General features: G+C 47.8%; 110 protein-coding genes and 2 pseudogenes (2 of these 112 cut by a window edge). 44 read left to right on the forward strand and 68 right to left on the reverse strand.

The annotated features are described in order from the left end of the window. The 5 genes from ACUHGC_RS11090 to ACUHGC_RS11110 form a co-directional block, all read right to left on the reverse strand. Positions 1–661 carry the start of a site-specific DNA-methyltransferase gene (locus ACUHGC_RS11090; RefSeq protein ID WP_446833353.1) on the reverse strand. Its footprint begins 1,124 nt before the window's first position, so the window shows 661 of its 1,785 coding nt (coding positions 1–661); the start codon lies at positions 659–661; the stop codon falls past the left edge of the window. Continuing rightward, positions 658–3,744 carry a TrlF family AAA-like ATPase gene (locus tag ACUHGC_RS11095; RefSeq protein WP_446833354.1) on the reverse strand — a complete coding sequence of 1,029 codons (3,087 nt, stop codon included), beginning with the start codon at positions 3,742–3,744 and terminating at the stop codon, positions 658–660. Before ACUHGC_RS11095 ends, ACUHGC_RS11090 begins: the two co-directional genes overlap by 4 nt. Continuing rightward, positions 3,744–6,626: an SNF2-related protein gene (locus ACUHGC_RS11100; RefSeq protein ID WP_446833355.1), complete on the reverse strand. Its 2,883-nt coding sequence runs from the start codon at positions 6,624–6,626 to the stop codon at positions 3,744–3,746. The genes ACUHGC_RS11095 and ACUHGC_RS11100 overlap by 1 nt, the downstream gene beginning before the upstream one ends. A gap of 89 nt (positions 6,627–6,715) precedes the next feature. Then, complete coding sequence (gene cas3 / locus ACUHGC_RS11105) at positions 6,716–8,989, reverse strand: CRISPR-associated helicase Cas3' (RefSeq protein WP_446833356.1); 2,274 nt, start codon at positions 8,987–8,989, stop codon at positions 6,716–6,718. 70 nt (positions 8,990–9,059) lie between these two features. Beyond that, positions 9,060–10,721: a putative transporter gene (locus ACUHGC_RS11110; protein WP_446833357.1), complete on the reverse strand. Its 1,662-nt coding sequence runs from the start codon at positions 10,719–10,721 to the stop codon at positions 9,060–9,062. Between the two features lie 208 nt (positions 10,722–10,929). On the opposite strand from ACUHGC_RS11110, the gene ACUHGC_RS11115 reads away from it, so the two are divergent. From ACUHGC_RS11115 to ACUHGC_RS11145, 7 genes are all read left to right on the forward strand, one after another. Then, positions 10,930–12,714 carry an ABC transporter ATP-binding protein/permease gene (locus ACUHGC_RS11115; protein WP_446833358.1) on the forward strand — a complete coding sequence of 595 codons (1,785 nt, stop codon included), beginning with the start codon at positions 10,930–10,932 and terminating at the stop codon, positions 12,712–12,714. Between the two features lie 309 nt (positions 12,715–13,023). Next, complete coding sequence (gene tyrS, locus ACUHGC_RS11120; protein ID WP_446833359.1) at positions 13,024–14,211, forward strand: tyrosine--tRNA ligase; 1,188 nt, start codon at positions 13,024–13,026, stop codon at positions 14,209–14,211. Between the two features lie 173 nt (positions 14,212–14,384). Beyond that, positions 14,385–14,588: a glycine zipper 2TM domain-containing protein gene (locus ACUHGC_RS11125; RefSeq protein ID WP_446833360.1), complete on the forward strand. Its 204-nt coding sequence runs from the start codon at positions 14,385–14,387 to the stop codon at positions 14,586–14,588. Positions 14,589–14,694: 106 nt separating this feature from the next. Next, positions 14,695–14,997, forward strand: a complete 303-nt coding sequence (locus tag ACUHGC_RS11130; protein ID WP_446833361.1) for a hypothetical protein — start codon at positions 14,695–14,697, stop codon at positions 14,995–14,997. A gap of 97 nt (positions 14,998–15,094) precedes the next feature. Beyond that, positions 15,095–17,998 carry a bifunctional [glutamate--ammonia ligase]-adenylyl-L-tyrosine phosphorylase/[glutamate--ammonia-ligase] adenylyltransferase gene (gene glnE / locus ACUHGC_RS11135; RefSeq protein ID WP_446833362.1) on the forward strand — a complete coding sequence of 968 codons (2,904 nt, stop codon included), beginning with the start codon at positions 15,095–15,097 and terminating at the stop codon, positions 17,996–17,998. Between the two features lie 217 nt (positions 17,999–18,215). Continuing rightward, complete coding sequence (gene argA, locus ACUHGC_RS11140) at positions 18,216–19,580, forward strand: amino-acid N-acetyltransferase (RefSeq protein ID WP_446834895.1); 1,365 nt, start codon at positions 18,216–18,218, stop codon at positions 19,578–19,580. Then, on the forward strand, positions 19,555–20,235 hold the full coding sequence (locus ACUHGC_RS11145) for a hypothetical protein (RefSeq protein ID WP_446833363.1): 681 nt from the start codon (positions 19,555–19,557) through the stop codon (positions 20,233–20,235). Before argA ends, ACUHGC_RS11145 begins: the two co-directional genes overlap by 26 nt. Positions 20,236–20,292: 57 nt before the next feature. Here the strand turns inward: ACUHGC_RS11145 and bacA are convergent, their stop codons facing one another. Together bacA and epmA are read right to left on the reverse strand one after the other, a co-directional pair. Beyond that, a complete protein-coding gene (bacA, locus tag ACUHGC_RS11150; protein ID WP_446833364.1) occupies positions 20,293–21,096 on the reverse strand; it encodes an undecaprenyl-diphosphate phosphatase in 804 nt (267 codons plus the stop codon). Positions 21,097–21,207: 111 nt separating this feature from the next. Next, positions 21,208–22,179 (reverse strand): elongation factor P--(R)-beta-lysine ligase, encoded by a 972-nt coding sequence (gene epmA, locus ACUHGC_RS11155; RefSeq protein WP_446833365.1) that lies wholly within the window; start codon positions 22,177–22,179, stop codon positions 21,208–21,210. A 324-nt stretch (positions 22,180–22,503) separates the two neighbouring features. Here epmA and frdA point away from each other — a divergent pair, with 324 nt between their 5' ends. The 5 genes from frdA to ACUHGC_RS11180 all read left to right on the forward strand — a co-directional run bounded on the left by frdA (position 22,504) and on the right by ACUHGC_RS11180 (position 26,874). Continuing rightward, positions 22,504–24,297 carry a fumarate reductase (quinol) flavoprotein subunit gene (gene frdA / locus ACUHGC_RS11160; protein WP_446833366.1) on the forward strand — a complete coding sequence of 598 codons (1,794 nt, stop codon included), beginning with the start codon at positions 22,504–22,506 and terminating at the stop codon, positions 24,295–24,297. Between the two features lie 21 nt (positions 24,298–24,318). Then, positions 24,319–25,044: a succinate dehydrogenase/fumarate reductase iron-sulfur subunit gene (locus tag ACUHGC_RS11165; protein WP_446834896.1), complete on the forward strand. Its 726-nt coding sequence runs from the start codon at positions 24,319–24,321 to the stop codon at positions 25,042–25,044. A gap of 10 nt (positions 25,045–25,054) precedes the next feature. Further along, positions 25,055–25,453, forward strand: a complete 399-nt coding sequence (gene frdC / locus ACUHGC_RS11170) for a fumarate reductase subunit FrdC (protein ID WP_446833367.1) — start codon at positions 25,055–25,057, stop codon at positions 25,451–25,453. Positions 25,454–25,463: 10 nt separating this feature from the next. Continuing rightward, positions 25,464–25,805, forward strand: coding sequence for a fumarate reductase subunit FrdD (gene frdD / locus ACUHGC_RS11175; RefSeq protein WP_446833368.1), 342 nt, complete (start codon positions 25,464–25,466; stop codon positions 25,803–25,805). Between the two features lie 181 nt (positions 25,806–25,986). Continuing rightward, positions 25,987–26,874, forward strand: a complete 888-nt coding sequence (locus ACUHGC_RS11180) for an IS256 family transposase, variant Zn-binding type (protein ID WP_446834810.1) — start codon at positions 25,987–25,989, stop codon at positions 26,872–26,874. Positions 26,875–26,981: 107 nt separating this feature from the next. Here the strand turns inward: ACUHGC_RS11180 and modC are convergent, their stop codons facing one another. The 3 genes from modC to modA all read right to left on the reverse strand — a co-directional run bounded on the left by modC (position 26,982) and on the right by modA (position 29,676). Then, positions 26,982–28,043 carry a molybdenum ABC transporter ATP-binding protein ModC gene (modC, locus tag ACUHGC_RS11185; protein WP_446833369.1) on the reverse strand — a complete coding sequence of 354 codons (1,062 nt, stop codon included), beginning with the start codon at positions 28,041–28,043 and terminating at the stop codon, positions 26,982–26,984. After that, entirely contained in the window at positions 28,036–28,671 is a 636-nt protein-coding gene (gene modB, locus ACUHGC_RS11190; protein WP_446834897.1) for a molybdate ABC transporter permease subunit, read from the reverse strand. The genes modC and modB overlap by 8 nt, the downstream gene beginning before the upstream one ends. Positions 28,672–28,908: 237 nt before the next feature. Beyond that, positions 28,909–29,676 carry a molybdate ABC transporter substrate-binding protein gene (gene modA / locus ACUHGC_RS11195; RefSeq protein WP_446833370.1) on the reverse strand — a complete coding sequence of 256 codons (768 nt, stop codon included), beginning with the start codon at positions 29,674–29,676 and terminating at the stop codon, positions 28,909–28,911. 315 nt (positions 29,677–29,991) lie between these two features. Here modA and ACUHGC_RS11200 point away from each other — a divergent pair, with 315 nt between their 5' ends. From ACUHGC_RS11200 to ACUHGC_RS11210, 3 genes are all read left to right on the forward strand, one after another. Further along, entirely contained in the window at positions 29,992–30,183 is a 192-nt protein-coding gene (locus tag ACUHGC_RS11200; protein ID WP_446833371.1) for an antitoxin VbhA family protein, read from the forward strand. Next, positions 30,164–30,613, forward strand: coding sequence for a Fic/DOC family protein (locus ACUHGC_RS11205; RefSeq protein ID WP_446833372.1), 450 nt, complete (start codon positions 30,164–30,166; stop codon positions 30,611–30,613). Before ACUHGC_RS11200 ends, ACUHGC_RS11205 begins: the two co-directional genes overlap by 20 nt. Positions 30,614–30,778: 165 nt before the next feature. Further along, complete coding sequence (locus ACUHGC_RS11210) at positions 30,779–31,549, forward strand: TOBE domain-containing protein (RefSeq protein ID WP_446833373.1); 771 nt, start codon at positions 30,779–30,781, stop codon at positions 31,547–31,549. Positions 31,550–31,557: 8 nt separating this feature from the next. On the opposite strand, the gene ACUHGC_RS11215 is transcribed toward ACUHGC_RS11210, so the two are convergent. From ACUHGC_RS11215 to ACUHGC_RS11235, 5 genes are read right to left on the reverse strand one after another with little or no spacing between them, the layout of a single operon-like run. Beyond that, positions 31,558–31,836, reverse strand: a complete 279-nt coding sequence (locus ACUHGC_RS11215) for a prepilin peptidase (protein WP_446833374.1) — start codon at positions 31,834–31,836, stop codon at positions 31,558–31,560. Beyond that, positions 31,821–32,261: a hypothetical protein gene (locus ACUHGC_RS11220; RefSeq protein WP_446833375.1), complete on the reverse strand. Its 441-nt coding sequence runs from the start codon at positions 32,259–32,261 to the stop codon at positions 31,821–31,823. The genes ACUHGC_RS11215 and ACUHGC_RS11220 overlap by 16 nt, the downstream gene beginning before the upstream one ends. Then, a complete protein-coding gene (locus ACUHGC_RS11225) occupies positions 32,261–33,451 on the reverse strand; it encodes a type II secretion system F family protein (protein ID WP_446833376.1) in 1,191 nt (396 codons plus the stop codon). The genes ACUHGC_RS11220 and ACUHGC_RS11225 overlap by 1 nt, the downstream gene beginning before the upstream one ends. A 14-nt stretch (positions 33,452–33,465) precedes the next feature. After that, on the reverse strand, positions 33,466–34,902 hold the full coding sequence (locus ACUHGC_RS11230; protein ID WP_446834898.1) for a GspE/PulE family protein: 1,437 nt from the start codon (positions 34,900–34,902) through the stop codon (positions 33,466–33,468). Between the two features lie 12 nt (positions 34,903–34,914). After that, positions 34,915–35,355 (reverse strand): pilin, encoded by a 441-nt coding sequence (locus ACUHGC_RS11235; RefSeq protein ID WP_446833377.1) that lies wholly within the window; start codon positions 35,353–35,355, stop codon positions 34,915–34,917. Positions 35,356–35,473: 118 nt separating this feature from the next. Between ACUHGC_RS11235 and ampD the strand changes: the two genes are divergently transcribed. After that, positions 35,474–36,046 carry a 1,6-anhydro-N-acetylmuramyl-L-alanine amidase AmpD gene (gene ampD / locus ACUHGC_RS11240; RefSeq protein WP_446834899.1) on the forward strand — a complete coding sequence of 191 codons (573 nt, stop codon included), beginning with the start codon at positions 35,474–35,476 and terminating at the stop codon, positions 36,044–36,046. A gap of 48 nt (positions 36,047–36,094) precedes the next feature. Here the strand turns inward: ampD and bamE are convergent, their stop codons facing one another. Together bamE and yejK are read right to left on the reverse strand one after the other, a co-directional pair. Next, complete coding sequence (gene bamE / locus ACUHGC_RS11245) at positions 36,095–36,514, reverse strand: outer membrane protein assembly factor BamE (RefSeq protein ID WP_446833378.1); 420 nt, start codon at positions 36,512–36,514, stop codon at positions 36,095–36,097. A gap of 114 nt (positions 36,515–36,628) precedes the next feature. Beyond that, on the reverse strand, positions 36,629–37,642 hold the full coding sequence (gene yejK, locus ACUHGC_RS11250) for a nucleoid-associated protein YejK (RefSeq protein WP_446833379.1): 1,014 nt from the start codon (positions 37,640–37,642) through the stop codon (positions 36,629–36,631). A 130-nt stretch (positions 37,643–37,772) separates the two neighbouring features. Here yejK and ACUHGC_RS11255 point away from each other — a divergent pair, with 130 nt between their 5' ends. Both ACUHGC_RS11255 and ACUHGC_RS11260 read left to right on the forward strand, forming a co-directional pair. Further along, the gene (locus ACUHGC_RS11255) at positions 37,773–37,994 is read left to right on the forward strand and encodes a DUF1414 domain-containing protein (protein WP_446833380.1); all 222 of its coding nucleotides are present in this window, start codon (positions 37,773–37,775) and stop codon (positions 37,992–37,994) included. Positions 37,995–38,021: 27 nt separating this feature from the next. Beyond that, positions 38,022–39,788 (forward strand): DUF3413 domain-containing protein, encoded by a 1,767-nt coding sequence (locus ACUHGC_RS11260; RefSeq protein WP_446833381.1) that lies wholly within the window; start codon positions 38,022–38,024, stop codon positions 39,786–39,788. Here the strand turns inward: ACUHGC_RS11260 and ACUHGC_RS11265 are convergent. From ACUHGC_RS11265 to rhlB, 20 genes are all read right to left on the reverse strand, one after another. Beyond that, positions 39,785–39,958: a hypothetical protein gene (locus ACUHGC_RS11265; protein ID WP_446833382.1), complete on the reverse strand. Its 174-nt coding sequence runs from the start codon at positions 39,956–39,958 to the stop codon at positions 39,785–39,787. The two genes, ACUHGC_RS11260 and ACUHGC_RS11265, sit on opposite strands and share 4 nt — an antisense overlap. A gap of 78 nt (positions 39,959–40,036) precedes the next feature. Continuing rightward, positions 40,037–41,248: an NAD(P)/FAD-dependent oxidoreductase gene (locus tag ACUHGC_RS11270; RefSeq protein ID WP_446833383.1), complete on the reverse strand. Its 1,212-nt coding sequence runs from the start codon at positions 41,246–41,248 to the stop codon at positions 40,037–40,039. Positions 41,249–41,302: 54 nt separating this feature from the next. Beyond that, positions 41,303–42,370 (reverse strand): heme lyase NrfEFG subunit NrfF, encoded by a 1,068-nt coding sequence (gene nrfF, locus ACUHGC_RS11275; RefSeq protein ID WP_446833384.1) that lies wholly within the window; start codon positions 42,368–42,370, stop codon positions 41,303–41,305. A 1-nt stretch (position 42,371) separates the two neighbouring features. Further along, a complete protein-coding gene (locus ACUHGC_RS11280; RefSeq protein ID WP_446833385.1) occupies positions 42,372–42,917 on the reverse strand; it encodes a DsbE family thiol:disulfide interchange protein in 546 nt (181 codons plus the stop codon). Then, the gene (locus tag ACUHGC_RS11285; protein ID WP_446833386.1) at positions 42,911–44,833 is read right to left on the reverse strand and encodes a heme lyase CcmF/NrfE family subunit; all 1,923 of its coding nucleotides are present in this window, start codon (positions 44,831–44,833) and stop codon (positions 42,911–42,913) included. Before ACUHGC_RS11285 ends, ACUHGC_RS11280 begins: the two co-directional genes overlap by 7 nt. 61 nt (positions 44,834–44,894) lie before the next feature. Beyond that, entirely contained in the window at positions 44,895–45,854 is a 960-nt protein-coding gene (gene nrfD, locus ACUHGC_RS11290; RefSeq protein WP_446833387.1) for a cytochrome c nitrite reductase subunit NrfD, read from the reverse strand. Continuing rightward, entirely contained in the window at positions 45,851–46,471 is a 621-nt protein-coding gene (gene nrfC / locus ACUHGC_RS11295) for a cytochrome c nitrite reductase Fe-S protein (protein WP_446834900.1), read from the reverse strand. The genes nrfD and nrfC overlap by 4 nt, the downstream gene beginning before the upstream one ends. Before the next feature lie 53 nt (positions 46,472–46,524). Beyond that, a complete protein-coding gene (gene nrfB, locus ACUHGC_RS11300; RefSeq protein WP_446833388.1) occupies positions 46,525–47,142 on the reverse strand; it encodes a cytochrome c nitrite reductase pentaheme subunit in 618 nt (205 codons plus the stop codon). Positions 47,143–47,225: 83 nt separating this feature from the next. After that, positions 47,226–48,677 (reverse strand): ammonia-forming nitrite reductase cytochrome c552 subunit, encoded by a 1,452-nt coding sequence (nrfA, locus tag ACUHGC_RS11305; protein ID WP_446833389.1) that lies wholly within the window; start codon positions 48,675–48,677, stop codon positions 47,226–47,228. Between the two features lie 285 nt (positions 48,678–48,962). Beyond that, on the reverse strand, positions 48,963–49,850 hold the full coding sequence (locus ACUHGC_RS11310; RefSeq protein WP_446834810.1) for an IS256 family transposase, variant Zn-binding type: 888 nt from the start codon (positions 49,848–49,850) through the stop codon (positions 48,963–48,965). Between the two features lie 211 nt (positions 49,851–50,061). After that, a complete protein-coding gene (gene lipA, locus ACUHGC_RS11315; RefSeq protein ID WP_446833390.1) occupies positions 50,062–51,024 on the reverse strand; it encodes a lipoyl synthase in 963 nt (320 codons plus the stop codon). After that, positions 51,017–51,739, reverse strand: coding sequence for a lipoyl(octanoyl) transferase LipB (gene lipB, locus ACUHGC_RS11320; RefSeq protein ID WP_446833391.1), 723 nt, complete (start codon positions 51,737–51,739; stop codon positions 51,017–51,019). Before lipB ends, lipA begins: the two co-directional genes overlap by 8 nt. A 60-nt stretch (positions 51,740–51,799) precedes the next feature. Beyond that, positions 51,800–52,066, reverse strand: a complete 267-nt coding sequence (ybeD, locus tag ACUHGC_RS11325; protein ID WP_446833392.1) for a DUF493 family protein YbeD — start codon at positions 52,064–52,066, stop codon at positions 51,800–51,802. 100 nt (positions 52,067–52,166) lie between these two features. Further along, positions 52,167–53,351 (reverse strand): serine hydrolase, encoded by a 1,185-nt coding sequence (locus ACUHGC_RS11330; RefSeq protein ID WP_446833393.1) that lies wholly within the window; start codon positions 53,349–53,351, stop codon positions 52,167–52,169. A 19-nt stretch (positions 53,352–53,370) separates the two neighbouring features. Beyond that, positions 53,371–54,318, reverse strand: a complete 948-nt coding sequence (locus ACUHGC_RS11335) for a septal ring lytic transglycosylase RlpA family protein (RefSeq protein WP_446833394.1) — start codon at positions 54,316–54,318, stop codon at positions 53,371–53,373. Between the two features lie 29 nt (positions 54,319–54,347). Then, positions 54,348–55,463 (reverse strand): rod shape-determining protein RodA, encoded by a 1,116-nt coding sequence (gene rodA / locus ACUHGC_RS11340; RefSeq protein ID WP_446833395.1) that lies wholly within the window; start codon positions 55,461–55,463, stop codon positions 54,348–54,350. Beyond that, a complete protein-coding gene (mrdA, locus tag ACUHGC_RS11345; protein WP_446833396.1) occupies positions 55,460–57,367 on the reverse strand; it encodes a penicillin-binding protein 2 in 1,908 nt (635 codons plus the stop codon). Before mrdA ends, rodA begins: the two co-directional genes overlap by 4 nt. A 50-nt stretch (positions 57,368–57,417) precedes the next feature. Beyond that, positions 57,418–57,888 carry a 23S rRNA (pseudouridine(1915)-N(3))-methyltransferase RlmH gene (rlmH, locus tag ACUHGC_RS11350; protein WP_446833397.1) on the reverse strand — a complete coding sequence of 157 codons (471 nt, stop codon included), beginning with the start codon at positions 57,886–57,888 and terminating at the stop codon, positions 57,418–57,420. A 1-nt stretch (position 57,889) separates the two neighbouring features. Then, positions 57,890–58,204, reverse strand: coding sequence for a ribosome silencing factor (rsfS, locus tag ACUHGC_RS11355; protein WP_446833398.1), 315 nt, complete (start codon positions 58,202–58,204; stop codon positions 57,890–57,892). Positions 58,205–58,339: 135 nt separating this feature from the next. Beyond that, positions 58,340–59,614: an ATP-dependent RNA helicase RhlB gene (gene rhlB, locus ACUHGC_RS11360; RefSeq protein ID WP_446833399.1), complete on the reverse strand. Its 1,275-nt coding sequence runs from the start codon at positions 59,612–59,614 to the stop codon at positions 58,340–58,342. Between the two features lie 328 nt (positions 59,615–59,942). Here rhlB and rho point away from each other — a divergent pair, with 328 nt between their 5' ends. Then, entirely contained in the window at positions 59,943–61,205 is a 1,263-nt protein-coding gene (gene rho, locus ACUHGC_RS11365; RefSeq protein ID WP_446833400.1) for a transcription termination factor Rho, read from the forward strand. 74 nt (positions 61,206–61,279) lie between these two features. Here rho and ACUHGC_RS11370 read toward each other — a convergent pair whose 3' ends face one another. Continuing rightward, a complete protein-coding gene (locus ACUHGC_RS11370; RefSeq protein WP_446833401.1) occupies positions 61,280–63,847 on the reverse strand; it encodes a penicillin-binding protein 1A in 2,568 nt (855 codons plus the stop codon). A gap of 110 nt (positions 63,848–63,957) precedes the next feature. On the opposite strand from ACUHGC_RS11370, the gene ACUHGC_RS11375 reads away from it, so the two are divergent. The 10 genes from ACUHGC_RS11375 (at position 63,958) to ACUHGC_RS11420 (ending at position 70,485) form a co-directional block, all read left to right on the forward strand. Further along, positions 63,958–64,218 (forward strand): hypothetical protein, encoded by a 261-nt coding sequence (locus ACUHGC_RS11375; RefSeq protein ID WP_446833402.1) that lies wholly within the window; start codon positions 63,958–63,960, stop codon positions 64,216–64,218. Then, entirely contained in the window at positions 64,172–64,690 is a 519-nt protein-coding gene (locus ACUHGC_RS11380; protein WP_446833403.1) for a hypothetical protein, read from the forward strand. The genes ACUHGC_RS11375 and ACUHGC_RS11380 overlap by 47 nt, the downstream gene beginning before the upstream one ends. Continuing rightward, positions 64,687–64,812, forward strand: coding sequence for a hypothetical protein (locus ACUHGC_RS11385; protein ID WP_446833404.1), 126 nt, complete (start codon positions 64,687–64,689; stop codon positions 64,810–64,812). The genes ACUHGC_RS11380 and ACUHGC_RS11385 overlap by 4 nt, the downstream gene beginning before the upstream one ends. After that, positions 64,802–65,338 carry a hypothetical protein gene (locus ACUHGC_RS11390; protein WP_446833405.1) on the forward strand — a complete coding sequence of 179 codons (537 nt, stop codon included), beginning with the start codon at positions 64,802–64,804 and terminating at the stop codon, positions 65,336–65,338. Before ACUHGC_RS11385 ends, ACUHGC_RS11390 begins: the two co-directional genes overlap by 11 nt. Before the next feature lie 2 nt (positions 65,339–65,340). Then, the gene (locus ACUHGC_RS11395; RefSeq protein WP_446833406.1) at positions 65,341–65,877 is read left to right on the forward strand and encodes a hypothetical protein; all 537 of its coding nucleotides are present in this window, start codon (positions 65,341–65,343) and stop codon (positions 65,875–65,877) included. Beyond that, positions 65,870–66,247, forward strand: a complete 378-nt coding sequence (locus tag ACUHGC_RS11400) for a hypothetical protein (protein WP_446833407.1) — start codon at positions 65,870–65,872, stop codon at positions 66,245–66,247. The genes ACUHGC_RS11395 and ACUHGC_RS11400 overlap by 8 nt, the downstream gene beginning before the upstream one ends. 10 nt (positions 66,248–66,257) lie before the next feature. Next, on the forward strand, positions 66,258–67,616 hold the full coding sequence (gene pilQ / locus ACUHGC_RS11405; protein ID WP_446833408.1) for a type IV pilus secretin PilQ: 1,359 nt from the start codon (positions 66,258–66,260) through the stop codon (positions 67,614–67,616). A 286-nt stretch (positions 67,617–67,902) separates the two neighbouring features. Beyond that, positions 67,903–68,436, forward strand: a complete 534-nt coding sequence (gene aroK, locus ACUHGC_RS11410; RefSeq protein WP_446833409.1) for a shikimate kinase AroK — start codon at positions 67,903–67,905, stop codon at positions 68,434–68,436. 66 nt (positions 68,437–68,502) lie between these two features. After that, entirely contained in the window at positions 68,503–69,594 is a 1,092-nt protein-coding gene (aroB, locus tag ACUHGC_RS11415) for a 3-dehydroquinate synthase (RefSeq protein ID WP_446834901.1), read from the forward strand. A 6-nt stretch (positions 69,595–69,600) separates the two neighbouring features. After that, positions 69,601–70,485, forward strand: a complete 885-nt coding sequence (locus tag ACUHGC_RS11420; protein ID WP_446833410.1) for a Dam family site-specific DNA-(adenine-N6)-methyltransferase — start codon at positions 69,601–69,603, stop codon at positions 70,483–70,485. Here ACUHGC_RS11420 and ACUHGC_RS11425 read toward each other — a convergent pair. Then, positions 70,460–70,768, reverse strand: coding sequence for a DciA family protein (locus tag ACUHGC_RS11425; RefSeq protein WP_446833411.1), 309 nt, complete (start codon positions 70,766–70,768; stop codon positions 70,460–70,462). The two genes, ACUHGC_RS11420 and ACUHGC_RS11425, sit on opposite strands and share 26 nt — an antisense overlap. Before the next feature lie 113 nt (positions 70,769–70,881). Here ACUHGC_RS11425 and secM point away from each other — a divergent pair, with 113 nt between their 5' ends. The 4 genes from secM (at position 70,882) to ACUHGC_RS11445 (ending at position 75,778) form a co-directional block, all read left to right on the forward strand. Beyond that, complete coding sequence (gene secM / locus ACUHGC_RS11430; RefSeq protein WP_446834902.1) at positions 70,882–71,223, forward strand: secA translation cis-regulator SecM; 342 nt, start codon at positions 70,882–70,884, stop codon at positions 71,221–71,223. Between the two features lie 106 nt (positions 71,224–71,329). Then, entirely contained in the window at positions 71,330–74,029 is a 2,700-nt protein-coding gene (secA, locus tag ACUHGC_RS11435; RefSeq protein ID WP_446833412.1) for a preprotein translocase subunit SecA, read from the forward strand. Between the two features lie 61 nt (positions 74,030–74,090). Further along, on the forward strand, positions 74,091–74,516 hold the full coding sequence (gene mutT / locus ACUHGC_RS11440) for an 8-oxo-dGTP diphosphatase MutT (RefSeq protein ID WP_446833413.1): 426 nt from the start codon (positions 74,091–74,093) through the stop codon (positions 74,514–74,516). Positions 74,517–74,554: 38 nt separating this feature from the next. Then, entirely contained in the window at positions 74,555–75,778 is a 1,224-nt protein-coding gene (locus ACUHGC_RS11445; RefSeq protein ID WP_446833414.1) for a glycosyltransferase, read from the forward strand. A 60-nt stretch (positions 75,779–75,838) separates the two neighbouring features. On the opposite strand, the gene ACUHGC_RS11450 is transcribed toward ACUHGC_RS11445, so the two are convergent. The 3 genes and pseudogenes from ACUHGC_RS11450 to ACUHGC_RS11460 form a co-directional block, all read right to left on the reverse strand. Next, positions 75,839–76,594 carry an OmpA family protein gene (locus tag ACUHGC_RS11450; RefSeq protein WP_446833415.1) on the reverse strand — a complete coding sequence of 252 codons (756 nt, stop codon included), beginning with the start codon at positions 76,592–76,594 and terminating at the stop codon, positions 75,839–75,841. A gap of 61 nt (positions 76,595–76,655) precedes the next feature. Next, a complete protein-coding gene (locus ACUHGC_RS11455; protein WP_446834903.1) occupies positions 76,656–81,143 on the reverse strand; it encodes a beta strand repeat-containing protein in 4,488 nt (1,495 codons plus the stop codon). Positions 81,144–81,239: 96 nt separating this feature from the next. Continuing rightward, positions 81,240–81,296: pseudogene (locus tag ACUHGC_RS11460) on the reverse strand (ESPR-type extended signal peptide-containing protein); the annotation flags it as partial. 437 nt (positions 81,297–81,733) lie between these two features. On the opposite strand from ACUHGC_RS11460, the gene ACUHGC_RS11465 reads away from it, so the two are divergent. Together ACUHGC_RS11465 and ACUHGC_RS11470 are read left to right on the forward strand one after the other, a co-directional pair. Then, positions 81,734–81,970 (forward strand): hypothetical protein, encoded by a 237-nt coding sequence (locus ACUHGC_RS11465; protein WP_446833416.1) that lies wholly within the window; start codon positions 81,734–81,736, stop codon positions 81,968–81,970. Continuing rightward, positions 81,970–82,095 carry a hypothetical protein gene (locus ACUHGC_RS11470; protein WP_446833417.1) on the forward strand — a complete coding sequence of 42 codons (126 nt, stop codon included), beginning with the start codon at positions 81,970–81,972 and terminating at the stop codon, positions 82,093–82,095. The genes ACUHGC_RS11465 and ACUHGC_RS11470 overlap by 1 nt, the downstream gene beginning before the upstream one ends. A 645-nt stretch (positions 82,096–82,740) precedes the next feature. Here ACUHGC_RS11470 and ACUHGC_RS11475 read toward each other — a convergent pair. The 12 genes from ACUHGC_RS11475 to ACUHGC_RS11530 form a co-directional block, all read right to left on the reverse strand. Then, positions 82,741–83,292: a DUF1523 family protein gene (locus ACUHGC_RS11475; RefSeq protein ID WP_446833418.1), complete on the reverse strand. Its 552-nt coding sequence runs from the start codon at positions 83,290–83,292 to the stop codon at positions 82,741–82,743. A gap of 9 nt (positions 83,293–83,301) precedes the next feature. Then, positions 83,302–84,084 carry a YchF/TatD family DNA exonuclease gene (locus tag ACUHGC_RS11480; protein ID WP_446833419.1) on the reverse strand — a complete coding sequence of 261 codons (783 nt, stop codon included), beginning with the start codon at positions 84,082–84,084 and terminating at the stop codon, positions 83,302–83,304. Between the two features lie 6 nt (positions 84,085–84,090). After that, a complete protein-coding gene (holB, locus tag ACUHGC_RS11485) occupies positions 84,091–85,080 on the reverse strand; it encodes a DNA polymerase III subunit delta' (protein WP_446833420.1) in 990 nt (329 codons plus the stop codon). Between the two features lie 4 nt (positions 85,081–85,084). After that, the gene (tmk, locus tag ACUHGC_RS11490; RefSeq protein ID WP_446833421.1) at positions 85,085–85,729 is read right to left on the reverse strand and encodes a dTMP kinase; all 645 of its coding nucleotides are present in this window, start codon (positions 85,727–85,729) and stop codon (positions 85,085–85,087) included. A 1-nt stretch (position 85,730) separates the two neighbouring features. Beyond that, a complete protein-coding gene (gene mltG / locus ACUHGC_RS11495) occupies positions 85,731–86,771 on the reverse strand; it encodes an endolytic transglycosylase MltG (RefSeq protein ID WP_446833422.1) in 1,041 nt (346 codons plus the stop codon). 109 nt (positions 86,772–86,880) lie between these two features. Next, entirely contained in the window at positions 86,881–87,792 is a 912-nt protein-coding gene (locus ACUHGC_RS11500) for a DMT family transporter (protein WP_446833423.1), read from the reverse strand. 70 nt (positions 87,793–87,862) lie between these two features. Next, positions 87,863–89,095, reverse strand: coding sequence for a phosphoglycerate dehydrogenase (gene serA, locus ACUHGC_RS11505; protein WP_446833424.1), 1,233 nt, complete (start codon positions 89,093–89,095; stop codon positions 87,863–87,865). 19 nt (positions 89,096–89,114) lie between these two features. Next, positions 89,115–89,774 (reverse strand): ribose-5-phosphate isomerase RpiA, encoded by a 660-nt coding sequence (gene rpiA, locus ACUHGC_RS11510; protein WP_446833425.1) that lies wholly within the window; start codon positions 89,772–89,774, stop codon positions 89,115–89,117. Positions 89,775–89,933: 159 nt separating this feature from the next. Next, entirely contained in the window at positions 89,934–90,641 is a 708-nt protein-coding gene (locus ACUHGC_RS11515) for a phosphoribosyltransferase (RefSeq protein WP_446833426.1), read from the reverse strand. Between the two features lie 15 nt (positions 90,642–90,656). Further along, positions 90,657–91,796, reverse strand: a complete 1,140-nt coding sequence (hemW, locus tag ACUHGC_RS11520) for a radical SAM family heme chaperone HemW (protein ID WP_446833427.1) — start codon at positions 91,794–91,796, stop codon at positions 90,657–90,659. Then, positions 91,793–92,395 (reverse strand): RdgB/HAM1 family non-canonical purine NTP pyrophosphatase, encoded by a 603-nt coding sequence (rdgB, locus tag ACUHGC_RS11525; protein ID WP_446833428.1) that lies wholly within the window; start codon positions 92,393–92,395, stop codon positions 91,793–91,795. The genes hemW and rdgB overlap by 4 nt, the downstream gene beginning before the upstream one ends. Positions 92,396–92,407: 12 nt before the next feature. After that, positions 92,408–93,007: an HAD family hydrolase gene (locus ACUHGC_RS11530; RefSeq protein WP_446833429.1), complete on the reverse strand. Its 600-nt coding sequence runs from the start codon at positions 93,005–93,007 to the stop codon at positions 92,408–92,410. Positions 93,008–93,187: 180 nt separating this feature from the next. Here ACUHGC_RS11530 and ACUHGC_RS11535 point away from each other — a divergent pair, with 180 nt between their 5' ends. Next, positions 93,188–94,201, forward strand: a complete 1,014-nt coding sequence (locus ACUHGC_RS11535) for a PTS transporter subunit IIC (RefSeq protein ID WP_446833430.1) — start codon at positions 93,188–93,190, stop codon at positions 94,199–94,201. A 398-nt stretch (positions 94,202–94,599) separates the two neighbouring features. Here the strand turns inward: ACUHGC_RS11535 and ACUHGC_RS11540 are convergent, their stop codons facing one another. After that, positions 94,600–95,439 carry a LysR family transcriptional regulator gene (locus ACUHGC_RS11540; RefSeq protein WP_446833431.1) on the reverse strand — a complete coding sequence of 280 codons (840 nt, stop codon included), beginning with the start codon at positions 95,437–95,439 and terminating at the stop codon, positions 94,600–94,602. A 133-nt stretch (positions 95,440–95,572) separates the two neighbouring features. Between ACUHGC_RS11540 and ACUHGC_RS11545 the strand changes: the two genes are divergently transcribed. Next, entirely contained in the window at positions 95,573–96,445 is an 873-nt protein-coding gene (locus ACUHGC_RS11545) for an aldo/keto reductase (protein ID WP_446833432.1), read from the forward strand. Positions 96,446–96,510: 65 nt separating this feature from the next. Here the strand turns inward: ACUHGC_RS11545 and ACUHGC_RS11550 are convergent, their stop codons facing one another. Further along, complete coding sequence (locus tag ACUHGC_RS11550) at positions 96,511–97,065, reverse strand: TetR/AcrR family transcriptional regulator (RefSeq protein ID WP_446833433.1); 555 nt, start codon at positions 97,063–97,065, stop codon at positions 96,511–96,513. A 94-nt stretch (positions 97,066–97,159) separates the two neighbouring features. Here ACUHGC_RS11550 and ACUHGC_RS11555 point away from each other — a divergent pair, with 94 nt between their 5' ends. Then, entirely contained in the window at positions 97,160–97,666 is a 507-nt protein-coding gene (locus ACUHGC_RS11555; RefSeq protein WP_446833434.1) for an HPP family protein, read from the forward strand. Between the two features lie 70 nt (positions 97,667–97,736). Here the strand turns inward: ACUHGC_RS11555 and ACUHGC_RS11560 are convergent, their stop codons facing one another. From ACUHGC_RS11560 to ACUHGC_RS11575, 4 genes are all read right to left on the reverse strand, one after another. Beyond that, on the reverse strand, positions 97,737–98,843 hold the full coding sequence (locus tag ACUHGC_RS11560; RefSeq protein WP_446833435.1) for an alpha/beta hydrolase: 1,107 nt from the start codon (positions 98,841–98,843) through the stop codon (positions 97,737–97,739). A gap of 70 nt (positions 98,844–98,913) precedes the next feature. Then, positions 98,914–99,906: a cupin domain-containing carboxymuconolactone decarboxylase family protein gene (locus ACUHGC_RS11565; protein ID WP_446833436.1), complete on the reverse strand. Its 993-nt coding sequence runs from the start codon at positions 99,904–99,906 to the stop codon at positions 98,914–98,916. Positions 99,907–100,043: 137 nt separating this feature from the next. Then, positions 100,044–100,604: an alpha/beta hydrolase gene (locus tag ACUHGC_RS11570; RefSeq protein ID WP_446833437.1), complete on the reverse strand. Its 561-nt coding sequence runs from the start codon at positions 100,602–100,604 to the stop codon at positions 100,044–100,046. After that, positions 100,601–100,912: a hypothetical protein gene (locus tag ACUHGC_RS11575; protein WP_446833438.1), complete on the reverse strand. Its 312-nt coding sequence runs from the start codon at positions 100,910–100,912 to the stop codon at positions 100,601–100,603. Before ACUHGC_RS11575 ends, ACUHGC_RS11570 begins: the two co-directional genes overlap by 4 nt. Positions 100,913–101,162: 250 nt before the next feature. Between ACUHGC_RS11575 and ACUHGC_RS11580 the strand changes: the two genes are divergently transcribed. The 4 genes from ACUHGC_RS11580 (at position 101,163) to ACUHGC_RS11595 (ending at position 104,848) form a co-directional block, all read left to right on the forward strand. Further along, positions 101,163–102,065: a LysR family transcriptional regulator gene (locus tag ACUHGC_RS11580; RefSeq protein ID WP_446833439.1), complete on the forward strand. Its 903-nt coding sequence runs from the start codon at positions 101,163–101,165 to the stop codon at positions 102,063–102,065. A 132-nt stretch (positions 102,066–102,197) separates the two neighbouring features. Continuing rightward, the gene (locus tag ACUHGC_RS11585; protein ID WP_446833440.1) at positions 102,198–103,046 is read left to right on the forward strand and encodes an aldo/keto reductase; all 849 of its coding nucleotides are present in this window, start codon (positions 102,198–102,200) and stop codon (positions 103,044–103,046) included. Positions 103,047–103,338: 292 nt separating this feature from the next. Then, positions 103,339–103,689 carry a cyclophilin-like fold protein gene (locus tag ACUHGC_RS11590; RefSeq protein WP_446833441.1) on the forward strand — a complete coding sequence of 117 codons (351 nt, stop codon included), beginning with the start codon at positions 103,339–103,341 and terminating at the stop codon, positions 103,687–103,689. A 184-nt stretch (positions 103,690–103,873) separates the two neighbouring features. Then, positions 103,874–104,848: a TerC family protein gene (locus ACUHGC_RS11595; RefSeq protein ID WP_446833442.1), complete on the forward strand. Its 975-nt coding sequence runs from the start codon at positions 103,874–103,876 to the stop codon at positions 104,846–104,848. Positions 104,849–104,902: 54 nt separating this feature from the next. Here ACUHGC_RS11595 and ACUHGC_RS11600 read toward each other — a convergent pair whose 3' ends face one another. From ACUHGC_RS11600 to metN, 5 genes are all read right to left on the reverse strand, one after another. After that, a complete protein-coding gene (locus ACUHGC_RS11600; protein WP_446833443.1) occupies positions 104,903–106,141 on the reverse strand; it encodes a saccharopine dehydrogenase family protein in 1,239 nt (412 codons plus the stop codon). A gap of 160 nt (positions 106,142–106,301) precedes the next feature. After that, the gene (nspC, locus tag ACUHGC_RS11605) at positions 106,302–107,405 is read right to left on the reverse strand and encodes a carboxynorspermidine decarboxylase (protein ID WP_446833444.1); all 1,104 of its coding nucleotides are present in this window, start codon (positions 107,403–107,405) and stop codon (positions 106,302–106,304) included. A 92-nt stretch (positions 107,406–107,497) separates the two neighbouring features. Beyond that, positions 107,498–108,298 carry a methionine ABC transporter substrate-binding lipoprotein MetQ gene (metQ, locus tag ACUHGC_RS11610; RefSeq protein ID WP_446833445.1) on the reverse strand — a complete coding sequence of 267 codons (801 nt, stop codon included), beginning with the start codon at positions 108,296–108,298 and terminating at the stop codon, positions 107,498–107,500. A gap of 25 nt (positions 108,299–108,323) precedes the next feature. Next, the gene (locus ACUHGC_RS11615) at positions 108,324–108,989 is read right to left on the reverse strand and encodes a methionine ABC transporter permease (protein WP_446833446.1); all 666 of its coding nucleotides are present in this window, start codon (positions 108,987–108,989) and stop codon (positions 108,324–108,326) included. Beyond that, on the reverse strand, positions 108,982–110,016 hold the full coding sequence (metN, locus tag ACUHGC_RS11620) for a methionine ABC transporter ATP-binding protein MetN (RefSeq protein ID WP_446833447.1): 1,035 nt from the start codon (positions 110,014–110,016) through the stop codon (positions 108,982–108,984). The genes ACUHGC_RS11615 and metN overlap by 8 nt, the downstream gene beginning before the upstream one ends. Positions 110,017–110,227: 211 nt before the next feature. On the opposite strand from metN, the gene gmhB reads away from it, so the two are divergent. After that, entirely contained in the window at positions 110,228–110,785 is a 558-nt protein-coding gene (gmhB, locus tag ACUHGC_RS11625) for a D-glycero-beta-D-manno-heptose 1,7-bisphosphate 7-phosphatase (protein WP_446833448.1), read from the forward strand. Positions 110,786–110,824: 39 nt separating this feature from the next. Here gmhB and dcuC read toward each other — a convergent pair whose 3' ends face one another. Beyond that, positions 110,825–112,198 carry a C4-dicarboxylate transporter DcuC gene (gene dcuC, locus ACUHGC_RS11630; protein ID WP_446833449.1) on the reverse strand — a complete coding sequence of 458 codons (1,374 nt, stop codon included), beginning with the start codon at positions 112,196–112,198 and terminating at the stop codon, positions 110,825–110,827. Between the two features lie 3 nt (positions 112,199–112,201). Continuing rightward, a complete protein-coding gene (locus ACUHGC_RS11635; protein ID WP_446833450.1) occupies positions 112,202–113,260 on the reverse strand; it encodes a M20 family metallopeptidase in 1,059 nt (352 codons plus the stop codon). A gap of 543 nt (positions 113,261–113,803) precedes the next feature. On the opposite strand from ACUHGC_RS11635, the pseudogene ACUHGC_RS11640 reads away from it, so the two are divergent. Continuing rightward, positions 113,804–113,968 (forward strand): annotated as a pseudogene (locus ACUHGC_RS11640) (ISAs1 family transposase); the annotation flags it as partial. A 66-nt stretch (positions 113,969–114,034) separates the two neighbouring features. Here ACUHGC_RS11640 and ACUHGC_RS11645 read toward each other — a convergent pair. Next, positions 114,035–115,343, reverse strand: partial view of an ABC transporter substrate-binding protein gene (locus ACUHGC_RS11645; RefSeq protein ID WP_446833451.1) — the 3' portion only. The gene runs 290 nt beyond the window's last position; the window shows 1,309 of its 1,599 coding nt (coding positions 291–1,599); the start codon falls outside the window, past its right edge; it ends in the stop codon at positions 114,035–114,037.

A 115,343-nucleotide genomic window follows, 5' to 3' on the forward strand; every position in this document is an offset into this window, starting at 1 on the left:
GCGGTGAATTTTCATAAGCATCCATTAATGATACTAGTCTCCAATTGGAAAAATCTTCATCTGGATTTACCAGCCATTTGTTATATGCATAATCAGGAACACGAGAAACCCTACCAGAATTTTCAATAAATTCATTTTTATTTTTGGCATACCATAAAATATATTCTGATGATTTAAAAACCCCAGGGTTTACGGTGCTAAATGCAGATGGAGATCTTGCTTCAATAGTTATTCTATTTACAAAATTACTTCTACCAAATATCTCATCAAGTATTACCTTGCAATAATCCAATTCATCGTCATTTAAATGAACAAATATGGAACCTTGTTCATTTAATAGCAACTTAAGTATTTTAAACCGTTCATACATCAAACCTAACCAAATCGAATGCTCCAACCCATCATCATAATTTTCAAACGCTTCTCCTGTATTAAATGGCGGATCAATATAGACACACTTCACCTTGCCGGCATACTCCTGCTCCAAGGCTTTGAGTGCCAGCAGGTTATCGCCAAAAATCAGTATATTATCAAAAATCGCCCCCTCCGACCGCACTTTGGCATGATAGGACTTGTCCGCATCTTCCAAAAGAATACGAGCTTCGAGCTTGGGGCGTTTTTCTTTGCCTATCCAAGTGAGTTCTAGTTTTTGTTTTTTCATGAAAAATATTTCCCTGAGCGGTTATTAAATGCAGGTTTTGTTCCTTCCAATACCGTAATAACCCTCTCGTTAATCTGTTGATTTTCAATTGATCCTGATTGGTAAGTAATTTTGAAATTATCAGCTCTATCAAAATGTGCATGAATAATTTGTTCTGCATCACAAACAACGGCTAAGTTGGGATTATGCGTTACCATAATAATTTGTCGTTTTTTCTTAGCCTCCGATAAAACAGGAACTAATAACCTATAAACAGTTTCATTATCTAAATTTTCTTCTGGTTGATCCAAGATAATCGGCATTTTACCTTTATCAACAAGCAGATAAAAAATTAGTAATAATGCACCTCTCTGTCCTGGCGACAATTGTTCAATTTGTGCTCCTTGAAATAATAATGAGTATTTGGGGTTAAGAAAATCTAATCCAAAAATCAAATCATACACATCCTCTGCTGTTTGATTTTTTCTAAGCATATTAAAGATACCCACAGAATCTAAATTATTACCTCTAGATGCATCTTCAATTTTATCAACTAACTGTTTTACAAAATTACATACTCCTTCTTTCGTATCTAAAGCATAGTTATCGAATAATTGCTTAACAACACCAATCCCCTCGCCTTGATCACGAAATTCACCCACATTTTGTTTGATAAAAGAAGATAATCGATTAGAAATAGCTTCTGGTGAAGTTGCAAGCGTGGCTAAAAACTTTAGTTGATAATCCTCTCGAATCAAATCATTATTTTCAATAAGTTCTTGAACGGGTGAAAACAATGCCTCTCGTGCTTTTCTCTGCTCATTTAAAATATCAAATATCTCACCTGTAAGTACTAAGCGTTGTTCTTTAAGCTCAGACAACTCTTCGGGCAGCCCTTTAATTTGCTCTATTCTTGCCTCTAAACCTAATTTAGTTTCAGGTTCGGTTGAAGCTCCAATTAATTTATCCAATCTTTTTTGCCACTCAAAAATATCACGCTGGTATTTCTCATATTGCTGTTGGGGAAAATTCAATTTTCCAGTTAATTCATTTTTAGTAGATTCTTTAACTATTAAGTACTGATCAATTTCTTCTTGCTTAAGCAAAAAAGCTTGTTGCTGTTGCTCAAATTCTATTTGTTTCTCATCAAGAATGGACTCACTTATATCAACCTTTACTAAATCGATCCAATCAATATTCAATGACTGGAGATCATCAGCTAAATTTTGTTTTGCTTGCAAAAATGCATGTTCAAGCAGCCTTAATTGCTCTCGAATATTTTCAACTGCTCTTTTATTTTTGGCACGTTGAATATTTTTAATATGCTCTTCATTCTTTTGATTTTTTAAATTATCAATATCTAAATTGATTTGGCTTAGTTGTTCAGAATATTCTTGCTCTTCTTTCGTCAATTGCTCAGAAGGAGCGGCTACATCTACAGGTCTTAATTTTTGATACTCTTCTATTTCCTTTATTTTAAGCAAAAGAAGTTCTTCTAATTTTTTAAGCTCAATAGGTTGAAGCTGCTCTTCAATTCGAACAATTTTCTCATTAGTAACAGATAAATTTTTTCTAAATTCCGCTATCCTATTTCTAAGAGATTGTTCTTGTTTATCAACCAACTGCTCAAAATCAAGAGTGTCTAGCCGAATTTCTTCATTTGTATGAGAAAAAATAACAGATCTTAATTCTTTTTCGAATGCATCTGACTCGTTTGATGTGTGTCTATTGCACAATTCTTCAAAATAACCCTGTGGAATATAACGAACTTGTTCCGCTCTTTCCTCAGGAGACTGCTCATTTAGCTTTCTTGATTCCGTGCTGTCATCACACCACGTTAGCGTACCTGTGAAATGATTGGCTGGCTCTCCTGATTTCCCACAAAACCTCCCTTTTTTAAGGAAGCTAAAGTGGTTTAATTGTTTAGAATTGCCCAACATTGCAATAATATCAGCCAAAGCACTTTTTCCACTGCCCTTATTCCCAATAATTGCAATTAAATCAGGATTTAACGGAATATCGCAACCACCAAGCCACTGACCTATTTCAGATTTATTACCTGTTCGGGAGACTTCCAAAGAATCAATATAAAAAGTCTTATTGGTCTCAATTTCATATAACTTGGGAGGTTTTTCTCCAATATAAGATCGTTTGGCAGGCTCTAGAATTGCCTGTTGCAAACCTCTAAATGATGGCTCTGCTTTAACCCAAGTCTTTTTATTGGAAGGAAAATCACCATAACCACGTTTATCATTATTACCAGTATCGCCCACAAAACAATGAGCATCACTACCAGAAACAGCCAAGCGAGGTGTATTTTTTAAACCATCTTGAAAATTATCAAAATATTTAGCATTTCCAGATGTCTTCTCTCCAACAAATGCTGCTCTCAAATCAGCATTATCCCTAGATTCAAAAATAGGTGAACTCTGAAAAAGCCCCATTGCATACGCGTAATGCTCCTGCCATTTAATTTCAGCTAAGCCATCGTTGGTATCCCAAGGCATAAACCCTACAGCATAGCCATTAGGTACTTTTGCAATTGCATCTTTATAGGAATCAGGATTGATTTCAGCAATTATCGAACCTGCTAATAATGCAGATTCTTCACAAGCGACTTTCTGTTTGTCAAAACCATGCTTCTTTAACTTATCCTCACCCACATGCTCACGAGCGAGTTCCTTTAATGCCGATGCAGATAATGGTCTATTGACCAATTCAACTTTAAGAGCGGATTGAAAATCTAAAAGCACCTGATCTTCAATTTTATTTGAAAAAATAACGTGAGCATTCAAACGCCCTTTCATTGGGGCTGCTAAACGCAATTCTATTCCAGGGAAAACAACTTTATTTAACGCAGGTGCATCCGAATCTTTCAACCTAGCTTGCAATTTAAACCAACCATCAAATGTCCAATAATCCATAATTGCAAAAACTGCTGGCTCCGCTTGATTCAAAGCATTAATCATCTCATCAATCAGTTGATTATCATGGGTATTATTACCATTAAATTTATCACCATTCCAATGAAATGAAGCTGGTGTATGGATATGTAAATCCCACTGTCTCCATATTGAACCACGCTGTTGCTCTCTCTTATTCATCACACTACCTCCCATTCAATCACAAACAATTCTTTTTCCTCTACTTGCTGCTGCAAGTTTGCCTCCAACTCGTCAATCAATTCATTACGCTGTCTGTCGATGTCGTCCTGTTTGTCATACAGTTCACGCCGCTGTTTGCTACGTTTGTTTTCAAGTTCACGTTGCTTCTTTTGCCAATTCAATTTCTCTTCCAATGTGGCAGCTGTGGCGGTGGTGCGGCGTACTTCTTTGATTTCACGGTCGGTATCTTTGATGGCTTGCTCCAGCCCAAGCTTGAGGTCGTCCGCCCAGTCGTCCAGCTTTTGTAGCTCTTGAACAAAATAGCCAAGGTTACGCTGGCTCGCTTCGCTCAACAAGGCTTCACGGCGGCTTGCTATGTCTTGGGTTAAGCCTGTCTGAATACTGATGGCAGACAGCTGCTCCGCTATAGTAGCAGGCAGACGAAGCAGTTTTTCGGGGTCGTCCGCGGTCAACACCTCGCCACTGTTGCTGATGGCGGCAATCAGCAGATGCTGCTCCTCATTGCCCAGTGCCTGAATGCTGATTAATTTGGCAATCAATTGTCCACGTTGCCCACGATAGGGTTTTAGTGTGCTGATTTGGCTGCCATAAGCTTCATAATCAAAGGTGAGCCGTGCCGGTGGGCAGACGTGGTTTTTGGCTTGGTTTAAGATGGCTTGCGCCAAGGGGTGATTGATACGATAAAGCAGTGCTTCGCCGCTTTGACGTGGCAATTCATACCGACCTGTTGCTACGCTACCAAGGCTGCCTGAAAGATTATCGGGAAGTTTGTTTAACACAAACCCTTGCGGATTAAATTCGGCATCATCACCCAATGCACTTTGGGTCAACTCAAGCAGCATACGTTCGTATTTGCTGCGAGTGGCTTGGCTGTCTTCAGCACGAATGCGTAATTTTTCTTGCACTTCTTCATCAAAGTTTTCGAACAGGGTTTGACGGGTTTTCATCATCGCTTGGTTGATTTCACCCGAAAGCTCTTGTTGCAGGTCGTTAAAGCCTGCTTTGATTTCTTCGGGCAAACGGCAATGGCGATAAATGTCGGCAATGCGTCGCTCCACATCCACGCCCGAACCAATCGCTCCCAGCACTTCATCACTGGCACCAAATACGCCGTCAAACAACTGAAATTTTTGTTTCAGCAGTTCATACACACGGGCATCGGCTTCGTTGTTGCGATCGACAAAGTTCACCACAACCACATCGTGCTTTTGCCCATAGCGGTGACAACGCCCGATACGCTGTTCGATACGCTGCGGATTCCACGGTAGATCATAGTTGATAATCAGCGAGCAAAATTGCAGGTTGATGCCTTCTGCTCCAGCTTCGGTGGCAATCATGATGGTGGCTTGTTCTTTGAAATATTCAACCAAAGCGGTACGGATATCGGCAGTTTTTGAACCGGTGATTTTGTCGCTGCCTTCGTGGCGTTTTAGCCAATCTTTGTAGATTTTTTGGGCTTTAGCATCGCTGTTGGTACCGTTAAACAGCACAATATTTTCGCCGTTTTCTCCGGCATAAGCGGTTTGGGATAAGCATTGCAACAGATAATCTTGGGTGCGTTTGGATTCGGTAAAGATAATGGCTTTTTGTGCCGCCCCCAAACGTTTGAGTTCAGCGAATGCTTTTTCCAATCCGCTCAATAGTGCTTTGCCTTTTGCATCGTCTTGAATGGCGAGTGCCAGATTTTTAAAGTGTTCCAGCTCTTTAATTTCTGCTTTGATGGCTTCATATTCTGTGGCGGTCAATTGCGGCTTTTCATCCGCTTCTTCAGTCCATTCTTCTGCCTTTTCATCCAGGCTTTCATAGTCTTCATCCAGCGTTTCCACCAAATCGGGAATTTGTGCTTCTGCCAACACATTTTGCAGCCGCTTGCTCATGGTATCCAGCGCTCCGGCAATCGCCCGACTGCTTGATGCCAATAGCTTCCACAACACAAGCGAGATTAATTGCCTTTGCCCCTCCGGCAATGCTTTTAAATCAGGGCGACGCAGATAATCTGCCACTAAGTCAGAAAATTCCCGCTCCTGTGTGGATGGGGTAAATTCTTGCACGATGGCACGGCGTTCGGTGTAGGCAACATAAGGCTGAACCTGCCGACGCAAGGTGCGTTTGCACACCGGATTCAATCGTTGCCGCAGATTGCTTAGGGTTTGCTCGGTTGCCCTTGCACCAAACTGACCACGAAAACTGTCCAAATCGCCAAAAACACGCTCATCAATCATGCTCACCAAACCGTAAAGCTCAAGCAATGAATTTTGTAGTGGCGTGGCGGTCAGCAACACTTTAGAATGAACGTGTGCCAGTGCTTCTTGCAAGGCTTTGGCGATAACATTGCCTTTTTTATACACATTACGCAGGCGATGCGCTTCATCCAGCACCGCCAAATCCCAATCAATGGCTTTGATATCTGCCGCTTTTGACTTGGCAAACTGATAGGAACAAATGACAGGCACTTCTTGCCGAAAAGGGTTTTGTCCTTGTTTTTTGATGGCGTTGTAGCTTTTGGCTTCTAGAATAATGCCTTGTAAGCCGAATTTTTCCTGCAACTCTTGGTGCCATTGTTTGCGTAAGTTAGCAGGCGTGATAATCAGAATACGGCGTTTACGCTCCGCAAAGCGTTGCAAAATCACGAGACCCGCTTCAATGGTTTTACCCAAGCCGACTTCATCCGCCAATATCACGCCGCGCGATAAGGGATTTTGACAAGCAAATAAAGCCGCATCTACCTGATGCGGATTTAAATCAACTTGTGCATCCACCAAAGTACTGGCTAATGATGCCATGCTGCCGTCTTCCGCTTGACGGGCAAGCATCCATGCGTAATATTGACTTTGATGAAGGGTAAGCGCTTGCTTTAACATCTGTTTATCCGTTATTGAGCCGATTTGAAATGATTATAGTGCTTCACTATTTTAAATACAACTTTTAAGAATGATATAATAAAATTTCTTTAAAACACCGATTGTTCTGCCCTGATAAAGTCAGGATTCTCCCAACCAAGTCCCGCCACCTCATCATACAAATCCAACCCAATCAAACTGTAAAACTGCTTGCCGAATTTCTTCTCGTTAATCGGCTCTATCCGTCCGGCTTTATACAACTCAACCAAAGCACTTGTAGGAATTTGTACGGTGTAGGATTGCAGTTTTCGCAAGATACCGCCGATTTGTTCTGCTTCGCGCAGGTGGCTAATCAGGGTTTTGGCTTCCTTGTTAAACGGGATAATCAGCGGCTGCATGTGGGTTTCTATCATGCAAAATTTTTGGGCGATGGTTTGAAATGGGTAATCCATACTAGCTCCCGCATCACTGTGCATTTTTAAGATTTGTTTGCTATCTAATTCGCTACCTTTTTGCGCATACACTTCTTTAAAATAAGCCGTGATTGCTTCAATGGAGAGCAAGTCGTCGGCATATTGACGCACAATGGCACGCATGGCGCCGGTGAGTTCGCCCAGTTCCGGCGGGGCTTTCCATTGGCTTTCGGGTTGGAATACCCATACAAAGCTTCTTTCAGGCGGCCTTTTGCCTTCACGGTTGCAGCGTCCGGCGGCTTGGGCAATGCTGTCTAAGCCTGCTTCAGCACGCATTACCAGCGGAAAATCGACATCGACGCCAGCCTCAATCAAAGAGGTGGCAATCACACGGCAAGGCTTGCCGTCTTTGAGGCGGCTGCGGATTTCGTCCAGTATTTGACTGCGGTGTTTGGCACACATTAAGGTGGTGAGGTGGTACACGCCGTCTGACTGTTTGGTGTTGTCATACAGGCTGCGGGCGTGGCGACGGTTGTTAACGATGATGAGGATTTGTGGGTGTCCGGCAAGTTTTGCCTGTAAATCGACATCGGTTTGACTGCCGATGTGAACAACGGTGGTGCGACGCAGTTGCTCAAACAGTGCGTTCGGATTGGGGGCAAGTTCACGCACATTATCAAAACCACGATAAAAGCCTTGTTCTGCCTGCACCGCAGGTTGGGTGGCGGTGCACATCACCACGGTGCAATGGTAGTTTTGTGCCAGCTCCTTAATTGCCTGCATAATCGGCAACAGCAGTTTCAAGGGCAGCATTTGCGCTTCATCGAGGATAATCACGCTGCCTGAAATATTGTGCAGTTTGCGACAACGCGAAGAGCGGTCGGCAAACAGTGATTCAAAAAATTGCACGGCGGTGGTAATCACAATGGACTTGTCCCAGTTTTCCGACGCTAGCCGCAATTTGTCTTTGCTGTGCGTGTCGTACAGTTTGGTGTCGTCAAAGTTGCTGTGGTGCTCCAGCACCGCACTTTCGCCCAATTCGCCAAAGGCTTTGCGGAACTCGGCGGCGTTTTGTTCGATGATACTGGTGAACGGAATCACATAAATCACCCGCCGCATGGCGTAGCGTTTGGCATGTTCCAAGGCAAATGCCATGGAGGTGAAGGTTTTGCCGCCACCGGTCGGCACAGTAAGGGTAAATAAGCCTTTGGGCTGCTCGGCTTGTGAGGTGGCGTGGTCGAGAATTTCGCTACGCAAACGGTTGAGCTCGGCATGACGCTTTTGTGCTTCGGTTTGCTCGGGTGCGGCGGCGATACGCCGTCTGAAAGTGTGGATAAATTCGTTAAACTGCTGCTGTAAGGCATTTAAATCGGGCGATTCGCCGCGTAAAACGGGCTTATTTTCTAAATTGGCGTAAAAGGCTTCGGTGTCGAGAAAATCAGCGTCCACCAAACAGGAATACAGCATTCGGGTGAAAAAGGCGTAGGAAAAAAGAGGATGATATTTATCCCTTTGCAACGCTGGTGCTGGTATCTGATCAGGCAGATTGATTTCTTGTTGCCAAATGTCATCAAGCTGCGGAATGTCTTTGCCAAATTGCAAAGCCAACCGCTGCTTTAAGGTGCGGCGGTTATCGCCCTCGCCATCGCCGTTTGCCAAGCCTGCGTGATGCCCGGCAATGCAAAAAGCCATCAGTTTGCCAACTATCGGCCATTTTTCAAAAGCGATTTTTGCTCCGGCAGTGGCGTGATCTACAGATTGACCGCCATGTAATCGATCGTTAAATTCAGACGTATATTTCCCGAGATCGTGTAATTTTCCATTATAATAAGCAAGCTGCGAGCTATTGAAAAAACGCGCAAATTCTGCTGCTAATGTAGCTACATTTTCCCCATGGCTGATTAATGTTTGCCAATTTGAATAATCGCCTAAATGACCCGAATGGGCATAGTATATTTTTGTTGGTTTCATACCACCTCTCTTTTCCGTTGCAAAAAAGGAGGTAATCACCTCCCTTTATTTAGTACTTTTATCTTATTCATCACCCCGCAAACAACAGCAACAACACTGCCAGCACTTGCGGTGAGATAATCCGCATAAACATCACCAGTGGGTAAACCGTTGCATAAGAGAGTGCGGCAGCGCCACTGTCTTCTTTGATGCCGTTGGCAAACGCCAGCGCAGGCGGATCGGTCATTGAACCGGCGAGTAAACCGCTGAGGGTGAGATAGTTCATTTTGCCGTATAGGCGGGCGACGATGCCGGTGACCATCAACGGAACGAAGGTGATGATCGCGCCGTATAGCATCCATTCCAAGCCATCCCCGCTGAATAAGGTGTTGACAAAGTTGGCTCCTGCTTTAATTCCGACAACGGATAAGAAAAGCACGATTCCGATTTCACGCAGTGCAAGGTTGGCGCTTGGCGGCATAAACCAGTAAAGTTTGCCGATGCTGCCGATCCGCGCCAAAATCAGGGCGACGACTAACGGACCACCTGCCAAACCTAATTTTAAGGCGACCGGAAAGCCCGGCAGTGAAATCGGAATTGAACCGACTAACACACCGAGCAAAATCCCGATAAACACCGGCAGCATTTGTACTTGCTGCAATTTTTGCTGTGCGTTGCCGATCACCGCCGTAACCGCTTCAATCGCATCTAAGCGCCCGACTAGATTCAACACGTCACCGAATTGCAAACTGGTGTTGCTGGTCGGCACCAGTTCGATCCCGGCACGGTTCAAGCGGGAAATCACCACTTCGTATTTCTGCTTGATTTTCAGATCGCGGATTTTTTTGCCGAGCGCCTGTTCGTTGGTCACCACCACCCGCACTGAACGCAGATCCGTGCCACGGGTTGAAAGTGACTCTTTCACGATTTCGCCCACCACCAGTTGCACACGATGCAGATCCGGCATATCGCCGACCAAGTGCATAATGTCGTTCTGCTGCACTTCGGTGTCGGCGTGCGGCACGATCAGCTCCTCGCCGCGTTTCAAACGCGAACACAGCACATTTTTCGCCTCGAAACCCGGAATCGAACGAATTTTCAGCCCGCTGATATTCGGATTGGTAATCTTCACATTCAGTGTACTCAAGCTCTCTTTATCGTGCCCAGATTCTTTTTCAAATTTTTGATGCTCTTCCTCAATCTTGATTTTGAAGAATAACCGCACCAGCCAAATCGCCAGCAGAATGCCACAAATTCCGAACGGATAGGCAATCGCATACGCCATACCCATGGTTTCGGTGATATTGGTCATGCCCAATTCCGCCAAGATCTGCTGCCCCGCCCCCAACGACGGCGTATTGGTGACCGCTCCGGAGAAAATCCCCAAGATAATCGGCAATTCCACGCCGAAAGCCAAATGCAGCACCACCACTAACAGCGCGCCAAGCAGCACGATCATCATCGCAAACAGGTTGAGTTTTAACCCCGATTGCCGCAAGGAGGCAAAAAAGCCCGGTCCGACCTGAATCCCGATCGTGTACACAAACAGAATCAAGCCGAATTCCTGAATAAAGTGCAACGTATGCGGATCAAGATTCAATCCGTATTGATTAATAAAATGCCCGACAAAAATTCCGCCGAACAACACCCCGCCAATTCCAATTCCGATACCTCTTATCTTCAAATGCCCCAACCACAATCCGATCACGGCAACCAAAGCAAGCAGGCTAATCGTGATAGCAATATCACTCATAACATCTCCTATTTTCTTTAAAATTTTAAAATAATAAACTGCGTCTATTATACCCATGTTAAATCAGCAAAAATTTGCTATAGTGCAAACTTTTAAAACAAAGCTGATAGTTTTTATGTAAAAATTTGAGCGTATTGTTAAACTTTCTCGCTATTTGAGAATCAAATGCTTAACGTTTGTTACTGTTGTTTGTAAAAGTAGGATTATCATGAATTGGCAACAAGAACTGTTCGACTCCGCCGTCTGGCTGGCACAAGCCTTTATCGGCAGCATGCTGTTTTTAGTGGTGCTGGCGTGTTTATTGATCAAATTTAGCCGTTGGGGCAAGCAATTTTGGCAGCTCGCCGCCGACTATATTGATCCGAAAAATAACCTGAAAGCGATACTGTTATTTTTAGTGATCGTGCTGTTTTCCTTAATGGGCGTGCGCTTGAATGTGGTGTTGTCGAACTGGTATAACGTGATGTACGGCTCGCTGCAAGATTTGAATGCACCGCTCTTTTGGCAGATGATGGCGGTCTTTGGCGTGTTGGCAACGGTCAACGTGGTATTGGTGCTTTGCAGCTATTATCTGTCGCAACGTTTTACCATTAATTGGCGCACCACGCTCAACCAAAAGTTTGTTGATCGCTGGATGGCAAACCGCACTTACTATAAAGCACAATATAATTACAGCCAATTGGACAACCCCGATCAACGTATCCAACAAGATATTCAATCTTTCGTCTCCAGCTCGCTGAGTTTCTCCACCGGCTTGATCAGCGCGGTAACTTCAATCATCGCATTCACCATTTTATTATGGAAACTCTCCGGCCCAACCGCACTTTTCGGCATGGAAATCCCACATGGCATGGTGTTTGTCGCATTTGGGTATGTTTTGATCACCTCGCTGTTCGCATTCAAATTAGGGCGTCCGTTAATCGCCCTCAACTTCTTAAATGAAAAACTGAACGCTAATTATCGTTATTCATTAATTCGAGTGAAAGAGTATGCCGAAAGTATCGCTTTCTACGGCGGCGAAAAAACCGAGCAAAACATCTTGTTAAGCCAGTTTGACAAAGTGATCGGCAATGTGTGGCAAATTGTTTACCGCACATTGAAATTCAGCGGATTTAACTTGGTGGTCAGCCAAACTTCGGTGGTGTTTCCGTTCCTGATTCAGGCTAGCCGCTTTTTCAGCAAACAAATTTCACTCGGCGATCTGATGCAGACCGTCAATGTGTTCGGGCAACTGCACACCAGTCTGTCGTTTTTCCGCAGCTCGTATGATGAATTTGCCTCATATAAAGCCACCCTCGACCGTTTAACCGGATTCAACGCCGCAATGCGCAGCGCCGAGCAGCTGCCGATGCCGCAGATTTGTGAGCACACCAGCCATTTACACGTCAAAGCGCTAACGGTTAAAACACCTTCGCATCACCCTTTGATTCACAATTTGAATCTGGAAATTGCACCGACCAGCTGCCTGTTGATCCAAGGCCCGTCCGGTGTCGGGAAAACCACGCTACTGCGCACTTTAGCCGGATTATGGGCATACGCCGAAGGCGAAATCGCCGCCCCGAGCAATGCACTGTTTTTGTCGCAAAAACCGTATTTGCCGCAAGGTCGATTGCTAGATGCGTTGTATTACCCGAATACCCCGCCGCAAAAAAGCGACTATCAAGACGAGCAAGCGGTGTTGCAAAAAGTCGCGCTGGCACATTTGGCGGATAAATTGAGTGAGCGCAATGAATGGACGCAGATTCTGTCATTAGGCGAACAGCAGCGTGTTGCGTTTGCGCGTTTGTTGTTGAATAAGCCGCAAATCGTATTTTTAGACGAAGCCACCGCCAGTATGGACGAGGGTTTGGAAGATGCGATGTATCGTTTGTTGCAACAAGAATTGCCGCAAAGCACCATTATCAGTGTAGGACATCGTTCAACCTTAAAACGCTTCCACAGTGATTTCTTGCATGTCCAACCCGACGGCGGTTGGCTGCTCACCCGGCAATAATTAATCTCAAGTGCGGTTTCGTTTAGACCGCACTTGGTTATTCGCTGTTGTTTGAGCGTAGCAAGTCTGCCCGCAAAGCGGGCGAATTAAAAATTTTCCGTTAAGCAAATTCACACTCAGCGAAGATCGGCGACGCAATTGGGGGTGTGTTTTTTGCTTACTTTTTTGCACGAGCAAAAAAGTAAGTCGTGTTCAAACCCAATACGCTTTTTCACAGCCTGCCTAAAATATCCCCGATAATCACTTTCTATTTACTTTTTTATGCTTATAATATTCGGTTTATTGTTGCTAACTACAATCGAGAAAATTATGACTGATTTAAACACCACCCTTGCCGAACTCAAACGCGGCGTTGAAGAAGTGCTTTCCGAAGCTGACTTAATCGAAAAACTCAAAGAAAATCGCCCACTGAAAGTCAAATTGGGCGCCGATCCGACAGCGCCGGACATTCACTTAGGGCACACCGTGGTGTTAAATAAATTGCGCCAATTCCAACAATTAGGGCATGAAGTCTATTTCTTAATCGGCGATTTCACCGGCATGGTCGGCGATCCGTCCGGCAAAAACACCACCCGTCCTCCGTTGACGCGTGAAGACGTGTTGGCAAATGCCGAAACCTATAAACAGCAGATTTTCAAAATTCTGGATCCGCAAAAAACCAAAACCGTGTTTAACTCCGAGTGGTTGGGGCAACTGGGCACCGAGGGGATGATTCGCCTTGCGTCAAACTACACCGTAGCGCGAATGCTGGAGCGCGACGATTTCAAAAAACGCTTTAGCAATAACCAACCGATTGCAATCCACGAATTTATCTACCCATTATTGCAAGGACATGATTCAGTCGCGCTGCAAGCCGACGTCGAACTGGGCGGCACCGACCAAAAATTCAACCTGCTGGTTGGACGCGAATTGCAAAAATCCGCCGGGCAAAAACCACAAGTCGCAATCACCATGCCGCTGCTTGAAGGGCTGGACGGCGAGAAAAAAATGTCGAAATCTCTTGGCAACTACATCGGCATCAGCGAAGCGCCGGATGATATGTTCGGCAAAGTGATGTCAATTTCCGATGAATTGATGTGGCGCTGGTATGATCTGCTCTCTTTCCGCCCACTGAGCGAGATTGCCGAATTGAAAACCGAGGTTGAAAACGGACGCAACCCGCGTGATGTCAAAGTGCTGTTGGCAAAAGAGATCATCGCGCGCTTCCACAGCGACGCCGACGCCGACGCTGCCGAGCAAACCTTTATCAACCGTTTCCAAAAAGGCGCAATGCCGGACGAAATGCCGGAATTTGAATTTGAAGGCGAAATCGGCTTGGCGAACTTGTTGAAAGAAGCCGGGCTGGTGGCTTCCACTTCCGAAGCAAACCGCATGGTTCAACAAGGCGGCGTAAAAATTAACGGCGAAAAAGTGGACGACGCCAAGCTGGTGATCACCGCCTCAAGTGCGGTTTACCAAGTCGGTAAACGCAAATTTGCTAAAGTGACAGTAAAATAATCACCCAACTTTTGAATAAAAAAACGGCGCTCTGCATCACTGCTAAGCGCCGTTTCGCTTTATTTGAAGCGAGAAAATCGCCCCTTACAAACATATTTTTACACTAAAAATTACGCATTTCGGTTATTTTTTGTTATTCTGAATTGGGTTCATTCTAAAAAGTGAGGATTATTATGAAAAAAATTGCATTTAAATCATCTATTTTAGCCTTAGTCGTCTTATTCGCAGCCGGCTGTTCAAACATGAACCAACGGCAAAAAAACACTGCAATTGGTGCAGCCGTAGGCGGTGTCGCCGGCAATGTGATCGGCAACAGCACCGGCGCAACTCTTGGTGGTGCCGCACTGGGTGGCGTAATCGGCAGCCAAATCGACTAATTCAACTTGAGGGCGAGTTCACAACTCGCCTTAAATTTTCCCACAAAAGCCATTTTTTGTATTATCCTGCCAACCTAACGACTCAATAACTCACAGCGAGCCAGATATGACAAAAGCGAAACAATTTCAACCGATGGTAAAAATAGACGCCTATTTGATCCCCGCCAGCAAAGCCAAGCAGTATATCGCCGACCGCACTTTAGCCGCCGAACGGTTGGAAAAAGCGATGCTCACCTTCTGTGAACGGATCGAATACGGCGGCAAAGATTCGGAAGACGGCGAATTTATCACCGGCATCGACCAGCACGGCGAATATATCGTGCTCATGCACCTCAGCCCGGAAGACGTCGCCGCCGTCAACGCCTGCGCCAGCGAAGAAGAATTAGTGGTGTTACTGAAAGCGCAATAGCGGCAAAGTGCGGTTTGAATGGCTTGAAAAAACCTGACATTTGTCAAGACAATATGCTAAAGTTTTCCTTATTTTGTTGTCATTCAGGAAGCCGCTCATGCTCGCTAATTCATTGCCAAAATTGCAAACCCTGCTGTCACATTTAGCCCCCTCGATTTCAGACACCGAGCTCAACACTAATCCATTCTGGCAACAACTCCAAACCGCACTTTCGCTTTCTGATTTTCTGTTTGAGGTGTTAACTAAGCAGCCGGAGCTGTTGGCGCTGTGGGCGCAAAATCCGCCGTCGTTGCAGACTTGTGGCGATTATGCTGGGCGGCTTGCGCAGTTGTTAAACGAGGTGAATGACGAGGAACAGCTTTATCGGGTGTTGCGCCAATTTCGTAATCGGGAAATGGCGGCGTTGAGTTTTTGTCAAAGTCTGAATTTGATGTCGGTTGAGCAGACCTATACCGCACTTTCGCTGCTGGCGGAGAGCCTGATTGTGGCGACGCGTGATTGGTTATATCCGAAACTCTGTCAGGAATTGGGCACACCGACCAACAAGTGCGGTCAGCCGCAGCCGTTACTGATTTTGGGCATGGGCAAACTGGGCGGTTATGAGCTGAATTTTTCCTCTGATATTGATTTGATTTTCACCTATCCTGAAAAGGGTGAAACGGTCGGCGCACGGCGCAGTGTCGATAATTCCCAATTTTTTATCCGTTTGGCGCAGCGGATTATCAAGGCGTTGGATCAACGCACCATTGACGGCTTTGTGTATCGCACCGATATGCGGCTGCGTCCGTTCGGCGATGCCGGTGCGCTGGCGTTGAGCTTTGCCGCCATGGAGGATTATTATCAGGAACAGGGGCGCGATTGGGAGCGCTATGCGATGATTAAGGCACGTTTAATGGGCGATGAAGCTGCCAATCCGTATTATGCCCAATTAAAAAAAATGCTGATGCCGTTTGTCTATCGCCGTTATATTGATTTCAGCGTGATTCAATCACTGCGTGATATGAAAGCGATGATTGAGCGTGAAATCCGCCGCCGTGGACTGGTGGATAATATTAAACTGGGCGCCGGCGGCATTCGCGAAGTGGAATTTATCGTGCAGGTGTTTCAGCTGATCCGTGGCGGGCGTGAACCCGATTTACAACACCGTTCGCTGCTAAAGGTTATACCGCACTTGGTGCGTTTGAATCTGATTGCCGAGCCGGAAGCCGAAGCACTGCAAGCGGCATATCTGTTTTTGCGTCGGGTTGAAAATGTGTTGCAAGCGATAGGCGATCAGCAAACCCAGCTGTTGCCGCAAACGGAACAAGACAAAGTGCGGTTGGTGTATGCCTGCCGACGGTTCACGGTGCTGAATGCACAGGGCGAAACGGTTGAGGTGTGCAATCCGATTGAGGATTGGGACAGTTTTTATGCTTGCCTGCAACAGCATCATCAAAGTGTGCGCAATGTATTTAAGCATTTGATTGGCGATGAAAACGAAACCCAAGAGCAACAGCAAAACGAATCGGTGTGGAATGATTTTCTGCACCTCGGCAACCAAACGGAATACCTCGACAGCGTGCTGCAGCACTACGTTTTTTCCGCTGAACTACAGCAGAATCTGCATGACACCTTAAGCCAATTTCAACATGAAATTCAACGCCGCCAAATCGGGCAACGGGGGCGAGATGTGCTGAATAAATTGATGCCGAGACTGCTCGATCGGCTGTTTGCTCAGCCGCAAGTGGAAAATGTGTTGGCAAAAATTTTGAACATCATCAGCAAAATCGCCACCCGCACCACCTACCTTGAACTGTTATTGGAACACCCTGCAGCGTTAAATATGCTGATTCGACTGAGTGCCGCTTCGCCGATGATCGCCGAGCAAGTCGCCAATTATCCGATTTTATTAGATGAATTGTTGGATCACAAAACCCTGTTCAATCCGCCGCCGTTCAGCGAATATCGCTACACCTTAAGCGATTATCTGCTGCGGATTCCGCAAGAGGACGAAGAACAGCAGATTGATGCGCTGCGCCAATTCAAACAAGCAACACTGCTACGCACTGCCGCCGCCGATATTTTAGAAGTGCTGCCGGTGATGAAAGTCAGCGATCATCTGACTTATCTGGCGGAAGCGATTGTCAGTGCGGTGGTGAATTTAGCGTGGCAACAAGCCACTCAACGCTTCGGCACGCCACAACATTTGCAAGACGATGAAAAGCATTTTGTGGTGATTGCCTACGGCAAACTGGGCGGCATTGAACTGGGCTACAATTCCGATTTAGATCTGGTGTTTTTATACGATGCGCCGCCCAACAGCCAGACCGTCGGCGGCAAACGCAGCATCGACAGCAGCCAGTTTTACCTGCGTTTGGCGCAAAAAATCATCAGCATTTTTAACATCAATACCCGTGCCGGCGTGCTGTATGACGTGGATATGCGGCTGCGCCCGTCGGGTTCGTCGGGGCTGTTGGTCAGCAGTTTAGACGCCTTTGAAAAATACCAACAACAAGACGCTTGGACATGGGAACGGCAAGCCTTGGTGCGCGCCCGTGCGATTTATGGCGAAACCGCACTTTGTGAACGTTTTGAACGAATTCGAGCAGATATTTTGTCTACCCCGCGCGATTTAGCACAGTTAAAAACTGAGGTGGTAGAAATGCGCGAAAAAATGTATCAGCACCTTGCTAACGCTCAAACGGATTTATTCAACATCAAAACCGACGCCGGTGGAATCACCGATATTGAGTTTATCGCCCAATATTTGGTGTTGGCAAATGCGCCGACACACCCTGAACTGAGCCGCTGGTCGGACAACGTGCGGATTTTCGACAGCATGGCGCAAGCCGGTGTGTTGAGCCTTGAACAAAGCAAAAAACTGAAACGCTGTTATGTGGATTTGCGCAATCAGATCCACCATTTAAATCTGGTCGGCAAAAAATCACTTGTCAGCGATCAGGCGTTTGTTGTAGAAAGAGCGTTCGTCAGGGAAATCTGGCAACAGCTGTTTGAGGCATAAAATAGGCTTGCGCCTCAGGATATAACAACGCAAAATAGCGTTTGTAGCGGAATGCAAATCGGCAACGCCTCCCTCTGTCCTTCGGACATCTCCCTCCGCACGCGGAGGGAGAGAAATTTGTCCCCTCCACTTGCGGAGGGCTGTCAAAACGGGGACCGGCGATTTTATAACAATATCATTACTACACGACAACACACATCATTACAGGACAGCTATGATACGAGATACCGAATTAGTGGAATGGTTTAGGGAGTCCACCCCCTATGTGAGTTTGCACCGTGACAAAACCTTTGTCATCATGCTGGACGGCGACACCATCGCCAGCAAGAATTTCATTAATATCATCAATGACATCAGTTTGCTACACAGTTTGGGGATTAAACTGGTGGTGGTGTTCGGCGTGCGTCATCAAATTAATGAAACGCTGCAAGCCCATAATCTTGATCCGGTTTATCACAAAAATATTCGCATTACCGATGCCGACACCTTAGAACTGGTGAAACAAGTGGTCGGCAAGCTGCAATTCGACATTAGCGCGCGTTTGTCGGTGCGCACCTTTAATTCCAGCAATCACAGCAACAACAGCATTAACGTGGTGAGCGGCAATTTTGTGATCGCCCAGCCGATTGGAGTTGATGACGGCGTGGATTATATGTTGAGCGGCAAAATCCGCCGCATCGATATTAAAGCGATTAAACAACAGCTGGATAACGATGCGATTGTGCTGCTCGGTCCGATTGGGGCTTCGGTGACCGGTGAAAATTTCAATATGCCGTTTGAAGATATTGCCACTCAAGTGGCGATTAAACTGAATGCGGAAAAGCTGATCGGCTTCTGCGCCGACGACGGCATTCGTGATGAAAACGGCGACATTATCGCTGATCTATTCCCACAACGTGCGGCGGTTCATCTGCATGAACTGATCGAAAACGGGCACTATCACAGCTCGCAAGCCCGCTTCCTGCAAGCGGCGATTGATGTCAGCCGTGCCGGCATTAAACGTTCGCACTTGCTGAACTATGAAGAAGACGGCACCTTGCTGCAAGAGTTGTTCTCACGCGACGGGATCGGGACTCAGGTGTCAATGGAAAGCTCCGAAACCATTCGGATCGCCACCATTCAAGACATCGCCGGTTTGTTGGCATTGATTCAACCGTTCGAACAGCAAGGTATTTTGGTCAAACGTTCGCGCGAACAGCTGGAAATGGAGATCGGCAACTACACCATTATCGAACGCGACGGCGTGGTGATCGCCTGTGCCGCCTTGAATGTCTATCCGGAAGAAAATATGGCGGAAATGGCGTGTGTGGCGGTTCACCCGGACTACCGCAATTCCTCTCGTGGCGATATTTTGTTGGAAGAAGTACAAAAACGCGCGCGCAAATTGAAAATCAAACAACTGTTTGTGCTGACCACCCGCACCGTACATTGGTTCCAAGAACGCGGCTTCAAAATTGCCAGTGTCGAGGATTTGCCGCGTGATAAGCAGGAACACTATAACTACCAGCGTAAATCCAAAATTTTGATTCAAAATCTGTTTGAACATGAACGCGAGCATGAGCGCCACCGCGGTGAACGCTGATTTTCTGCATATTCACCCTTATCCCCCTTTCATTCCAGCCGATGCCGACAAGCTGATTGTCGGCACGCTGCCACCGCCTCGCTTTTCACAGCGCCTGCTCAAACCCGATGATGTCGATTTTTGCTACGGCAGCCGCGACGGACAACTTTGGTTAATTTTAGGGCGGATTTTCGACATTGATTTCCGCTTTGAAAACAGTCAAAGTGCGGTTGAGCAACGGCGCGATTTTCTGATTCAACAACGGATTGGCATTTGCGACATGGTGCAACAATGCCGGCGACAAAAAATTGATGCCTCAGATTTAGGGATGCGAAAAATCGAACTGCGTCCGCTGTTGCAATATTTAAGCGACAACCCGTCGATTAAAACCCTGCTGTTCACCGGCGGCAACAGCAAAAACGGCCCTGAATATCTGTTTCGGCAACATCTGAAAACCGCCGGGTTGCGCCTGCAATTAGTCGATGACAACATCCCGCGCATTCATCAATTCGACTGGCAAAACCGCACTTTCACCACCGTTTCACTCACCGCCCCCTCCGGCGCCGCAAACCGTGCGGTGGGCGCGATGGCGGAGTATAAAGCCCTCAAAGCGATAAATCCTGACTTCACCACTCTGGATTTTAGAGTGGAACAATATCGCCGCTTTTTCAAATAAACGAATAAAAAAGCCGATACTAGCAATAGTATCGGCTGGTTGAAAATGTAGAGTTGATTACGCTAAAAATACCCAATACAACACAATCGCCACCGCAAAGCGATAAATCGCAAACGGCACGAACGAGATGCGTTTGATTAAGGCGAGCAGCCATTTAATTGCCAACATCGCGACGATAAATGCCATTACAAAGCCGACAATGAACATCGGCAGATCTGCCAAACTTAAGAAATGCCAGCTTTTATACAGATCCAACACCGTGGCGCCCATCATCATCGGCACCGCCAGCATAAACGAATATTCTGCCGCCGCGTGGCGTCCAACGCCCATCAACAAGCCGCCGGAAATGGTGGCGCCAGAGCGGGAAAAACCGGGCGATAGCGCAAGACACTGGAATACGCCAATCGCAAAGGCTTGTTTGTAGCTGATTTGATCAACGCTGTTAGCGGTGACCCTCGGACGAAACTTTTCTGCGATCAACAGCAACACCCCGCCGACGACCAGCGAATAAATTACGTTTTGAATATTAAACCAAGATTTAATGGTGCTGTGAAACGCCAAGCCGATCACCACTGCCGGAATCATGCCTAAAATAATATGCAGTAAGGTCAAGTGCGGTTGGCTGCGATCCGGCTTTTCGCCAAAATGAATGCCGATCAAGCCGAACATTTTGCGCCAAAACACCACCACTACGGCGAGAATCGATCCGAGCTGAATAATCACCTCAAACGTCGCCGCCTTCTCGCCGGTGAATCCCAAGAAGTGAGCGGCGATGATCAAGTGTCCGGTTGAGGAAACCGGCAAGAATTCGGTTAATCCTTCAACGATGCCTAAAATGGCGGCAATAAAAAGTTCTGACATAGTGTTTCCTTTTTCCGATCTGTAGGGTGGGCTTGCCAGCCCACCATTTCAAATAATCAAGAATATTATTATACGGTGGGCTGGCAAGCCCACCCTACATTAGTTATATGTTTATGCATTATCAATATTAAAACTGATCACGTCGGCAATATCTTGCTGTCCTAATGCGATCATCAATAAGCGATCAACCCCCAACGCCACGCCGGCGCATTGTGGCATTCCCTGTTGTAGTGCGGAAATAAAGCGTTGGTCGATTTCGCGTTGCGGCAATCCCATTGCGCTGCGCTGTTTATTGTCACGCTCGAAACGGTGTAATTGCTCGCTGGCGTCGGTCAGCTCGTTAAAGCCGTTTGCCAATTCCAACCCTTTGTAATAAAACTCAAAACGTTCGGCAACCCGATGATCTTCCGAGCTGATTTGTGCCAAGGCGGCTTGCGAGGTTGGAAAATAATACACCGCCACCGGTCTTTGTTGTCCGATTTTCGGTTCGACCACTTGGCTGAATAAGAATTGCAACAAAGTGTCACGATTCTCGGTTTCAGCCCCGACTAATCCGTGCTCTTTTGCCTTTTTAATCAGCTCGGATTTTTCCGCCGACAGCGGATCCAGCCCGACGCATTCCTGAAAAATAAACTGATAACTAAAGGATTCCGCCGGTTCGCAATCTAAAATCTGCTGCAACAAATCGTCCACTTCGTTGATCAGGCGATACATATCAAAGTGCGGTCGGTACCACTCCAGCATGGTAAATTCCGGATTATGTTTGCGCCCGGCTTCTTCGTTGCGGAACACTTTGCAAATTTGGAAAATCGGCCCACTGCCTGCCGCCAACAGCCGCTTCATATGATATTCCGGGCTGGTGGTCAAAAAGAGCGGTTTTTCTTGGCTCTGAAACGGCGCGGCAAAGCGAGTTTCAAACACCGATAGATGCACATCGGTCACGCCGTATTCGCTGAGAATCGGCGTTTCCACTTCCAATAGCCCACGGTCGATAAAAAAGCTGCGCAATTCCGCCATAATCCGCGCTCTGGCAATAATATTTTTGATCGGCGCACTAGGCTGCCACTGTTGTTGTAAAATCATCAATATGATTCCGTCTTGCTTGAAATTGAATGCGCATTTTATCGGTTATCCCCACAACTCACAATCGAATATTGCCGATTCGCAAAAGCCCGCAAATAACCCCATGAACGAATACTTGACTATAAAAGTAAGCTATTCAATCTACTAACTTTTTTGAGGTAGATCACGAAACGTTTCCTTTTTTGACCTATTTCGGAAAAAACAATTAAGTTGCGTGTAAAAAAATGGCAGAATGACCTTGATCAAAAATTCAAACCCGTATTCATTTTACTTTTTGACGCTATATCATTACTTTTTTACTTACATCTAGACTGGAGGAATATCGTGCAAACTATCAATGTCGATATTGCAATTGTTGGAGCCGGTGGCGGTGGTTTACGCGCTGCGATTGCGGCAGCGGAAGCAAACCCGAACCTGAAAATTGCATTAATCTCAAAAGTGTATCCGATGCGTAGTCATACCGTTGCTGCCGAAGGCGGCGCTGCGGCGGTCATCAAATCCGAAGATAGTTATGACAAGCATTTTCACGATACCGTAGCCGGCGGCGACTGGCTGTGTGAGCAAGACGTGGTCGAACATTTCGTTGAGCATTCACCGATTGAAATGACCCAATTAGAGCGCTGGGGCTGCCCTTGGAGCCGCCGTGATGACGGTGAAGTCAATGTGCGTCGTTTCGGTGGAATGAAAATCGAGCGGACTTGGTTCGCCGCCGATAAAACCGGTTTCCACTTGCTGCACACCTTGTTCCAAACGTCTATCCAATTCCCGCAAATCATTCGTTACGACGAACATTTTGTGCTAGATATTTTAACCGATGACGGTCATGCCCGCGGTGTGGTTGCAATGAACATGATGGAAGGCACACTGGTGCAAATCAATGCCAATGCGGTGGTGATCGCGACTGGCGGCGGCTGCCGTGCGTTCCGTTTCAACACCAACGGCGGCATCGTAACCGGCGACGGGTTGTCTATGGCATATCGCCACGGCGTGCCGTTGCGTGATATGGAATTTGTACAATATCACCCGACCGGCTTGCCAAACACCGGAATTTTGATGACCGAAGGTTGCCGCGGCGAAGGCGGGATTTTGGTGAACAAAGACGGCTACCGCTACCTGCAAGACTACGGTCTAGGCCCTGAAACGCCAATCGGCAAACCGGAAAACAAATACATGGAACTGGGTCCGCGTGACAAAGTTTCACAAGCGTTCTGGCAAGAGTGGCGCTTAGGCCGCACCCTGAAAACCGCCAAGGGCGTGGACGTGGTGCATTTGGATCTGCGTCATTTGGGTGAAAAATACCTGCACGAGCGTCTACCGTTCATTTGTGAACTGGCGAAAGCCTATGAAGGCGTTGATCCGGCGAAAGCCCCGATTCCGGTTCGTCCGGTGGTTCACTACACCATGGGCGGTATCGAAGTGAATCAACAAGCCGAAACCCGAATTAAAGGATTGTTCGCGGTGGGCGAATGTGCCTCTTCCGGCTTACACGGCGCGAACCGTTTAGGTTCCAACTCGTTGGCCGAATTGGTGGTGATCGGGAAAGTTGCCGGTGAATATGCCGCACAAAGAGCAGTTGAAAGCCAAAACGTCAATGCTGCCGCCATTGATGCGCAAACGAAAGATGTGGTCGGCCGCCTGCAAGCGTTGTTGGATCAAGACGGCAACGAAAACTGGTCGCAAATTCGTGACGAGATGGGCGATTCAATGGAAGAAGGCTGTGGTATTTACCGTACCGAAGAATCCATGCAGAAAACCGTGGACAAAATTGCCGAACTGAAAGAGCGCTTCAAAAAAGTGCGCGTTTCCGACCGTTCCAGCGTGTTCAATACCGACATTCTCTACACCATTGAACTCGGTACGATTCTGGACGTGGCGCAATCCATTTCTTCATCTGCGATTGCACGGAAAGAATCACGCGGCGCACACCAACGTTTAGACTACGTTGAGCGTGACGATACCAACTATTTGAAACACACGCTCGCCTACTACAATGCCGACGGTGCGCCACGCATTGAATACAGCGATGTGAAGATTACCAAATCTCAACCGGCTAAACGGGTATATGGTGCGGAAGCGGAAGCCGCCGAAGCAGCAAAAAATAAGGCGAGTGAGGGGTAAGCAGCCATGGGGAATTTAGAAATGAAAACAATGACGGTTGAAGTGCTTCGTTATAATCCCGAAGTGGACAAAGAACCTTATTTGAAAGCCTATCAAGTGCCTTATGACGATCAAACCTCGCTGTTGGATGCGTTAGGCTATATTAAAGATCAGCTTGATCCGGAACTTTCCTATCGTTGGTCTTGCCGTATGGCGATTTGCGGCTCTTGCGGCATGATGGTGAACAACAAGCCGAGTCTGGCGTGTAAAACTTTCTTACGCGACTACAGCGGTCATATGCGGATTGAAGCCTTGGCGAACTTCCCGATTGAGCGCGATTTGGTGGTGGATTTAAGCCACTTTATCGAAAGCCTAGAATCGATCAAACCTTATATCATCGGCAACAAAGCACCTCCGGGCGAACGCACCAAGCAAACACCGGCGCAGTTGGAGAAATACCGCACTTTCTCAATGTGTATCAACTGCGGGCTGTGTTATGCCGCGTGTCCACAATTCGGTTTGAATCCTGAATTCGTCGGCCCGGCGGTATTAACCTTAGGGCATCGTTATAATCTGGATAACCGCGATAACGGCAAAGCCGAGCGTTTGAAAATCATGAACGGCAAAAACGGCGTTTGGAGCTGTACTTTCGTGGGCTACTGCTCAGAAGTCTGTCCGAAACACGTTGATCCGGCGGCGGGTGTGAATCAGGGTAAAGTCGAGTCTGCCAAAGACTACGTTATTGCCATGCTGAAACCGCAAAAGTAAGGAGGAAAGAATGACAACCACAACCAGCAAACGCAATAAATATGTGCGTGAAATCAAACCGAACTGGTGGCAAAAACTGGATTTTTACAAAATGTATATTTTGCGCGAATCCACCGCATTGCCGACAATCTGGTTTTGTATCGTCCTGCTTTACGGTTTTTTATGCTTAGGCAACGGAACCTTTGAAACTAACTTTGTTTCATTCCTGAAAAATCCGTTAGTGATTATCCTGAGTGTGATCACCATGGCGGGTGTGGTGTTTAACACCCTGACATGGTACGGATTAACGCCGAAAGCGTTAAACCTGATCTACAAAAACGAGCGTTTACCACAATCCGTAATCAAAAACCTGATGTGGCTGATTACAATTGTCGTTTCCGTGTTAACACTGATTCTTGTGTATATTTAAGGAGAGAACAATGAAACAAGCTCCAAAACGTTCCAATGAACCTGTGGTATGGTTGCTGTTTGGTGCAGGCGGAACAATCAGCGCCATTGTTTTCCCTGTATTAGCGTTAATCCTGCTGTTCCTGTATCCGCTGGGTTTAGTCGATGCGAATAATATGATCGCATTCGCACACAGCATTCTCGGCAAACTGATTTTGTTAGCCGTGGCGATTTTCCCAATGTGGGCGGCAATGCACCGTTTGCACCACGGAATGCACGATTTCAAACTGCATATTCCGGCAAGCGGCGTGATCTTCTACGGTTTAGCCATGCTGTATTCCGTATTGGTGTTCTTCGCAGTGATTAATATCTAGCGCTACCGCACTTACATAAATAAACGCTCAAACCGGCATGGTTTGAGCGTTTTTGTTTGCGTTAACTAGGCATAGTAGACAAAAATGTGGCTGAAATCTCGCTTAATCCCTTATAGAATAAGGCGTTAAGTGAGATTTTTTAAAATGACCAAAAAATTGCTATTTCTGTGGTTCAGAACACATTAAAAAACACGGTAAAAATTCAGGCAAGCAACGCTATAAATGCTTGGATTGTTTACGGACATATTCTCACACAAATTACCTTCAATCCGCTCAAATCTGGCACGATTACACCGTCGGAAAACAGACGTATAAGCAGCTTGCGTTAACCTATGATTGTTCGGTCAGGACTATCCAAAGGCACCTGAAAAAAGCCCCTAAAACGCCACTCAGCACACCGCAAACCACAATGTTGAATCTTATTATGGATGTCACTTTTTTCGGGCCACAATTCGGCGTATTAGTCATAATGGATTCCCGCTCAAAAAAGGTGATTTACCACCAAATCGTTCGTACCGAAAAGGACATTTACTATACCAAAGCCATCAATCGATTGCGTAAAAAAGGATTTATTATTCAATCTATTACTTGCGATGGGCGACGGGGCTTATTGAAAGATATATTTAATACGCCAACCCAAATGTGCCAATTTCACCTTGTTGCAATGGTGATTCGCAAGCTGACGAGAAACCCTAAATCCGTTGCCGGAAAGGAACTGAAAACAATGGTTAAAACACTCAAGCAGAGTCACAAAAATGACTTTTATGTCCGTTTGCATCACTGGTTTTTGCAGCATAAAGCTTACTTAGAAGAACGGTCTGATATACCCGATAATCAGGGTAAATTTCCTTATAAACATCGCAAATTGAGAGGGGCTTATGCCAGTATTAAACGCTATATGGATTACTTGTTTGTCTTTGAAAAATACCCGGAGTTACGGATAGAAAAAACGACAAATCGGCTGGAAGGGCTGTTTAAGGATTTAAAGCAGAAATTATCCGTTCATAATGGACTAAACCGAAGGAATAAGATTATGTTTATACAGGATTTTTTGAATAAAAAGAGCTAGAAAAACTAGCGCTTTAAGAGGAGTAGCCACAAAAATGTCTAATAGAAGCTTAGATCTCAAAATCAGCCACATTTTTGGCTACTATGCCGTTAACTAAGTGGTTTGCACTAAGCCACGACCGACACACTTTTCACTTGGGCGTAAACCGTCATGCCGACTTTGAGATTGAGTTCCGCCAGCGCCCAGTGGCTAATCAATGCGGAAAATGCCAAACCGTCGGCGTTTAACCGCACTTCGACCTGCTGAGCTGCCGTTTGAATAGCACTAATCCGGCACGCCAGCACATTGCGAATGCTGCTGCCCTGCGCCGGTTGCAAGATAAGCGATACATCGGAGCTGTAAATACAGACTCGCACCGTCTCGCCCACCGCTTTTTGCGGAATTTCATGGATCCAAAGCGCCTGCCCGGCAAAGTTTAAACCGGTCATGTGATATAACGGGTGGTGCATGGCAATCGGCAGATTGAAAACCGCACTTTGCTGTTGCTGCCCTTTCCATGGCAGAAAATGTTGGCTCTGCCAAATGTTTTCCAGCTCATCAAACGCCACTACACTGCCCTGTTGCATTAAAATCACTCGTTTCGCCAAGCGCAATAATTCGTCGAGGCTGTGGCTGACATATAAAATCGGAATTTGGATCTCTTTTGCCAACCGATCCAGATAATCCAACAATTCCTGCTTGCGCGGCAAATCCAGCGCCGCCAACGGCTCGTCCATCAGCAGCATCTCCGGCTGCATTAACAACGCCCTGCCGATCGCCACCCGCTGTTTTTCGCCGCCGGAGAGGGTTAGCGGATAGCGTTTCAGTAAATGTTCGATGCCTAATAATTCGACAATTTCCTGATAATTCGCTTTGCTGACCTTTTTCATGCCGTAGCCGAGATTGCCTTTCACCGTGTAATGCGGAAACAACCTCGCATCTTGAAACACATAGCCCAAGTGGCGCCGTTCCGGCGGCAAATTAATTTTGCGCACCACATCGACCAACGTGCGGTCATTTAATCGAATATAACCTTGATCCGGCGTATATAAACCGCTGACCAGATTAATCAGCGACGATTTTCCACTACCCGACAAGCCGAAAAGTGCGGTCACGCCGCTCGACGGAATCTGTAGATCGGCGCTGAGGGTTAATTCGCCTAACTGTTTTGTGAGATTAATTTCAAGCATTGCCCTGTCCTAAACGCGATTTTGCCCGGCGCGCCAACCATTCGGATAACGCCAATGATAACAGCGCAATCACAATTGCAATTGCACATAAACGTGCCGCAGCGCCTTCCGCCGACGGGGTTTGGATAAAGGAATACATCGCAAGCGGAACCGTTTGGGTTTCGCCGATGATATTCGAAACGAAAGTAATAGTCGCGCCAAATTCGCCCAACGAACGAGCGAAACCCAACACCATGCCGGCTAAAATGCCGGGAAACGAAAGCGGCAAGGTAATACTGAAAAACACCCGCCACGGCGATGCGCCCAAGGTGCGGGCAGCTTGTTCCAGCTTGGGATCGACATTTTCCAGTGCCAAGCGAATCGCACGCACCACTAACGGAAACGCCACCACCGCCGAAGCGATCACCGCGCCGCGCCAACTGAACGCCACGCTGAAATCAAACCATTGATAAAGGTATTTGCCGATCACGCCATTGCGACCAAATGTCACCAATAATAGATAACCAATCACCACCGGCGGCAGCACCAACGGCAGATGAATAATTCCGTCGAGTAGGTTTTTACCGATAAACTGATAGCGCGCAAACAGCCAAGCGAAAAACACCGCAAACGGCAAACTAATCAACATCGAAAACAGCGCAACTTTCAAACTCAGCTGAATCGCGCTGATTTCTCCCGGGCTTAAACTTAACGTTTGAATCAAACTATCAAACACAGAATTTCCTTTTCCATCAATACACGACGACAATACAAATTAAAAACAAAGTGCGGTACACCTTGTTTTATTCTGGGGCTGCCACAAGCAAAAAAGTAAGTCGCCATCGGCGAAATCCGATAGCGACATTTCAACCGCACTTAGGCTGTTCTACTCTACACTAAAGCCGTATTTCTGCAAAATCACTTTGCCGCTATCGGATTGTAAAAACGCCATAAAATCGCGCGCCGCTTGACTGTCGTGCCCGCTCACAATTGCCGCCGGATATTCAACCGGATCATACGTTTCTTGCGGGAATGTGCCGACAACCTGCACTTTCTCACTGGCTGCCGCATCGGTGCCATACACAATCCCCAATGGCGCTTCATTGCGCTCAACCAGCGCCAACGCCGCACGCACATTTGCCGCACGCGCTAATTGCTTCTCAACTTTATTCCACAAATCCAATTTTGTCAGTGCCGCTTTGGCATATTGCCCTGCTGGAACGTGATCAGGATCGCCGACCGCTAAGAAATTTTTGCCTAAGTGCGTCAACCACTGATCCTGGCTCAAATCAAATTTCAGATCGCCAGCACTGCTTGGCGCGATCATCACCAGTTTGTTACCGGCGACAATTTGACGCGAATCGACAATAATTTTGCCTTTTTCCTGTAAAAAATCCGCCCATTTCAGATTCGCGGAAATAAAAACATCTGCAGGTGCGCCTTCGTCAATTTGGCGCGCCAATACGGAAGAAGAAGCAAAAGAGAACACGATGTCACTGTCCGCCTGCTGTTTTTTATACTCGCTGGCAACTTCTTCCAGCGCATTAGTCATCGACGCGGCAGCAAAAATGGTGAGTTTTTGTTGCGCTAGACCCGGTAATGAAAACAGCATTAATGCTAACAGCCAACAGGATTTTTTAAATAATTTCAACATAAGATCTCCAAAATGAATGAAAGTGATGAGGATAAAATTCGATATGAAATAAATTATATAGCGTTATTCCGCAATGTCCAGTGCGAAAGTCTATGACAATTTCATTTTTTACTTTAAACTATTGTGACGATCACATTTTCGTGGGCTATACAGGATTAAATTATGGCTGACATTAAAATCATGCTCACGATTAAGCGATGGCAGCACCGATATTACACAAGCCAGTATAGGCATTCGAGTTAGTTACACCGAAGTTCTAAGTAGTGGTATAATTATTTCTGAAAGCCATTCAAAAGAGACAAATAGGACGCTTCTATGCAACACAATACCATTACAGAATCGGAAAAAACAGCACGCAAAAAAGCGTTTGAGTTTGCCATTGATAATAATCGTTTAGAGGGGTTAGAACCTAGTCAAATTGTTTTGGATTTATCTCAGAAATGGGTGAATGGAGAAATCAGCTATAGTGAGCTAGAGACAAAAGTTTATGAAATACACGGGATCTGATCCGTTTACTGATGAAAATGGTGTGCTTGTTAATAAGCTCGGTATTAAAACACAAGCTGAATTAGAGTTGAAAGAACGTGATATTACTCATCTTAAAGCAATGAAACTAGAACATAGCCCGATTAAAGGGAAATTTGATCTCGCACATCTACAAGCTATCCATAAACATTTATTTGGCGATATTTATGCTTGGGCGGGTCAAATCCGAGACGGGTATCTGCAAAAAGACGGTCAAGATTTTACCCTTGGTTATCGTATCGTACCGGAATCACAAAAGTTATTTGAAAAGCTAAAAAAAGAAAATTACCTAAGAAGTGGCTTAGATAATGAAAGGGTATCCAACCGCTTAGCCTACTATCTAGGTGAAATAAATGTAATACACCCATTCAGAGACGGCAACGGTAGAACCCAGCGTATTTTTATCAGCTAGTTAGCAAAAGAAGCTGGATATGAGCTCAATTTTAGAAACATCAGCCAAGTTCAAATGATTGAAGCATCCAAACAAGCGCTAAAATTAAACTACAAACCGCTTGAAAAAATAATTTTCGAACGTATCACTCCTATCACATTTTCATCGGCTACACAGGGCTAAGTTATGACGGATATTGAAATCACACTAACCATTCGCTTACAACAAGAATTATTTGTCGATCCGCGCCGCATTGCATTGCTCAAAGCCATTCAGCAATGCGGTTCTATTTCACAAGCCGCCAAAAATTGCCATCTGAGTTATAAAACCGCATGGGACAATCTGAATGCAATGGATTTGATCAGCCCGAAACCGTTGCTGCAACGTAACAGCGGCGGCAAAGAGGGCGGCGGTACCACGCTCACCGCTTATGCCGAGCGGGTGTTGCGGCTATATGAATTGCTTGAACAAACCCAGCTGCGTGCTTTTCGTATTTTGCAAGACGAAAACGTTCCGCTCACCAGTCTGCTTTCCGCCACCGCAAAATTCAGCCTACAAAGCAGCGCGCGCAACCAGTTAATCGGTAACGTTTCAGCACTACGATCTCATGGTTTAAGCACCGAGGTGGATATTCGGATTGACGGACTCAGCGCACCAATCACCGCCAATATCACCGAAAGTAGCCGACAACGGCTGCAATTGCAGCCTAATCAGGAATTGCTACTGATGTTTAAAGCGCCTTGGCTGACTATACAACATCAGCAACCCAACGCCGTGAACGCCTTTCAAGGCACAATTACCGCACTTCAACAGCAACAAGGCGGCAACGAAGCGATTATTCAGGTTGCCCCCGAGATTGAACTGTGCGCCAGCTATCAAGACGCCGAACAATATCAGCTTGGCGAGTCGGTGTATGTGAATATTGAGCCACAAAAAATTATTTTGTTGGCACTGTAATCCCGACATTAACCAAGCCAAAAGCAGAACAGCGCCGACAAATTCAATGCCGGCGCAAACGGCAATTCAAGCCGAGCGGCATTTCGTTTGCCTTTGCAAAGCACCCATAGCAGATTCAGCCCGCTTGCCAACAGCAATAACAGCGGCAGCGTTTCAAACGGAAAAAAGACGGCAAGTGCGGTGATCAGCCAACAATCACCTTCGCCAAACACCTCGCGCCGATAAACCCAACTTGTCAGCCCGAAAAACAAGCTGACGAACAACAGCGCAATCAACAAACTCTGCACGCTTTGCGCCAATGAAATGAAACCAAACCTAACTGCTGCCACGAGCCGAATAATGCCAGCACCAGCAGTTGTTGGCACATTGTGGTAGAAATCAGACGGTAATAACCATCGACCAGTCCGATTGCCAGCAGCAACGCAAGGCAATATAAAAACCAAATTTGTTGCAACAATCCCTCACCGACAAATGCCAAATACAATCCCGCGCCCGCAAAGCTAAATGGTAACAGGCGGAAGCGACTGCGCAATGGCGGCAACCATTGGTGGCTCGGATCTAATCGGCTTGGCAACAGCAGATCGGCATAATACTCTCGGTAATGTTGTTGCAAAGTGCGGTTAAAACAATCAGCAAAGCGATTAACATAGCGCTGCACGCCATAACCGAACAGCCCACCTAACGCCGCTAACAATAAAATCTCCAGCGTCATCAGCCCAACATGGCTCCCATATCAAAAATCGGTAGATACATTCCCAACATCACCGCGCCGATTAAACCGCCAATCACCAACATCAGCAACGGTTCCAGCAGTTGCGACAGCAGATCGATCCGATGATTTAGCTGGCGCTGATAATTCTCGGCAATATGCTGCAACATCGGCCCCAACGCGCCACTCTTTTCGCCGACCACCAGCATTTGCTGTGCCTGCTGCGGCATCCAACGGCTGCTGACGCTCTGTGAAAACGCGTAACCTTGTTGCAGCAGTTGCAGGCTATGGGTGATTTCTTGTTGAAGTGCGGTTTTCGGCGCGTCGCTTGAATTGAGAAAACTCTGTAACGCCTGATTCAACGGCACACCGGCGTTCAGCATCAAACCTAAATTGCGGCTGGAATCCACCACATTGCGTAGTTGATTCAAACCGCCGAACAACGGCAAGCACCGAGCGATGTGCTGTAAGCCTGCGCGGAAACTGCGATTGTGCTGATAAAAATATCGCGCACCGAATGAAAATATCGATAACAATATCAACAAACGTCCGCCATAAGTGTGCAAAATATCGGAAAGTTGCAGCAAAAAGCGGGTAAAGTGCGGTAATTGCTGCTGATTTTGCTGATACATTTCGGCGAATTGCGGCACGATAAACAGCAATAGCAACACCGTCAATAACAGCGACACGCCCAGCACCAACAACGGATAAAGCAAAATTTTCTGCAGTTTTCGCTGCAACGCCAGCTGCTCGTTTTTATCATCGGCAATTTGCCGACAAATCTGCGGCAAGCGCCCACTCAGCTCGCCAATCCGAATCAGTTGTCGATCGCGTTCAGTCAAAAATTGCGGGTTTTGTTGCAACGTTTGCGAAAAGGAATAGCCGCTTTCAAGCCCTTGAATCAGCTGCTGTAACCAACGCAGCAGTTTTTCCTGTTGGGTATGCTGCTGCAAAATCAGCAATACATTTTTCAACGGCAATGCCGCTTGCAGCAACAGCGCCATTTGCTGCATCAACTCACAAATTTCGGCGTGACTGACCTTGCTCGGCAAACGCCAATTGCGTTGGATTTTCAGCTGCTGCAGACCGCGCCCCAACAAAATCGCCTGCGCCTGTTCGGCATTGTCCGCCAATAAACTGCCCTGCTGTTCACATTGCAACGCATTGATACCACGCCAACGAAACTCCGCCATCTTGCTGTTCCCTCTTAACTTTCTGCGCCCAGTACCCGCGCCAACTCTTGCTTGTCGGTGATGCCCAACCGCACTTTTTCCAATCCGCTTTGATACAAGCTGTTAAAATCCAGCTCATGTTTGAAAGTTGAACCGTCAAAGTGCGGTTGCAAAAATTGATATGTCCCGATTCGTCCGTGATAGCCTTGTTGGCAATGCTCACACGTCGTTGATTGTGCTGGCTGGCGACAAGCGCAATGCCGCCGCAGCAGCCGTTGTGCCACCACCAATAACAAGCTGGAAGCGATTTCATACTCTTTCACGCCCAGCTGTTGCAAGCGTCCGATCGCCGACGGTGCGTCGTTGGTGTGCAAAGTCGATAACACCAAATGCCCGGTTTGTGCGGCACGAATTGCCATCGCGGCACTCTCCTCGTCGCGGATTTCACCCAGCATGATCACATCGGGATCTTGGCGCAGGAAAGTGCGCAACAATTGTTTGAAATCCAACCCAATTGCCGGATTCACCTGCGTTTGCACAATGCCGGGCAAACTGATTTCAATCGGATCTTCGGCGGTGAGCAAGTGCTTTTGCGGCTGATTGAGGTGCTGAAGTGCGGTATATAACGAAATACTTTTGCCGCTACCGGTCGGGCCGGTGACCAAAATCAGTCCTTGCGGCTGTTGCAGCGCCTGCTGAAAGCGTTGCTGCTGTTGCGCATTCATGCCCAGCTCTGAAAATGCCAGTTCGACCGGTTTGTTTTGCTGCAAACGCAACACCGCTTTTTCGCCCGCTCGGGTCGGCAAAATCGACAGCCGAAAATCCAGCTCATCATTAAAGGCAGTGGTGAATTGGAAGCGCCCGTCTTGCGGCAAACGCGTTTCGGCAATATCCAACTGCGCCAACAGCTTAACCCGAGAAATCAAACGTGCGGCAAAACTGTGACCGACTTGGCGAATCACACTCATCACGCCGTCAATCCGAAACCGCACTTGTAGCCCGTCTGAGTTAGGCTCAAGGTGAATATCCGATGCGCGCCGATTTAATGCCAGTTCAAACAGCTCCTCCAACAGCTGAATAATCGGTTCATCCTGCGATTGCGTAAGCTCGTGTTGATCGCTCGACTGATACTGATACACCGATTGCGCATAATCCTGCACCGGCTGTTGAACCGCACTTTGCGCGGGATCCTGTGCCAGTTGCTGAAGTGCGGTTTTCAGCACGGCGCTGTCTAAAATCACCGGCTCGACCGCTTTATCATGCAAAAATGCAAACACTTCGCAGGCATTCAGATTTTGATCGGATTCGACACCCAGCCACAGACACGCCGCCTCCTCTTTCAACGGCAATGCGAAATAGCGCAATAATAACGGCTGTTGCTGGCAGTTTTGTTGCCACAATTGCGCATCAATCCGAAAAATCTCGCCACTTGCACTCTGCACCGAATAACTCACCGCACTTTCTCCCTCTATTTTTGCAAACCGCTAAGAGCAGAAGCCGCTCGGGAAAATCGAGAGATCGCCGCCTTTACAACTCACTTCCCAACTGATTGCATTTCCTGCGCCACCACTAGCTGTCATTACATAGCCATACCCTTCAAGGCTTGCTCGCCCTTCAACGCTGATTTTTCCTGCCGACGTGGTGATGGTTTTAATGTATTTGGATTTGTTCGTGGCATCTTTATCCGCCTGAATCCCGTTGCTGCCTGCGCTGCAATTGGCTGTCGCGCCGGTGTTGTAAATGCACAGTTCCACCTCGCCGCGGTAAGGCGTTGAGGCTTGCAGCAATTCCGACAACGCCGCCTTGCGGGTATGATTTTGATAAGACGGAATGGCGATTGTCGCCAACACCGCAATAATCGCAATCACGATCATCAATTCCACTAAAGTAAAGCCTTTTTTCACGTTCGATTTTTGTGTCAACATTTTCCCTCCTGATAGGATCTCTGTGTGCTCATGTGTATAATTGACGCGACTAACATCGCAAAATTATGCTGAAAAAGCGAAAAGCACGAAAAAAGATTGGAATCGAGATCGCAAAATGATGATTTTCCCCCCACAGATTATTGCAAACGGCTGGCTGGATCCGGTAAGGAAAGTGCCTTCACCGCACTTTGACCAACGCCCCGATCCGCAGGATATTTCACTGCTGGTGATCCACTACATCAGCCTGCCGCCGGAGCAGTTCGGTGGTGATTTTATTGATCGATTTTTTCAAGGCACACTGGATCCGAACGAACATCCGTACTTTGCCGAAATTGCCGAACTGCGGGTGTCGGCGCATTGTTTGATCGATCGCCAAGGGCAAATCACCCAGTATGTGAACTTTCAAGATCGCGCTTGGCACGCCGGAATTTCCTGTTTTCAGGGAAGGGAAAAATGTAATGATTTTGCCATTGGCATTGAGTTGGAAGGCTCTGACAACCAGCCGTTCAGCGAAGTACAATACCGCACTTTGCAGCAACTGACCGAATTAATCATGCAAACCTATCCGCAAATTACGACTGATCGTATCGTCGGGCATTGTGATATTTCGCCCGGTAGAAAAATTGATCCGGGCAAATATTTTGATTGGAAGCGATATTTGGGCGGCATAACGGCGAGATCATGCCGATAAAAAAATCCGCTATGGGTTACATAGCGGATTCGTTAAAGTTTGAATTAATTAGGAAAAACTGAAAAAGTTTTTCACCGATTGCCACCAGCCTTTATTCTCTTCCAATTCCAACGGTTTGATGTCTGAATTTTGCTGTTCCGGCAACGGTTTATCCAAATGGAAATCGCTGACCACGCCGCGTTGGTTGAAATTCACCGTCAAGGTGTGTTGCTGCGGATCTTCGTAGCCTTTTTGTTGTAGATAAACATAATACCAAGTGTAGCTGCTGTACGGATCGGTCAGCAACGGCGTGCCGAGCAGATATTGCACTTGTTCCGGCGTCATGCCGTTTTGCAGTTGCTCCACTTGTTCCGCTTGCAGATAGTTGCCTTGCGGCACGTCAATCCGATAAACCAATTTATTATACAACGAGCATGAAGTCACACTGATACTAATGAAAAGAATGCTCAAAACTGATTTCAATCTCATGTTTTTTTTCTACCTTTTTATTTAAATTGTTAGCGATAATACCTAAACTTGCCTTGAAATGCTACCAGAATTTGAAACGCTAAAGCCTTATGCCGCCGTGATTACGGCTTCACATTATTTAGCAAAACGCTGCAGTTGATCACGCAAATTCGCAGGCAAGCCTTTAATGGTTAAACTGTCGTTTTGCTCGTCCCAGATAATCCGTTCATTCAGCAGCGCGGCGTCAAAACTCAAGGTAACACCTTTGCCCGAGCCGGAAAATTTGGTCAACGATTTCAATGCGCCCGACATCGGCGGAATGCTGTCGGCAAGTTCATACGCATTTTCACGGCTGAACTGGTTGAAATCCTGCTGGTTTAGACTCGGCAAACTGTCCGAAAGTTCCTGTAAAACAATCTCTTCGCCCACTTTTAATTGCCCTTTGCAATAATCAAACGCCTGTTTTTTGATTTCCTGCGTTTGTTTGCTGTCCAATTCGCCCTGCTGGCAAAAGTCATCAACCGCTTGCAATAAAGTTAAATTCTGCTGTTTCGGATCAAAGCCACTGTCTGCACCTAAAAAATCCATAAAGAAATCAGACACTTTCCGCCCGACGCGCCCTTTAATAAAACTCAGATAGCGGTTTGAGCCTGCCGAGGAAGTCAATTCGGTTAAATTAATCCGCGCGGCAATGTCGTACTGGCTGATATTCAGATAAGAGGTTTGCTGAATTTCCAGTTTATCATCCACCAACATACTGTGACGGCTGTCGAGCAGCGCGATAAACAGGTAATCGGTAGCTAAAAAAGTGTATTCACAAAAGATAAACGTGCCACTGTCGGCGAACGCATATTTGCCCAGTTCTTTCCCCAATTGCTGCGCACTCTGTTGGCTAAATTCCAGAAACGCCAACTCGTTTTCCATAAAACGGTTTAGCTGGCGGGCAAATGTCGATTCGGCTTGAAACACGCCGTAGGCTTGCGCTTTGCCTTGATAATTTTGGTGCAGCTGCAACATCATCTGCTGAATCTCATCATTAATCGGCAGCAGCTGGCTGCGCAGGCGGGTTTGTAAGCGCTCGCTTTCCGGCTCGCTACTTTCGCTGAATGCCAGTTGATGCAGGATAATTTGTTTAACTTCTATGCTCATGGGAGTATCCATTTATTTTTGTTGTTAAAAGCCGAGTTATTATACTCAATTGAGCCGTGCTTTTTTAGCGGTTATGCGAAAAATATGCTAATATCGCCACAACCGATCTGACAATGGACGAATATGATTTATGGCAAAACAATCAAAATACAGCGATCAACAAGTGCAAGCCTTATTAAATGATTTGGCGGCAGTTTTGGAACAGCACGAAGCGTCGGTCGATCTGTCGCTAATGGCGCTCGGCAACACCATCACCAATCTGCTGCACTCCACCGTCGGACGCAATCAGCAGCAAGCCCTTGCCGACGCATTTTGCAATGCGCTGCAAGATTCGTTGAAGCCGCGCCACTAACCGCACTTTAGGTTTACGGATCGCGCCATGCTGAAGTTTCCACGCCAATATTGGGAATCCACCTCACAAAAAATTTCGTGGGGGCATTGGTTTGCATTTTTCAATATTACCGTGGCGATTTTAATCGGCTCACGTTATGCGTTCATCGCCGACTGGCCGGCGACGCTGATCGGCAAGATCTACTTTTTTTTGAATATTCTCGGACATTTCAGCTTCATCGTGTTTGCGTTGTATCTGCTGATTTTGTTTCCGCTCAGTTTTTTAATTAAAAATCCATACACATTCCGCGCAGTCGGCGTGGTGCTTTCTACCCTCGGTTTAACCTTGCTTCTGCTGGATACCGAGGTGTTTAACCGCTTCCATCTGCATTTATCGGTGCTGATTTTGGATATTTTAATCAACCCCGACAACGGCGATTTGGCGCGCAATTGGGAACGCTTCTTTGTGCCGATGCCACTGATTTTCCTGATTGTGATGCTGTTTTCCCGCTGGTCATGGGAGAAATTGCGCAGTTTAGAGCGGCAAACCTGGATCCGCAAAGCGGCTTATTTCCTGATGTTCTGTTTTGTGGCGTCGCATTTGCTGTATGCCTGGGCGGACGGCTATTTTTATCGCCCGGTTACCGTGCAAAAATCGAATCTGCCGCTCTCTTATCCGATGACGGCACGCACATTTTTGGAGAAAAACCAGCTGCTGAATCGCGATAATTATCAAAATCAGCTGACCAACAGCGGGCGTTTGGACGCGCCTTATTTGGATTATCCGAAGCATCCGCTACAGTTTGCCGACAACAGCCAGCGCCCGAATATTTTGTTGATTAATGTTTCCGGCTTGCGCCACGATGCAATTCAGCCTGACAAGATGCCGTCATTGGCGGCGTTCGGTGAAACTGCATTAGATTTCCAGCAAAATTACAGCGCCGGCAACAGCCAAAACGGCGCGTTGGTCGGATTATTTTACGGCTTGAACGCCAATTATTTCGACAGTCTGCTGAGCCAACGCCAGCCGTCGGTTTGGATTGAAAGAATGCGCCAGTTGCAATATCAATTCGGCTTGTTCACCACTGCGCCGTTAAGTTCGCCACTCTATCGTCGTTCACTGTTCCAACAACTGCCGCTGCAATTTAACCATGCCTCAAACCAGCAGACCACACGCCAATGGCTGAACTGGCACCAGCAAATGCAGGGGCAAGATCAGGCGTGGTTCAGTTATTTGCAATACGATCTGCTTAGCGTGATGAGCAACTACCAACAAACTGATACCGATGCACAACAGCAATTCTATCGCCGTCAGCTCACGGAAATCGATCGTCAATTGGCACAAATTTTAGCGCAAGTCTCGCCACAAACCGTGGTGGTGATCACTGCGGATCAAGGCTACTCTTATCAGGTGGATCACAATCGCGATGACAACTATTTCGGGCGCGATCGGATTCAAGTGCCATTGCTGATCGCGCTGCCGAATCAGGCTGCGGAAAAAATTGACAGCATGAGCTCGCAAATGGATCTGTTGCCGACACTGATGCGCAATCTGTTCGGTGCTGAAAACCCGCTGTCTGATTATACTCAAGGCGCAGATTTATTGAGTGAAAATGCAAACCGTGCTAACTGGATTTTTGTCGCCAACCAACGTTGGAATGTGATCATCACCGCCAACGGCGAGCAATATCATATTGACTCACAAGGGGAATATCAAAAATACAGTGCCGAATACCAACGCTTAGCCTCGGAAAAACCGCCGCTGGCACTATTCCTGCAAGTGTTTAACCGCGATCGTAATTTCTTGTTGCGTTAATTGTGTGATTTAATTTCCGCTTTATTCTGTGAGCATTTTGATTCTTGCTGTTCTCGAATTGATTCACCAATTAACGCTACGCGCAAATCGCTCTCTCTAACTTCTTGTTCACTAAAAATTGTTTCTTCAAGTTCATTCCAATTAGAACCAATAGGACTTAGTTTATCCATTTTCAATCCTCTTTATAACATTCACTAACTATTTTCTTATTTCTTACTAACTCAATTTTGTGTGTATGAGCCATCACTTCACGACGACACAATCCCCTCAGCACATACATACGCCGAGCTCCACGCCCATTGAAAATTGTAGCCGCCGAGCCAGCCGCTGACATCGAGCACTTCGCCGATAAAATATAAGCCGTCCTGCTGTTTCACTTGCATGGTTTTTGAGGAAATCGCGTCGGTGTCCACGCCGCCTAATGTCACTTCAGCGGTGCGGTAACCTTCGGTACCGTTCGGTTCGAATTGCCAGTGGTGGATCAACTGTTCAAGCTGTTGTAACCGCACTTTAGCAAGCTGTGCCAACGGTTGATCATCAAATAATTGCTGCTCTAACCACAATTCGACCAAGCGCTTCGGCAAAATTCGCCCAAGTGCGGTTTTCAGTTGTAATTTAGGTGATGATTGACGTAAATCCATGAGATATTCATTAACATTTTCATTCGGCAATAAATCAATTTGTAGCGTTTGATTCGGTTGCCAATAGTTGGAAATTTGCAGCATTGCCGGACCGGAAAGCCCACGATGAGTGAACAGCAGTTGATTATAAAATTGTGTGCTGGATTCTGCCTCAACGTTAACCGCTAATGAAACACCGGCGAGCGTAGCATAGGCTTTATCCTGTTCGCGCCAAGTGAACAGCACTAAGCCGGCGCGTGGGGCGATCACCTGTAACCCGAACCGCTCCGCCAGTTTATAGCCGAAAGCCGTTGCGCCCAGCGCCGGCATGGATAAGCCGCCTGTCGCCACCACCAGATGTTGGCAGCGGAATGTTTGCCCGTTACTTTGCAATTGAAACCGCACTTTCGAATCGGAATCCGGCTCTAACCGTTCGACTTCCGCCACTTGCTGACGCAATTGGATTTCGACCTTGCCTTTGCGGCATTCCGCCAGCAGCAAATCGACAATATCCTGCGAGCTGTTATCGCAGAACAGCTGTCCAAGCTCTTTTTCGTGATACGCAATGCCATATTCTGCGACCAGTGAAATAAAATCCCATTGGGTGTAGCGTGCCAAGGCGGATTTCACAAAGTGCGGATTGCGGCAAAGGTAGTGCTGCGGGGTGATGTCCAGATTGGTGAAATTACAAAAACCGCCGCCCGCCATCAAAATTTTGCGCCCGATTTTCTTGCCGTTATTCAGCACCAGCACCGATTTGCCCGCTTGCACTAAGCGCCCGGCGCAAAATAGCCCTGCGGCGCCCGCGCCGATAATAATCACGTCATAATCTTTTTGCATATAGGCAACGCCTCAAATCTGATTAAAAATGGAATTATAACGCAATTTTGATGCTTACTGTTGCAAACCGCCCAACATCTCTGCCGCTTGCAGATTTTGGATTAGGTTACGCCGATCCAAATCCGGATGATCGCTGTCGAGCAGCCGCTGCCAATACTGCTTCGCCTGCGGATAATCGCCCTTGGCAAACGCATCTGCCGCCAATAAAGACAACGCGCGCAGCTGATTCGAATTTTGTTGCAAAGACAAATCCAGCCAGTGTTTGGCTTTCTCGCTGAGGTTGTTGTTCGATTGATAGTAAAGTGCGGTTGCCGCCGCCGCTAACAATTCGCTGTTCGCGCCGGATAAGTATTCGGCACGCGAAAACGACTCCAGCGCATTGGCATATTCTTCCTCTTGCAGGTAGATTAAGCCGAGCTGATACCAATTTTCGCCGTTGTTGTAATCGGCACTTAGCGCATTTTGCAGCTCTTGCCGATGCTCGCGTCGCTGTTCTGCGCCGCTCTGAATCACTTGCGGGGCAATCGCCAAACCTTGCTGCAATGCCGAATAACGCGGGCTGAGCGCATAAATTGCCACGGAAGCAGCGACAATCAATAGCACAAGCAGCGCTGCAAATCCGTGATGAGATCTCTGCTTATCATGCTGAGGGGATTGCACTTGGTGTGATTGCGTATTTTCAGCTGTGAGCGGAGAAGTCGTCAGTGGCTCATACTGCGGGTGGCTTTTATGTCTCCGCACCTGTTCCCACACTAAGCCCAACGCCAACAGCAACAACAGAAACGGTGCCCCCCACAGCAACCATGTTGTGGTTTTAAACGGCGGATCATAACGCACAAAATCCCCGAAGCGGGCGGTCATTTGTTCGACGATTTGTTGATCACTCGCACCGGCGTCCGCCATTTTATAGACTTCGATCCGCAAGTCATAGGCAATCGGCGAATTTGATTCGACCAAATTCTGATTTTGGCACTGCGGGCAACGCAACGATTTCGCCAAATTCACCGCTCTTGCGCGAGTTTCCGGCGATTGAAATTGGTAAGTATCCACCATTTCGGCGCGCGGCATGGCAACGGGCAGTAATATCAGCAATCCAACCAACAGCTTGAATCTACGCCACATTTTATTTCCCTCCGCCCGCGTTAAGTTGTTGCAGCAGCGGAACAAATTGTTGCTGCCAAATTTGCGCATCCAATTCTCCCGCATAGCGGAAGCGGATAATGCCGTCGCCGTCAATCAGATAGGTTTCAGGCGCGCCATATACGCCGAGCGCCAGTGCCAGCTTGCCGTCATGATCGTTCAGCACCCGCGCAAACGGATTGCCTTTGCTGACCAGCATTTGCCTTGCCGCTTGCGGATTATCGCGATAATTCAAACCGTAAATCGCATAACCCTGCTGTTTTAATTCGATTAAAAACGGAAATTCCGTAATACAGCTCGGACACCAACTGCCCCAAACGTTCAATAAAAACGGTTCGGCAGGCAAAGTGCGGTTGTCGATCCGCTGGGTCGGCTGCAACAAATCGGGCAATTCAAATTCGGGAAAGGCTTTGCCTTGCTGCGCCAATGCCAGTTGCGACGGATCACGTTGTAATCCCAGCAATAACATCAGCCCTAAAGCCAGTAAACCGATTAACGGCAGGAATAGGCGCAGTCGTTGTTTTAACATTCCAACTCCTTAACCGCACTTTTGCCGCGGCGAGCGCGCAATACGATCGCAAAAAACACAGCGAGCGCCATTAACAGCCCGCCAAACCACAGCCACTGAATCAACGGTTTATAGTGAAAGCCAAATGAATAACGCTGTTCAGGGGATTTGTCGCCCAGCACCACATACAGATCGCCCAATAAGCCCGGTTTGATCGCCACTTCGCTCATCATGCTGCTGCGAATATCATAAAAGCGTTTTTCCGGCTGTAAAATGAACGGTTGTGCCGAGTGCTGAACGGTCAAATGTGCAGTTTCAGTGGTGTAATTAGCCGCAAGGCGATATTCAATGCCATCAAAATTGAACTGATAGCCGTGCAGTTCGGCTTGTTCGCCTTGCGCCAGCTTCACGCCTAAATCGGAGGAATAGTAACCGCTCATCATTGCCGCAATCACCACCAGCGCTAAGCCGCCGTGCCCCAATAACATCGGAAGTGCGGTTACCAACCGCTGTTGATGGAAAGCCTTATAGGCGTAATACAGCAAACTCATCAACAGCGCAAACGCCGCCGATACGAAAGCAAACGGTAGCCATTGCCACTGTTTCAGCGGATCCAGCTGCAGATTCCAAACGATAATAGCCACACTGCCAATCACTGCGGCAATTGCACCGAGCAACATTCCGCTACGCGATACGCCGCGCCCGTTCAACCACAGTAACATCACCAGCAAACTCAGCAGCACGAGCGGGGTAAAAATCGTATTGAAATACGGCGCACCGACTGAAATCGAGCCGAAGCCGAAGGTGCTGAACAGCAGTGGATAAAACGTACCGAGTAACACGCTAAATGTGGCAATCGCGGTGATAATATTCAGCAATAATACGCCGCTTTCGGTTGATAATCGGCGCGTTGTCCAGTGCCAGCCAAATTGGGCATCACCGATTTTGGCATTCAATGCGAACAGCAATAATCCCAAGCCACTGAAAAAGAAAAACATCGCCAGCAACGCATAGCCGCGCGACGGATCGATAGAAAAAGCATGGACTGAGGTGATCACGCCGGAACGTACTACAAACGTGCCGAGTAGCGAAGCGGAAAATACCAACAACGACAACAGCAAGCTCCAATACGGATACAACCCTTTGCGTTCGGTGGCGATAAGACTGTGGATTAAGCCCAGCCCCAGCAACCACGGAATCAGCGAGGCATTTTCCACCGGATCCCAGAACCACCAGCCGCCCCAGCCGAGCTCATAATACGCCCACCACGCACCTAACAGAATGCCGCAGCTCAGCCAGCCCCAACTCAGCAGCGCCCAACTGCGGCTGTCGGCGGCAAATTGGCGGTTGTCACTTTTGCTCCACAGTGTAACGATTGAAAGCGCAAAATTCACTGAAAAACCGACGTAGCCCAAATACAACAACGGCGGGTGAAACACCAGCGCAATATCTTGCAACATCGGATTGAGATCGCGTCCCTGAAACGGCGTCGGAAATAGGCGTTCAAACGGATCGGATAAAAGCAAAGTATAGAGGCAAAGTGCGGTATAAATTAGCGCCAGTACCGCCAACACCCGTGCGTTAAATTGCGGCATTTGAGTGCGGTTGAAACAGGCAAACAGCATCGTCCAGAGTGATAACGTCACCAGCCAAAACAGCATTGAGCCTTCGTGTCCGCCCCAAGTTGCCGCCACTTTGAACAGCGGCGAGAGTTCCGTATTTGAATGGGCGGCGACATACAGCACCGAGAAGTCGTCTTGCACAAAAGAGTAAGCCAGAATAGTGATTGCTGACAGGGAAAATAAAAATAGCAGCACCGACAAGAATGTACTATTTAACGGCAGACGATTTCGCGCAGGCAAAAATGGGATCAGCAACAACAAAAGTGCGGTAAGCAGACTGCAAATTAGCGCTAAATAGCCGATTTCTGGAGGCATTTTGTTTCACTCAATAAAAAAGCGGGATTAACAATCATAATCCCGCTATTCTAACAACTTATTACGCCAGCGTCATTTGTCCGGTGTAGAGAATAAAGAAGCGCAGGCAGAACACGCCGAACAGGGTGCAAAGTGCGGTAAACAGGATAAAGCCTTTGCGGTGTTTCAGCTCTTCACCGCTCACGGCATTCAGCAATAGCGGCAACACAAGCCCGATAAGCACTACGCCAATCCAGAATACCCACGCCCAGAAACCGCCGCCGATTGCCGTCATCATCGCAACGGTTTTTTGTCCGCCGCCGAAATACAAGCCGACAAAAAACGCAAACAGCAGGAAGATTTCGATCAACACCACCGGCGTTTCAAATTTATGCAGAAAGCTGACTGAAGGCGAATGGGTGGATTCTCCACGGCACACTGCTGCCAGCAACAATGCCGCGATGCCGGATGATGTTCCGGACGCCAAGAACAGAATCGGCAACACTGGATTATTCAGCATCGGATAGCTGATCAGCGCTGACAGCAAGAAGCCGGTATAAGCGCCAAGCAGGATCGACAGCAACATCAAAACCACTTCAATCGGGTTGACCCATTTTTCAGCCGCATTAATGATTTTATTCACAAAACCCAATGCCGGAATATAACGTTCGATCCAATCGGCAAGCAAATGTTTAAACACGATTGCCAGCCATAGGAACAGGAACAACATATACACCTGGAACAGCATAACCCCCATCGACATCACAGAGTGCGGTTGATAGTTAAACATCAACATCCAGAATGTCCACGGTTTGGTTAAGTGGAAAATCAAAATCGTCAAGCCGACAATCAAGCTCAGCGGAGCGATAATCGCCGCACTGCGAATAATGGTGTTACGGCTGGCGTCGCTGCCTGCCAAAATTTGGCTACGTTTCAGCAACACTGCCAACAGTGTCGCACCGGCGGAGATCCCGAGCAGGAAAAGATAAATCGCAATGATTTCATCCCATACTAATGACGGGAAGTGGAATGGACTGTTCATCGTCTGATCTCCCCTGCTTTAGCCGGCACATGGTACAAATTCGGCTTGGTTCCCAATTCGACTTTAGTTTGATAAACCTGTTTTTCCTGAATTTGACGCGAAATTTCACTGTTCGGATCGTCTAAATTGCCGAAGGTCAGTGCCTTGGTCGGACAGGCTTCAACACAAGCCGGCAATTTGCCTTGAGCCAGATTGGTATCACGGCAGAAATTACATTTGTCGGCGGCTTTGGTTTCAGGGTGAATGAAACGCACCCGATACGGGCACACCGCAATGCAATATTGACAACCTATACATAGATCCGCTTTGACATCGACAATGCCGGTGGACGCATCAATAAACGAGGCGCCGGTCGGGCAAACGTGCACACAAGGTGCATTGCTGCAATGTTGACAAGAATGACGGTAAAACTCATATTTTACGTCAGGAAATTCCCCTTGCGGTTCTCCCCGAATGATTTCCAGACGCGATACCCCTTCAGGCACGTTATTCACTTCACGACAAGCATCCATACAGGCGGTACAGCCGATACAGAGTTTTTCGTCGTGCAACATCCCATAACGCACATCATTAATCGTCAAAGTCTGTGCCAGACTTTGAGCGGGTTTTCCGGTCATCAGGATAAGAGCCCCAGCCCCCATGCCGGAAACAAAGTTTCGGCGCGAGCAACTCATTTTTGATCCTTATTCTGAATGACAGATTGTTGAGTGTTTTTTTCTTGCAATAGTTCCTGCTGTTTGCCATGGCAATCGACACACAGTTTCACCTGATCTTTATGCGGAATACCTTGCATCGGATCGGTTTTCGGGTGTAGTGTATGGCAACTGGCGCACGGCAATTTCATCGCGTGTACATCATGTGCCCACAGGCTTTCACGCAGTTTTTCCGGTTGGTGACAAGAGAAACAGACTTGGTTCTGCTCTTGTACACTGTACATCGGTGTTTTGCCGTCAAAAATATCACCGTGGAACCGCATCACGTCTTTCACGCCGCGACGGTGATCTTCCGAAATATTGCCGTGACAACTGACGCAATTAATCGGTTTGTCGGTTGACGGATTGGTTTTGCTTAAATGGATCCCATGAAATTGTTCGTCATTAAATTTATGACACTGCGCACAATATTTATTCGGATCACGTTGATTTTCCAATTGCGGTTGATAAGTCAGCTCGCTGCTTGCACCACCGGCTTGCGCGTTCGCCGCTGCCGATGCAATCGTCGTCGCCAGCAAACCCGCGCCTAAAACCGCTATCATTTTGACAGCTCTTAAGAGAATAGTCGCCCTCATAATTCTTTCCTCAAATCTGAATGGTTATTATGGTTATTACCGCACTTTTGCCGCTCGCGCCGCAAAGTGCGGTATTATTTCCATTACTCGCTAATTAAACCTTTTTCTTTAGCTTCTTTATCCCATTGAGGTACAAGGGTTTTCAAGAATTCGTCTTTTGCTCTTTTCTCTTTTTCAAAGTCAATGCCCATGACTGCCTGTGCTTTCGCTTGAGTCGAGATATCCGGAATCACAATCGGTTGATTCACATTATGAGCACTCAAGACCCGCGCCAATTTCACGCGTGCGTCACCGGCTTTATCCAACCCGGTTCCCAATACGCGTAGCATCACATCCGGCGCGTGCATATAGCCGCCGTGGCTGGCTGCCGCGTAATCCCAACGCCATTGTGCATGACGGATATCTTGTAATGCGGCTTTCATTTCATCTTCGTTCGCGCCGGCATCCCAAGCGGCTTTCGCTTCAAAGTGGGCTTTCACCAGTTGATCTTCCAAGCGAATCATCACATCTTTCACTTCGTGTTTGCGTGAAGCGACGATACCTTGCAATTTCTCTTTGCTTTGATCATGGCAGTTAGCACAGGTGTTTTCAAACGCGTCGAACGGATTGCCGATTTTGTGATCGGTAAACACTTTGCCGTCTGCGGTTTGGGTTTTCGGCATATGACAATCGATACAAGTTACGCCGTTTTTGCCGTGCATCCCAGCCGACCAGATTTCAAAGTCAGGGTGTTGTGCTTTCAACATCGGTGCTTTAGACAGTGAATGAATCCAGTCGTGGAAACCGATTTCGTCATAGTAGGCTTCGATTTGATCAACGGTGGTGCCTTTATCCCAAGGGAAGGTTACCGCTTTCGTCTCGCCGGCAAAATAGTATTCAACGTGGCAGTTTGCACACACCGCTGCGCGTTGATCGGTTTTATCTAGATTAGCAAACGGCTCCCCGATTTTATCCAAAGCGCGTAAAACGTGCGGGCGCGCAATCCGCAATGCCGGTTTACCTTCGGCGAAATCGGCTGAAGTAGTATCGTGACAGTCGGCACAGCCGATACTGTTCACCACTTCCGCACCGCCTTTTGACCATTTGCCGCTAAAATAACCGTCTTCGCCCCATTCAGCGATCAAACGCGGAACATCCGGACCTTTACAAGTCCAACACGCCATTGGCTGAGGACCGTCATTCGGACCTGTCGGTGCACCGGTGCGCAGAATTTCCCGCACATCTTTAATCGCATAGAAGTGACCGCGCGGTTTGTTGTAATCGTGAGAAAATAAATAACCGCCCCACAGCACGATCATGCGCGGATCTTCGCCGATAGCGGACACAATTTCATCAGACTCTGAGGTTTGAGTCCAAGTGTTAAATTGCAATGGGTATTTTTCCGCGAATTTGTGATTAGCGGATTGAATAACCACGTTCGGATTCGCTTCTGTTTTTTGTTCTTCAGCCATCGCATCTTGCGCAGCAAACCAGCTGCCGCCGATTAATGCAGCCACGCCCAAGAGCGAAGTCAGTTTTTGTTTTACGATATTCACGATAATTTCCTCCGTAGAGACTTTCCCACAAGAATTGGATTTTAAATGCCATGCTAATCAATCGGTTCGACTGATAACATGGCTGTCACAGACTAAAGTTCTTCGAGAGTAAATTAGCAAATACCCTTATTTTTTGCATAGTTATATTCAAGATATTTGTTCTTGATCAAATTTCTCGATTAAAATACCTCTAAATGGGCATAGTAGCCAAAAATGTGGCTGATTTTGAGATCTAAGCTTCTATTAGACATTTTTGTGGCTACTCCTCTTAAAGCGCTAGTTTTTCTAGCTCTTTTTATTCAAAAAATCCTGTATAAACATAATCTTATTCCTTCGGTTTAGTCCATTATGAACGGATAATTTCTGCTTTAAATCCTTAAACAGCCCTTCCAGCCGATTTGTCGTTTTTTCTATCCGTAACTCCGGGTATTTTTCAAAGACAAACAAGTAATCCATATAGCGTTTAATACTGGCATAAGCCCCTCTCAATTTGCGATGTTTATAAGGAAATTTACCCTGATTATCGGGTATATCAGACCGTTCTTCTAAGTAAGCTTTATGCTGCAAAAACCAGTGATGCAAACGGACATAAAAGTCATTTTTGTGACTCTGCTTGAGTGTTTTAACCATTGTTTTCAGTTCCTTTCCGGCAACGGATTTAGGGTTTCTCGTCAGCTTGCGAATCACCATTGCAACAAGGTGAAATTGGCACATTTGGGTTGGCGTATTAAATATATCTTTCAATAAGCCCCGTCGCCCATCGCAAGTAATAGATTGAATAATAAATCCTTTTTTACGCAATCGATTGATGGCTTTGGTATAGTAAATGTCCTTTTCGGTACGAACGATTTGGTGGTAAATCACCTTTTTTGAGCGGGAATCCATTATGACTAATACGCCGAATTGTGGCCCGAAAAAAGTGACATCCATAATAAGATTCAACATTGTGGTTTGCGGTGTGCTGAGTGGCGTTTTAGGGGCTTTTTTCAGGTGCCTTTGGATAGTCCTGACCGAACAATCATAGGTTAACGCAAGCTGCTTATACGTCTGTTTTCCGACGGTGTAATCGTGCCAGATTTGGGCGGATTGAAGGTAATTTGTGTGAGAATATGTCCGTAAACAATCCAAGCATTTATAGCGTTGCTTGCCTGAATTTTTACCGTGTTTTTTAATGTGTTCTGAACCACAGAAATAGCAATTTTTTGGTCATTTTAAAAAATCTCACTTAACGCCTTATTCTATAAGGGATTAAGCGAGATTTCAGCCACATTTTTGTCTACTATGCCTCTAAATGAGTACTGTAAATGCATAAAAAAACCGCACTTAAGGCTGTTTTTAACACCAAGTGCGGTTAATTATTACTAACGCGATCAATAAGTAAGAACTATTTCACTTCCATTCCCTGCGCTTGTAGATCGGCGTGGTAAGACGAGCGGACAAACGGCCCGCAAGCCGCGTGCTCAAAGCCCATCGCGACGGCTTTTTGCTTCATATCATCAAATTCGGTCGGTGAAACATAACGATCAACCGGTAAATGGTGGCGGCTTGGCTGCAGATATTGCCCCAAGGTCAACATGGTGACGCCGTTATCACGCAAATCCTGCATCACCTCTAAAATTTCCTCGTTGGTTTCGCCCAAACCGACCATTAAGCCGGATTTGGTTGGAATTTCAGGGAATAACGCTTTAAAGTCACGCAGCAAACGCAATGACCATTGATAGTCAGCGCCCGGGCGGATCTCTTTGTATAAACGCGGAATATTTTCTAAATTATGGTTAAACACATCCGGCGGGTTTTTCGACAAGATCTCTAACGCCACATCAATTTTGCCACGGAAATCCGGCACTAAAATTTCAATTTTAATTTCCGGATTCAAGGCGCGGATCTCTTTCACACACTCGGCGAAATGTGCCGCCCCACCGTCACGCAGATCATCGCGGTCAACCGAGGTGATCACCACATAGCGCAATTTCATATCGCGAATGGTCAACGCCAGTTTTTTCGGTTCGTCTTGATCCGGCGGCAGCGGCTTGCCGTGCGCCACATCGCAAAATGGGCAACGACGGGTACAAATAGCGCCCAAAATCATAAAGGTTGCGGTGCCGTGGTTAAAACATTCCGCCAGGTTCGGACAAGATGCTTCTTCACACACCGAATGCAGCCCGTGCTTGCGCATCGCGCTTTTAATGCCTTCAATTTTAGCACTGCTAGCAGGCAATTTGATTTTCATCCATGCCGGTTTCGGCAACAGTTCTTGATCAGGATTGATATTTTTGACCGGAATAATTGAGGTTTTGGCAGCATCGCGATATTTTACGCCACGCTCCATTTTAAAAGGTTTACCCATTGTTTTTCTCGATTTGGTTGTTCTCGATTGATGTTTGGCTGTCGAACGCGTCGTTCGAGTAATGGATTTGCTGGTAATCCATTAAGTTAATAAAATGTTGCAGTAATTGTGGAGCAACCTGCTCGCAAAGTAAAGCCCGATCACCGATTAATTCGCTTAACTGGCACATTTCCAAACCCGCATAACCGCAAGGGTTAATATATTGAAACGGAGTTAAATCCATATTGATATTCAATGCCAGCCCATGAAACGAGCAGCCGCGCCGAATGCGCAGCCCGAGCGAACAGATTTTGCGTCCGTCCACATACACCCCCGGCGCGTCGGCTTTGGCGTATGCGTTGATCTGATAGTCGGCAAGGGTTTTGATCACACACTCCTCCAGTGCCGACACCAAATGCCGCACGCTGAATTCACTGTTATTTTGGCTCTTTTTACGCTTAATATCCAGCAATACATACATCACCAGCTGCCCCGGCGCATGGTAAGTAATTTGCCCGCCCCGATCCGATTGCACCACCGGAATCATTGACTGCTGCAATAAATGTTCCGCCTTGCCCGCTTGCCCTTGGGTAAACACTGCCGGATGCTGCACCAGCCAAATTTCATCGACCGTATTGTCACCGCGCTGATCCGTAAACTGCTGCATCTGCTGCCACACGTTTTGGTAGGGCTGCAGCCCCAGTTGGCGGATTCTCAGTTGTTTGGCAAGCTGCATCATTTATCCTCTTGTTAACATTTTCAACGGTTTTCAACCGCACTTGGCTGAATTTCTCAGTTACAGCACCATTCTGACAATATCAATTTCCGCCAATTCTTTATATAAGGTTTCAATCTGTTCGATATTATCCGCTCTGACGGTGATCGAGACCGAATGATAGTTGCCTTTGCTACTAGGCTTAATCGTCGGTGCGTAGTCACCCGGAATGTGTTTTTGTACCACTTCTAGTACTTTATCTTGCAAATCGGCTTGCGCCAAGCCCATAACTTTATACGGAAAGTCGCACGGAAATTCTAACAGCTCATCTAATTTGGTTTTTTGCATTGTTTTGCTCTCATTGTTTGTTAAAAAATCCCTGCCAGGCAGGGATTTGGTTGTCATGGTAGATGGGGCTTCGCCGCCCGCATTCAAGACTTCAGCGCGTTCAGCTGAATAAACTTTTCACGGTTAAAATAATCCAGTCGATAATTTTGCCGAAGAATCCGGCTTCTTCAACCGGTTCTAATACTTGCAGGTTGACCGTTGCCACATCTTTGCCGTCCAGTTGGTAGACGATATGCCCGGCCACGTCTCCTCTATTTAACGGCGCTTCCAGATATTTTTGACTCAGTTCATAGCGCGCCTTCAGTTCCGCCTGTTTGCCTTTCGGAATCGTAATATAACCGTTATCAATTGTGCCCAGCTTCACTTTGTTTTCAGAACCATAATACACGCTTTGTTCTGACACCACGCTGCCGGCATTTAATGGCTTCAAGGTTTCAAAGTTGTTGAAGCCCCACTGTAGCAGTTTTTTGGTTTCCACTTCGCGCCCTTTAATGGTCGGCACGCCCATCACCACGGTGATAAAGCGGGTGTCGCCGTCAACTGCCGACGCCACTAAATTATAGCCTGCCTGATCGGTGTGTCCGGTTTTCATGCCGTCCACTTTTAAGGTTTTATCCCACAATAAGCCGTTACGGTTTTGTTGTTTGATCTTATTAAAGGTAAACTCTTTTTCGGAGTGGATCGCATATTCTTCCGGTAAATCGCGGATCATGTGTGATGCCATGGTTGCCATATCTCTGGCGGAGGAATACTGATTTTCCGCATCCAGACCGTGTACGGTGGCAAAATGAGTGTTTTTCAGCCCGAATTTTTGTACATATTGATTCATAATATCAATAAAATTCTTTTCGGTACCGGCAATATGTTCGGCTATCGCCACACAAGCATCATTGCCCGATGCGATGATAATCCCGTGGTTTAAATCGCTAACGCTCACCTGTTGGTTCACATTTAGGAACATTTTCGATGAACCCGGGAAGTTTTTACCCCACGCATTTTCGCTGACAGTCACCATATCTTCGTTACGGATTTTGCCTTGTCTGATCGCATCACCCACCACATAGCTGGTCATAATTTTAGTCAGGCTCGCCGGGGCTTGGCGCTGATCCGGATCTTTTGCCGCCAAAACCGTACCGGTGTTGTAATCCAGCAAAATATAGGTTTGCGCATTTAATTGCGGCGCGGCGATATTAAAATCAATCGCTTCACCGGCGGCAAAAGCCGACGTTGCCGCCAGCAGTGACGTTGCTAACAACGTTGTTTTCAGTTTACGTCCATAAAACATAGCAAACAAAATCCTTTAATTATTGAGCTTGATAAGAGTATAAAATGTTGTCGTGTTGACCGTTTTGCACCAGTTCGGTTTTCAATTGGTTCACTTTTTCGCGTGAATCGATCGGCCCGAATTTCACCTTGAAATTTCGTCCTTCCTTAATGATTTCACTGTTTACATTTTTCATTGATAATTGGGCGATCAACGCTTTGGCTTTCGCATCGCTGTCTAAATTAACACTTTGCAATTCATAAGCCAGACTCTCTGGTTCTGCTTTCAAGAGCGGTTTATGTCCGCTGCTGGCGGTAACTACATCCGAGCTTTTTTGAACGCTGATATTCGGTTGCGCTTTTTTAGCCGGTTTAGCCGAAGCGGTTTGTAGCGTTGATTTTTCACCGTCTTTCGGCAGCGGTAAATTTTTATTTTTTGCTAATTGGGTCAACTTAGCGCCGCCCGGTCCGCTGACTTTGCCGTTTTTATCAACGTGCACCACTTCCATTTTCACTTGAGCCGTACCTCTGCCTAACATTCCCAGCTCTTTAGCCGCCGCTTTCGACAAGTCAATTTTGCGATCACCGACAAACGGCCCGCGATCGTTAATCCGAACCACCACCTGACGCCCGTTTTTGATATTGGTCACCAATACATAAGACGGAATCGGCAGGCGCTTATGCGCGGCGGTCATCAGATTTTCATTATAAATTTCCCCGTTTGAGGTTTTGCGACCGTGAAATTTACTGGCGTAAAAACTCGCCGTCCCGGTCATTGAATACTCTTTCGCATTCTCACGGTTAAGGGTTTGATAGGTTTTCCCTTTCACGCTATATGTTTGGCTTTTTGCCGCTGCGGTGGTGGAAGATAACGCCTTCGGTCCGCTGACACCAAATCGAGTTTGGGTCGAACCTGCCGCTTGGGCGCTGCCGATGGTGAAAGCCATCAGCATTAAGCATCCGTAAACCGTCGTTCTTAAAAAAGTCATAAAAAAATTTCCTATTTTAACGTAAATATTTATCTAAAATGTGTGAGAGTGCGTTTATGGCTATAGACCGACATAATCAGCCCGAAGCCCGCCATCAGCGTCACAAACGATGTGCCGCCATAACTCACTAACGGCAGCGGAACGCCGACCACCGGCAAAATTCCGCTCACCATCCCAATATTTACAAAAATATACACAAAAAAGATTAGGGTGATTGCGCCGCTCAAAATCCGACCGGCCGCCGTTTCCGCTTTGGCGGCGATAATCAATCCCCGAATAATAATAAACATATAAATCGCCAGCAAGACTAAAACGCCGACCATTCCATGTTCCTCACTCAGAACCGAAAAGATAAAATCGGTATGCGGTTCCGGTAAAAATTCCAATTGTGACTGGGTGCCTTGCATCCAGCCCTTGCCAAAAATGCCGCCCGAACCAATCGCAATTTTCGATTGGATAATATGGTAGCCCGCCCCAAGCGGATCGGACTCCGGATCTAACAAGGTCATCACCCGCGTTCGCTGGTAATCGTGCATTAAAAAATACCACATCACCGGAATAAATCCTGCCAAGCCGACAACTGCGACTACAATCAAGCGCCAACTCATTCCGGCTAAGAATACAACAAATATGCCGGAGGCGCTAACTAAAATCGAGGTTCCCAAATCCGGCTGAATTGCCACCAAAATGGTCGGCACAAAGATTAATCCTAACGCAATCAAAGTGCTCATTAACGTTGGCGGCAGTTTTTGCCGACCTAAATAGCTGGCAACCATTAACGGCACCGACAATTTAACAATCTCCGACGGCTGAAAACGGAACAGCCCTAAATCCAGCCAACGCTGCGCGCCTTTGCTGGTCGTGCCGATTAAATCCACCAACACCAGCAACAGCACGCCTGCGATATATAAATAAGGTGCGATTTTTTCGTAAAACCGCAACGGAAACTGCGCCATCACTAACATGACGCCGAATCCAAGCGAAACTTGCACGATACGGCTTCTAAACATCTCTTCGCTGCCACCGGAAGCACTGTACAGCACGAGTAATCCGTATGCGGAAATCATTAATAATCCGAGCAACAATAAAAAATCCAAATGAAAACGCTGCCACAGGCTGCTGAAAAAATGCTTTTCTTCACTCATCGGGCATCCTCGTCCGTTTGATTTTCACTATCCACAACCGCACTTGGCTTCAGTTGTCCCATGCTTAATAAATAATAATCCATAATCGAGCGTGCAATTGGCGCGGCTTGGCTTGAACCGCCGCCAGCATTTTCCAAAAATACCGACAGCGCAATTTTCGGTTCATTATATGGTGCATAGGCAATAAACCACGCATGATCATGCAAATGTGACGCCAAGTTCGAAGCATCATATTTTTGGTTTTCTTTTAGTCCGAATACCTGCGCCGTGCCCGATTTACCCGCCGCCAGATATGACATATTGGTAAACGCTTTTTTGGCGGTGCCGCTACTACCGTATAACACACTGTACATGCCCGCTTTCGCCGCATTCCAATGCGCCTGAGGCACACCGCTGATGTCCTCATATAATTTAGGATCACGATACGGTTCAATTTCATTACCGATGATCTGCTGCATAAAGTGCGGTGTATCCACCCGCCCGTTATTAATCAACACAGCTAACGCTTTGGTAACCTGTAACGGTGTTGCCGTCCAATAGCCCTGCCCGATTCCTACCGGAATCGTATCGCCGATGACCCACGGCTTTTTATAGCGCTGCTGTTTCCATTCGCGGGTCGGCATCACGCCGCTGGTTTCCTCACGAATATCAATTCCTGTCGGCATCCCGAAGCCAAAACGTTTCATCCATTCGGAAAAACGGTTAATCCCCATGTCATAGATCAACTGATAAAAATAGGTATCGGCAGATTCCATGATCGCTTTGTTTAGATTCACCCGTCCGTGCCCGCTTCTCAGCCAGTCACGGTAACGCCGTTCCGTACCGGGTAATACCCAATAGCCCGGATCAAACATTGTCGTATTGGGGGTGATGATCCCGTCTTGCAAAGCGGCAACCGCAATAAACGGCTTAACTGTTGATGCAGGTGGAAACGCTCCTTGTGTCGTTCGGCTATATAACGGACGATCCGGATTGTTCAACAGCGCATTATAATCGGTCGATGAAATACCGCCGACAAATAAATTATTATCATAACTCGGGCTGGAAACCATCGCCAAAATGCTGCTGTCACGCGGATCCATCACCACCACTGCGCCGCGCCGTCCGTCCAGTAACTGGCGGATATAACGCTGCAATTCCAAATCAATCGTCAGCTTAATACTTTTACCCGATACTGCCGGTTGCTGACGCAAAGTGCGGATCACCTTGCCTCGGTTATTGACTTCCACTTCCTCAAAACCCACTTCACCGTGTAACTGTTGTTCGTAATAGCGCTCTATCCCCAATTTACCGATATCGTTTGTGCCGGCATAGTTTGCCAGTTTCTCTTCTTCTCGCAACCGCTCAACGTCTTTATCGTTGATCTTCGCTACATAGCCCAAAATATGGGTAAGATCCTCACCATACGGATAATGCCGTTTAAAATACGGGCGAACTTCCAAACTTGGAAAACGGTGCTGATCTACCGAAAAGCGAGCGATCTGCTCCTCGGTTAAATCGGCTTTTAATAAAATCGGCGTATAACGCGAATTTCTGCGCCGCTCTTTGGTGAAAGCTTCAATATCGTCATCGGTCAAGCCGACAATTTGGCGCAATTGATCATAGGTTTGCTGCAAATTTTCAGTTTTCTCCGGCACGATATACAAGCCGAAAAAAGTCAAATTCTCTGCCAGCACTTTATTATTGCGGTCATAAATCAACCCGCGCGTCGGCGCCACCGGCAACAATTTAATCCGATTACCGTTTGAACGGGTTTGATAGTTATCATAATCCCGCACTTGCAGGTTATAGTTATTCATCAGCAAAATCGACAGCAGTAACAAAACGCCGACAAACGCCACCAGCACCCGCCGTAAAAACAGGTTCTGCTCCGCTTTGTTGTCTCGAATAATCTCTTTTGCCATGATTGCTAATCTATTATGTCTAAATATTGCGTTCACGTTTGTGGTTTAACTTACTCGCGGTGATACGGGTGATTAGTGGTCAAACTCCAAGCGCGATACAAACTTTCCGCCACCACAATCCGCACCAGCGGATGCGGCAACGTCAACGGCGATAACGACCAACTGCGCTCAGCCGCTTGTTTACACTGTGGAGATAACCCCTCAGGTCCGCCGATTAACAGGCTGACATCCCGCCCGTCATGTTTCCAGCTTTCCAACTGTTCGGCTAATTGCGGTGTGGTCCACGGTTTGCCCGGAATATCCAGCGTCACGATCAAACTGTTTTTGGCACAAGCCGCCAGCATTTGCTCGCCCTCTTTTTCCAAAATCCGTTTAATGTCGGCATTTTTGCCGCGTTTTCCCGCCGCGATTTCGATCAATTCAAACGGCATATCTTTCGGAAAACGGCGTTGATACTCCTCAAATCCGCTGGTCACCCATGCCGGCATTTTTGTGCCGACCGCAATAAGCTGGATCTTCATACTAGCCCCAGAGTTTTTCCAACTGGTACAGCTCGCGGCTTTCCTGCTGCATAACGTGCACAATCACTTGCCCGAAATCGACCACCACCCAATCGGCGGTTTCAATCCCTTCCGAGCCGAAAGATTCAATTCCCTGCTGTTTGCAGCTCTCAGCCAGATTTTGTGCGATTGAACCGACATGACGGCTGGAGGTGCCGGTGCAGATCACCATATTGTCGGTGATGCCGTTGTTGCCGCGCACATCAAAAATGGAAATATCGGTGGCTTTCAAATCATCGAGCACTTCAATGACAGCTTTGACTAATGAATTTTGCAAAAGTTTCCTCGTAAAATCAGCTTAAAATTAAAGGTTAAAAAAGTAAAAGCCGCATATTCTAGCACAATTGATAAAAACACCAAGTGCGGTATGCGGCTGAGGTTACACAACAATACTTAAGAAAAACTTAACGGATTAACGTCGTGGTTTGCGACTGTTTTGGCGCTTTTGATTGCTGCGATTGCCGCCCGCGCTGCTACTGCGGCGCAAACGAAACGGCTTCGGCAAATCCTGCAATAACGCCTCGGCATCATACTGGCTGACCGGAATCGTATGATCGATATACTCCTCAATCGCCGGTAGATTCATGGCATAAGCCTCACAGGCAAAACTGAGTGATTTCCCGCTTTCACCTGCCCGTCCGGTGCGCCCGATGCGGTGGACGTAATCTTCACAATCGTCCGGCAAATCATAGTTAAACACATGAGTCACCGCCGGAATGTGTAAACCCCGCGCGGCAACATCGGTCGCCACCAGAATATCCAATTCGCCTTGGGTAAATTTCTCTAATAGCGCCAAGCGTTTTTTCTGCGCCACATCGCCGGTCAACAGCCCGACTCGGTGTCCGTCCGCCGCCAAATGCCCCCAAATTTCCTCACATTGTTGTTTGGTGTTGGCAAAAATAATGCAGCGCTCCGGCCACTCTTCTTCCAACAAGGTTTGCAGCAACCGCATTTTGTCTTGATTAGACGGATAAAACAGCTCTTCGGTGATCCGGTGTCCGGTTTTTTGCAACGGTTCCACTTCCACATATTCGGCATTATTCATATCTTCAAACGCCAGTTCACGCACCCGGAAAGAGAGTGTCGCCGAGAATAACAGGGTCAAACGCTGCTGCACCGGCGGGCATTTGCGCATCAGATAGCGAATATCGCGAATAAAGCCGAGATCGAACATTCGATCCGCTTCGTCCAGCACCACCACTTGAATTTTATCCAGATTGATAATCCCTTGTTTGACATAATCGATCACCCGTCCGGTGGTGCCGATCAGAACGTCCACGCCATTTTCAATCGCTTTCAATTGTTTGTCGTAACCGTCGCCGCCATAAGCAAGTGCGGTTTTCAATCCGGTGCGGCTCGCCAGTTTGGCGGCGTCATTATCAATTTGTACCGCCAACTCGCGGGTCGGCGCTAAAATTAACGCACGCGGTTGATTGGATTGGCAATTTACGCCACCGCCTTGTTGACTTAACAACTGATGAAAGGTCGCAATCAAAAACGCCATGGTTTTGCCGGTGCCGGTCTGCGCCTGCCCGGCGACATCGCGTCCGGCAAGGGTTAACGGCAGCGTTAATGCCTGAATCGGGGTGCAGTATTCAAAACCGCTATCGTTTAATGCGCTTAAGACTTGTGGGTTCAACACAAAATCGCTAAAACGAACTTGGCTTAAATGTTGATTTTTCTGCATATTTTCTATTTATCTCTTGGTGATATCCGCCCTTGCGCAGGGCAAATTCGGGATTTAACGGTTTCAAATGATTCAAAATTATTTAAGGATAACACGAACTCACCTGCTACGCTTGCATAAATACGTTTTCTGCCGAAATTCGCCCCCGATTTAGCGATTTAGACCGCACTTTTGCGCTTTCTCAAGCATAAAAACAAATTCCAACTAGACAGCTCGCGCTTTTAGTGGTAATTTTATCGCCACTCAAAAAATCTGTATCATACTTTCCAGTGACAAATTCACTATTTCATTAATCTAATCTTAATCATCCAATATATTTCTTTTTATTATGAATCTAACAGAACTTAAAAATACCCCGATCTCCGAGCTTGTGCGCATTGGGGAAGAACAAATGGGGTTAGAAAATTTAGCCCGTTTACGCAAACAAGACATCATTTTTTCTATTTTAAAACAACATTCTAAGAGCGGTGAAGACATCTTCGGCGAAGGCGTGTTGGAAATTTTACAAGACGGTTTCGGCTTTTTGCGTTCCGCCGACAGCTCCTATTTGGCTGGCCCTGACGATATTTATGTTTCACCGAGCCAAATTCGCCGTTTTAACCTGCGCACCGGCGACATGATCGAAGGTAAAATCCGACCGCCGAAAGAGGGCGAACGCTATTTTGCCCTGTTAAAAATCAAAGAAGTCAACGCCGATCGTCCTGAAATTTCCCGCAATAAAATCCTGTTTGAAAACTTAACGCCACTCCACGCCAATTCACGGATGCGGATGGAACGCGGCAACGGTTCAACCGAAGATTTGACTGCGCGCGTGCTGGATTTGGCTTCGCCAATCGGGAAAGGACAGCGTGGTCTAATCGTTGCACCGCCGAAAGCCGGTAAAACCATGTTATTGCAAAATATCGCGCAAAGCATCACCTACAACTACCCGGAATGCGTGTTGATGGTATTGCTGATCGACGAACGCCCGGAAGAAGTAACCGAAATGCAACGCTTAGTGAAAGGCGAAGTGGTTGCCTCCACCTTTGACGAACCGGCGGCACGCCACGTTCAGGTCGCCGAAATGGTGATCGAAAAAGCCAAGCGTTTGGTTGAACACAAAAAAGACGTGGTGATTTTGCTCGACTCCATCACCCGTTTAGCGCGCGCTTACAACACCGTAACCCCGGCTTCCGGCAAAGTATTGTCCGGTGGTGTCGATGCCAACGCCCTGCACCGTCCGAAACGCTTCTTTGGTGCGGCGCGTAACGTAGAGGAAGGCGGTAGCTTAACCATTATTGCAACCGCACTTGTTGACACCGGCTCTAAAATGGACGAAGTGATCTACGAAGAATTTAAAGGAACCGGTAATATGGAACTGCATTTATCACGCAAAATTGCGGAAAAACGTGTGTTCCCGGCAATCGACTTCAACCGTTCAGGCACGCGCAAAGAAGAACTGCTTACTACGCCGGACGAACTGCAAAAAATGTGGATCCTACGCAAAATCGTTCACCCGATGGGCGAGATCGAAGCAATGGAATTCCTTATCGACAAACTTTCAATGGCAAAAACCAACGAAGAGTTTTTCGAGATTATGAAGCGTTCATAAGCCTCACCCCAAATAACAAAATACCCACGCAGCAACGTGGGTATTTTTATGTCTTGCAAACCGCACTTACTCGATTAAAACAACTCTTCGGTTCTCGGGCCGCTGCCGTCGCTCGGGTTAACCATGATTTGATAGCCCTGTTCGCGAATATAACGGCGAGTCGGTTCGGTGCCTTTAATGAAGTATTCCATTCTACCGCCGCCACCTGCCAGCAAGCCGCTCGATTTGTCGATGCGTTTTTCGATAATATTCGGCGGCAACGGATCGGCGCGTTCCGGTTTGTTCTCTAACGCCTTTTTCATATATTCCTGCCATGCGGGCATTGCGGTGGCTGCGCCCGCTTCGCCGCGGCCTAAGTCATATTTGTTATCATCAAAGCCCACATACACCGCCGTGGCAAAATTGGCGCCGAAGCCGGTATACCAAGCCACTTTGGAATTATTGGTGGTTCCGGTTTTGCCACCGACATCCTTCCGCTTAATCTCGTTTGCCATGCGCCAGCCGGTGCCTTTCCAACCGCTGCCCTGCTCACCGTAAATCCCGGATTGCAACGCACTGCGCATTAAAAATGCCAACTCGCCGCTGATCACCCGAGGTGCCATTTGCGGCTCTTGGCTTTGCGCACGTGCTTGTGCTAAAAGTTGCGGCCCGTCTTGCAGCTGGCTGTTGGCAATTTGCAACTCCGGAATATCCGGCACGGTTTCCGGCTGCTGATCAGGATCACCTTCCCCAATCTCTTCACTGCTCACAATCTCATTTTCTGCCTGACTTTCGTCCTGCTGCAACAATTCTAACCGTTGTTGCTCGCCATAAATCACCGGAATATCATTACAGCTGAAACACGCCACTTTGGGGTTGGCAAGATAGATTTCCTTGCCTTCATTATCCAGAATTTTTTCAATAATAAACGGATCAATCAAAAACCCGCCGTTATCAAACACCGCATAGCCGCGCGCCATTTCCAGCGGGGTGAAAGACGCGGCGCCGAGTGCCAGTGCTTCGGTTGCTAAATATTGATCACGCTTAAAACCGAAACGCGGTAAAAAGTCGGCGACATAGTCGATTCCGACCATTTGCACCGCACGCACCATCATCACGTTTTTCGACTGTGCCAAGCCTTGACGCAAACGCAATTGCCCGTCATATCGGTTCGGCGAGTTTTTCGGCGACCACGGTTTTTGCCCCGGAATACGGATCGTAATCGGGCTGTCGTTTAAAATCGTCGCTAGGCTTAACCCTTTATCCATTGCCGCGGCATAAATAAACGGTTTAATTGACGAACCGACCTGCACCATAGATTGCGTGGCGCGGTTAAATTTACTCTGCCCGAAGCTGAAGCCACCGACGATCGCTTCAATCGCGCCGTTGTCGCTGTTTAACGACACCAGCGCGGAATTCGCACGCGGCAACTGTCCCAATTGCCACTCCTGCTTGCTGTTTTGACGAATCCAAATCTGCTCTCCGATTTTCACTTTCGGACTGGCGGCAGTGGCGTTCGCCCATTTCATCGCTGAATATGGCAATAACATCGGTTCGCCCGACGCCAGCAACAGGCTGACACCGCTCTTATCAATGGCGATCACCGCCGCCGGCACTAACGGCTCGGAATTCGGCATTTTTTTCAGAAAAGCCACAATCCGTTCGTTGTCCCAAACCTGTTCGCCCGCTTTCCACAACGGCGCACCGCCGCGATAGCCGTGGCGCATATCATAATTAATCAGGTTATTACGCACCGCGATTTGGGCATTGCGCTGATCAAAAGAATCAACGGTGGTATAGACTTTATAGCCCTTAGTGTAGGCATTTTCTTCGCCATACAGTTTCACCATTTCCTGGCGTACCATTTCGGTGACATATTCCGCATGAAATTCAAGCTGACTACCGTGGTAACTGGCAATGAGCGGCTCGTCACGCGCTTGTCGAAACTCGGACTCGCTGATGTAATTCTCCGCTAACATTCGGCTCAACACCACATTGCGGCGTTCGGTGGCACGCTGCAACGAATACAGCGGATTCATGGTCGAAGGCGCTTTCGGCAAGCCGGCAATCATTGCCATTTCGCCTAAAGTTAATTGATTTAAATCTTTGCCAAAGTAGGTTTTCGCCGCAGCCGCCACCCCGTAAGAGCGGTAGCCGAGATAAATTTTATTCAGATACAATTCCAGAATTTCGTCTTTATTCAGGCTCTTTTCAATTTCAATCGCCAGAATCGCCTCGCGCACTTTGCGCATTAGCGTTTTTTCCGGCGTCAGGAAAAAGTTTCGCGCCAACTGCTGAGTGATGGTACTCGCCCCTTGTGACGCGCCGCCGTCGCTGATCGCCACTTTCAAGGCGCGTGCAATCCCGATCGGATCCAAACCGTAATGGGTATAAAAACGGCTGTCTTCGGTCGCCAGCACCGCTTGCTTCAGTTTTTCCGGAATTTGCGCCAGCGCCACCGGAATGCGTCGCTGCTCGCCAACCTCGCCAATCAGCTTGCCGTCTGCGGTATAGATCTGCATCGGCTGCTGTAGTTCAACCGTCCGTAGCGCGTTCACATCCGGCAATTGGGATTTGATGTGAAAATAGGCAACTGCGACTACCACACAGCCCAGAATTGTCAAGGTTAATAAACTACTAAATATTAATTTTACGATCTTCACCGAAAACTTCTCTCTAAAAAATCCATCATCAAACACATTTGCGTCACACTGTCAGCCGCAACAATACTATTTTACACGTTATATGGCAAACATTGAGGATCTTTTTACAGATGGACAGCACTATTTTTCCAACCCCCAAACTTCGCGTCGGCGTATTTCCCAATCCGCAAGGGTTCGAGTTGGCATTTCTTGACAAACAACGCCAACCGCACTTTTACCACTTAGAACACCTTGAGCAACTGCCTGTGGTATTAAGACAACAATTTGCGGAAAAAATAGGTAAAAAAACAGCGATTTTTTTATATTTCCTGTTTAGAACCGCACTTGTTGTGGCAAAAACACCTGCTGCTGCCGCGCGTTGCGGCGCATGAGCGCTACCGACAAGTGCGGATGATTTTGAAACAGCAGCTGCCGACCGATGAATCGCAAATCCAATTCGATTTCATCTCGCGCCCGCTGCCGATCACCGGCCCTTCACAGCGGATTGATTATGTGCAGATTTTTGCGGTGAAACGAAAAAATGTCCGCCAGCATTGCGAACGCTTTCAGCCGTTGAAATTAAACGCGCTGGATTTTTACGCCCACGCACTGCTGCGCGCCTTTCGCTACAGCTGCGACGCGCCCGCCGATCAAAGCACGTTGTTTCTGTATCACAATCCGCAAAAAGATCCGGCACAGAGCGTGTTGCTGCAACAATATCAGGATCGGCTGATTCAACGTTATGAAAAAAAGCTGTCGCTGACCGCACTTTTGCAACTGTTTTTCCAACACGCACCGGAAAAACTGATCAAACGCTGCGAATATATGCCGAACCGGCGGAACAACAAGCGGCAAGTGCGATGATCCCCGCGCACGTCGAACTGATCGAGATTGCCGCCGAACAATACCCGTATTTTATCGCCCTCGGCTGCGCGTTATGGAAAAGCGAAAGCTGGCAAACCGGAGAATTTTTTGATGTCAATTAACCTGTTAGACTGGCGCCCTTTGCTGCTGCGCCGCCAATTATTCCAATTCCTCGGCTTGCTCAGTGTTCTGCTGTTAGTTACGGCGGCGCTTCTCGGCGCATTGCACCGCTATCAGCAACAGTTGCAACACACATTGAGCCGGCAACAGCAGCAACATACCGCCCTGCGCCAAGGCAATCAAACGCTGCAACAGCAGCTGCAGCAATTACAACTGCAAACAACCGCCAACGACAAGCAACCGCACGTCATCAGCGCTGCCGCGTTAGACTGGCTGACAACGCTATTAGGGCGACTGCCGCTGAATCACGGACGTTTGACCGCTGCTGAGTTGAGCGCCGAGCCTGAACAGCGGCTGCTGAGTCTGCACGGCTATACGCGCTCCGCGCCGGAATTCGAACGGCTCAAAAATCATCTTGAACAGCAATTGCCGCCAGACAGTCGCTTCGAACTGGAGCAATTCGATTTGAACGCCGAACGGCTGGAATTTGCGTTTCGGCTGACTCAGCCCGAACCTAAAGGGCACTGAATATGAACATCACGCCTTATTCCCCGATTGCGCGGGCAATCGCCGCCCCACGGCGTTTGCAACTGCTGTGTGCGGTAATCTTTGTCACGCTCGTCTGCGCCTATCCGTTGCTGGAAATTGTCGATTTAAACCAGCAGTTGGAAAGCGTACAACAAGACAATCAGCTATTAACGCAGCAACAACAGCAAAAGCAGCAGGTGATTGCTGTGCTGCAACAAAAAACCGCACTTGAGAACAGCCCGTTGGATCCGCAACTGGCGGCGCAAATTCCGGCGCTGAATCAGCAAATACAACAGGCGGTGGCGGCACAAAATTCGCTGAAAATCAACCAACAAGCATGGCAATTTTCCGCTATGCCGCTGCTGCAATTGGAATTAGAAGGGCGATTTTATGCTATCAGCCGCCTGTTGCAGCAGCTGCCGACGCAATTTGCCGAACTCAAGCTGATCAGGCTCGAATTGCAACACCCTGACAACCAGCCGCACACCCGCGCCAAACTCACGTTATTACTGCTTAAGGAGCACAATTCCGATGATTAAATTTTTTCTAACCGCACTTTGTTGTTTTGTGTGTTTATCGACACACGCAAACGATAATCTCACCGCCTCGGCATTTCATGATCCTTTCGCGCCGCAATTCACCGCCGAACTACCGTCCGCCTCCAATTGCAATTCAACTGAAGATTGGCTGCTTGATCATCTGCCGCTGGAACAACTCAAGTTGATCGGTTTGATCCAATATGCGGATCACGCCGTTGCGCTGTGGCTAACCCCAAGTGCGGTGGTGATCGACAGCCGTTTAGACCAACTGATCGCGCAAGAACAATGGCAAATTGTACAAATCGAAGCGCAAAGAGTGCGGTTGCAACATTGCCAACAACCGTCGCAACAAAAAACCATTCATCTATAAAGGAAAATGTATGTTACGTTTCATCCCAAAATGCCTGTCGCTCTGCCTATGCTTGACGGCAAGTGCGGTCGCCGCCGACTCCGCCGCCGCTGATGCGTTCAATCTTTCGCTGAAGCAAGCCCCGCTCGCCGGCACGTTGCACTATTTAGCCCAACAACACGATGTGAACTTGATCTTAGCCGACGAATTACAAGGCAATATCAGCCTGAATCTGAAAAACACCCGCTTTGATCAGCTGCTGCAAGCGGTCGGCAAAATTCACAACCTGAAAATCGAACGCTTTGACGGGCATTACTACGTCAGCGCCGCCGATCCCGCTGCGGCAACACCAGCCGTGAGCGAAGCGCTCACCACCCCGACATTGCAAACGGTCAAAATCACGCTACAACACGCCAAAGCCGCCGAAGTGTTGCAAACGCTGAACAGCGGCAGCGGTTCGTTTTTGTCGGCGAACGGCAGCATCAGTTTTGATGATCGCAGCAACAGTTTGATTTTACAGGAACAGCCGCAAACGATCGCCAATCTGCGGCGCCTGATTCAGCTGTTGGATCAGCCGACGCAACAGGTGTTGATCGAAGCGCGGATTGTCACTATCAGCGATGAAAGCCTGCGTGAACTCGGCACGCGTTGGGGACTGTTCGAACCAAGTGCACAGGCACATCGGGTTGCCGGCAGCTTAGAGGCAAACGGTTTTGCCGAGCTCGGCTCACAGCTGAATGTGAATTTCGGCAGTGACTACGCCAATGCCGCCAGCGTGTCGCTGCAAGTGGCGAACATCAACAGCCGCTTGCTGGATCTGGAACTGACCGCACTTGAGCGTGAAAATAACGTCAATATTATCGCCAGCCCGCGTTTGTTGACGGTTAACAAACGCAGCGCCAGCATTAAACAAGGCACCGAAATTCCTTATCTGGTCAACAACGCGCGCAACGACACCCAAAGCGTCGAATTTCGCGACGCGGTGTTGGGGCTGGAAGTGACGCCGCATATTTCCCATGACAACACGATTTTGCTGGATCTGCTGATCAGCCAAAACTCTCCCGGCAACAGCGTGGCATACGGCAATAATCAGATGACGACCATTGATAAACAGGAAATTCAAACCCAGGTTTTCGCACGCCACGGCGAAACCATTGTGCTAGGCGGGGTGTTTCACGATACTTTGGTCGACGGACAAGACAAAGTGCCGCTGCTGGGCGATGTGCCGGGCATCAAACACCTGTTCGGTAAAACCACTAAACGCCAGGCAAAGCGCGAACTGGTGATTTTTGTCACGCCGCATATCGTGCAGCCGCAAAACCGCGTCGAGACGAAAAAAGCCAACTCTCAGCCCGGTAAACCGCCGCGTCCGTTTGGCTACGGATTCTGATAGGTTTGCGCACCTTTTTCCGCCGAATTTGAGTTTTTATTGATTAAATCGGGTAAGACGGTTGAAAAGCGGTGCGGTTTATTGCGATAATTGCCCCCCTTAACTCGAAGTTGAAGTTTGTGGGGTGTTTTACCGCTTAAGTTGCCGTTTTTAAGCACCGTTCTTATCTGAGCTCTTAAGTCTGAAGTCTTAGACAAATACACTCGCCCGCTTTTTATTCCTTCAACACTGCATTTGCTGATTGCAAATCTTATGAATAATAACATTAACAAGAAATTAGAATAACATGGCTGAAAAACGTAATATCTTTTTAATCGGTCCTATGGGTGCCGGCAAAAGCACCATCGGCCGCCAATTGGCGCAAATCCTCGGCATGGAATTTGTCGATTCCGACAATGAAATTGAACAGCGCGCCGGCGCCGACATCAGCTGGATTTTTGATGTCGAAGGCGAAAGCGGTTTCCGCAAGCGCGAAGAGCGGATCATCAACGAATTGACCCAACGTCAAGGCATCGTACTTTCCACCGGCGGCGGCGCCATTTTATCGAAAGAGACCCGTAACCATTTATCGGCACGCGGCACTGTGGTTTATTTAGAAACCACCGTTGACAAACAACACCAACGCACCCTGCGCGACAAAAAACGCCCGCTGTTGCAAGATGTGACCGATCCGCGTCAGGTGTTGGAAGATTTGGCGAAAGTCCGCAATCCGCTATATGAAGAGATTGCCGACATCACCATGAGCACCGACGAACAAAATGCCAAAAACATGGCAAATCAGCTGATCGATTTGTTGGAACAATACAACTCGGTCAATTAATTTCGCCCTTTAAACCTAACCAGTTGAGATGACAACATGATTGAAGCCAATACTCTCGGAACAGACATGACCGAAGTCACTGTCGAACTGAAAGATCGACGTTACCCGATCCGCATCGGCAACGACTTACTCAGCCGCAGTGAAAGCTATGCGCCGTTAAAAAGCGGCGATAAAGTCATGATTGTCACCAACCCGACCGTTGCCGAACACTATCTGGCAACGGTGAGCGATGCGTTGCAGCAGCTTGGCTGCCAAGTGGAATCGGTGCAGATTCCCGACGGCGAACAGTTCAAAACTCTCGACTCGTTAAATCTGATTTTTACCGCACTTTTGCAAGCCAATCACGGTCGCGACACCACCATTGTGGCGCTCGGCGGCGGTGTGGTCGGCGATGTGGCGGGTTTTGCCGCCGCCAGTTATCAGCGCGGCGTGCGTTTATTGCAAATTCCAACCACCTTACTTTCTCAGGTCGATTCGTCTGTCGGCGGCAAAACCGGCGTTAACCATGCGCTCGGCAAAAACATGATCGGCGCGTTCTACCAGCCTTGCGCGGTGGTAATTGACAGTAGCACTCTCAACACCCTGCCGAAGCGGGAAGTATTTGCCGGTTTGGCGGAAGTGATCAAATACGGAGCGATTTTCGATATCGCCTTTTTTGAATGGTTGGAACAGCATATTGACGAGTTGGTTAAACTGGAAACTCAACCGCTGCAATACTGCATTCAACGCTGCTGTGAGCTGAAAGCCGAAGTGGTCGCGCGCGATGAAACCGAACAAGGCGACCGTGCGCTGTTAAATCTGGGGCACACTTTCGGCCATGCGATTGAAACCCATTTAGGCTACGGCAACTGGCTGCACGGTGAAGCGGTCGCAGTCGGAATGTTGATGGCGGCGGCACAGTCTAATCTGCTCGGCGATTTAAGCCGTGCTGAAGTATTCCGCTTGGAAAAACTGTTAGCGCAAGCCAACTTGCCGACCGTCTCGCCGGACGGCATGACCGCCGATGACTATCTGCCGCTGATGATGCGCGACAAAAAAGTGCTCGCCGGCAAATTGCGGCTGGTGCTGCTGAAAAAACTGGGGCAAGCCTATGTCGCCAAAGACAGCGATCCGCAACTGGTGCGGCAAGCAATCAACCTTTGCAGCCAGTTTGATTAATCCTCGATGTCAACAGCGATCAACCCTCCGCTTAAGCACCGCCCGTTTTTAAAATGGGCGGGCGGAAAATTTCGTCTGACCGATGAAATCAACAAGCTGTTGCCCAAAAACAAATCTACCTTGATTGAACCCTTTGTCGGCGCCGGTTCGGTTTTTCTAAACTCCAATTTTAAGCACTATATTTTGGCAGATCTGAACGCCGATCTGATCAATCTGTTCAATGTGGTGAAAAACGAGGTAGAACATTTTATCGCGGAAAGTGCCAAACTGTTTCAACACCCCGATGCCAACAGCGCCGAATTTTATTATCGCCAACGCGACGAGTTCAACCGCACTTCCGATCCGTTTTTGCGTTCGGTGCTGTTTGTGTATCTCAACCGTTTCGGCTATAACGGGCTTTGCCGCTACAACAGCAAAGGGCAGTTTAATGTGCCGTTCGGCGCCTACGTCAAACCCTATTTTCCCGAATCGGAAATCCGCTATTTCAGCCAAAAAGCACAACACGCCACTTTTATCTGTGCCGCATTCGATCACAGCTTTCAACTGGTGACCCACGACAGCGTGGTGTATTGCGATCCGCCATACGCACCGTTACAACAGCTTTCCAATTTCACCCACTATGCGGGCAACGGCTTCACCTTGCAACAACAGCAACAACTTGCCGATCTTGCCAAACAGTCGGCTGAACAACACCGCACAACCGTGGTGATCTCCAACCACGACACGCCATTCACCCGCCAAATTTACCGCGGCGCACGTTTCAAAAAGCTGATTGTGCAGCGCCATATCAGCCAAAATGGTGAAAATCGCGGCAAAGTCAACGAATTAATCGCCGTGTTTAAAGCGGGCAAACCGTCAGCTACGGCTACGATTGCGCCAATTCAGGATTAATCTTAAACTCCAGCCGCGTAACCTGCGGAAAGAGTTGCTGGGTCAAATGCAGTAATTCCGCCTGACGAAATAAAATCCCCTGTTTAATCGTGGCATTTTGCACCTCGCAATAAATCACCTCATTGCGAATGTTCGCCAAACGAAACCGCCCCTTAAACGCTTCGGGAAAATGCTGCTGCAAGCGGGCGTTCGCTTCGCTGAGAAACAGCCCGCGCCGGGCAATCTCGGCAAAGGCACTGCGTTCGACAATTTCTTTGATATTTTTCATTTTTTGATTGCGCATACTTGTTTTTCCGCCATTTATCCCGATATTTATGACATAAGCTGAATGATGTTTTATAATAACACACATTTTTGATAACCCTGTATTCAAACGCAACCCGGGCGACACACTTGATGAATCTGTTCCGCAGCCACCGCAAAGCCGGTCGCAAACCGCACTTTTGGTCACAATTCCTATTGGGAATGTTGGCTATTTTGTCGTTGCCGGGCAGTGCCAATTTGGCGTCCAACCAACAGAGTTATGATTCGGCATATCAGCAGTCACAACAGCTGGAGCAGCGCCAACCGATTGCGCCGCAATTTTATCAACAGCAACAACAGCAAATCCGCTTACAGCAACAAATCAGCCGCGCCTTGCCGCAGCAGATTCCACTGAGCCAACAACCGCTTCCGCAAAATCCGCTTGAAGCGCTGCCGCCAATTCGCGCCGGACCGCACTTGCAACCGACAATTTAACCGATTTAATCCATTGAAATTTGCCGAATCCCCTGCAAAACAGCCAAGTGCGGTTTTGCGTTGCGATCGGTGCCCGAATCACTTAATACGATAAAGAAATAAAATTATGTTTAGAACGATTGCAACCAAATTATTCGGCAGCCGCAACGACCGTATCCTGCGCCGCCTTAACAAACGCGTCCAACAAATCAATCAACTGGAAGCGGAATATCAAGCGCTCAGCGATGAGCAACTGAGAGCCAAAACCACCGAATTTAAAGCCCGTTTAGAACAGGGCGAAACTTTGGAAAAAATCCTGCCGGAAGCGTTCGCCACCGTACGCGAAGCCAGTCAACGTACGCTGGGAATGCGTCCGTTTGACGTGCAGCTGTTAGGCGGCATGATCTTAAATGATCGCTGTATCGCCGAAATGCGCACCGGCGAAGGGAAAACCCTGACCGCCACCCTGCCTTGCTATTTGAATGCGTTGACCGGACGCGGCGTGCACGTGGTGACCGTCAATGATTATTTGGCACGCCGCGATGCGGAAACCAACCGCCCGCTGTTTGAATTTTTAGGCATGACCGTCGGCGTGAATATTCCGGGGCTACAACCTGAACAAAAACGCGCCGCTTATGCCGCCGATATCACCTACGCTACCAACAGCGAACTGGGTTTTGACTACCTGCGCGACAATTTAGCGCATTCGGCACAAGATCGCTTCCAGCGTCCACTGTATTATGCGTTGGTCGATGAGGTTGATTCAATTTTAATTGACGAAGCGCGCACCCCGCTGATCATTTCCGGACAAGCGGAAGACAGCTCCGATCTGTATATCGCAATTGATAAACTGATCCCAAATTTGATCTTCCAAGAGAAAGAGGACAGCGAAGAGTTTCAAGGCGACGGCGACTACACGCTGGATCTGAAAAACAAACAGGCATTTTTAACCGAACGCGGACAAGAGAAAATCGAGAACTTACTGACCGAAGCGGGCTTGATGAAAGAGAGTGAGTCGCTGTATTCGCCGTCTAAAGTCTCTTTGTTGCACCACGTTTATGCCGCTTTGCGTGCGCACACCCTGTTTGAGCGCAATGTTGACTATATCGTGAAAGACGGCGAAATCGTGATCGTGGACGAACACACCGGGCGCACCATGCAAGGTCGCCGCTGGTCTGAGGGCTTGCACCAAGCGATCGAAGCCAAAGAAAACGTACAAATTCAAAGCGAAAACCAAACCACCGCGTCAATCACTTACCAAAACTACTTCCGCCTGTATGAAAAACTGGCGGGCATGACCGGTACGGCGGACACCGAAGCGTTTGAATTCCAACAAATTTACGGTTTGGAAACCGTGGTTGTGCCGACCAATAAACCGATGATTCGTGATGACCATACCGATTTAATGTACAAAAACGAAGAAGATAAATTTGCCGCAATTATTGAAGACATTAAAGATGCCACCGCCCGTCATCAGCCGGTGCTGGTCGGTACGATTTCAATTGAAAAATCCGAGTTGCTGTCGCAAGCATTAAACAAAGCCGGTATCAAACACAATGTATTGAATGCCAAATTTCACGCCCAAGAAGCAGAAATCGTCGCCGATGCCGGTGTGCCAAGTGCGGTCACCATCGCCACTAACATGGCGGGGCGCGGAACTGACATCGTATTGGGCGGTAACTGGCGCGCCGAAGTAGCAAAACTGGAAAATCCGACCGAGGAACAGATCACCCAAATCAAATCCGACTGGGCAGAACGCAATAAAATTGTGATGAAGGCCGGTGGTTTGCACATTATCGGCACCGAACGCCATGAATCACGCCGTATCGACAACCAGCTGCGCGGACGTTCCGGTCGTCAGGGCGATCCGGGTTCATCGCGTTTCTATCTGTCGTTAGACGATGCGTTAATGCGAATTTACCTCAATGAAGGCAAATTGAACATGATGCGCAAAGCGTTCAGCGAGCCGGGCGAAGCGATGGAATCCAAACTGTTGGCAAAGGTGATCGCCAGTGCACAAGCCAAAGTGGAATCGCACAACTTTGACGGGCGGAAAAACCTGCTGCAATTTGACGATGTCGCCAATGATCAACGCCATGCAATTTACGCGCAACGTAACGACTTGCTAGACAATGAAAACATTTCCGACACCATTAACGTGATCCGTGAAGATGTATTCAACAACGTGATCGACCAATATATTCCGCCGCAATCACTGGAAGAGATGTGGAATATCGAAGGCTTGGAACATCGTCTGCACAGTGATTTTGCGTTGGAGTTACCGATCACCGACTGGCTGGAGCAAGACAACAACCTGCATGAAGAAACCCTGCGCGAACGTATTCTGGCAGCCGCGGTCAGTGAACATCAACGCAAAGAGGAGTTGGTCGGCGCAGAGAATATGCGCGCCTTTGAAAAAGGCGTGATGTTGCAAATTCTGGACGAACTGTGGAAAGAACACTTGGCGGCGATGGATCATCTACGTCGTGGAATCCACTTGCGCGGTTATGCCCAAAAAGATCCGAAGCAAGAGTACAAAAAAGAGTCGTTCCAAATGTTCACTGAAATGTTGGATACGTTGAAATTCACTGTGATCAGCACGTTAAGTAAAGTACAGGTGCGCACTCAAGAAGAAGTAGAAGAAGCGGAACGTTTACGCCGTGAGGCCGCAGAACGCGAAGCCGCTTCGATGCAATATCATCAGCACGGTGAAACAGAAAACAATGAGCAACAAGCACAAGATGATGTGGCAAAAGTCAGTCGCAATGCGCCTTGCCCTTGCGGCTCCGGCAAAAAGTATAAATATTGTCACGGCAAAATTAAATAGATTATCTTGAACCACAATCAAAGGCAGGTACTCCCTGCCTTTGATTTAGCAAGGAAAAAACATGACCGCACTTTCATCAAATTCCGCCACAGCCAAGCCGTTAATCAAAGTCGCAGTCGGGATTATCCGTAATGAATTTAAACAAATCTTCATCACCCGCCGCTTGGAAGGAAAGGATTTCGCGCAAAGTTGGGAATTCCCCGGCGGCAAAGTCGAAGCCGATGAAACCCCGGAACAAGCCCTGAAACGCGAACTGGAAGAAGAAATCGGCATTATGGTGCTGAACGCCAAACTATACGAACGCTTGCAGTTTGAATACCCGAAAAAAGTGATTGAGCTGAGTTTTTATTTGGTTGACGAATGGCTGCACCAACCTTTCGGACGCGAAGGGCAAGACGGCTTCTGGATCGAACAGCACACCCTCGACAGCGGACAATTCCCGCCTGCGAATAAAAAAATTATTACGCGTTTAATCAACGAAAGCTAGATTAAATTCCTGCTAGCAAAATGAATAATAGTGCCAATATGAAAAAAACAATCTGCCTGAATATGATTGTCAAAGATGAAGCAAAGATCATCCGCGACACCCTCGACAATATCGCCCGCCACCTGCAACTGGATTACTGGGTTATTTGTGATACCGGTTCATCAGATAACACCGTACAAATCATCACCGATTTTTTCAATGAAAAAAAGATTGCCGGTGAAATTCACCACGCCGAATGGGTCAATTTTTCCCATAATCGCAATGTCGCCCTGCAGCGATGCCAAGGAAAATCGGATTATGTGTTAATTTTCGATGCCGATGATCGGATCGAGGGCGAGTTGATCCTGCCGGAATTAACCGAGGACAGCTACCACCTTTCAATGTCGAATAACGGTACTCAATATTACCGCCCATTACTGATTAAAAATGACGGTCAATTTTTCTGGCGTAGTGTATTGCATGAATTTTTGGAGTCAAAGGAAAAAAACAGAACAAAAGCATTTATCTCCGGCAATTACACCGTCATTTCAGGACGTTTCGGAAATCGCAGCCAAGATCCCGAGAAATACCTGAAAGATGCCAAACTATTAGAACAGGCTTACAGCCAAAAAGAGGACGAGGATTTAAAACCGCGCTATGCGTTTTACTGCGCGCAATCCTACCGTGACGCGGAATGTTACCAACAGGCTGCCGAGTGGTATTTAAAACGCATCAACCTTGGCGGCTGGATAGAGGAAGTCACCTGCGCTTATGAATCGTTGGGAATTTGTTATGAGCAACTTAACGATCACAAATCGGCACTCTGCGCTTGGTTAGACGGTTATGACTATAATCCAAATCGGATCGAGTGTTTATACAATGCCGCCCGCTTGCTCCGGCTGCAAGGAAAATGCAAATTAGCTTATCAATTCGGTATGATCGCAAAAGATATTCAGTTCCCTGAAAATGACATTTTATTCGTGAAAAAAGCTATCCATAATTTTTGGATTTTCTTCGAATTATCTATCAGCGCCTACTATGTGAATAATTTCAAATTGGGTTATGAATGCTGCAAAAAGATTTTGTTATCCGATCCTAATCCTAATGTCCGAAATATTACGATTAATAATCTTAAATTTTATCAACAACAAGCAGCGCAAGATTCAACGGCAAATGTGAAAAAACTGTATGATCAATTAGCCGCTGATTTAGCATTGCAGCCTAACCCAACCGGCAAAGAGATATTGAGTTATCTCGAACAATACATCACTGAAACCCCATAAAAACAGCCCCTCAAGTGAAATTCACTGAGGGGCTGTTAACTAACTCGGTTTATTCAAGCGTTATTTAGCCGAAATAATCACGCGGCGATTTGGACGCAAACAGTCACGCAGTGCTTGCCCTTGTTCCGCTTCACAAGCCACAACTTGATCCGCCTTGCCATGCCCTACCGCGATCACATCGCCCGCTGCAAACCCGTTACGCACAAAATAGACTTTCACCGCTTCGGCACGGCGTTGCGACAACGCTTGGTTGTAGCTCTCCGAACCCAAACGATCGGTGTAGCCGTCAACCACCACCGCATTCACTTTCTGCGCTTTCAATCCGCTGATAATCCCGTCAAGCACCGCATTTCCTTTTGCACTTAGGGCTGTCGAATCGAAATCAAACAAGAAATCGCCGGACAGTTCGTATTGGTTATTACAGCCCGCCGGTTTCCAAAAGAACGATTGCGCGTTCATGTCGGTGTCGAACAATACTTTAAATTGACAGATTTTGTGCTCGCCGTTTTGACGATAGTTGAACACATAATCCCATTCACGCACGGCAAACAACCCTTCAGAGTTGTGTGGACGTCCGATCAAATAATACAGCTGATCTTTGTTCATGCCCGCTTCGATTTGGCGTACATTGTCCCAATTTGGCCAGATTCCATATTGTGAACCGCTATAGTTCACACCCGCATCATTGATTTCCGGGAAAATCAGTTCATCGGTCATGCCGTCATTTTTTACGTTACTGATGTTACCGCAAGCCGCCAACACCACTGCCGCAATCATAGGTAATAGATATTTCGCAAGTTTTTTCATTTTGAGCATATTCCTTATTCGTCATAACCGCACTTTACCCGTTGATGAGCAAAGTGCGGTATTGATTACATTACCATTGATAACCGACACCGATGCTTGCGCTGGTATCGTTTTCGCTGTTGGTTGCACCCGTCAATTTGATGATCACTTTGCCATTGTCGCTAATGCGGGAAACCCCTAACGCAATCGCATTTTCACCACGATGTGTACCACCGGCAACCGCAACCATCGAATGACCCGGCAAGTAGGCTTGTGGCAAGCCCGCTGCCGCCATGGCAGACGCTGTACCCGCACTTGCACGATTATCAACTTTGTTGATACGGTTGTTCAAGTTACTGGTTGCAGCATTCAGCTGATTAACATTCACCGCATCGGTGCCATCAACACCTGCAGCCACATTCGTGATTCTAGTACCAGCCGCATTAATGCCAGTAGTGGTCAAGCTAGGACCTTTACCATTATTGGTGGTAATACCGTCGTTATTCACCACAGTGCCGCCGGTTGTTACGCTAGTAAATGTCGGCGTATCACTCATTTTCACCGTAATGTTGCCGCTGTTATCGGCAGAAGTTGAAATATTATTTCCATCTCCTTTAACGCCGACAATACCACCCAGATTAGCAATAACCTTGCCGCTGTCAGTATCAAAGGTCAACGGTTTTCTCACCGCTTCAGTTAAATTGCTCAGGGCTGCTCCCACGCTATTAACCTTAACCGACGTTCCGCTTGACGGATCATTCGTAACCTCATAAGTCAGTGCCGAAATTGTGCCGTCACTGTTAACGGTTGAACCGCCGCCCAACGCATTAGCAACTGAAGTCGCATGGTCGAACATTTGACGGCCGTTAATCGCATCGCTGCTACCGGCGGAAATGTCACCGTTTGCTACGCCGGTCACTTTCGTATTTGCGGCATTAATGCCACCCGCGGTTACACTTGGGCCATTATTAATGGTTAAGCCGTTGGTGTCTAACTTAGTATCACCGGCTGTCACACCGTTCACATTCAGATCATCGGTTATAGCAACCGTAATATTATTACTGGATTTGCTCACCTGAATATTCTTACCGCTTTCAATGTTAACCGTATCGCCCGCATTGACCACGCTGCCACCTTTACCGTCTACGCTGACAGTCCAACCGCCGGAACCGCCTGTGCCTGTAGTGCCTGTAGTGCCTGTAGTGCCTGTAGCACCTGTAGCACCTGTAGCACCTGTAGCACCTGTAGCACCTGTAGCACCTGTAGCACCTGTAGCACCTGTAGCACCTGTAGCACCTGTAGCACCTGTAGCACCTGTAGCACCAGTATCGCCTTTTTCACCTTTCATCACTTTCGCGCTGATGGTGATATCCTTACCGTTTTGAGTGATATCAATATTATCACCGGCAATAAAGTTAATCGTTTGTCCCAGTTTCACCACTTCAAACGCAGCGCCGCCAGTATAAGAACTGCTGCTAGTTCCACCACTATTACCAACAGTGAAATTCCAACCGCTGTTCATCACGGCAAACAACTGGCTACCGTTAATCGCGTCAGTAGAATAACTGCTGACTTGACCCGCCGCCACATTTTTGATTTGGCGTTCAGCGCCTGCTGCACCAACCGAAACAATTGAACCATCAGTCAATGTGCCTGAGCCGGCAAAACCGTTGTAAGTCACGCCATTCACGGTCGTTTGGGTGGTTTGTACATATTTATCAGCAGTAGATTTATTACCCAATACCACCGCGCCACTCATGCCATTTGCCACCGTAACTTCATTACCCATTACAAACACATCGGTGTCTTGCACGCTGTTTTTGTAACCGACAATCGCGGAGTGAGATGCAGCAACTTCATTTTGAACGCCGCCGGAGGTGGTGATCACCCCATTGGTATCACGGGTTTTCGCTTCGCCGCCAATATTGTTTTGACCACCCAGCACAAACGCATTATCTGTAGTGCTGCCAACGGCGTTGTTGTTGCCGGCTGAGAAGCTGTTAGTACCCGCAACAATTGACGGATCACCAATCGCCCCCGAACCTTCACCGCTGACAATATTGCCGGTACCAATAGAAATAGTATTTTTCGCAGTGGCTTGAGCATCTTTACCAATCGCAACCGCACTTTCACCGCTTGCTACACTGCTATCACCTTGAGCGATAGCATAATTTTTGCTCGCGGCACTATTATTACCCTGTGCAATAGAATAACCACCGGAAGCATTTGCACCTTGACCAACAGCCACGCTATACGCACCAGCTGCTTTTGTGGCATTCCCTAATGCAGTTGCATTCGGACCACTAGCCATTGCTGCAGTACCAAACGCCGATGCAGCTAACCCGCTTGCATTAGCCCCATTTCCCACTGCCGTTGCAGAAGTTTGTGTAGCTTGTGAACCTACACCAAGAGCTGTTGAACGATGAGCAGTTGCTTGAGTATCACGCCCAACTGCTGTGCTGCCTTCGAAATCAGTGGAAGCATTCATACCGATTGCAATTGCGCCAACGCCACCTGTTTTGGCGCTATCGCCTAATGCGATACTACTATTACCTTGTGCTGTCGCCACCTTACCGATAGCAACTGTTTTATCGGCGTCAATACTCACGCCTGCGCCTTGACCAATTGCGACGTTATAGTCACCTTCACTGCTCATACCTGCAAATAGCCCCAAGTTAACGTTAGCGCTACCGTTACTATTTTGTCCTGCTAATTGACCGACTGCGACATTGACATCACCAGTAGTCGAACGACCTGCACTACTACCAATATAAGTGTTATGTCCTTTAGAATACTTATACTCTGCAACTGGCGCATCGGCAGCTTTTGAATTTCGTCCCGCCCATAAACCGATGGTGATATTTTCGCTGGAATTAATATTTTCACCTGAATTATAACCTAAGGCGATATTTTGATTGCCATTCGCGTTTTTACCAGCCCAATGACCAATACGCGTATTGAATTGACCGCTACCACCAAGACCAACTTGTTCACCAATTGCTACATCGCCTTCACGTGCAACGGCTTCTGTTCCTACAGCGATAGATGGCGCATGACCACTAGATTCAGCCTGCTTACCAATTGCAATACCGTTACTATCGGCAACTTTCGCCTCTGTGCCGATGGCTGTACCATTACTAGCATTGACAGTACCGCCAAGACCGACTGCAACTGCACCGCTAATATTTTTACTACCTGCCCCTTTAACCGTGGCATTATTACCAAGTACAAATGAATCATCAGCAACTACTTCGTTTGAATTACCAAGTAGACGCACCCCATTGGCATTAGTAACCATATTATTCGAGCCATGAATACCGCTCGCACTGTCCGTTGCTTTGCTGACACCTTTAACAATATTATGATCGCCAACAATGCTCAGGGTTTCGGTATCAGTAACAGAGTTATCAGCACCGAAAATGCCGATATCATTGGAAACTCCTTCAGTTGCACCTTTGCTCACAGTGTTGTTGCCGCCGACGATAAAGCTGTTGCGTGAATCATCAACCGTATTTTGGCCGCCGGTGATGCTGACACCGAATGAATCATTCACAGTGTTGCCGATACCGTAAACGCCGACTGCCGCGGATTGCAGCGCATTTACTGTAGCAGCTTTCACAGTATTATTGGCACCTACCACTGAAGCATACATGTATTTTTTAACAGTATTGCCACCGCCGACCACCGAAGTGTTGGTGCTGCGGGTGGTGGTGTTGTTTTGGCCGAATACGCTGTTGCTGCCACTGCCCAAAAATCGGGAATATTGGCCTTGAACAGTATTGTTAAAGCCTACTGCGGTGCTGTTGGCATTATTACTGTCAATTGTAGTTGCGTTGGCTGCGCCTGAGCTGCTCACTTCTGTTGCACTGCCGATAGCAATACTGTTATTTGCGGCGGCAGTTGCGCCCGAGCCGATGCTGATAGTGTGGTTGGCTTCAATTTGACGACCGGCATGGTTACCCATAGCAACGTTGCTGTCGCCTTGAACATTTTGACCGCTGCTATCACCAACTGCAGTGTTGCTGTTGCCTTCAAATATACCTTCGGGAGTAACTCCGTCCACAATTCTTACGCCACCGGCAGAACTACCGAGCGCGGTGTTACGAGTACCAACCACATTGGGACCTGCCCAACCACCAACAAAGGTATTATCACGATTGTCTTTGACAGCATCAGCATCCAAGGTAGTGTAACCCGCTTTGCTGCCGATAGCGACGGTCAACAATCCATCTGCATTAGCTTGCTGTCCTTGGGCAATACTGAAGCTACCACTGGCTTTTGATTTATTGCCGATTGCTACAGCGTTATTCGCACTAGCCGCCGCTTCATTACCGAAAGAAAGACTCTCATAACCGGTGGTTTTTGCTTTACGACCAATCGCGATACCACGATTTTCCGTAGAAACCTCAGCCTCTGAGCCAATGGCAATGGCAAAATTTGTTAGCGCCTTTGATTTATTTCCAATAGCAATTGCATGATTCCCTGTCGCTTGTGCTGTACCTGTTGTGCCATTAGAACCGTCAATAGCAACTTGTGCTGCAAAAGCGGTTGCTCCACTTAGAGCTATTGACAGTGCCAAGATAACCTTACTGAATGTAAAGAAAAACGTGCATTTTTTAACCGCATAACCGTTTGATTCGCTCGCTGCTTTTCCATGAGATGATGCTAATTCGGAGACAACGACAAAACGCTGCTGTGCCTTGTTCCAAATTACTTTGTAAACCTTGTTCATATTATAACCCCTTGATTATGTTTGACTATTTCAGAAAAAACAAAAAATAACTAACTATAACTAATTTAAACAAATAAGATTAAAAATGTATAAACCCGAGCATTAAATCACATTTTTTATGTTTTTTCTATAAAAATACACATTGCTAAACTTAAATGACAATAAAATAGTAATATAGAGTTACAATGCAATTAACGTTAAATTATTATTTAAAGGTATGCTTCATCATTTTAAGGATTTCATTTACAAATTACTTTTTTAGTATCTCTTTTTTGGAGCATGAATTATGGCTGGCAACAGGCTTCATAGCGCCCCTAAACCGCACTTGGCTAAGCAAAGTGCGGTTTTGCGATCCGGCTCGTAAAAATAATTTCCAATACGGGATTTTTTATTGCATTTCGCTACGATGCAATTTTCGATCAACATTGGAGAAAATTGTGTTAAACATCAATGTATTAAAACGCCCGATCGGCAAAACCACACTCGATGGTTGGGCAACAATGGCAGACGACATCGCCAAAGTTGCAATATTAGCGATACCTATTATTCTGTATGAAAATAACCCACTGCCAATAAAAGCTGGAATTTCGGTGTTTTTGATTACCAGCGTATATACATTTCTTTTTGTTGGGAAAGCAATCAAAAACTCATTAAATAAGATGGAGGAAAAATAATGGATATCTTTTTTGGATTAACCGTGTTTTTGCTTATCGGTATTTGTGGTGCAATTGGGGCAGCATATCTTGAAAAAAATCCCTATCCGAAAGGCTACAAGCCGGAGCAAAAAAAGAAATCATAACCTGATGTCTGAGCGTTTGTCGTGTGTGGACATCACGATCACCACAGGCGGATATACAATCTGCCCCCACCTTGACCAACCCCGATCGTAGAAAAATCAAAGTACGGTGCGCTTGGTTTTAGTTCCCCCTTCTGCGCTGCCTGAGCGGCTGTGAAATTTGTAGGGAAATTTTTTTGTTTGAGCGCAGCGAGTCTGCCCGCAACGCGGGCGAATTAAAAATTTTCCGTTAAGCAAATTCACAGTAAGCGAGGATCAGCTGCGCAATAGGGGCGTGCTTTTTTTGCTGACTTTTTTTGCACGAGCAAAAAAAAATCAGTCGCCATCGGCGAAACCCGATAGCGATAATTCAAAAAATAGAGAATAATCAAAGTGCGGCTTGTGGGCTGGCAAGCCCACACTACCCGCCCCGATTAACATAGCACGCCCTCCCCCAGCCTTCGGCAGCCCCCTCCGTAAACGGAGAGGGCGAAAGATATTTTACTTCTCATTATTGTGATATACATGATTTTCTCTCCCTCCGCGTGCGGAGGGAGATGCCCGAAGGGCAGAGGGAGGCTCTGCGATATTTTATTTCATAACTGCAACAAGCACAGTTGCTACCCGACTTGATTAAAATAAGCGATAAATTTAGTTAGTAATAACCGCTTATGCCTGCTCATTCCCGCTAGCAAACCAGCCGCGGATAAATTGAATCGACAGGAACAAGGTGATCAGCAACAGGAAATACATCACATAGCTGGCGATCGGCCAGCTGGCTTCGGAGTCGGCGCTGACTTCTTTCATTGAGGTCATGTTGCGGAATTCATCGAACATCACCAAACGCCAGCCGTAGTACTTCACCTGCACGCTTTTCTTTTCGACCGCAAAGCCTTGCGCTTTGGCTTGTAGATCGGCGGAGTTGAATTTGAAATAGAACGGGAAGCCCCAGCGGGTGTCTTCGTTGCGATAGACCATCACTTTTTCGTTTTGCGGATTTTGCGTATAAATATAGTACACATCACGAGTCGGGCCGTCTGCCGGATTGGCTTTAGTGATTGGGCCGTCTTTGTCGACCCGCTTCACTTCCACTCCGGTCACGTGCGTGACGTCATAATGCGGGAAATAGAAATTCACCGTGGCAAACAGCACGCCGTGAATCAATAACGTGACCAAAATGAAAAACAGGGTGATGCCCCTGCGTAGAGTAAATTTAGCCATTCTTTTTCCTTATTGTAAGTTGATTTTAAATAAGCGTTCAAAATTGGCGGTGGTGATCTGCGCCAGTTGCTCGGCGCTCACGCCTTTCAACACCGCCAGATATTCACACACTTCACGCACATACGCCGGTTGATTCTGTTTGCCGCGATACGGCACCGGCGCCAGATACGGCGAGTCGGTTTCGATCAACAGCCGTTCCAGCGGTACGGTTTTGATCACCTCACGCAGTTCTTCTGCGTTGCGGAAAGTGATGATGCCGGAAACGGAGATGTAAAAGCCCAATTCCAGCGCTTGATCCGCCATCCATTGATTTTCTGTGAAACAGTGTAGCACGCCGCCGCACTGTTGTGCATTGCCTTGTTGCAACAAATCGATGGTGTCCTCTCGTGCAGAACGGGTATGCACAATCAACGGTTTCGCCAGTTGGTTGGCAATGTCGATCTGTTGGCTGAAAATCTGCTGCTGCTTGGCTTTGTTTTCGGCGCTGTAGTAGTAATCCAAACCGCATTCGCCGATTGCGATCACCTGCGGCGCTTGCACCAGTTGCAGCATTCTTTGCGGATCAAAAGGCTCATCCTCGACATTCAGCGGGTGCATTCCGCAAGAAAGCGACACGTCGCTGCGGTGTGCAAGTGCGGTTTGCAGTTGTTCAAAGCCGCTTAAGGTGGTGCTGATCGACAGCAGATGTTGCACCTCACGCTGCTTGGCTTTTCCGACCACTTCGTCCATATCGCGGTGCAGATTTTCATAATCTAAGCTGTCTAAATGACAGTGTGAATCAACAATAAACACGGTTACTCAACCTCTATTTTCAAAAACTAGGGTAATTAATTGGGTTAAAAAATCCAGAATCATCAGCTCTTGGTTGACGGCGTTGATCTGGCTGAGATCCTGACGCAGCTGCTGCACCAATTGGTTGGCTTGCAAAAGTGCGGTTTGCGGCAGCAATCGGCTGAATTGTTCGATGCCTTTACTGATGTCTTGATTGATCCAGCCGTCACGGATCTGCAAACGGCATTTTAAGCTGTCGCTGAAAAACGCACTCAGCCAATTGAGCTGGCGCTGCAACAGTTCTTCATCATCCAGTGCAAACTGTTTTAAAAACGGCTCAATCGCGCGGTGCTGTTGGAACAGCCAAAACTGGCGCAAAAATTGTTTGCGCAGTGGCAACCACTCTTTTTGCAGCGCCTTCAAACTTGCCAGCGGGCGGTTATAATTAATCCGCAATACCGCCTCAATATCGGCGTCATCCGCTTGAATTTGGGATTGCAGCCAGGCTTTGCCCTGCGCTGTGCTCGGTGCGGTCAGCGTCCAGACTTGGCAGCGGCTGTAAATCGTCGGCATCAGCGGCGCGCTCAAATCCGCCGATAATAAAAAATAGCTGCCTGCACTCGGTTCTTCCAATGTTTTCAGCAGCGCATTGGCGGCAGCTTCGCTCAACAGTTCCAGCGTCGGCAGATACACCACTTTGTTGCCGTCTTGGCGGGCATATTGCTGCAAACTGGCGATCAGCTCCCGCACTTGGTCAATCCCGATATTCTTGCCTTCTTGCAGTTGCAACGGGTGAAAATCAGGATGCGTACCGGCGCTGAACAGCTGGCAATTGTGACATTTACCACACGCTTGCAACCCCGGCTTTTCTAAACACAAAATTCCCTGCGCAATAGCGGTCAGCAGCTGTTCCGTGCCTAAGCCGCTGTCGCGTTTGAACAGCAGCGCATGATGCCCTTGCCCGTTGGCAAAGCTGGTGTCGAGCTGCTGAAATAGCGGTTCAAACCACGGGTACATGGTATCAATCCTGTTTTGACAGCCAGTCGCAGACCGCACTTTGCACGTCTGCCGCCACTTGCTGCATGGATTGTGAGGCGTCAATCAGCACTGCGTTCGGATCCGCCGCCACCAATTCCAAATAGCGGGCACGAGTGCGGTGGAAAAAATCCAGCTCCAACTGTTCGATTCGATCCAATTCGCCACGGCTGCGCGCGCGGCTCAAGCCCAATTCGGGATCGATGTCCAAATACAAGGTCAGATCCGGTTTGAAATCGCCCAACACCGTATCGCGCAAGGTTTCCAATAGCGTGCGATCGATTTGTCGCCCGCCGCCTTGATACGCCTGTGACGACATATCATGCCGATCGCCCAGCACCCAACGACCGCACTTTAACGCCGGACGAATCACATTTTCCACCAGCTGGATCCGTGCGGCATATAACATCAGCAATTCGGCTTTATCGCTGATCACTTCGTCGCCGTCGCCGAACTTAATCAGTTGGCGCAATTTCTCCGCCAGCGGCGTGCCTCCCGGTTCGCGGGTAAACTCAATCTGTTCAATCCCGTTGGCACGCAGCGCGTTTAGCACGGCATCACGCGCGGTGGTTTTGCCCGCGCCCTCCAGCCCTTCCAACACGATAAATTTCCCGCACTTTTGCTTTTGCATATTACTTTCCGTTTTTCTGTGAACGCAGCCAGCGCAAATATTGCTGCACCGCTTGATTATGTTCCGCCAAGGTGTTGCTGAATTTATGTCCGCCGCTGCCGTCCGCCACGAAATACAGCGCGGTGGTGTCCGCCGGGTGCGCCACCGCCTGTAATGACGCCTCGCTCGGCATCGCAATCGGGGTCGGCGGCAAGCCGTCGATTTGATAAGTGTTGTATGCGTTTTTTTCGTCTAAATCTTTACGCCGGATATTGCCCTGATAGTTGTCGCCCATGCCGTAGATCACGGTCGGATCAGTTTGCAGCCGCATTTTTCGCTTCAAGCGGTTAATAAACACCGCCGCCACTTGGGCGCGTTCGCTGTCAAGTGCGGTCTCTTTTTCCACAATCGAGGCGAGAATCAACATTTCATACGGATTTTTTAACGGTAAATTGTCCGCGCGCCTTTGCCACGCGTTGTCCAACGCCTGCTGCATTCGCTGCGCCGCACGTTGCAACAGGGCTAAATCCGTCGAGTTGACCGCATAATGATAAGTATCCGGATAGATCCAACCTTCCAGTTTTTGGTTTGGTTGTCCGTCGGCTAACGGTAAATTCAATAACTCGGCAATTTCGCTTTCACTTTTTTCGCCTAGCGATTGCTGTAAGTGCGGTGCGTTAGCCAAGGTTTGCCGCAGCTGTTTATACTGTTCGCCGTCGCCAAAGCGAATCGCAAACTGTGCTTCTTTGCCGCTGTTCAGCAGGCGCAATAATTCGCTCAGGTTATTCACGCCGTTCAGCGAATATGTCCCGGCTTTGACCGCACTTAGCTCCGGCTGCAAACGCAACAAAAACGGAAAAAATGTGGCGTCGTCGATCAGCCCCTGCTGTTGCAGAAATTCGCCCAATTTTTTGCCGGTGGTGCCGCGTTCAATAGTCAACAATTGATTTTGTTGCGCTTGAATCGGCTGGTTCGCCAAATTCTGAATTTGCTGATAGCCCCAAAAGATCCCGACTGCCGCCAGTGAGGCCAATAAAAATATAAATGAAAACAGTTTTTTCATAACACCCAATTTTTCCAATAAAAACGCCCTAGTCTAGCAGGAATCCGAGTGAGATGATAGCAACAGGAAGCCGTAACCGAGACATCAGAGAATAGCGGATATGTTCAAGCTACACTGCAACTTTTCTGCCTGCTCGTTTCACTTTTTTACCACGCAATGATCCCAAATAGATCGCTAGCAGGGTTAAACCCGCGCCCAGCCATTGCAGGCTGTTAATCGATTTTTCCAGCCAGAAGTAATCAATAATTAAGGCGGCGACCGGTTCGCTTAATAACAATAAGCCGGTTACCGAAAGTGATAACAGCGGGATCGCATAAGCAATCAGCCCCCAAGCAAAGCACTGCATTAATGCGCCATAGATCACGATCAAACCCACATCACGCCAAGTGGTCGGATACAGATTCTCACTGTTGAACCACAATGACGGCAGCAAGAGTGCAAGCATTCCGCCAAGGCTGATCAGCAACATCAAAGGGAAAAGTGCGGTTTTTTCCACCTGCTGCGTTTTGCGCACAAACACCATCGAAAGCGCCAACATTCCACCTGAAATTATACCGCTGGCAAAGCCCCAGCCGGCTTCCGCGTTATGCCCGAATTCCGGACTGGCAATCATCGCTACCCCCGAAATCGCCAGCAATAAGCTGAACAGCTGTAATTTGGTCAGCCGTTCGTGAAACCAGATAAAACCGATTGCCGATAAAAAGAAAATTTGCAGGCTGTTCAACAAGGTCGAAATACCCGGCCCGACCGCATAAATGCTTTCGTGCCATAACGCCAAATCAAAGCCTAGAAAGGCGCCGGACAGCAAGCCCATACCGATCGCTTTGCGGCTGGTGGGGAACGATTGGCGGAACATTCGCATTAGTCCCAAAAAAATCAAGGCGGCAACCAATAAACGCCAAAAGGCTATCGCGTAAGCACCGACCGGTACAAATTTGACGATCAGACTGCCCAGCCCAAAAATAACACAGCCGATAACCAATAACGGGGCAGCATAATGAGTTTGTGAGGATTCAGACATTTTTTCTACTTAAAACTAAAAAAGCGGCTTCCTGATTCAGGAAACCGCACTTTGATGATTTCAAACCGAATTAAAACAACACGCGCGCTTTAATCGTGCCTTCAATGCTGCGCAGGCGCTGCAGCACGTTGTCGGTGTTGGTGGTTTCAACGTCGATCACCACATAACCGATTTGCGGGTTGGTTTGCAAATATTGCGCGGCAATATTCACCCCTTCATCGGTGAAAATTTGGTTGATCTTGTTCAAGATGCCCGGGCGGTTATGGTGAATGTGCATTAAGCGTTTGGTGCCTGAGTGCTCCGGCAACGACACTTCCGGGAAATTCACCGCCGACAGGGTTGAGCCGTTGTCGGAATATTTCACCATTTTATTCGCCACTTCCGAGCCGATATTGGCTTGCGCTTCGGAAGTCGAGCCGCCGATGTGCGGGGTTAAAATCACGTTGTCAAAACGGCGCAACGGCGATTCAAACGGATCGTTAATTGAAGCCGGTTCAACCGGGAATACGTCGATCGCCGCGCCTAACACGCGTCCGCTCTCCAGTGCGTCAGCTAACGCGTCCAGATCCACCACCGTGCCGCGTGCGGCATTGATCAGCACCGAATCTTGTTTCAGCTGTTCGATCCGCTCTTTACTCATCAGATTTTTAGTCGAATCATTTTCAGGCACGTGTAATGAAATTACATCACAAGTTGACAGTAATTCCTCTAACGTGCGGATCTGCTGGGCATTGCCCAGCGGCAATTTATTTTCAATATCATAAAAATAAACCCGCATCCCGATCGCTTCAGCTAAAATACTCAGTTGCGAGCCGATATGCCCGTATCCGATAATCCCCAGTTTTTTGCCGCGCACTTCGTGCGAACCGGTCGCCGATTTATTCCATAAACCGCGATGAACTTCGGCATTCGCCTGCGGAATTTTGCGTTTTAACAATAAGATTTCACCCAGCACCAGTTCGGCAACCGAACGGGTATTGGAAAACGGCGCATTGAATACCGGGATCCCGCGCTGTTTCGCCGTGTCCAAATCCACTTGGTTGGTGCCGATACAGAAACAACCGATAGCAATCAATTTTTGGGCGTGCTGCAACACCTCGGCAGTCAAATGGGTGCGCGAGCGAATCCCGATAAAATGCGCATCTTTAATCGCTTCGATCAAATCGGCGTCGTCCAGCGCTTTTTGGTGGTATTCAATGTTGGTGTAACCCGCGTGGTGCAAGCTGTCCAGTGCGCTTTGGTGCACGCCTTCCAAAAGCAGGAATTTGATTTTTGCCTTATCCAATGAGACTTTTGCTGTCATGTTATTTCCTTTGTTTAATTTACGCTAAAACCTGTGCGCCCTGCCCGCTGCCGACAATCACGATGTCCGCACGGCGCAAAGCAAAAATTCCGTTGGTCACCACCCCGGCGATATTGTTTAAAGTTTTTTCCATCTCGACCGGCTGCATAATTTTAAAATTATGCACATCTAAAATCACATTGCCGTTATCGGTCACCACGCCTTCGCGATATTCGGGCTGCCCGCCCAAGCCGACCAGCTTACGCGCCACATACGAACGCGCCATCGGGATCACTTCCACCGGTAACGGGAATGTTGAGCCTAACACATCCACTTGTTTTGTGGAATCCACAATGCAGATGAATTTTTTTGCTAATGAAGAGACAATTTTTTCGCGCGTCAACGCCGCGCCGCCGCCTTTAATCATCATATTTTGCGGATTGATTTCATCGGCGCCGTCAACATAGATATCCAGTCCGGAAACTTCATTGGCGCTAAACACTTCAATCCCCAACGCCTGCAAGCGACGCTCCGACTCTTTCGACGCCGCCACCGCGCCTTTAATTTGGTCTGCCATTGTGCCGAGCGCTTCGATAAAGCAGTTCACTGTCGAACCGCTGCCGACCCCGACAATACTGCCCGCTTCAACATACTTTAACGCTGCTTGAGCCGCCTGTTTTTTCATTTCCAGCTGATCCATGACTAATCCTTATGTTGATAAAAATATTGATTTATCTTACTACGTTATCGGGATTGTTCAATGGGTTTGGGGAGATAAGAAATAAAAAAGCCTTGATAATCATCTATCAAGGCTAATCATTAGTTTGAATGGTATAACATTTCTAATTTTCGGTAGGATTCAACTTTGTTTTGCCGCAATGATAAAATCTCTGACTTGCTCAGTTGTTTTACCTGAATTGATGAGGAATCGGGCTTCCCACTCGGTGAATTTGTCAAAGGAGTAGCCGAATAGACTTGCCCACCATGTTTCAAGTTCGCCATATTTTCTCCTTAATTCGATTAATGTCGCTTCTGATGGTTTTAATTGTACCGAATATTGTTTACCGGTTAAAGCATAAACCGCAATAACTTTGCCACCTTGATGTTCAATGTAACCTTTCAGGCTTGCCAATGTTCCGCCTTGCGTTTGCGTATCATCAAGAATTAACGCATTTTGATTTGATGGAAAAACACCATCAAATTGAGGGGAATTGGCTAATCTATGCCAACCATTACTGCCCGTGCGTGATACTTTGGTTGCTTGGACGATCGATAAATCAACCGTTTTTCCCAATTTTTCAGCAAGAACCTTTGCTACCGCCAGTGGAATCATATTGATACCAACGGCTTCTTCCGCATGAACTGGCACAATAACACAATCCCTATCGCCGATAATGGCTTCCAAGTTATGTATTGCCTCAACTGATACTAAGTCTTGCGCCAAGCGATAAGCTGCCATAATATCGCCTGCTTTTGCCGCTAAATATTCTTGATGTGATGTCGCATCGCCAAGTTTCCGATCGATCACCGTATTTGGAAAATGTTCACGCCATGCAGTACGAATCATTTGAATACTCCTTGCTTACTCCAAAAACCGCTGCAACAATTCATTCAAAAACAGTTTGCCGTGTTCGGTGACTTGCCAAGTGCGGTCGGTTTCGGTGAGGTAACCTTGTTGTGTCGCCCAATTCATCTGTTCGGCGACTTGATTGATGTTTAATCCCGTCAGCTGGGTGAAATCCTGTTTCGCCACCGGTTCTAACAAACGGAAGCGGTTCATAAAAAACTCAAACGGGCGTTCGGCGGCGCTGACCGCACTTTGGCTGTGCAGATAGTTGCCCTGCATATAGCCTTTCGGGTGCTTGGTTTTAGCATAGCGCAAAATCTCACCATTCGGGAAACTCACTTTACCGTGCGCGCCGCAGCCGATTGCCAGATAATCGCCGAAGCGCCAATAGTTCAGATTGTGTTTGCATTGATAACCCGGTTTGGCATACGCTGAAGTTTCATATTGCTGATAACCGGCAGCCGTCAACAGCTGATGCCCCTGCTCAAAAATATCCCACAGCGCATCGTCATCAGGCAAAATCGGCGGGCGATAGTAGAACATCGTGTTCGGTTCGATCGTCAGTTGATACCACGACAAGTGCGGTGGCACCAGTTCAATGCCGCGGCGCAAATCATTGAGCGCTTGCTCCACGCTTTGGTTCGGCAAGCCGTGCATCAGATCGATATTAAAGCTATACAACCCACTGTTTTTGGCAAACTGAATCGCATTCACCGCTTCCTCGACGTTGTGAATCCGCCCCAGACGTTGTAATTTTTCCGCTTCAAAACTTTGAATCCCCATTGAAATGCGGTTCACGCCCGCTTGTCGGTAGCCGATAAACCGTTCGGCTTCTGCCGTGCCGGGATTCGCTTCAAGGGTGATTTCAATCTCGTCTGAAAACGGGATTCGCAACCGCACTTGCTGCAATAAATCGGCAATCCCCTGCGCAGAAAACAGGCTCGGCGTGCCGCCGCCGATAAAAATCGAATGCAAAGTGCGGTTTTGCACATATTGCAAATCGTTATCCAGATCATTGAGCAAATGGCGAATATATTCCGCTTCGGGAATCTCGCCTTTTTGTGCGTGCGAATTAAAATCGCAATACGGGCATTTTTGTACACACCATGGAATGTGGATATATAAGCTCAGTGGTGGCAGTAAAATAGCACTCACAGCTTACGTCCTTGTAATTTTTGCTTCAACACTGCCAATGCGTTTGCACGATGCGAAACCTGTTTTTTTTCAGTTTGCGGCAATTCGGCAAAGCTGGCGTTTTTCGGTGGGTAGAAAAATAATGCGTCATAACCGAAACCGTTTTCGCCTTTCTCCGCGAACAAAATTTCACCATGGCACTCGCCTTCGGCAATGATCGGGGTTGGATCATGTTCATGCTGCAATAACACAACCACACTGACAAACTTCGCACCGCGTTCCGCCTGCGGCACCGCTGCCATCTCTGTGAGTAATTTGGCGCGATTCTTGGCATCGTTGCCATCCTCGCCGGCATAACGCGCGGAATACAAGCCCGGTGCGCCGCCAAGTGCGGTGACCGCTAATCCCGAATCATCGGCAATCGCCGGTAGCCCGCTGATTTTTGCCGCATGGCGCGCTTTCAAAATGGCATTTTCAACAAATGTTAAGCCGGTTTCTTCCGGGCTTTCAATCCCAAATTCACTTTGCGCCACCACCTCAAAGCCGAATTGCGCCAACACATCCGCCATCTCTTTCACTTTGCCCGGGTTGCCGGTTGCCAGTACGATTTTTTGTTGCATTTTTTTCCCTTATCATTCGGCTAAAAAAGCATAAACTTGGTCAATGCCCGCCTGATTATTTTGGTAACATACCCCGCGAATACCGCACTTTTGTGCCGCGTCGATATTGGCTTGCGAATCGTCAATAAACAGCGTGCGCTGCGGATCGAGCTGATACTGCTCAATTGCATGATGAAAGATCGCCAAGTGCGGTTTGATCAACCGCACTTCCGCTGAAATCACAATCCCACGAAACAGCTGCCAGTAGTCATAACGCTGTTTTAAATAAGCGTTGGCGTGCAGCGGCATATTGCTGATACAGATCAAACCCACCCCGCGCCGATGCAGCTCATGCAACAAATCCTGTGCCAACGGCAACGGCTCTAGCGACTCGCGCATCACCTGCATGAAGCGTTCCATTTCGCTCAGCGGCTTTTCCAGCAACAGCGAAAATAGCCGCAAAGCATTATCATATTCGATTAAGCCAGCGTCTAACGCCAGCCAGGTTTGGTTAAAAAAGACCGCGCGATACTGCTCACGCTCGTGCGGATCGGCGCTGAAACGCTGTAAAATTGTTTCCGGCGACCAATTTAGTAACACATTGCCCAGATCAAAAATCACGGTTTTTTGCATACCCACCTCCTTTACATCAGCTTATTTTAGCCGTTCACGGCGGTTTTAGATAGCAAATCCGACCGCACTTTCAGTTGATTTGTGATCTCGCCTATAAATTTCAAATATCAAATCAAAAAACATCTTGACGCACAAAATGAAAAGGATATGCTACATAAAAACTTAACCTAGGATTTAACCATGACAATTCGAGCTTTCTTACAACGACAAAATATTCAGTTCAACTTAAAACGCTACGCAATCGACGCACTCAATTTTATGGCGCTGGGACTGTTCTCTTCACTGATTATCGGCTTAATCCTGAAAAATATCGGGGCTTGGATCGATTTGCCTTGGTTAGTCGAAGTGGGTACCCAGGCACAAAAGGCAATGGGCGCCGCAATTGGCGTGGGTGTAGCATATGCATTACAAGCGCCGCCACTGGTGTTACTCAGCAGCACGATCACCGGCTTAACCGGCGCGGCATTAGGCGGGCCGGTGGGCTGTTTTCTCGCTGCTGCCGTTGGCGCGGAATTTGGTAAATTGGTGAGCAAAGTCACCGTGATTGATATTATCGTCACCCCAGCCATAACACTGTGTGCCGGCGTTGCCACCGCACAACTGCTCGGCTCGCCGATTGCCGCATTGATGACGCAGATCGGTGATTTTATTATCTGGTCGGTCGAGTTGCAGCCGCTATTAATGGGCATGGTGGTTTCGGTGGCAATGGGTATTTTACTGACTCTGCCGATTTCCAGCGCGGCGATTGCGATTTCACTATCACTCAGCGGTTTAGCCGCCGGTGCGGCAACCGTCGGCTGCTGCTGCCAGATGGTAGGCTTTGCCTGCATGAGCTTTAAAGAGAATCGTTGGGGCGGGCTGCTCAGTCAAGGGTTAGGCACCAGTATGCTACAAATGCCAAATATTATCCGCAATCCGAAAATCTGGTTGCCGCCGATTATCGCCAGTGCGCTGCTCGGCCCCGTCGCCACCCTCGCCTATCAAATGTCGAATATCCCAAGCGGCGCCGGCATGGGCACCAGCGGCTTGGTTGGACAAATCGGCACAATTGAAGCCATGGGCGCATCTGGCAAAGTATGGTTTGCAATCATTCTGTTACATTTTGTGATGCCGGCAATCCTAACCCTGATGATCGCCACCGCATTCCGCCGCAAAGGCTGGATTAAAGATGGAGATTTGAAGTTGCATAGCTAAAGTGCGGTCAGGATGATCTGACCCCTATAAGTTGGACGGTTATTTTAAGGACTTATTTCAATTTTTCGGTTGACAATATTAAACTATACGCAGATAGTTTATGTATATCAGAAATTCATCAATATCCAAGCAACTTGAATGATTTTATTTCAACTTTTCTACAAGAATCCACAGATAAAAATCAAAAAACTATGTAAGCTAATTACAACGTATTTTAAAGAATACACATTTCACGATGAATTAATTAAATTCATTATTTTCACCAAATGAATTTTCTACCGACCAACGATGGAAAAATTGGATTGATACATTAGAATAGGAAATATTATCTGATCATCAAACGCTGGCTGAAACCGCACTCTCTATTAAAAAACGGCTTTCAGACGGCCTTTATTCATTCACACCCTAAGCCTCGACAGCACCAATTCAAACGCCCGTGAGTGGTGCTTTCTGCTTGGGTAATAGGCGTAAAACGGTTCGTATTGATGGGCAAATTCCGCCAACACTTCCACCAAAATCCCTTGTGCCAATTCCGCCGCCACCTGCGAACGGGCGACAAAAGCCAGTCCCAGATGATTGAGGGCGGCTTGTTTCGGGTCGCCGTTGAGCAGCAGTTGCGGTTTGGGTTGGTATTCCACCAATTTGCCCTCTTGCCGAAAATCCCACGCCACAGGTGGGCGGTCAACATCAAAACGCGTGCCGATGAGGCAGTGTCGGTCCAGATCGGCGATGCGGTGAATCGGTGGTTTGTCGTGCAGGTATTCGGGGCTTGCGACAATGGCGGTGCGTACAGGCTTGCTGATTTTTACCGCCACCATATCACTGCTCACCGCATCGCCTAAGCGAACGCCCATATCAAAGCCTGCTTTGACAATATCCACAAAGCGGTTATCGCTGTGCAGCTCCACTTGGATATGCGGATATTCGGCGAGCAGCGGGGCGAGTTTGGGCAATATCGCCATCTCAATCGCCGCTTGGCTGGCGTTTATCCGCACAATGCCTGTGGCGGAGGTTTGATTGTGTGCCAGTTGGGTGAGCTGTCCATTGATGGCGGCAAAGTGCGGTGTGATTTCGTTTAATAATTGCAATCCTTCGGGCGTGGGCGAAATGCTGCGGGTGGTGCGCTTCAAGAGGCGAATATTCAGGCGGTTTTCCAGTTGGCTGATGCTTTGGCTAAGGGCAGATTTGGACACGCCAAGCTGTTGCCCCGCTTTGGTAAAACTGCCTGCACCACGCACACGAGTAAATATAAATCATCAAAATGGCTCATTGTTTCGATTTTCTAAACGGCTTGTTTGTTATTGGGTGATTTATTTTAACATTGTAAATACCTAAAATACATTCATCTTAAACAAACAAGCGAGGTTTAATATGAACACCATCACCTTATCCAACGGTGTTGAAATGCCGCTTTTGGGCTTTGGCGTGTACCAAGTCGCCCCTGAAGAAACCCAAGCCGTCACCCTAAACGCCTTAAACAGCGGCTACCGCCATATCGACACCGCCGCCGGTTATTTTAATGAAGTGGAAGTTGGCAAGGCGGTTCGCGACAGCGGCATTACCCGCAATGAGCTTTTTGTCACCACCAAGCATTGGATTAGCGCCACGGGCTATGAAGCAACCAAGGGCATTTTTGAACGCAGCTTAAACCGTCTGCAAATGGATTATGTCGATTTGTATCTGATTCACCAGCCGTTTGGCGATGTGCACGGCACTTGGCGGGCGATGGAGGAATTGTATGCGGCGGGTAAAATCCGAGCCATTGGCGTGTGCAATTTCCATGCCGACCGTTTGGCGGATTTGACGGCGTTTAATCAGGTGAAACCGATGGTGAACCAGATTGAAATCAACCCGTTTCACCAGCGTGTGCAAGATGTGAACTACATGCAGGCAAACGGCATTGTCGCCGAGGCGTGGGGCTCGTTTGCCGAGGGCAAATACGATATTTTCAACCACCCCGTGCTGACCGAAATCGGCAAAGCCCACGGCAAAACGGCGGAGCAAGTGGCGCTGCGCTGGCTGTATCAACGCAATATCGTGTCGCTGGTAAAAACCGTGCGAGCCGAGCGGATGAAAGAGAATCTTGCGGTGCTGGATTTTGAACTCTCCGCCCAAGAAATGCTGAAAATCGCCACCATGGATACAGGGCATAGTGCCTTATCCACCTCGTTCCCGACCTTTTTCGACCACCACGACCCGAATTTTGTTGAGATGATGATGCAGTGGAAAGAATGGGATTTGTAAGGCTGATTGGTTGAGTTAAAGGCTGCCTGAAAGATTTTGCTTTCAGACGGCCTTTGATTATGCGTTTACCTATCCTGCTCTAGCGATTCCACCGCCTGCCTGATGAGGTCGTAATGTGTATTCAATGCCTTGCTACCCAACGTTTGGGCAGAAACAATCAGCCCTTCACCACCGATAAAAAGCAAATCTGCCATGGTTTGAGCCTGTCTGAATCCCGTCTCTTGAAAACGTATCAAAAGAATATTCTTAACCGACTCTTTATGTGCTTTTGCCTGTTGATGTAATGGATTCTGTGCATCTGAATATTCAGCACACGCATTAATAAACATACAGCCATAAAAATCGGCTGATTCAATCCAATTCTGCAAAAAAGCCAAATAAGCCACCGTAGTTTCCTCTGGCGGATAGGCATCCAACGTTTCTTGCATTTGTACAATGAATTGCTCGTGACGATGGCTCAGGCTCGCGGCAATCAAATCATCTTTGCCGTCGAAATAGCTGTATAGCGTGCGCTTGGTTATGCCGGCGTTTTGGGCAAGCAGCTCTACACCACAAGCATGAAAGCCGTTTTGATAAAAAATTTCATATGAAAATTCAATAATTTGATTACGCTTACTCATTAAATTCAAATTCTCCTTTGCATAAGTACACCGATTAGCATATCTTATTATTAAGTATACCGACCGGTGTATTTTTAAATATTAAGGAGAAAAAATGAAATGTTTGTATAACTGGCGGACAGCCAATGAACCACGTCCGGCACGTTTGCCGTTGGCTGCTATTGCTGTGGCTTGGTTGGGTGGCTTTTTGGCAACCGCAGCGTTTGCAGGTGCAGGCGAAATGGCGCAACTGTCTTTGGTGTTGGGTTCTTTCGGTGCCAGTTGTTTACTGGTGTTTGCCTATCCTGCTAGCCCGTTTTCACAACCCCGCAATGTGGTTGGCGGGCACTTTATTGCTACCTTAACCGGGCTGGTGGTGATGGCGATATTCGGTGTGCATTGTTGGAGTATGGCAATCGGCGTGGGAACGGCTATTGCGCTGATGTTGCTGTTGCGCGTACCCCATCCGCCCGCAGGTTCCAACCCGTTGATTGTGATGCTGGGCGCAGTAAAATGGTCTTTTTTGATTACGCCCACTTTAATCGGCGCGTTGATTTTGGTGCTGGTGGCGTTGTTTTTTAATAATTGGGGTAAAGACAGGCGCTATCCGTTGTATTGGTAGAATGAAGCATAATGCACAAAGGCCGTCTGAAAGCGTGATTGCTTTCAGACGGCCTTTTGTCTACCTGCACTTAATCCAGCTTTTTCTGTTGCAACCAGCCGGAAAGATGATCCGCCACGTCGATATTATTCAAATCCGAAAACGGAAAGTGGGTGTTGCCGTGTATGCCCACTTTGGGCAGCTCGATTACCGTAACATCGCCGCCGTAGCGGTTGACCACTTGCGCCCATTGCTGCGCCAGTTGCAGGCGGATACGCCATTGGTCTTCGCCTTGGTTGTCTGACGGCTCGCGGCTGATGTTGTCGCCGAAATAGATGATGATGGGCAGGCGGGTGAGTTTGTCGAAATCTTCACGGCTGGCGGTGGCGGGGGCGACATCGCCGAATTTGCTGGTAATCGCCGGCGGCACTTCGCCCGGCGGGAACGGGAAAGTGCCCGGTTCATACGCCACAATCGCTTTGACGTTGGCGCTTTTGATGCCTGCCAACCAGTCCGGCATGCCGCCTTGCGAATGCGTCACCAAAATGCCTGCGCCGGTGCGGTCGAACAGTTTGGCGAGGCTGTCGGCAATCAGTTCGGCATCAAATGCGCCAGTGTTCGGGGTCATTTGGCGGAAGAATTGTGCCAGCGCGGCGGGGTCGCGCGGGAAGACCACGTTGTCGAAATAATTCGGATAAGTGCCGATGCGGAATTGGGCGAACCAGAATTGGTCGTCGGGCGTGGCGCGGATGGTGCCGTCAACGGTGGCGCGTCCGGATTGGCCGCGGCGCGGTTGGTCAATCAGGTAAACGGGGAATTGGCGGCGCAAAAAGATGTTTTGAAAGCCTTCGCGCCCGTCGGGTGTGGTTTGCCAAGTGCGCATGGATTGCCCCGCGCCGTGCAGAAACACCAGCGGCAGCGGGCGCGGATTGGTCGGGATTTGGTAAAACACGGTGGCGTGGTCGCCGTGCAGCGTTTGCCCGCCCGCTTCGATGGAGGCGTCGTAGGCAGTCATGAAATTGTTGCCGGTTTTGCCTTTCACCGCATCCGGCAGCGGATTGTAACTGCCCTCGCTGCGCAACACGCTGCCGCCGACGGCAAAACTGCCTTGTTCGGCCATGCTGAGCGGCGCGACTGGGGTTTGCAGCGCCAAGCTGCACAAGGCAACGGCGCAGGCGGTTTTGAATAGTGCTTTCATTTGGTTTTCCTCTTTTGTTGGCATCCATCGTCTGCCGCCGTGTTTCAGACGGCCTCGGCGGCGGATTCGGTTAACGCCCTGCATTCAACGCTGTGCGCAAATGGTTGGCGGTTTCCGCGCCCACTTCACGTTGTAACACATCGGCAAGGCGCGCCAATTCGGCTTGGCTCACGCCGAGATTTTGCGTGTTGCGCACATGAGAAGCCAACTGCGGCTGCACATTGCCCAGCGCCGACAGGGTGGAAACGGTAACCAGCTGGCGGTTGACGCTGCTGAGCTGTTCGCGGCTGAACAGATAGCCGAACAAATGCGCTTTTAAGGCGTAGTCGATGCCGTTTGAATCAAACAAAATCGCGTTCGGGTCGCGGCCGCTCAAGTCGGCAAGGTTTTGTTGCCCGAGTTGGTAATAATCGCGACGAGAGTCAATCGGGGCTTGCTGTGGCGGCGTGATGCCGCGTTCTTTCAGCACGGCTTGCAAGGTTAACAAGCCGTTCAAAGCGCGCGGAAAACCAGCATAGGCATATTGATGGGCGAAAACTTCTTCCAGTTCGGCGGGGCTTAAGCCGCTGTCCAGCCCCGCTGCCAATGCGGGTTTGAGTTTTTCCAAATCGCCCACCGCACTCAAGGCGGCAATCGGCGCAATCGCCAATTGTGCACGGGTGAGCGGCGTGGTTTGGCGGATGAGTGCCGGTGCGGCAGCAGCGGGCGGCAAATCGACTTTTTCCAGCCATTGCACCGGCTGATTATCGGCCACCGGGCTGATCACCACATGGCTCATGGCGGTGTGCTCGCCCGCACCGTGCCAATGTTTCACACCGGGCGGACACCACACCACATCGCCTTGGCGAATGATTTCAATCGGCCCGCCCCAATGTTGGGTGCGCCCCTCGCCCTCGGTGACAATCATGTATTGCCCTTTGGGGTGGATGTGCCAATTGGTAATCGTGCCCGCGTCAAAGTGCACAATCGCAGGGGCAACATCGCCAGACGCAGGCATCACCGGAAAGCGGGTAAATTCGGCTTTGCCGCTGAAATTGGCGGCGGGCGCGGAAACCGCCGTCATCTCGCTTTGGCGTCGGCGGCGGGCGCGGCGGCGGTGCTCATGATGAGGGCGGCGGTCAATAGCAATTTGCTCATGGTGTCTCCCTTGGTGGATGTGGATTAGGCCGTCTGAACGTTTTCAGACGGCCTTGAAGCGGTTTACAGGTTTTTGCCGTAAAAATCGCCCAGCTTGGCGCTGATTTGCTGCACATATTCCGGCTTCCAATACGTTTGAATATGGGTGGCGCCTTTCACTTTATACAGCTCTTTGTTGCCCGTGCCGGTGGCGTTGGCAAACACTTCTTCGGTCATATACAGGCTGTCGGCTTTGTCGCCCGCAATCATCAACAGCGGCTGGTTGATTAAATCGACATTGGTGTTGACGTCAAATTCCATCAAATCCAGCAGGCTGCTCAAGGTGTAGTTGGTTTGGGAATTCGGGTGAACGTGGCTGCGCGCGTAGTATTCATAGCCTTCGCGATACATTTCATACGGCAGCGCCGCCACTTGCTCGTCGGTCATGCCGGCGGCAAAACCGGGGGCATAACGCACTTCGCCGCCTGCCGCTTCTGCCGCACGCGCTTCGGCGGCTTGCGCCAAGCGGGCTTGCACGCTGTCGGTTTGCGAACGCTGAAAACCATTACGCCGTGCATCGCCGCTGTTGAACATGCTCACCGTCGCCAGCGATTTGAAACGCTTGTCGGTTTGCGCCGCTTTCACCGAATAGCCGCCTCCGCCGCAAATGCCGAGCAGGCCGAGGCGTTCGCTGTCTGCTCCGGCATATTGGCTGATAAAGTCCGCTGCGGCGCGGATGTCTTCAATACGGTTGGCGGGTTTGTCGGTATAGCGGGGCGCGCCTGATAGCGCACCGGATGGATATTCACCTTGCCGGGCTGGTTTTGCGTAATGGCGTTTTCATAAGTGAGGGTGAACGGGTTTTGTCGGTAATCGGCGGCCATGGCGCTAGCTCCTGCGGTTAAAAGTGCGGTGACAATCAGGCTTTTGAGAAAATGTCGTGGTTGCTTCATCGGTTTGCTCCTCAATCATCAATGAATACAAACCATTATACGAAGATTCAATCTCTTGATAAGATGCTGTATTCTATATAGGAAGATGAGAAAATCTCACAAATATAGTCTTTTAAATTGAAAACAGTACATCGTCAAACTCACTAGCTGTACTACTTGTACTATCTTCGTTCGTTTTCCTTGTCCTGATTCCAATTTATTTGGCTATAAACGTTCAACCCTGCCGTTAGGCCGTCTGAAGGATAACGCAATGCAAGACAACAAAAATTTCAACGACCTCTATGCCTTTGTGCAAGTGGTGCGTTTTCACAATTTCAGCCGTGCCGCCAAAGCGTTGGGCGTGCACCCCTCGGCACTCAGCCACCGCATGAACGATTTGGAAAACCGCCTCAACATCAAACTGCTCAACCGCACCACCCGCTCGATGTCGCCCACCGAAGCCGGGCAGCAGCTCTATGAGCGCATCAGCCCGATGTTCGGCATGATTCAAGACGAGCTGACCGCACTTGGCGATTTTCAACAGCAAATTGTCGGCAAACTGCGCATCAACAGCTCCGAAAATCCCGCCCACACCTTGCTCTACCCGAAAATGCGCGAATTTCTCGCCGCCCATCCTGCGGTGGAAGTGGAAATCATGATTAACAACAATCATATAGACATTGTCAAAGAAGGCTTCGATTTCGGCGTGCGCCCGATGCACGAAGTGGCGCAGGATATGGTGGCGGTGCAGATTTCCGAAGAGCGGCAAATGGGCATCGTCGCCTCGCCCGCCTATCTCAAACGCTGCGGCACGCCGCAAACCCTGCAAGAACTCACCCGCCACCGCTGCATCGTTATCAGCTTCAACAGCTTCAACAGCTTCAACCGCCTCACCGAATGGGAATTTTTAGACAACAACCAGCTGCTGCGCCTCACTGCCCCCGCCAGCCTCACCTTCAATTCCAGCGTGTTGATCAAACAGGCGCTGCTCGACGGGCTGGGGCTGAGCTGGGCACCGATTTATGCGGTGGAGCAAGAATTGGCAAGCGGCGAACTGGTGGAGCTGTTTGCCGACAAACGTATCACCTATCCGCCGATGGGTTTGTATTACCCGAAAAACCGCCATAAAACCCAAGCGGCGCAGGCGTGGATTGAGATGTTGAAGTTGAAATAATTTGGTTCGTTATTATGCCGTTAATCGTATATTAATGAAATTTACTCATAGGTGTATGCGAGTTTAATGGCTTAATCCAGCCAATTCTGAACGTTATAATGCAAGCCGAAATCATTTTAATCGGAGCAAATTATGCAAAATCTTATCTTGAGTAATGGCGTTGAAATTCCTATTTTAGGTTTTGGTGTTTTTCAAATTCCGCTGGAGCAAACCGAGCAGGCTGTGATCGCCGCAATACAAGCGGGTTACCGCCATATTGACACCGCACAAGCGTATGTGAATGAAACCGAGGTTGGGCGTGGCATTGCCAATTGTGGTGTGGCGCGTGAGGAGTTGTTTATCACCACGAAAGTTTGGTTACAAAATGCGGGCTATGAAAATGCCAAAGCTTCGCTTGAACGTTCGCTTGCCCGCTTGCAGTTGGACTATTTGGACTTAGTCTTAATTCATCAGCCGTTTAGTGATGTGTATGGCATTTGGCGTGCGCTGGAAGAATTCCAAGCAGCGGGCAAAATCCGCGCTATCGGAGTCAGCAATTTCTCGCCCGATCGGGCGGTCGATTTAGGCACGTTTAACCAGGTCATGCCGCAAGTTAACCAAATTGAAATCAACCCGTTCCATCAATGCAACGAACAGGTTGCCGCTCTGCAGGCGGAAAACATTATCGTTGAGGCTTGGGCACCGTTTGCCGAAGGCAAAAACGATATTTTCAACAATACGGTGTTGCGTAAAATCGGCGAAAAACATACAAAATCCGTCGCACAGGTTATTATCCGTTGGCTGGTGGAACGCAATATCGTGGTGCTTGCCAAATCAGTGAAACCGGAGCGAATGACAAAAAATCTGAACGTATTTGATTTTGCACTCGATGACGCCGACAGAGCCGCAATTGCGACTTTGGAACAAGGCGAAAGCCTGTTTTTCAATCACCAGAGTATTGAAGCGGTGCGCTTTATGCACGGCTATACTTTCGATATTTAACTTAGCCTATCTGCAAGCCGATCTGAACCGCACTTTGCGCTGAACGCGGTTTAGATTGGCTTTATAATTTCCATTTTAGAAATTATAAATTCAACATTCATGAATTTACCTGAAATTAAAAGCCTTCTAAAATCATTATTGATTGAAACCGCACAACGGCGGAGAATAGGTAAAGTGCGGTTGTGATTTTAAGTTTGAAAGCGACATCACCACGAGGCGTTCAATGAAATCAATGTTTTTCCTTCTTACATTCGCCCTCATGGTGATTGCTCCCTATTTAGAGGCTCATACGATGAAAATTCATGTTATTTTAGACGGCAAAACCTACCCTGCCACGCTGGCGGACAACCCCAGTGCCGAAGATCTGTTTAACCGTCTGCCAATCAGTTTGCCGCTGGAGGATTACGCCGCCAGTGAAAAGATTGCTCACCCGTCTTTCAAGCTCAACACCAGTCAGGCGCCCGCCCGCTATCAAGCCAAACCCGGCGATATCACCTACTATGCGCCGTGGGGCAATTTCGCTCTGTTTTATAAATCCGGCCCAAGCGCTGCGGGGCTCGTCCATTTAGGGCAATTTGACGGTGATTTTTCCGCTTTATCGCAAGCGACCAGTCTGACGCTTGAGCGCGCACCTTCACCTTAATCGGCTACACAACCAAGTGCGGTTTCCAGCGCTTGCCGAGCGGCGCGCTGACCGCACTTTGCTTTCATTTATTTCGAAAAACTAAAAAAGACGTAAAATTCTTTGCCGTAGCGTGGCTTACCGCTTGTATAAAAACTCAAATCACCGATAATGCGGTGATTCTTATTATTACGTTGGAGTTTTTATGGCGAGTTCGTCATTACCTGACATCGGCAGTCCGATGTTTTATACCGTGTTTTTTATTGTGGTCGCCATTATGTTAGTGGTGGATCTACTCAGTCTGAAAAAAAGCGGCGCGCATAAAGTGAGTATTAAAGAGGCGGTGGTCTGGAGTGTTATCTGGGTGAGCGTTTCTTGCCTGTTTGCCTTGTGGCTGTATTTTGAATTGGCATCAAACCCCGCTTTCGGCAGCAAAATCGCCGCTGAAAAAGTGATGGAGTTTATGACCGGTTATGTGTTGGAAAAATCGCTGTCGGTCGATAATCTGTTTGTGTTTTTGATGATCTTCAGCTATTTCAAAGTGCCGCCGATCTATCAGCATAAAGTGTTGCTGTACGGTGTGCTCGGCGCAATTTTGATGCGGGCGGTGATGATCGGTATCAGTGCGATTCTGATCCGTGAATACGAATGGATTTTATATCTGTTCGGCGCGTTCTTAATCTACAGCGGTATCAAAATTTTCACCTCAAACCACGGCGATGAAAACGAGGATTTTTCAAAAAATCTGCTGCTAAACTGGCTGCGCAGCCACTTACGCCTCAGCAAACAGTTCGACGGTGAGAAATTTATCACCGTCGAGAACGGTAAGAAAGTGTTCACGCCGTTATTACTGGTGCTGATTATGGTGGAATTGAGCGATGTGGTGTTTGCGGTGGACAGCATTCCGGCGGTCTTTGCGGTGACTACCGATCCGTTTATTGTGCTGACATCGAATATTTTTGCGATTCTTGGACTGCGGGCGATGTATTTCGTGCTGGCGGATATTGCCGATCGCTTTATCTATCTGAAATACGGCTTGGCAACTATCTTGATTTTTATCGGGGCGAAAATGCTGTTGTTGATGATCGGCATTCATTTGCCGATTGCACTGTCGATGACCGCGGTATTTGTGATTTTGCTGCTGTCGATTGTGCTGTCGCTGCGCAAGAAAATTCTGTAATCACGGTTTAAACCGCACTTTGCCTAGTGCAAAAAGCAAAGTGCGGTATGGCGATTAGAACGCCAGTTCACGATCACCGTGTTCGTCTTTAATCCGATTCGGCAAGCCCATTTGATTTAACAAATTCAGGAACGGTTTCGGATCAAGCTCTTCCACATTGACCATTTTCTCAACATTCCACGCACCTTGTGCGATCAAAATCGCAGCCGCAACCGGCGGCACACCGGCGGTGTAGGAAATGCCCTGACTGCCGACTTCTTCAAAGGCTTCTTTGTGATCGGCAACATTGTAGATAAAGACTTCTTTATCCTGACCGTCTTTTTTGCCCTTAGCCAAAGTGCCGATGCAGGTTTTGCCGGTGTAATCCGGTGCTAATGAAGACGGATCCGGCAACACCGCTTTCACCACTTTCAACGGAATCACTTCCAGCCCTTCGGCGGTGGTCACCGGCTGTTCGGACAACAAGCCTAGGTTGTTCAAGATGGTGAACACGTTGATATAGTGATCGCCGAAGCCCATCCAGAAACGAATATTCGGTACATTTAAATTTTGCGACAAGGAGTGAATTTCATCATGCCCTGTCATATAGGAGGTTTGCAGCCCGACGACCGGCAGATCGTCCGTCCGTTTGACTTCAAACATTTGGTTGCTGGTCCATTGGCTGTTTTGCCAGCTCCAGACTTGTCCGGTAAATTCACGGAAATTGATTTCCGGATCGAAATTAGTGGCAAAATAACGCCCGTGGCTGCCGGCATTAATGTCGATAATGTCAATGCTGTCGGTTTGATCCAGACACTCATTGACTGCAACGGCGGCATACGCATTCACCACGCCCGGATCGAAGCCGACGCCTAAAATGGCGGTGACGCGGTTGTTTTCACACAGTTCGCGACGTTGCCATTCGTAATTATTGTACCACGGCGGTGTTTCACAAATTTTATGCGGTTCTTCGTGAATTGCCGTATCCAGATATGCCGCGCCGGTTTCGATACACGCCTGTAGCACCGACATATTTAAAAATGCCGATCCGACGTTGATCACGATTTGGGATTCTGTTTCTTTGATAATTGATTTGGTCGCTTCGATGTTGAATGCGTCCAGTTCAAAGCAGGCGATTTCTGCGGGGATTTTGAAAGCGTTTTTTTCACGCACACTGTTGGCAATGTCTTGGCACTTGGTGATGCCGCGTGAAGCAATGGCGATAGAACCTAAAATGTCGTTGTGTTGGGCGCATTTATGTGCGACGACTTGCGCCACACCACCGGCACCAATAATTAAGATGTTTTTTTTCATGTTTGCATAATCCTCCTTAATGTCAAACCGCAACCGCACTTTGAGGCCCGATCACGATTGGCATGAGCAAAAATGTTTCACCGCAGTGCAAAGTGCGGTAAAACCTGATTGATTCGTTGAAGCCGCTTGAAACGCATTGAAATCGCAAGGATTTCAAGCGTTACGACAAGCTGTCAACGTAATCGTCAAAATCGAACTGCTTAACTAAATTAATCTCGCCGTTCAATTCTTTAATGGCAATGGACGGCATATTGACGCCATTGAACCAATTCTTTTTCACCATCGTATAACCGGCGGCATCGCAAAACGACAGGCGATCGCCGATTTTCAACGGTTGTTCAAACTGATATTCCCCGAAAATATCACCGGCAAGGCAGGATTTGCCGCAGACCATATAGTGATGATTTCCGCTATTCGGCTGTAGTTTAGCGGCTTGGCGGTAGATCAGCAAATCCAGCATATGCGCTTCAATCGAGCTGTCAACAATCGCCAAATCTTTGCCGTTGTGTAGCGTATCCAACACCGTAACTTCCAAACTGGTGCTTAAGGTGATCGCCGCTTCGCCCGGTTCTAAATAGACTTGTACCGCATAGCGCTCGGCAAACTGTTTTAAACGATCGGCAAATTGATCCAGCGGATAATCTTCGCCGGTGAAATGAATGCCGCCGCCAAGGCTGACCCAATCGACTTGTTGCAGCAGCTCGCCAAATTCGTTTTCGATTTTTTGCAGCATTTGATCGAAGCGATCAAAATCGGCATTTTCGCAGTTGTTGTGAAACATAAACCCGTTGATCAACGGCATCACTTCACGAATTTTTGCAATGTCCCATTCGCCCAAGCGGCTGTGCGGACGTGCCGGATCGGCAAGAATGAAATCCGAAGTGCTGACTCGGGGATTGACCCGCAAACCACGCTGAATCTGCTGCGCTTTATCGGCAAAACGGGTTAATTGGTTGATCGAGTTAAAAATGATTTTATCGGCGTTGGCGATCACTTCGTCAATTTCAGCATCGCTATACGCCACGCTGTAGGCGTGGGTTTCACCGCCGAATTTGGTTTGCCCCAGTTTAACTTCATACAACGAAGAGGAGGTCGTTCCGTCCATATAGTCAGACATAAAATCAAATACGCTCCACGTCGCAAAGCATTTAAGAGCCAATAACGCTTTGGCGCCGGAACGCTGACGCAAATAGGCGATTTTTTGCATATTTGCCAATAATTTGGTTTTATCGATCAGATAATAAGGGGTGGCTAATTCTGTCATTTTTCCTGTACACAAAAAATCGGTTGATTGAGAAAGACTCCCAATCAACCTATTGATTTATTTAAGAATTAAATTTCAAAGTGCGGTCTGGCTTACCAGCCTTTCACCACAGAATCTTTAAATTCTTCTTTCGCTTTTTCGTAAACCGCTTCTGAGTTGTACGCTTTCACAAAGTTTACCACATCTTGATCGTCTTTGTTGTCTTCACGTGCCACGATGATGTTCACATACGGTGAATCTTTATCTTCCACGAAAATCGCATCGCTGCTAGGGAATAAGCCTGCTTGTCCGGCATAGGTGTTGTTGATCACCGCGAGATCCACTTCCGGCAACACTCGTGGCAACAATGGCGCTTCCAGTTCACGGATTTTCAGTTTTTTCGGATTCTCAATAATATCAAGTGCGGTCGGTGTCAAGCCGGTGCCGTCTTTCAATTTCAACAAACCTTGCGCTTGCAATAACAGTAAAGCACGTCCGCCGTTGGTCGGATCGTTTGGAATGGCAACGGTTGCGCCGTCTTTCAGTTCGTCCAATTTGCTGATTTTTTTAGAATAAGCAGCAATCGGATACACAAAGGTGTTGCCGACAATCACCAAGCCCTTCAGCCCACGGGCTTCGACTTGTGCGTCTAAATACGGTTTGTGTTGGAAGGCGTTGGCATCAATCGATTTCTCTTCCAATGCCACGTTTGGCGTCACATAGTCAGTGAACGGTACAAGTTCAACTTCCAGACCATACTGCTCTTTTGCCACTTTTTGTGCCACTTCGGCAACGGAGAATTCAGGACCGGTTTGAATGCCGACTTTTAATTTGCCGTCTTTCGCCAATGCTGAACCGGAAAATGCCACAGCGGTTGCTAACGCAGTCAGGGTAAATACATTTTTTAATTTCATGATATTGTCCTTATAAATGGATAAATTAACGGTGATCAACATAGCGGACCAGAGAATCCCCTATAAATTGAATGAGTTGTACCATTGCCACCAAAATGATGACCACGGTAGTCAAAATTTCCGGCACGTTGGTTTGATAGCCGTAGCGAATCGCCACATCGCCCAAACCGCCGCCGCCGACAATCCCTGCCATTGCCGAATAGTTGACCAGCGTAACCAAAGTAATGGTCAAGCCGTTGATCAACGCCGGTAACGCTTCCGGCAATAAAAATTTAACAATAATCTGTAAATTGGTGGCGCCCATTGCGCGTGCCGCTTCGGTCAGCCCTGCCGGAATTTCCAGCAATGCGCCCTCAACTAAACGCGCCACAAACGGAATCGCCGCCACCGTTAACGGTACAATTGCCGCCGTGGTGCCAATTGATTCCCCCACCAACGCGCGGGTAAACGGAATAATCCAAAACAGCAAAATCACAAACGGAATCGCCCGCCCGATATTCACTGCCATACTTAAAGTGCGGTACAGTTTCGGATTCTGCTTAATTTCGCCCGGACGGGTGATAAACAGCAACACCCCAAGCGGAATCGCAAACAGTGCCGCTAAAAGACCGGACGCAAACACCATATACAGCGTTTCGCCGGTCGCATTCAGAATCATTTGCCACACTTGTGGCGTTAAGCGATCAAACATAACCTAACACCTCCACGCGGACATTGTGTTCCATGAGATAAATTTTCGCTTCGGTAATCGCATCTTCCGGCCCTTCCACTTCGGCAATGGTGAAACCGAATTTCACGCCGCCGATATAGTCAATCTGCGACACCAGAATGCTGAGATCCACACCGTATTTTTTCGAGGTTTGCGACAATAGCGGCGCGTCCACCGAACGACCGGTGAACTCGAATTTGATAATCGGATAGGAATTTGCCCCTTTCGGCGACGGCGACAACTGATCCATATACTGTTTCGGCAAGTTAATCCGAAAGGTAGATTGAATAAAGCTTTTCGCCAGTTCGGTTTTCGGATTGGAGAACACTTCGCTCACGCTGCCGGATTCCACCAACTGCCCTTTATCGATCACCACCACTTGATGACAAATCTGTTTCACCACTTCCATTTCGTGGGTGATCAACAAAATGGTTAAGCCCAATTTTTGGTTAATCTCTTGCAACAAGCTTAAAATTGATTGCGTGGTTGCCGGATCAAGCGCACTGGTTGCTTCATCGCACAGCAATACTTTCGGCTCGGAGGCTAATGCACGGGCAATCGCCACCCGCTGTTTTTGCCCGCCGGACAAATTGCTCGGATAAACATTTTTCTTATCGCTTAATCCAACCAGTTCCAGCAGCTCATCAACCCGCTTGGCTATCGCCGCTTTGTTGCTGCCGTTCAATTCCAACGGCAAGGCAACATTGCCGAACACCGTGCGATTGCTCAACAAATTAAAATGCTGAAAAATCATGCCGATATGACGACGGGCGTTGACCAATTGAGCGCTGTTCATCGCAGTCAGCTCTTCGCCGTCCACAAACACTTGCCCGCTGCTTGGCTGCTCCAGCAAATTGGCACAACGGATCAGGGTGCTTTTGCCCGCCCCTGACGCACCGATTACACCGCAAATCTGCCCTTTCGGAATCTCTAAATTGACATTATCAAGTGCGGTCAGCTTTTTACCGTTCGCCTCAAAAATTTTATTGATATTTTTTAGCTTAATCATGTAAGCCCTTTATTATTAGGATTATTAAAATCATTTCGCTATTTTAGACGTCCAGATTGCCATGTCAACCGCTAGTTAGCCGTTTTTTATAGCAACGGGTTATAAGCTAGGCTTTTTATGCCGTTTTATACAATAAAAGTGCGGTAATCCCCCAATAGCGGCAAATTTTCGCTATAATTCCGCCATTAATATCGGTATTAACGAGGTTAGTGTGAATAAAGCCATTTTCTTAGATCGCGACGGCACGCTGAATGTCGATCACGGCTATGTGCATCAAATCGATCAATTTGAATTTATTGACGGCAGCATCGAAGCACTGCTGGAGCTAAAACGCATGGGCTATTTATTGGTGCTGGTCACCAACCAATCGGGCATCGCCAGAGCCTATTTCAGCGAAAAACAATTTCTGCAACTGACCGAATGGTTCGACTGGTCGCTTGCCGATCGCGGGGTGGATTTTGACGGCATCTATTATTGCCCGCATTTGCCGGACGGCATCGGGGAATATCGCCAACAATGCGATTGTCGCAAGCCGCAACCCGGCATGCTACTGCAAGCGGCAGCAGAACTGAACATCGATCTCAACCGCTCTTTTATGATCGGTGATAAACTGGAAGACGTGATGGCCGGTAAAGCAGCGAGTGTGGCACATACCATTCTCGTGCGCACGGGTAAACCTGTCACCGCTGAGGGGGAGATATTGGCGGATGCGGTGTTGGATTCAGTGGCGGATCTGCCGGGGTATGTGAAAAGTGCGGTAGCGCCGTAATCCTTCCCTGAATTACGGCACTTGATGTAAATATGTTACTTAATGATATAGCACAAAAGTACCGAATAACACGGTTAATAACGCCAGCGCCATTGGGATCGCAGTTCGTTTAATCACATCAAACGGCGATACGTTTGCCACACCGGATACCGCAACGATCACCGCAGTAATCGGCGACACACTTCGCGCGATCCCGGCGACCAATTGCATTGGCAATAACATCAGTACCGATGGCACGCCAATGGAAGAGGCAACCTTAGGTGCCAAGGCGGCAAATGCGAAAAATGGCGCATTGCCTGATCCCATCACAACAGCAGAAAGAGCGATAATTCCCACCATCACGGCAGTCATTGTAAACACCCCGAAACCGGAATCTTGCGCGCCTGAAATAATGGTATCAATCGCCCCGACGGCAGTCAGACCTTTAGCAAACGTTTCCCCGGCAACAATCAACGTGATCACGATGGCAAATTGTTTCCCCATGCCATCGAAGAACACCTGAATATTCACAAATACGGTTTTCATATCCCGTTTTCTGATTAGCTCAAAAACCATCGCGGTAAATAAGCTGATCAGCATGGCAGTCACCACATTCATTTTTATTCCGGCAAAGACCAGCTTGCTGAACGTCAAAATTAAAAAGAGCGGTAACAATGGCAACAGAATATACACTAACGGTGGTGCATCATCGGCGGTAAGATCTGTGGCAGACTCCACTGTTTGTGCTTCTAAATCTGTAGCTTGCTGGCGCCGATCAAACCAACGCTGAACAAGAATATGCGCCGTTGCAATCACTAACATCGTGGTCACCGCAAGCGGCACCTGATAACTGACAAAATAGACCGCAATATCAACTCCGGCGGTTTTTGACGCTAACACGGCATTCCCTGAAGCAGGTCCTAAATCAAGACAAGCGGTCGTTCCAATCACCGCCGTTGCCCCTTCGCGGCTTACCCCAAGACTGACCAAAATTGGGAATAGCGTAATCATCAGCAATAGCCCCAAACCTGAAGCACTTGGAATGAAAATGTTCAACAATTGCCCAATAATATAAGCAAATCCCAGCATCAAATAAGGGGTTTTAATGCTTTGCAACGGCTTGATGGAATAGTTCACGAGGGTTTTACTCGCACCAATATGATCCATATAACGTGCAAAACCGCCAACAGCCATGATCATTAAACCCAGATCCGCCGCTCTAGAGCTAAATACAGTTTTGATAAATTCAAATATATCAAAGCCTACCCAGCCGGTTGATTTATCGGCAGGCAAGATTTCCCCCAAGCCAAACAAAACAGCGAAACACATCAAAATAATCCCGCCGCACATCAAGACCACTTGCGCCTTATATTTTTTGACAATAAGGTACCCGACACCAACCGTAACAATGAGAGCAATAATTAAACCAAACATAATCTAGGTCTCCTCATTATGTGATAAACAGAATTTAACTGTTTCATATAACAGCGTTGTGCGTGGGATAATGGAGTCCAGTTCCAAGTACTCATCCGGACTGTGGTATTTCCCGCCGACAAGCCCCATTCCATCAATGGTCGGCACACCTAACGCGGCAAAGAAATTTCCGTCCGAAGCCCCACCGGTTGAAACCCACTCCGCATCGATGCCCAATTTTTGCTTAATCTCATCAACAGCCTGACAAAATGCCAAGCTCTCTTTAGTTTTAGCCCACGGCGGTCGAGTAACGCATCCTTTAACATTAACTCTCACGCCTTCTTCCGTCACGGAATCATGCAACGCCCGAATAAATGAATCGAGCCTTTCTGCCTCTTTCGGAATTGTAAAACGGCAATCCACTTGAATTTTAACGTATGCCGGAATGGTGTTCGGCGTGGTGCCTCCTTCAATGGTTCCAATATTGAGCGCCGTGCCTTTCTCCGGCGCCACTTGCGCCAGCAATTTTTGGCAAATTCCAATACAAGCATTAATCGCATTCGCTCCCGCTTCAGGATTCACCGCCGCGTGCGCTTCCTTTCCATGAAATTCAATAACATATCGCGCAACACCACGCCGTTCATTCACTAAACTCCCATTTGCTCTGGCAGCTTCTAAAACAATGGCATAACGGGCTTTTGCGGCAAATTTTTCGAGTAATGGGCGGGAATAAATAGAACTGATTTCTTCGTCAGGGTTGAAAATAACACAAATGGTACGATCACCAATTTCATCATTATCCGTCAACACTTTACAGATATGATAGGCTTGGATAAGCCCTTGCTTCATATCACAGACCCCCGGTCCGTATGCTCTTTCGCCATCCTCACTAAATGGTCGCTCCTGTGTAGTGCCTGTTTTGAATACCGTATCCATGTGGCCGGAAAGCAATACGTCAAAATGTTCAGCTTTTCGATTCATACACACCAGCGCCGAACCTACCGCCGGATCATAACTATACGACTCCAGATTAACCAAATGCTTTAGATCGTCAATAAAGGTATTTTGATTAACGATAGACATGGAAACCTCCTTCTCGGATATAGACAGAATAAAACTTACATAAATAGCACCTCATAAAAAGAAAACCATAATGACCGTAAAGAGTAAGGCTAGTTATGTCAATGACAGGGAAATATTTAATATTATAAATATTTTAATTTGTGATGCAGATGATAAGGGAATGAAGTTCATATAAAGAGACTCACAAATAGCTCTTTAGCAACCTTTAATGATTTACCATTGAATACAGGAATATAATTAAATTTTCGCTAACTAAAAGCTAACATTATCTGTCAGCGGTCTGGGATAAACCCAATGGGTTGATCTTTTTATTGGATAGGGGTTGAGGAGAAATCCATGTTTAAAACACTACAGAAAATCGGTAAAGCCTTTATGCTGCCGATTGCTATTTTGCCGGCTGCCGGTTTGTTATTGGTGTAGTTGACTACTACATTCAGACGCGGAGGTTCGGCGGATTAGCCGGAGATTAAATCGGTATTGTGTGTCAATCGGACTCGGGAAGAGAAAAAGGGCGGTAAGCAACAAGTTGAAACTGCATTTTATATCAGCAGGTCAGATGCCGGTACGGAGAACATGGCCGTCTTACGTCGCTTTGCCTTAAATTTATCCCGCCTACCCCCTGATAAAAGGAGCATGCGGGGTAAATTGAAGATGGCAGGCTGGTCAGATGAATACCGGTCTGCCTTAATACTTGGGGCTGGTGATTAATTAATAAGCAAAGTGCGCGCTTGCCCTGATAGCGATTGAAATAGTCTTATGCCATTAACAGATTGACTAATCCGCTAATTTCACACCATAAAACGCGCTATAACCGAATGGGCTTTGCTTATAATCACGGACACGCAGGCTTAATGGCGTTACCGTGATCGAATGTGCCACACTGATCCACGGAGCTTGCTCTTTTGCAATCACCTGTGCTTTCTCATATAACGCGGTGCGTTGAGCTTTATCAGACAATGCCGATGCTTGCTTCAACAGATCGTTAAACTCCGTATTACACCAACGAGCATAGTTACTGTGCCCGACGCTGTCGCAGCCTAATAATGGCGTGAAGAAGTTGTCCGGATCACCGTTATCGCCTGACCAACCGTAAATCCCGGCGGCCAATAAGCCCTCACGGGTGCGCTTAATATAATCGCCCCATTCGTAGCTGACCAATTCCGCTTTCACACCGATTTTCGCCCAGTCGCTTTGCAGAATTTCCGCTAAACGGCGTGGGTTCGGGTTTGAGTTACGCACCACCGGCTGCACCCAAAGCTGGGTTTCAAAACCGTTCGGATAACCGGCTTCTGCCAACAGCTGTTTGGCTTTTTCCAAATCATACGGATAATCTTTCACTTCGGTGTTGTAGCCCCAAATGGTCGGCGGCAACGGATTCACCGCCGGTACGCCCGCACCTTGGTAAACCACTTTGATAATCGTGTCTTTATCCGCCGCCATGTTCAACGCTTGACGCACTTTCACATTGTCAAACGGCGCTTTTTCGGTGTTGAACGCAATATAGGCGACATTTAACCCTTCCTGCGACATCAACTGAATTTTCTTATCACTGTGCATTCTTTCCAGATCAGCACTATTCGGGAAATCCATCATGTCACACGCGCCGGTTTGCAATTTGGCGTAACGTGCGGTGGCATCAGGGGTGATGCTGAAAATCAAACGCTTAATTGGCGCTTCGCCTTTCCAATAATCTTTATTGGCTAAGAAACGCACCGCTTGGTCAATCTGATAACCGGCAAACACAAACGGACCGGTGCCGATTGGGGTGGTGTCGATGGTTTCCGGCTTGCCTTCCGCCAGCATTTTATCGGCGTATTCTTTCGAATAGATCGAAATAAAGTCCATGCCAAGGCTCGACAAGAACGGCGAATCCGAATAGTTCAAGGTGATTTTCACCGTGTAATCATCAACTTTTTCCACCGCTTTCAACAGTTTCGAGAAGTTCATTGAATTAAAATACGGATAAGTGCCGTTTGAAACGCCGTGATACGGGTGGTTCGGATCCAACTGGCGTTGGAACGAGAAAATCACATCATCGGCATTGAAATCACGGCTCGGCGTGAATTGTTTGTTTGAATGGAAT

Source organism: Testudinibacter sp. P27/CKL/0425 (assembly GCF_052931395.1).

What these genes read in the sequence shown, in the direction of transcription:
- ACUHGC_RS11095 (WP_446833354.1), bottom strand. Translation starts at nt 3,744, where the DNA reads ATGAATAAGAGAGAGCAACAGCGTGGTTCAATATGGAGACAGTGGGAT.
- ACUHGC_RS11100 (WP_446833355.1), bottom strand. Translation starts at nt 6,626, where the DNA reads ATGTTAAAGCAAGCGCTTACCCTTCATCAAAGTCAATATTACGCATGG.
- cas3 (WP_446833356.1), bottom strand. Translation starts at nt 8,989, where the DNA reads ATGAAACCAACAAAAATATACTATGCCCATTCGGGTCATTTAGGCGAT.
- ACUHGC_RS11110 (WP_446833357.1), bottom strand. Translation starts at nt 10,721, where the DNA reads ATGAGTGATATTGCTATCACGATTAGCCTGCTTGCTTTGGTTGCCGTG.
- ACUHGC_RS11115 (WP_446833358.1), top strand. Translation starts at nt 10,930, where the DNA reads ATGAATTGGCAACAAGAACTGTTCGACTCCGCCGTCTGGCTGGCACAA.
- tyrS (WP_446833359.1), top strand. Translation starts at nt 13,024, where the DNA reads ATGACTGATTTAAACACCACCCTTGCCGAACTCAAACGCGGCGTTGAA.
- ACUHGC_RS11125 (WP_446833360.1), top strand. Translation starts at nt 14,385, where the DNA reads ATGAAAAAAATTGCATTTAAATCATCTATTTTAGCCTTAGTCGTCTTA.
- ACUHGC_RS11130 (WP_446833361.1), top strand. Translation starts at nt 14,695, where the DNA reads ATGACAAAAGCGAAACAATTTCAACCGATGGTAAAAATAGACGCCTAT.
- glnE (WP_446833362.1), top strand. Translation starts at nt 15,095, where the DNA reads ATGCTCGCTAATTCATTGCCAAAATTGCAAACCCTGCTGTCACATTTA.
- ACUHGC_RS11145 (WP_446833363.1), top strand. Translation starts at nt 19,555, where the DNA reads ATGAGCGCCACCGCGGTGAACGCTGATTTTCTGCATATTCACCCTTAT.
- bacA (WP_446833364.1), bottom strand. Translation starts at nt 21,096, where the DNA reads ATGTCAGAACTTTTTATTGCCGCCATTTTAGGCATCGTTGAAGGATTA.
- epmA (WP_446833365.1), bottom strand. Translation starts at nt 22,179, where the DNA reads ATGATTTTACAACAACAGTGGCAGCCTAGTGCGCCGATCAAAAATATT.
- ACUHGC_RS11165 (WP_446834896.1), top strand. Translation starts at nt 24,319, where the DNA reads ATGAAAACAATGACGGTTGAAGTGCTTCGTTATAATCCCGAAGTGGAC.
- frdC (WP_446833367.1), top strand. Translation starts at nt 25,055, where the DNA reads ATGACAACCACAACCAGCAAACGCAATAAATATGTGCGTGAAATCAAA.
- frdD (WP_446833368.1), top strand. Translation starts at nt 25,464, where the DNA reads ATGAAACAAGCTCCAAAACGTTCCAATGAACCTGTGGTATGGTTGCTG.
- modC (WP_446833369.1), bottom strand. Translation starts at nt 28,043, where the DNA reads ATGCTTGAAATTAATCTCACAAAACAGTTAGGCGAATTAACCCTCAGC.
- modB (WP_446834897.1), bottom strand. Translation starts at nt 28,671, where the DNA reads ATGTTGATTAGTTTGCCGTTTGCGGTGTTTTTCGCTTGGCTGTTTGCG.
- modA (WP_446833370.1), bottom strand. Translation starts at nt 29,676, where the DNA reads ATGTTGAAATTATTTAAAAAATCCTGTTGGCTGTTAGCATTAATGCTG.
- ACUHGC_RS11200 (WP_446833371.1), top strand. Translation starts at nt 29,992, where the DNA reads ATGCAACACAATACCATTACAGAATCGGAAAAAACAGCACGCAAAAAA.
- ACUHGC_RS11205 (WP_446833372.1), top strand. Translation starts at nt 30,164, where the DNA reads ATGAAATACACGGGATCTGATCCGTTTACTGATGAAAATGGTGTGCTT.
- ACUHGC_RS11210 (WP_446833373.1), top strand. Translation starts at nt 30,779, where the DNA reads ATGACGGATATTGAAATCACACTAACCATTCGCTTACAACAAGAATTA.
- ACUHGC_RS11220 (WP_446833375.1), bottom strand. Translation starts at nt 32,261, where the DNA reads ATGACGCTGGAGATTTTATTGTTAGCGGCGTTAGGTGGGCTGTTCGGT.
- ACUHGC_RS11225 (WP_446833376.1), bottom strand. Translation starts at nt 33,451, where the DNA reads ATGGCGGAGTTTCGTTGGCGTGGTATCAATGCGTTGCAATGTGAACAG.
- ACUHGC_RS11235 (WP_446833377.1), bottom strand. Translation starts at nt 35,355, where the DNA reads ATGTTGACACAAAAATCGAACGTGAAAAAAGGCTTTACTTTAGTGGAA.
- ampD (WP_446834899.1), top strand. Translation starts at nt 35,474, where the DNA reads ATGATTTTCCCCCCACAGATTATTGCAAACGGCTGGCTGGATCCGGTA.
- bamE (WP_446833378.1), bottom strand. Translation starts at nt 36,514, where the DNA reads ATGAGATTGAAATCAGTTTTGAGCATTCTTTTCATTAGTATCAGTGTG.
- yejK (WP_446833379.1), bottom strand. Translation starts at nt 37,642, where the DNA reads ATGAGCATAGAAGTTAAACAAATTATCCTGCATCAACTGGCATTCAGC.
- ACUHGC_RS11255 (WP_446833380.1), top strand. Translation starts at nt 37,773, where the DNA reads ATGGCAAAACAATCAAAATACAGCGATCAACAAGTGCAAGCCTTATTA.
- ACUHGC_RS11260 (WP_446833381.1), top strand. Translation starts at nt 38,022, where the DNA reads ATGCTGAAGTTTCCACGCCAATATTGGGAATCCACCTCACAAAAAATT.
- ACUHGC_RS11265 (WP_446833382.1), bottom strand. Translation starts at nt 39,958, where the DNA reads ATGGATAAACTAAGTCCTATTGGTTCTAATTGGAATGAACTTGAAGAA.
- ACUHGC_RS11270 (WP_446833383.1), bottom strand. Translation starts at nt 41,248, where the DNA reads ATGCAAAAAGATTATGACGTGATTATTATCGGCGCGGGCGCCGCAGGG.
- nrfF (WP_446833384.1), bottom strand. Translation starts at nt 42,370, where the DNA reads ATGTGGCGTAGATTCAAGCTGTTGGTTGGATTGCTGATATTACTGCCC.
- ACUHGC_RS11280 (WP_446833385.1), bottom strand. Translation starts at nt 42,917, where the DNA reads ATGTTAAAACAACGACTGCGCCTATTCCTGCCGTTAATCGGTTTACTG.
- ACUHGC_RS11285 (WP_446833386.1), bottom strand. Translation starts at nt 44,833, where the DNA reads ATGCCTCCAGAAATCGGCTATTTAGCGCTAATTTGCAGTCTGCTTACC.
- nrfD (WP_446833387.1), bottom strand. Translation starts at nt 45,854, where the DNA reads ATGAACAGTCCATTCCACTTCCCGTCATTAGTATGGGATGAAATCATT.
- nrfC (WP_446834900.1), bottom strand. Translation starts at nt 46,471, where the DNA reads ATGACCGGAAAACCCGCTCAAAGTCTGGCACAGACTTTGACGATTAAT.
- nrfB (WP_446833388.1), bottom strand. Translation starts at nt 47,142, where the DNA reads ATGAGGGCGACTATTCTCTTAAGAGCTGTCAAAATGATAGCGGTTTTA.
- lipA (WP_446833390.1), bottom strand. Translation starts at nt 51,024, where the DNA reads ATGGGTAAACCTTTTAAAATGGAGCGTGGCGTAAAATATCGCGATGCT.
- lipB (WP_446833391.1), bottom strand. Translation starts at nt 51,739, where the DNA reads ATGCAGCTTGCCAAACAACTGAGAATCCGCCAACTGGGGCTGCAGCCC.
- ybeD (WP_446833392.1), bottom strand. Translation starts at nt 52,066, where the DNA reads ATGCAAAAAACCAAATTAGATGAGCTGTTAGAATTTCCGTGCGACTTT.
- ACUHGC_RS11330 (WP_446833393.1), bottom strand. Translation starts at nt 53,351, where the DNA reads ATGTTTTATGGACGTAAACTGAAAACAACGTTGTTAGCAACGTCACTG.
- ACUHGC_RS11335 (WP_446833394.1), bottom strand. Translation starts at nt 54,318, where the DNA reads ATGACTTTTTTAAGAACGACGGTTTACGGATGCTTAATGCTGATGGCT.
- rodA (WP_446833395.1), bottom strand. Translation starts at nt 55,463, where the DNA reads ATGAGTGAAGAAAAGCATTTTTTCAGCAGCCTGTGGCAGCGTTTTCAT.
- mrdA (WP_446833396.1), bottom strand. Translation starts at nt 57,367, where the DNA reads ATGGCAAAAGAGATTATTCGAGACAACAAAGCGGAGCAGAACCTGTTT.
- rlmH (WP_446833397.1), bottom strand. Translation starts at nt 57,888, where the DNA reads ATGAAGATCCAGCTTATTGCGGTCGGCACAAAAATGCCGGCATGGGTG.
- rhlB (WP_446833399.1), bottom strand. Translation starts at nt 59,614, where the DNA reads ATGCAGAAAAATCAACATTTAAGCCAAGTTCGTTTTAGCGATTTTGTG.
- rho (WP_446833400.1), top strand. Translation starts at nt 59,943, where the DNA reads ATGAATCTAACAGAACTTAAAAATACCCCGATCTCCGAGCTTGTGCGC.
- ACUHGC_RS11375 (WP_446833402.1), top strand. Translation starts at nt 63,958, where the DNA reads ATGGACAGCACTATTTTTCCAACCCCCAAACTTCGCGTCGGCGTATTT.
- ACUHGC_RS11385 (WP_446833404.1), top strand. Translation starts at nt 64,687, where the DNA reads ATGATCCCCGCGCACGTCGAACTGATCGAGATTGCCGCCGAACAATAC.
- ACUHGC_RS11390 (WP_446833405.1), top strand. Translation starts at nt 64,802, where the DNA reads ATGTCAATTAACCTGTTAGACTGGCGCCCTTTGCTGCTGCGCCGCCAA.
- ACUHGC_RS11395 (WP_446833406.1), top strand. Translation starts at nt 65,341, where the DNA reads ATGAACATCACGCCTTATTCCCCGATTGCGCGGGCAATCGCCGCCCCA.
- ACUHGC_RS11400 (WP_446833407.1), top strand. Translation starts at nt 65,870, where the DNA reads ATGATTAAATTTTTTCTAACCGCACTTTGTTGTTTTGTGTGTTTATCG.
- pilQ (WP_446833408.1), top strand. Translation starts at nt 66,258, where the DNA reads ATGTTACGTTTCATCCCAAAATGCCTGTCGCTCTGCCTATGCTTGACG.
- aroK (WP_446833409.1), top strand. Translation starts at nt 67,903, where the DNA reads ATGGCTGAAAAACGTAATATCTTTTTAATCGGTCCTATGGGTGCCGGC.
- aroB (WP_446834901.1), top strand. Translation starts at nt 68,503, where the DNA reads ATGACCGAAGTCACTGTCGAACTGAAAGATCGACGTTACCCGATCCGC.
- ACUHGC_RS11420 (WP_446833410.1), top strand. Translation starts at nt 69,601, where the DNA reads ATGTCAACAGCGATCAACCCTCCGCTTAAGCACCGCCCGTTTTTAAAA.
- ACUHGC_RS11425 (WP_446833411.1), bottom strand. Translation starts at nt 70,768, where the DNA reads ATGCGCAATCAAAAAATGAAAAATATCAAAGAAATTGTCGAACGCAGT.
- secM (WP_446834902.1), top strand. Translation starts at nt 70,882, where the DNA reads ATGAATCTGTTCCGCAGCCACCGCAAAGCCGGTCGCAAACCGCACTTT.
- secA (WP_446833412.1), top strand. Translation starts at nt 71,330, where the DNA reads ATGTTTAGAACGATTGCAACCAAATTATTCGGCAGCCGCAACGACCGT.
- mutT (WP_446833413.1), top strand. Translation starts at nt 74,091, where the DNA reads ATGACCGCACTTTCATCAAATTCCGCCACAGCCAAGCCGTTAATCAAA.
- ACUHGC_RS11445 (WP_446833414.1), top strand. Translation starts at nt 74,555, where the DNA reads ATGAAAAAAACAATCTGCCTGAATATGATTGTCAAAGATGAAGCAAAG.
- ACUHGC_RS11450 (WP_446833415.1), bottom strand. Translation starts at nt 76,594, where the DNA reads ATGCTCAAAATGAAAAAACTTGCGAAATATCTATTACCTATGATTGCG.
- ACUHGC_RS11470 (WP_446833417.1), top strand. Translation starts at nt 81,970, where the DNA reads ATGGATATCTTTTTTGGATTAACCGTGTTTTTGCTTATCGGTATTTGT.
- ACUHGC_RS11475 (WP_446833418.1), bottom strand. Translation starts at nt 83,292, where the DNA reads ATGGCTAAATTTACTCTACGCAGGGGCATCACCCTGTTTTTCATTTTG.
- holB (WP_446833420.1), bottom strand. Translation starts at nt 85,080, where the DNA reads ATGTACCCGTGGTTTGAACCGCTATTTCAGCAGCTCGACACCAGCTTT.
- tmk (WP_446833421.1), bottom strand. Translation starts at nt 85,729, where the DNA reads ATGCAAAAGCAAAAGTGCGGGAAATTTATCGTGTTGGAAGGGCTGGAG.
- mltG (WP_446833422.1), bottom strand. Translation starts at nt 86,771, where the DNA reads ATGAAAAAACTGTTTTCATTTATATTTTTATTGGCCTCACTGGCGGCA.
- ACUHGC_RS11500 (WP_446833423.1), bottom strand. Translation starts at nt 87,792, where the DNA reads ATGTCTGAATCCTCACAAACTCATTATGCTGCCCCGTTATTGGTTATC.
- serA (WP_446833424.1), bottom strand. Translation starts at nt 89,095, where the DNA reads ATGACAGCAAAAGTCTCATTGGATAAGGCAAAAATCAAATTCCTGCTT.
- rpiA (WP_446833425.1), bottom strand. Translation starts at nt 89,774, where the DNA reads ATGGATCAGCTGGAAATGAAAAAACAGGCGGCTCAAGCAGCGTTAAAG.
- ACUHGC_RS11515 (WP_446833426.1), bottom strand. Translation starts at nt 90,641, where the DNA reads ATGATTCGTACTGCATGGCGTGAACATTTTCCAAATACGGTGATCGAT.
- rdgB (WP_446833428.1), bottom strand. Translation starts at nt 92,395, where the DNA reads ATGCAACAAAAAATCGTACTGGCAACCGGCAACCCGGGCAAAGTGAAA.
- ACUHGC_RS11530 (WP_446833429.1), bottom strand. Translation starts at nt 93,007, where the DNA reads ATGCAAAAAACCGTGATTTTTGATCTGGGCAATGTGTTACTAAATTGG.
- ACUHGC_RS11535 (WP_446833430.1), top strand. Translation starts at nt 93,188, where the DNA reads ATGACAATTCGAGCTTTCTTACAACGACAAAATATTCAGTTCAACTTA.
- ACUHGC_RS11545 (WP_446833432.1), top strand. Translation starts at nt 95,573, where the DNA reads ATGAACACCATCACCTTATCCAACGGTGTTGAAATGCCGCTTTTGGGC.
- ACUHGC_RS11550 (WP_446833433.1), bottom strand. Translation starts at nt 97,065, where the DNA reads ATGAGTAAGCGTAATCAAATTATTGAATTTTCATATGAAATTTTTTAT.
- ACUHGC_RS11555 (WP_446833434.1), top strand. Translation starts at nt 97,160, where the DNA reads ATGAAATGTTTGTATAACTGGCGGACAGCCAATGAACCACGTCCGGCA.
- ACUHGC_RS11560 (WP_446833435.1), bottom strand. Translation starts at nt 98,843, where the DNA reads ATGAAAGCACTATTCAAAACCGCCTGCGCCGTTGCCTTGTGCAGCTTG.
- ACUHGC_RS11565 (WP_446833436.1), bottom strand. Translation starts at nt 99,906, where the DNA reads ATGACGGCGGTTTCCGCGCCCGCCGCCAATTTCAGCGGCAAAGCCGAA.
- ACUHGC_RS11575 (WP_446833438.1), bottom strand. Translation starts at nt 100,912, where the DNA reads ATGAAGCAACCACGACATTTTCTCAAAAGCCTGATTGTCACCGCACTT.
- ACUHGC_RS11580 (WP_446833439.1), top strand. Translation starts at nt 101,163, where the DNA reads ATGCAAGACAACAAAAATTTCAACGACCTCTATGCCTTTGTGCAAGTG.
- ACUHGC_RS11585 (WP_446833440.1), top strand. Translation starts at nt 102,198, where the DNA reads ATGCAAAATCTTATCTTGAGTAATGGCGTTGAAATTCCTATTTTAGGT.
- ACUHGC_RS11590 (WP_446833441.1), top strand. Translation starts at nt 103,339, where the DNA reads ATGAAAATTCATGTTATTTTAGACGGCAAAACCTACCCTGCCACGCTG.
- ACUHGC_RS11595 (WP_446833442.1), top strand. Translation starts at nt 103,874, where the DNA reads ATGGCGAGTTCGTCATTACCTGACATCGGCAGTCCGATGTTTTATACC.
- ACUHGC_RS11600 (WP_446833443.1), bottom strand. Translation starts at nt 106,141, where the DNA reads ATGAAAAAAAACATCTTAATTATTGGTGCCGGTGGTGTGGCGCAAGTC.
- nspC (WP_446833444.1), bottom strand. Translation starts at nt 107,405, where the DNA reads ATGACAGAATTAGCCACCCCTTATTATCTGATCGATAAAACCAAATTA.
- metQ (WP_446833445.1), bottom strand. Translation starts at nt 108,298, where the DNA reads ATGAAATTAAAAAATGTATTTACCCTGACTGCGTTAGCAACCGCTGTG.
- ACUHGC_RS11615 (WP_446833446.1), bottom strand. Translation starts at nt 108,989, where the DNA reads ATGTTTGATCGCTTAACGCCACAAGTGTGGCAAATGATTCTGAATGCG.
- metN (WP_446833447.1), bottom strand. Translation starts at nt 110,016, where the DNA reads ATGATTAAGCTAAAAAATATCAATAAAATTTTTGAGGCGAACGGTAAA.
- dcuC (WP_446833449.1), bottom strand. Translation starts at nt 112,198, where the DNA reads ATGTTTGGTTTAATTATTGCTCTCATTGTTACGGTTGGTGTCGGGTAC.
- ACUHGC_RS11635 (WP_446833450.1), bottom strand. Translation starts at nt 113,260, where the DNA reads ATGTCTATCGTTAATCAAAATACCTTTATTGACGATCTAAAGCATTTG.